A 115,343-nucleotide genomic window follows, 5' to 3' on the forward strand; every position below is an offset into this window, starting at 1 on the left:
GAGCGCCTCGTCGGTCAGCGCCTGCAGTTGCTCGTTCCACTGTTTGCCATTGGCGAAGTACAGGGCCTGGGCCCACTGTCCGAGCAGCTCGGGCTGACGCTCGGCCAGGGCGGCGGCACGCTCGAAGACCTTGGCCGCATCGGCTGGCCGCTCCTGGGCCATGTAAGCCCGACCGAGGAAGTACAGGCCTTCGGCTGAATCCGGTTGCGCCTCGACCGCCCGCTCAAGACGCGTGGTCATCTCTTCCATCGACTGCGGCGCCCTGGCGAACTGTTGGGTCAGTTCAACCTCCTCGCTGGCACCAAAGTGCAGGTACAGGCCCAGGCCCATCAGCGGCACCAGCACTGCGGCCAGCAACGGCAAGGGTTTACCCAGACGTCCCAGGCGCTGCGGCTCGGCATTTTCGGTGTCGGCCAACAACTCGCGCGCGGCCTCGTCCCGGCCCTTGGCCAGTTGCGCCTCATCGAGCACGCCAGCAGCCTGCTGGGCAGTCAGCTCGGCGACCCGCTCCTGGTACAGGGCGACGTTCAGTGCAGTGCGGTCTTCTTCCAGTTGCGCACGACGGCCGCGCAACACCGGGATCAGCAAAAAGCTCAGGGCCACCAGCAACAGCAGGCCTGCAGCAAGCCAGAAATCAGTCATGGGTCTGTTCTTTGTCCAGCAATTTGGCGAGGCGCTCACGCTCCTCGGGGGAAAGGTCGACAGGGCCACCAGCGCTCTGCGCCCGACGCTTGCGCACAATCAGTGCGAGCAGGCCAAAGCCGCCCACCAGCAACACGCCCGGGCCGAACCAGAGCAACCAGGTGCGGGCCGTCAGCTCGGGCTTGTAGCGCACGAAATCACCGTAGCGATCGACCATGAAGTCGATGATCTGCTGATTGCTCTTGCCCTCACCCAGCATGCGGAAGATCTCCCGGCGCAGGTCGGCGGCGATCGGTGCGTTGGAGTCGGCAATGTCCTGGTTCTGGCACTTGGGGCAGCGCAGTTCCTTGGTCAGGTCGTGATAGCGCTCGCGCTCGGCATCGTCAGCGAACTGATAGGTGTCGATAGCCGCCTGCGTCACCCCGGCCAGGCTCAGTCCCAACACGGCAGCGGTCAGCCAGCGCTTCATGGCTTGGCCTCATCGACCAGGCCCTGATACAAGGCGGCCAGTTGCTCACGCCAGACCGTCGCATCGACCACGCCCACGTGCTTGTAACGAATAATGCCCTTGGCATCGATCAGGAAGGTTTCCGGCGCACCGTACACACCCAGGTTCAAGCCGAGACCGCCCTGGTCGTCAGCGATGTTCAGCTGATAGGGGTTATGGAACTCGGCGAGCCATTTGATCGCTGCAGCGTTGTCATCCTTGTAGTTGACCCCATGGATGACCACGCCCTGCTCCGCCAGCTTGTTCAGGTACGGGTGCTCGACCTTGCACGACGGGCACCAGGTGGCCCAGACGTTGACCAGCGCCGGTTTGCCGATCAGGTCGGCCTGGGTCAGGGGCTTGCCATCCTGCACCGACTTCAGCGAGAACGCCGGGAACGGCTTGCCGATCATTGCCGACGGCAGCTCGGTGGGGTCGAGGAACAGTCCCCGATAGAGAAACACCGCCACCAGCAGAAACACTGCCAGCGGCAGCACCATGATCCAACGCTTCATGCAGTTGCTCCAGACATGCCCAGCACTTCACGCACCCGGGCTTTGACCTTGACCCGATAACGTCCATCCATGGCTGCCAGCAGGCCACCGAGGCCTGTCAGCAGACCGCCCAGCCAGATCCAGCGCACGAAGGGTTTGACGTGTACGCGTACCGCCCAGGCGCCGTTATCGAGCGGCTCGCCGAGGGCGACGTAGAGGTCGCGGGTGAAACCGGCGTCGATACCGGCCTCAGTCATCATCGACTGCTGCACGGTGTAGAGACGCTTCTCGGGATGCAGCACGCTGATTTCACGACCATCTTCGACCACCCGTACGGTGCCCTTGTCGGAGGTGAAGTTCGGCCCTTCGAAGTGTTTGGCACCTTCGAAGATGAACTGGTAACCGGCCAGCTCAACCGACTCGCCCGGTGCCAGGCGCAGGTCGCGTTCGGCACTGTTGTTGCTCGACAGCACCACGCCCAGGGCGCAGACCGCCAGCCCCAGGTGGGCGACGTGCATGCCCCAGTAGCTGCGGTTAAGACCGCGCAGGCCCTTGAGCAAGCCCTTGTGGCGGGTCTTGTCGAAGATGTCGCGCACACCGGCCAGAACAATCCACGCGGCCAGAGCGAAGGTGGTCAGCACCTGCCAATCGAAGTCGTCGACCAGCAGCCCGCCAATCGGCGCCAGCACGGCACTGGCGATCAGCACCGGAGTCAGCATGCCCAGCAGCCATTTGCTTGGCGTGTCTTTCCAGCGCACCAGCATACCGATGGCCATGACTGCCATCAGCAGCGCCATCAACGGAATGAACAGCGCATCGAAGTACGGCGGGCCCACCGACAGCTTGGCCCCGGTCAGCGCATCGAGAATCAGCGGATACAGGGTGCCGAGCAGGATCATCGAGGCGGCAACCACCAGCACAATGTTGTTGGCCAGCAGCAGTGTTTCCCGCGACCACAGGGCAAAGCCGACCTGGCTCTTGACCACCGGTGCGCGCAGGGCGAACAGGGTCAGCGAGCCGCCCACGACAAACAACAGGAAGATCAGAATGAACACGCCACGCTCCGGATCGGAGGCGAAGGCGTGTACCGACGTCAGCACGCCGGAACGGACCAGGAAGGTACCCAGCAGGCTCAACGAGAACGCCGCAATGGCCAGCAGCACGGTCCAGCTCTTGAACACCCCGCGTTTTTCCGTGACCGCCAGCGAGTGGATCAGCGCCGTGCCCACCAACCAGGGCATGAACGAGGCGTTTTCAACCGGATCCCAGAACCACCAGCCACCCCAGCCCAGTTCGTAGTAAGCCCACCACGAGCCGAGGGTGATACCGATGCCCAGGAACGCCCAGGCGACCAGGGTCCAGGGCCTCGACCAGCGTGCCCAGGCGGCATCCAGGCGACCGCCGAGCAAGGCGGCGATAGCAAAGGCGAACGCTACCGAGAAGCCGACATAGCCCATGTACAGCATCGGCGGGTGAACGATCAGGCCGATATCCTGCAGCAGCGGGTTGAGGTCGGCGCCGTCAGTCGGCACCTGCGGCAGCAGACGCTTGAACGGGTTGGACGTGACAATCAGGAACGACAGGAAGCCGACGCTGATCATGCCCATCACCCCCAGCACCCGGGCCAGCATCACCTGTGGCAACTGGCGGGAGAAAATCGACACGGCGAAGGTCCAGCCACCGAGGATCATCGCCCAGAGCAGCAGCGAGCCTTCGTGGGCACCCCATACGGCGCTGAACTTGAAATACCAGGGCAAGGCGCTGTTGGAGTTGTTGGCGACATAGGCGACCGAAAAGTTGTCGGTCATGAAGGCGTGGGTCAGGCAGGCGAAGGAGAATGCCAGGAACGCGAACTGGCCCCAGGCCGCAGGCCGCGCCAGGCTCATCCACAGGCTATCGCCACGCCAGGCGCCGAGCAGCGGCACCGTGGCCTGCACACAGGCGAAACAGATCGCGAGGATCATCGCCAGCTGGCCGAGTTCAGGAATGATCAGCGCCGCGTTCATGGTTTGACTCCCGCGCCGGTGGCCGCCTGGCCGCTTTCCTGGAGGGCCTTGGTGACCTCCGGTGGCATGTATTTCTCGTCATGCTTGGCCAGCACTTCATCGGCCACTACCACGCCCTCGGCATTGAGTTTGCCCAGGGCAACGATGCCCTGCCCTTCACGGAACAGGTCGGGGAGAATGCCGCGGTAGGTGATCGGTACCGATTTGTTGAAGTCGGTCACCACAAAACGTACATCGAGCGAGTCGCCCGTACGTTGCAGCGAGCCCTTCTCGACCATGCCGCCGGCACGAATACGGGTATCGAGCGGGGCTTCGCCGTTGGCGATCTGGGTCGGGGTGTAGAACAGGTTGATGTTCTGCTGCAGGGCGCTCAAGGCCAGGCCCACGGCGATGCCAACCCCGGCCAGCAGGCCGAGGATGATGAACAGGCGCTTCTTGCGTTGCGGATTCACTGGTTGTTCTCCCGGCGCAGACGACGCGCCTCTTCTTGCAGGTAACGGCGCCGCGCCTGCAAGGGCAAGGCAACGTTGACGGCCAGCACCAGCAGGCAGATGCCGTAGGCCGACCAGACGTACAGGCCGTGATGGCCCATGGCGAGAAAATCACTGAAAGAGGCAAAACTCATCGTGCCATCTCCCGACCCAGGCTGCTCAATACCTCCTCCCTGACCCAACTGGTGCGCGCTTCGCGCTTGAGCACTTCAAGGCGCATGCGCAGCAACAGCACGGCACCGAAGAAACAATAGAAACCCAGCACGGTCAGCAGCAGCGGCAGCCACATCTCCGCCGGCATGGCCGGTTTTTCCGTGAGGGTAAAGGTGGCGCCCTGGTGCAGGGTGTTCCACCACTCCACCGAGTACTTGATGATCGGGATGTTGATCACACCGACAATCGCCAGCACCGCGCAGGCCTTGGCCGCGCTCTCGCGATTACTGATGGCCTGGCCCAGGGCGATGAGACCGAAATACAGGAACAGCAGGATCAGCATCGAGGTCAGACGCGCATCCCAGACCCACCAGCTGCCCCAGGTCGGCTTGCCCCAGATGGCGCCGGTGACCAGCGCTACCGCGGTCATCCAGGCACCGATGGGCGCCGCACACTGCAGGGCAACGTCGGCAATTTTCATTTTCCATACCAGCCCGACCACCCCGGCCACGGCCAGCATCACGTAGCAGGACTGCGCCAGCATGGCTGCCGGTACGTGAATGTAGATGATCCGAAAGCTGTTGCCCTGTTGGTAATCCTGGGGTGCAAAGGCCAGCCCCCAGATCACGCCGATGCCGATCAACAGGATCGCGGCAACCGTCAGCCACGGCAGCATGCGGCCGCTGATGGCATAGAACCACTTGGGCGAACCCAGTTTATGAAACCACGTCCAGCTGATTACGCTGCTTTTCATCACGGTACATCCAGGGTCTTTGCTGGGCAGGGCCCAGACCTCATTATTCGCCGACGCTGATCTTCAGGCCAGCCGCTATTGCAAAGGGTGCCAGAGTTACTGCCAGGGCGGTCAGGCTACCAAGCCAAAGCAGATAACCGGTCGCCGGCATAGCTTGCAGTGCCGCCTGCAAGGCGCCACTGCCCAGGATCAATACCGGGATATATAACGGCAGAATCAGTAGCGCCAGCAGCAGGCCGCCACGTTTCAAACCGACTGTCAGGGCCGCACCCACGGCGCCCAGCAGGCTCAGTACCGGAGTACCGAGCAACAACGATGCCAGCAGCACCGGCAGACAGGCCGAGGGCAAACCTAGCATCAGTGCCAGCAAGGGTGCCAACAATACCAGTGCCAGCCCGGAAAAGGCCCAGTGTGCCAGTACTTTTGCCAGTACCAGAAGAGGCAGGGGGTGCGACGAAAGGACCCACTGTTCGAGCGATCCATCCTCGAAATCACTGCGGAAAAGCCCGTCCAGCGAGAGCAAAACCGATAAAAGGGCCGCTACCCAGACCAGCCCCGGAGACAAGGTTTGCAACAATTGAGTCTCGGGTCCGACCGCCAGCGGAAACAACGCGATGACAATGGCGAAGAACACCAGCGGGTTGGCCAGTTCGGCCGGACGCCGGCACAACAGACGCGCTTCACGACGCAACAACAGGACAAAGACACTCATGCGGCCCACTGCCCCAGGTTCAGTTCACGGTATCCGGACGGCTTGCGTTCCAGGCTGTGGTGGGTGGTCAGCACGACCATCCCGCCCTGCTCGCAATGGGCCGCCAGGTGCGCCTCGAGTTGAGCCACGCCCTGCTTGTCGAGGGCCGTAAAGGGCTCATCGAGAATCCACAACAGCGGACTGTCCAGGTACAGGCGGGCCAGGGCCACGCGGCGCTGCTGGCCCGCCGAAAGGGTATGACAGGGCACATCTTCGAAGCCGCGCAGGCCGACCGCTTCAAGGGCCTTCCAGATCGCTTGCGGTTCGGCCGGTCGATGCAGGGCGCACAACCAGGCAAGGTTCTCTTCAGGGCTGAGCAAGTCCTTGATACCGGCAGCATGACCGATCCACAGGAGGATCTTCGCCAGTTCGTGGCGCTGTTCGGCCAGGGGTTTGCCGTCGAGACGGATCTGCCCGGCCGTCGGGCTCATGAGGCCGGCCAGCAAGCGCAGCAGGCTGGTCTTGCCGCTACCGTTGGGGCCGCTGATCTGCAGCATGTCGCCTGCAGCCAGGTGCAGTTCGAGGTTTTCGAAGAGCATTCGCCAGTCGCGCTCGCAGGCCAGGCCCACGGCTTCCAGATGAGGGGTCACAGTTTCGCCTTATGCTTGGGATGCCTGTCTCAAGTCGGTCCCGGCCCTGCCGTTATACTGGCAGTGAAGATACGGCCCGGCCGCTCTGATCGCGAAAGATCGGGCGGCATTATACATGTGATGTCCTACTGCAAAGAGGGCTATTTCAACAGGTTGCCAGCTGATGACAGGCGAAATTAACAACCTTGGTGCGCAGATTCCGGCCAATGCTCAGCAGCGCTCGGCAATGACCGGCGAATTGCTGCGCCTGCTGCAGCCACAACAAGCCTTGCTGGCCCCCGGCGAAACCGCCAAGGCCGAGGTTCTGGCGCTGCGCCAGGTCGGCCAGGACTTCCAGATGCTGCTCAAGCTGACCCAGGAAAGCGGCAAACAAACCAATGTCCAGGCCAGCAGCAACCAGCCCCTGGCCCAAGGTAGTCAGCTGGCGGTCAGTCAGAGCAGCACCTCGAACCTGACCATCACCGTGCAACAGGCGATTGCCAACAGTGTGGCCAGCCTGACCCGCATCGATACCCGGCAAATGCCCATTGGCACCTTGTTGCAAGGTAAGGTTCTGACCAGTCAGGCCCTGCCCCAGACCGCCGGTCAACTGGCCCAGTTCCGTTCATTGGTGAGTCTGCTCGGCGGCCCCCAGGCCGGCGCTACCCTGACCATCGACAGCCCTCGCCCACTGCCGGTAGGCAGCTTGCTCAGCGCGCGAGTTCAGAGCGATCAATCGTTGAGCTTCGTGCCACTGAGCGGACGTCAGGAACAACTGGCAATTGCCCAACAACTGAGTACCCAACAAAGTCGCCAGGCTTCCCTGCAGGGCCTGCTCAATGCCCTGCAGCAGGCGCGCGACGACAACACCTCGTCCAGCGAACTGCGCGCCACGGTAGACAAACTGCTGGCCAGCCTGCCGGACGTACGCCAGCTCAGCGACCCCAAAGGCCTGGCACAGGCCCTGAACAACAGCGGTGTATTCCTGGAGGCCAAGCTGCTTGCCGGGCTGCCCGCCAATCTCGGACCCGACCTCAAGGCCCAGGTGGTACGCCTGGTCGCACAATTGCTGCCGGGTACTCCCGGCAATGTTCAGTTCAATCCGGCCGCCGCTGCCAGCACCCTGGTGCAGGCAATGCCCGGCATGGTCCGTACCGCCCTTGGCATGCTCGGCCAGGTAAGCCCGCGGCCACAGCCTGGCGGCTTTCCCCTGCCCTCGCGGCTATTGCAAAGCCAGGACGGCGAAGGCGACCTGGAACACCTGCTGCGCCTGGCCGCCGCGGCCATTTCGCGACTGCAAAGCCATCAACTGGCCAGCCTGGAGCAGACCGGCACTACTGCCGACGGTAATCTGCAGACCACCTGGCAGCTGGAAATCCCTCTGCGCACGGGCCAGGACTTCATGCCCGTACAAATGAAACTGCAGCGCGAAGAAACCCAGGAGCAGCAAAGCGATCCGGAGCGTGAGCTTCGCGATCCTCTGGAGATGCTCTGGAGTATCGAGCTGTCATTCGACCTGCACCCGCTGGGGCCTCTGCAGGTCCAGGCACAGATCCGCCAGGGCAGCCTGTCGAGTCAACTATGGGCCGAACTTCCGAGCACCGCGCAACTGATCGACAGCCAGCTGGGCAGTCTGCGCGAGCGTCTGCTGGCGCGCGGGCTGAATGTAGCCGAGTTGCACTGCCATCACGGCACACCGCCGCAAGGACCGCGTACCCGTCTGGAACAACGCTGGGTGGATGAAACCGCATGACCGACAAGACCCCACGCCAGGCCATTGCCCTGACCTACGACGGACAACAGGCCCCGACACTGAGTGCCAAGGGTGACGATGAACTGGCAGAGGCAATCCTGGCCATCGCCCGCGAACACGAAGTGCCGATCTACGAGAGTGCCGAACTGGTGCGCCTGCTGGCGCGCATGGAACTGGGCGACCGGATTCCCGAGGCACTGTACCTGACGATTGCCGAAATCATCGCCTTTGCCTGGCAGCTCAGGGGTAAGGTGCCAGCGGGATTCGCCGATGAGGGTCCACAGGAGCGGGATATCAGCCCGGCGAACCTGCGACTGCCCGAAATCGATTAACCAGCTGCAGGAAAGGCCTTGGCCGGCATGCGCATGAATGGCGACCCCTTCGCGGTCGATCGCCGGCTACGCCAGCTCCCACAAAAGTGAACCGACGCCAACAAGTTCAACAGTTAACCAGAAGCCTGAAGACTGGGCCCTGTGTGCCACAGGGCTCAATCCTCCCAGCCTCAGCTGCGATGCACCTTGCTCATCAACTCCGCCTCGGCCTGGGTCAGGCCACAAGACTGGGTCAACTCATCGACGCTCGCGCCCATACCGACCAATCGCGCCGCCTGGGCGAACGACAGGCTGTTGGGGTCGCGCTGCTCCAGCTGCAGGAGCTTGTCCGGCAGCGGCGCCACCGTCGCGCGCAACTCATGCAGGGCTTCGCCCATGCGTACGCTGCCGTTCTGGTAGTCGTCCAGGCGCTTGGCCAGGTCTTTGATGCGCTGGTCACGCAACGCATCGCCCTGGGCCTGCTGGGCAGCCAGCTCACGCTGGCGCTTGCTGTAGTTGAGGAAAAACCACAGGCTGATCGCCCAGAGCAACGCCAGAAATATGACTGCAACCTCAAAGATCAACTCAGATGTTCTCCAGCTCGGACCACTCTTCCTCGGTCATCATCTTGTCCAGCTCGACCAGGATCAGCAGTTCGTTGTTCTTGTTGCACACGCCCTGGATGAACTTGGCCGATTCTTCGTTACCGACATTCGGCGCGGTCTCGATTTCCGACTGGCGCAGGTAAACCACTTCGGCAACGCTGTCGACCAGGATGCCGACTACTTGCTTGTCGGCCTCGATGATGACGATACGGCTGTTGTCGGTGATTTCACTCGACATCAGGCCGAAGCGCTGGCGGGTGTCGATCACGGTGACGACGTTGCCACGCAGGTTGATGATGCCCAGCACATAACTCGGGGCACCCGGGACCGGGGCGATCTCGGTGTAGCGCAGGACTTCCTGCACCTGCATCACGTTGATGCCGTAGGACTCGTTGTCCAGTTTGAAGGTTACCCACTGCAGGATCGGATCTTCGGAACCTTGTGCAGACGACTTTTTCATTCCCCTATCCCTCAAAATCCGCCTTCGGCGGTGTGCTCAGTACGATCGCAGGCGCGACCGATTATTTATGGTTGGCGTGCAGCTGCTTGACCGCACCGCTGGCGATCAACTCGGCCAGTTCGGCAACGTCCAGCAACGCGCACATGTGTTCAATGACCGTACCGGCTAGCCAGGGTCGTTGACCGCGCTGGCTGCGCCATTTGATCTCGTTGGGGTCCAGGCGCAACGAACGGCTGACCTGATGTACAGCCAGGCCCCACTCATACCCCTGGACTGAAATTACATACTGCAGGCCCTGGCGAAAGTCGTCGCGGTAGCGGTCCGGCATGACCCAGCGCGCGGTATCGAGCACCTTCAGGTTGCCACTCTGGCTCGGCAGGATGCCCAGGAACCAGTCCGGCTGACCGAACAGCGGTGTCAGCTCATGCCCGGCCAGCGAATAAATCGACCCCAGGCACACCAGTGGTACCGCCAGGGTCAGCCCGGCGACGTCGAACAACAGACACTCGAACGGTTCGGCCGCCCATGCCGGACGCCCGTCAACCGTTACAGGCGGCACCGGCTGGTTGGGCGCAGGTGGCAAGTGGACTTCCACCAGCGGCTCGACCGGCGCAGGCAACGCAGTGGCCGGCTCGACACTGGCCAACTCAGGCTCAGGTTGCAGCGCTACAACCGGCATGACCGGCGGCAGCACCAGCGGTGCGGGTTCGGCAAAGGGCAGCGGCGCTACCGGGATCACTGCCGGACGAGGCGTCGGGGCAATCTGTGCATCGCGGGCCTGCTCCTCAAGCACTGCGGCCTGGAACTCGTCGATTGCGACTGATGGCTCCACCAGTTCCAGCACTTCAGTGGCTTCGTGGAGCAAACCATCAAGGTAGGACTGCAGTGCCAGTTGCGGACCCGTAGCAAGCTTTTGCGGGCGATTCATCAGGCCACCTGCTGGGCGATGTTGTGCGTCAGCAGGTGCTTGAGCAGGGCGCGATAGGCCACCACTGCGCGGCTCTTGCCATCGAATTGCGACGGTGTCAGCCCGGCACGACTGGCATCGCGCAGACGCGTATCGACCGGAATGTAGCCTTGCCAGATAGTCTCCGGATAAGCGTCGCGCAACACCCGCAGGGTGCCCATCGAGGCCTGGGTGCGGCGGTCGAACAGGGTCGGCACGATGTGGTATGGCAAGGCTTGCTTGCGCGAGCGATTGACCATGGCCAGGGTACTGACCATGCGTTCCAGCCCCTTCACCGCCAGATATTCGGTCTGTACCGGGATCACCAGTTGCTGGCTGGCCGCCAGCGCATTGACCATCAGCACGCCGAGCAGCGGCGGGCTGTCGATGATCGCGTAATCGAAATCCTGCCACAGCTGCGCCAGAGACTTGGCGATTACCAGGCCCAGGCCACTTTGTCCCGGTGACTGGCGCTCGAGCACCGCCAGCGCGGTACTGGACGGCAGCAGGGAAATGTTTTCGTCGCTGGTCGGCAGCAGCAGTTGCCCTGGCAAGCCTTCGGGCACCGTGCCCTTGTGCAGGAACAGGTCGTAGCAGCTGTGTTCCAGAACGTCCGGGTTGTGTCCGAAGTAGCTGGTCATGGACCCATGGGGGTCGAGGTCGACCACGACCACGCGCTTGCCCGCCTCGGCCAGCAAGCCGGCCAGGGCGATGGACGTGGTGGTCTTACCGACGCCACCTTTTTGATTGGCTACTGCCCAGACTCTCATTGCATTGCTTCCTCCCGGTACGACTACGTGCCGGTCCGGGAACGGTTTAGGTTCGGTGACGGAGGATTGACGCGATTGCCCCCCACCGTCGGTGATACCGCTGGCGGTGCAGATTGTGTGCCAGCCCGCTTCATTGCCGCATCCGGCGTGGCATTGGCACTGCCGGTACCGGTCAGGCTGCGGCGCACTTCAAGGTTGCGTGAAATAACCAGCACTACCCGGCGATTGCGCGCACGACCCTCGGCCGTGTCGTTAGCCGCGATCGGCTGGAACTCGCCATAACCGACCGAGGCCATGCGCGCCGGGTTGACCCCTTCCATTGCCAACAAGCGGACAATACTGGCCGCACGGGCCGAGGACAGTTCCCAGTTGGTCGGGTATTGCGCGGTGCGGATCGGCAAATCATCGGTGAAACCTTCGACATGCACCGGGTTGGCGAAGGGCTTGAGGATCTTCGCGACCTTTTCGATGATGTTGAACGCGACATCGCTGGGCATCGCATCACCGCTGCCAAACAGCAATGAAGAGTTGAGCTCGATCTCGACCCACAACTCGTTGCCACGCACGGTCATCTGGTCAGACTTGATCAGATCGCCAAAGGCGTCGCGCACGTCATCGGTAATGGTTTTCAACGGATCACTGCTGGTTTGCGCAAGACCGGCGTCGACCTGCTCGCTGTCCTTGATCAGCGGCTCGGCCGGCTTGACCGTCAGCGGCCGCTCTTCGCCGATGGGGATCGGCCGCATGCTCTTCTCGGGGTCGTTAAACACTCCGATCAGCGCCTGGGAGAGGATCTTGTACTTGCCCTCGTTGATCGAGGAAATCGAATACATGACCACGAAGAAGGCGAACAGCAAGGTGATGAAGTCCGCGTAGGACACCAGCCAGCGTTCGTGGTTTTCATGTTCCTCGGGTTGTCGACGGCGCGCCATGTGTTACTCCATGAAGCCCTGAAGCTTCAGCTCGATCGAGCGCGGGTTCTCGCCTTCGGCGATCGACAGCAGGCCTTCCAGGAGCATTTCCCGGTAGCGCGACTGACGCATGGCCAGGGCCTTGAGCTTGTTGGCAATCGGCAGCAGGATCAGGTTGGCACTCGCAACACCGTAAATGGTGGCAACAAACGCTACGGCAATACCGTTGCCCAGTTGCGAAGGGTCGGCCAGGTTGCCCATGACATGGATCAGGCCCATCACCGCACCGATGATACCGATGGTCGGCGCGTAGCCGCCCATGCACTCGAACACCTTGGCCGCCTGGATATCGCGGCTTTCCTGGGTGTAGAAATCCACCTCAAGGATGCTGCGAATGGCTTCGGGTTCGGCACCGTCGACCAGCAGTTGCAGGCCCTTGCGCGCATAAGGATCGGGTTCGGCATCCGCCACCCCTTCCAGGCCCAGCAGGCCTTCCTTGCGTGCAGTCAGGCTCCAGTTGACCACCCGGTCGATGCCGCCGGCCAGGTCGATACGTGGCGGAAACAGAATCCAGCGCACGATCTGCAGCGCGCGCTTGAAGGCACTCATGGGCGATTGCAGCAGTGCCGCGGCCAACGTGCCACCCAGTACGATCAGGGCCGCAGGGCCGTTGATCAGCGCCGACAGGTGACCACCCTCAAGGTAATTGCCGCCGATAATCGCGACAAAGGCCAGGATGATCCCGATTAGGCTCAAGACATCCATCAGACGCACGCCTCGACCAGGTGCTTGCCGATCTCGTCCAGGCTGTAGACCGCGTCGGCCAGGTTGGCCTTGACGATGGCCATGGGCATGCCATAGATCACGCAGCTGGCCTCATCCTGGGCCCACACCGTGCTGCCGCCCTGCTTGAGCAGGCGGGCGCCTTCACGGCCGTCGGCACCCATACCGGTGAGGACCACCGACAGCACCTTGTCGCCGTAGGATTTCGCCGCCGAGCCAAAGGTAATGTCCACACATGGCTTGTAGTTCAGGCGCTCGTCGCCCGGCAGGATCTTCACGGCACCGCGACCGTCGACCATCATCTGCTTGCCGCCCGGAGCCAGCAAGGCCAGGCCGGGGCGCAAGATATCGCCGTCTTCGGCTTCCTTGACGCTGATCTTGCACAGCTTGTCCAGGCGCTCGGCGAACGCCTTGGTGAAGGCCGCAGGCATGTGCTGAATCAGCACGATCGGCGCCGGAAAATTGGCTGGCAGCTGGGTCAGGACCCGCTGCAGTGCCACTGGACCACCGGTGGAGGTACCAATGGCGACCAGTTTGTAAGGCTTGCGCTTGGGCGCAGGCGAGGTAACCGACGCCGCTGCACGTACCGGTGCGGCAGCACGCGGTGCCGGGCTGCTGCCCAGGCTACTGACGCTTGGCTGAACCGGGCTGGCCGGCTGTGGCGCAGGCGCGGCATAGCTGCCCAGACGACGGTTGCTGCGGGAAATGGTATGCACCTTTTCACACAGCATCTGCTTGACCTTCTCGGGGTTGCGCGAGATGTCTTCGAAGTTCTTCGGCAGGTAATCGACGGCACCGGCATCCAGGGCGTCGAGGGTTACGCGCGCGCCTTCGTGAGTCAGCGAGGAGAACATCAACACCGGGGTCGGGCAGCGCTGCATGATGTGACGTACAGCGGTGATGCCATCCATCATGGGCATTTCATAGTCCATGGTGATGACATCGGGCTTGAGCGACAGTGCCTGGTCGATCGCTTCCTTGCCGTTGGTCGCGGTACCCACGACCTGAATAGTCGGGTCCGCTGAAAGAATTTCCGAGACTCGGCGGCGGAAGAAACCGGAATCATCCACCACCAGGACCTTGACTGCCATAAACACTCCATTAGGGGGCGCGGCGTGCGGGCCGCGCCACCAGAATCAAATACGCCGGGCGGCGTAACGCTTGAGCATGCTCGGAACGTCGAGGATCAGCGCAATGCGCCCGTCACCGGTAATGGTGGCGCCCGACATGCCTGGCGTGCCCTGGAGCATCTTGCCCAGCGGTTTGATGACCACTTCTTCCTGGCCGACCAACTGATCGACAACAAAACCGATCCGTTGGGTGCCCACCGAAAGGATCACCACGTGCCCTTCGCGTTGCTCTTCATGAGCGGCAGAACTGACCAGCCAGCGCTTGAGGTAGAACAGCGGCAAGGCTTTGTCGCGCACGATGACCACCTCCTGGCCGTCGACCACGTTGGTGCGCGACAGGTCCAGGTGGAAAATCTCGTTGACGTTGACCAGCGGGAACGCGAACGCCTGATTGCCGAGCATGACCATCAGGGTCGGCATGATCGCCAGGGTCAACGGCACCTTGATGACGATCTTCGAGCCCAGGCCCTTGGTCGAGTAAATGTTGATCGAGCCGTTGAGCTGGGCGATCTTGGTTTTCACCACGTCCATGCCCACGCCACGACCGGAAACATCGGAGATTTCGGTCTTGGTCGAGAAGCCGGGGGCGAAGATCAGGTTGTAGCATTCGGTGTCGCTGAGTCGGTCAGCGGCATCCTTGTCCATCACCCCGCGCTTGACCGCGATGGCACGCAGAACGTTGGCATCCATACCCTTGCCGTCGTCGGAGATCGACAGCAGGATGTGATCGCCTTCCTGCTCGGCCGACAGTACGACTTTGCCGCCACGGGACTTGCCCGCCGCCTCGCGCTCTTCCGGGGTTTCGACGCCATGGTCGACGGCGTTGCGCACCAAGTGCACCAACGGGTCGGCCAGGGCTTCGACGAGGTTCTTGTCGAGGTCGGTTTCTTCACCGACCAGCTCCAGGTTGATCTCTTTCTTCAGCTGCCGTGCAAGGTCGCGAACCAGGCGCGGGAAACGCCCGAAAACCTTCTTGATCGGCTGCATGCGGGTTTTCATCACCGCGGTCTGCAGGTCGGCGGTCACCACATCGAGGTTCGACACCGCCTTGGACATGGCTTCATCGCCGCTGTTCAGGCCCAGGCGCACCAAGCGGTTACGCACCAGCACCAGTTCGCCGACCATATTCATGATCTCGTCCAGGCGCGCGGTATCGACCCGCACGGTGGTTTCCGTTTCGTTGGCGTGCTTCTCGGCAGCCGGAGCGGCCTGCCGCGCAGGGGCTGGCGCAGCGGCCTTGGCCGGTGCAGCGGCAGGCTTGGCAACTGCCGGAGCTGGCGCAGGGGCTGGAGCGGGCTTGGCAGCGACGGCGGCAGCAGCAGGCGCAGTGGCGCTGGCAACGCTGTCAGGGGCGAATTTGCCCTTGCCGTGCAGCTCATCGAGCAAGGCTTCGAATTCATGCTCGGAAATGTGATCGCCTGACGCAGCAGCTGTTGCTTCAGCCGCGGGCGCCGCAGCACCCGGCAATGCGTCAACGGCAAAGCTACCCTTGCCATGCAACTGGTCCAGCAGCGCTTCGAACTCGTCATCGGTGATTTCGTCGCTGGCACCTTGCGTGGCGGCTGCCACCGGTGCAGGAGTACTGGCGCTGTCAGGCGCAAACTGGCCCTTGCCGTGCAACTGATCGAGCAGCGACTCGAACTCGGCATCGGTGATTTCATCGCTGGCCGCAGCCGGTGCTTGCACCTGGGCTTCGGCTTCAGCCTTGACCGCATTGAGCGAGTCGAGCAGCTGTTCGAATTCGGTATCGGTGATGTCCGCTTCGGCAGCGGCTTCTGGCGCCTGTTCTGGCACCGGCTCAGGCGCGGCGGCCTGCTCGGCAGGCGCAGGCTCGGCCAGGCGCGACAAGGCGGCCAGCAGCTCGGGGGTGGCCGCAGTAATGTCGCTGCGTTCACGGACCTGACCAAACATGCTGTTGACCGTATCCAGGGCTTCCAGGACCACGTCCATCAGTTCGGCATCGACGCGTCGCTCACCCTTGCGCAGGATGTCGAAGACGTTTTCGGCGATGTGGCAGCACTCCACCAGCTCGTTGAGCTGGAGGAAGCCGGCGCCCCCTTTTACAGTGTGAAAACCGCGAAAGATCGCATTGAGCAAATCGGCATCATCCGGACGGCTTTCCAGCTCGACCAGTTGCTCGGACAGTTGCTCAAGAATCTCGCCGGCTTCTACCAGAAAATCCTGAAGGATTTCTTCATCGGCGCCGAAGCTCATTAAACGTGCTCCCTAAAAACCCAGGCTGGACAGCAGATCGTCGACATCGTCCTGACCGGACACAACGTCTTCACGTTTATCGGCATGAATCTGCGGACCTTCACCCCGAGTCGGATGTTTTTCTTGATCTTTTTCAGCACGTAGCTGCTGGTGGTCATGTTCGATGCCGGCAAACCGGTCGACCTGACTGGCCATCAGCACGAGCTTGAGCAGATTGCTTTCTACTTCGGTGACCAGCGCCGTGACACGTTTGATCACCTGACCGGTCAGGTCCTGATAGTCCTGAGCCAGCAGAATGTCGTTGAGGTGGCCGGCGACCTTGCGGCTGCCCTCCTCGCTACGCTCCAGGAAACGATCGACGCGGTGCATCAACTCGCGAAACTCCGGCGCTGCCACTTCACGGCGCAGAAAGCGCTGCCAGTCGGCGCGCAGGTCGCGGGCTTCGTCGCTCAATTCGTGGAGCACCGGAGTGCTCTCCTCGACCAGGTCCATGGTGCGGTTCGCCGCGCCCTCGGTCAGCTTGACCACATAGGACAAACGTTCGGTCGCATCGGTGATCTGCGAGACTTCCTCGGCCTGAGGCATCTGCGGATCGATCTGGAAACTGACGATCGCACTGTGCAACTCACGCGTGAGTTTGCCCACTTCCTGGTACAGGCCTCGGTCACGGGTCTGGTTCAGCTGATGGATAAGTTGCACCGCGTCGCCAAATTTGCCTCGTTCGAGGCTGTCGACCAGTTCGTGGGCGTGCTTCTTGAGTGTTGACTCGAAGCCGTCCAACGATGAATGTGTTTGCTCCATAGCGCCCCCGTGGCGAGTCTCAGCTATTGACGCGCTCGAAGATCTTCTCGATCTTTTCTTTCAGCACCTGGGCAGTGAACGGCTTGACCACATAGCCGTTGACGCCGGCCTGGGCCGCTTCGATGATCTGCTCGCGCTTGGCTTCGGCAGTCACCATCAGCACCGGCAGGTGCTTGAGACGCTCGTCGGCACGCACTTTGCGCAACAGGTCGATACCGGACATGCCAGGCATGTTCCAGTCAGTCACGAGAAAATCGAAATGACCGCTTTCGAGCATCGGCAGCGCCGTGTTGCCGTCGTCGGCTTCCTGGGTGTTGGTGAAGCCCAGGTCACGCAACAGGTTCTTGATGATCCGCCGCATCGTCGAAAAATCGTCGACGATGAGGATTTTCATGTCTTTGTTCAATTAGACCTCCAAGCAGTCTTTAACGCGCTCAGCGCGGAACGCGCATTCAATCAATTCGGGCACTACATTTGGCGACTGCATTGAACCTGCGTTCAACGCGCCCGCCATTCCCCCAGGCGGCCACGCAAACGCGCCGCGCACTGGCTGTGCAACTGGCTGACGCGCGACTCGCTGACACCGAGGACCTCACCGATTTCCTTGAGGTTCAGCTCTTCGTCGTAGTACAGCGCCAACACCAGACGCTCACGCTCAGGCAGGTTGGCGATGGCATCGGCCAGGGCTGCCTGAAAGCGCTCGTCTTCCAGATCGCGCGAAGGCTCGAGCTGGGCACTGGCGCCATCCTCGTGCAGGCCTTCATGTTCGCCGTCCTGCAACAGGTCGTCGAAACTGAACAGGCGGCTGCCCAGGGTGTCATTCAAAATCCCGTAGTAATCATCGAGACTCAATTGAAGTTCGGCAGCAACCTCGTGATCTTTAGCGTCACGACCGGTTTTTGCTTCAATTGCACGAATCGCGTCACTGACCATGCGGGTATTACGGTGAACCGAGCGCGGTGCCCAGTCGCCCTTGCGTACTTCGTCAAGCATTGCGCCGCGGATCCGGATGCCGGCATAGGTCTCGAAGCTGGCACCCTTGCTCGCGTCGTACTTGTTGGCGACTTCAAGCAGGCCAATCATGCCGGCCTGGATCAGATCCTCCACCTGCACACTGGCGGGCAAGCGGGCCAGCAGGTGATAGGCGATACGCTTGACCAGTGGTGCATAACGCTCGATCAACTCGCACTGGCTATCACGTGAAGCCTTGCTGTACATCCGGTATCCGCTGGCATTCATAGCACCGGTCCCGCGCTTGTCGGTTGCACCAGGCGCTCGACAAAAAATTCCAGGTGACCTCGTGGGTTGGCAGGCAGCGGCCAGGTATCGACCTTCTGAGCAATGGCCTTGAACGCCAGCGCGCACTTGGAACGCGGAAAGGCTTCATAGACCGCTCGCTGCTTCTGCACCGCCTTGCGCACACATTCGTCGTAAGGCACCGCGCCGACGTATTGTAGGGCGACGTCAAGGAAGCGATCTGTGACCTTGGTCAACTTGGCGAACAGGTTGCGCCCTTCCTGAGGGCTCTGCGCCATGTTGGCCAGGACGCGGAAACGGTTCATACCGTAATCGCGGTTGAGCAGTTTGATCAGGGCGTAGGCGTCGGTGATCGAGGTGGGCTCGTCGCACACCACCAGCAGCACCTCTTGTGCGGCACGGACAAAACTGACTACCGAGTCACCAATACCTGCAGCGGTATCGATCACCAGAACGTCGAGGTTGTCGCCGATCTCGCTGAACGCCTGAATCAGGCCAGCGTGCTGCGCGGGCGCCAGGTGCACCATGCTCTGCGTACCGGACGCAGCGGGCACGATACGCACGCCCCCCGGCCCCTGCAGCAGCACATCGCGCAGCTCACAACGGCCTTCGATGACGTCGGCCAGGGTGCGCTTGGGCGTCAGGCCGAGCAATACGTCGACGTTGGCCAGGCCCAGGTCGGCATCGAGCAACATGACCCGACGGCCAAGCTCTGCCAGCGCCAATGACAGGTTCACCGACACATTGGTCTTGCCGACGCCACCTTTGCCGCCAGTCACGGCGATCACCTGTACGGGATGCATGCTACCCATGTTTGTTCATTACCTTGTCTTGCTTAGACCGAGGCCACATGACCGGCTGCGCTTTCAACACCTGAAAAATGCCTGGCAGTCCATCAATGCAGATACTTTGCAACGTCTTCACAATCACCTCAGCCAACACGCTTGCCGGGGCTGTGGTAGAGATCAGCGAACATATCGGCCATCGCCTCTTCGCTGGGCTCGTCCTGCATCTGCACACTCACCGCTCGGCTCACCAACTGGTGCCGGCGCGGCAGGTGCAGATCGTCAGGAATGCGCGGCCCATCGGTAAGATAGGCCACTGGCAATTCGTGACTGATAGCCAGGCTCAGGACTTCGCCGAGACTGGCCGTTTCATCAAGTTTGGTCAGGATGCACCCGGCCAGCCCGCAGCGCTTGTAGCTGTGATAGGCGGCAGTGAGCACCTGCTTCTGGCTGGTCGTCGCCAACACCAGGTAGTTCTTCGAAGCGATGCCGCGACCGGCAAGCGTCTCCAGTTGCATGCGCAGCGCCGGATCACTGGCTTGCAGGCCAGCGGTATCGATCAGTACCACACGCTTGCGCAACAACGGCTCCAGCGCCTGGGCCAGAGACTGGCCGGGATCGACGTGGGTCACCGAGACATTGAGGATCCGCCCCAGGGTCTTGAGCTGCTCCTGGGCACCAATGCGGAAACTGTCCATGCTCACCAGCGCCAAATGCTGCGCGCCGTACTTGAGCACATACCGCGCTGCCAGCTTGGCCAGGGTGGTGGTCTTGCCCATGCCGGCCGGGCCGACCATGGCAATGACACCGCCCTCTTCGATCGGTTCGACTTCCGGCACATCGATTCTGCGTGCCAGGTGCGCGAGCAGCATGCGCCAGGCACGGCGTGGTTCGTCGATGCTGCTGATCTGATCCAGCAACTCGCGCGACAGCGGGCCAGTCAGGCCGATACGCTGCAGGCGGCGCCAGAGGTTGGCCTGCTGTGGCTGATTGCCTTGCAACTGACTCCAGGCCAACGAACCCAGCTGGACTTCCAGCAGCTCGCGCAACCCGGTGAGTTCCGAGCGCATGGCATCGAACAGGCGCGGATCAACCGGCGCAGGCGCGACTGCAATCGGCGCGGCCGGCTCATCGACAGCCGACTCGACCAGGGGCTCGGAGGCGGTCAGGGGCAAACCGGCAAACAGCTGACGGTTGCCCTCTTCACTTTCGCTGCGACTGCTGAGCTCGGCCTGGGCGGTGACAATCCGCGACTGGGTCTTGCGCAGCTCGTCTTCGAGCTCCACATTCGGAACCCGTGGCGCCAGGGCGGACAGCTTGTAGTCCAGCGCAGCCGTCAGCTCGACACCGCCAGCAATCCGTCGGTTGCCGATGATGGCGGCTTCAGCCCCCAGCTCATCTCGAACCAGCTTCATGGCCTGACGCATATCGGCGGCGAAAAAACGCTTAACTTGCATAACCCACTACCTCAGCCGTTGGGGCCTACTGTGGCAACGATGGTAACTTGCTTGTTGTCAGGTATTTCCTGATACGCCAAAACATGCAAATTCGGTACAGCCAGGCGACCGAAGCGCGACAGCATTGCCCGTACCGGTCCTGCGACCAGCAGGATCGCCGGTTGCCCTTGCATCTCTTGACGCTGGGCAGCCTCGATCAACGAACGCTGAAGTTTTTCGGCCATGCTCGGCTCAAGAAGAACACCGTCTTCCTGACCTTGCCCGGCCCTTTGCAGACTATTGAGCAAAATCTGTTCCAACCTTGGTTCCAGGGTGATCACAGGTAGCTCGGACTCAACGCCGACAATGCTTTGCACGATAGCGCGACACAATCCGACGCGCACCACCGCGACCAGCGCGGCGGTATCTTGACTCTTGCTCGCGTTATTGGCGATAGCCTCGGCAATACTGCGTATATCACGCACCGGCACCTGCTCGGCAAGCAACGCCTGCAAGACCTTGAGCAGGCCCGACAATGAAATGACACCCGGCACCAGCTCTTCGGCAAGCTTAGGCGAAGCTTTGGCCAGCACCTGGAGCAGTTGTTGGACTTCTTCGTGACCAATCAGCTCGTGACTGTGCTTGTGCAGGATCTGGTTCAAGTGCGTGGCAACCACGGTACTGGCATCGACCACGGTATAACCCAGCGATTGCGCCTGACTACGCTGGTTGACGTCAATCCACACGGCTTCAAGACCAAACGCCGGGTCGCGCGCAGCAATACCATTGAGGGTACCGAACACCTGCCCGGGGTTGATCGCCAGCTCGCGATCCGGATAGATCTCGGCCTCGGCCAGGATCACCCCCATCAAGGTCAGGCGATAGGCGCTGGGGGCCAGGTCGAGGTTGTCGCGGATATGCACGGTGGGCATGAGAAAGCCCAGGTCCTGGGAGAGCTTCTTGCGCACCCCCTTGATCCGCGCCAGCAACTGCCCACCCTGGTTACGGTCAACCAGGGGAATCAGCCGGTAGCCGACCTCCAGGCCGATCATATCGATTGGCGTAACGTCGTCCCAGCCCAGCTCCTTGGTTTCCATGGCACGCTGTGGCGAGGGCAACAGATCCTGCTGACGCTGAACCTCTTCCAACGCTTTGAGCTTGACCTGATTCTGCTTGCGCCAGAGCCAGTAGGCACCGCCTGCGGCCACCAGGCCCAAACTCAGGAAGGCGAAGTGCGGCATACCCGGCACCAGGCCCATGACGATCATGATCCCCGCCGACACCCCCAGCGCCTTGGGTGAAGTGAACATCTGCCGGTTGATCTGGTTACCCATGTCTTCGGAGCCGGAAGCACGGGTGACCATGATGGCTGCAGCGGTGGACAACAGCAGTGATGGCAATTGCGCCACCAAACCGTCACCGATGGTCAACAGGGCATAGACTTTACCGGCATCACCGAACGTCATGCCGTGCTGGAACATACCGACCAGCATGCCGCCGATCAGGTTGATGAAGAGGATCAGCAAGCCGGCGATGGCGTCACCACGCACGAACTTGCTGGCACCGTCCATCGAACCGTAGAACTCGGCTTCCTGGGCGACTTCAGAGCGCCGCGCCTTGGCCTGGGCCTGATCGATCAGACCGGCATTGAGGTCGGCGTCGATGGCCATCTGCTTGCCCGGCATGGCATCGAGGGTGAAACGCGCACTCACCTCGGAAATACGCCCGGCACCTTTGGTCACCACCACGAAGTTGATGATCATCAGGATCGCAAACACTACGATACCGACCACGTAGTTGCCGCCGATCACCACCTCACCGAAGGCCTGGATCACCTTACCTGCGGCTGCATGGCCATCCTGACCATGGAGCATCACCACCCGCGTCGAGGCCACGTTCAGGGCCAGACGCAACAAGGTAGCCACCAGCAGAATGGTCGGAAACGCGGCGAAATCGAGGGGTCGCAGGGCGTAAACGCAGACCAGCAGAACCACAATCGACAAGGCGATGTTGAAGGTAAAAAACACGTCGAGCAGGAACGGCGGGATCGGCAACATCATCATTGCCAACATCACCAGCAGCAACAGCGGCACACCCAGATTTCCCCGGCCTAACCCGGCCAGGTTATTACGGGCATTGCTGATTAACTGGGAGCGATCCACCGGTATTCCTCGTCTAGCTCAAGCAAAACTTTGACGCGTTTCTGACGCGCGCTGCGCTGCCTTTGCAAGAAGCCTTCCAACTTTGAGAATTGCGGTGTTTTCTGTGGGACCCTGGCCGTTAATCGCGCCGTAGATCCGGCGGAATCGGCAGATCCTTGAGGGGCTCCGGCGGCTTGCCCTTGCCGGCGCGGTACTGGCGAATCTGGAAGACATAGGCCAGCACCTGGGCCACTGCCAGATACAGCCCGGCCGGAATTTCTTCCTCAAGCTCGGTGGAGTAGTAGATCGAACGCGCCAGGGCCGGAGACTCAAGTACCTGAATCTTGTGTTCATTGGCAATTTCACGAATCTTCAAGGCAATGAAGTCCGCACCCTTGGCCAACAGCAGCGGCGCGCCACCTTTTTCCGGATCGTACTTGAGCGCCACGGCATAGTGCGTCGGGTTGGTAATGATGACATCGGCTTCGGGGATCGCAGCCATCATCCTGCGCTGCGAAGCTTCGCGCTGGAGCTGGCGGATACGCTGCTTGACCTCCGGCTTGCCTTCGCTGTCCTTGTATTCGTCACGCACTTCCTGCTTGGTCATGAGCATTTTCTTGTGCGTCTGCCACAGCTGGATCGGTACATCCGCCGCGGCAATCAGCAGCAATCCGGCCGCCATCCACAACGCACTCCAGCCCACCACCTGCACGCAATGAATGATTGCCTGATCCAGGGGTTCATTGGCAATCGCCAACAGGTCATCCCGGTCCGCCGATAGCACCGCCAAGGCCACGATCAGAATCATCAAGAATTTGGCGAATGCCTTGAGCAACTCGGACAGCGCATTGACCGAGAACATCCGCTTGATACCAGAGAGCGGGTTCATTCGACTGAATTTGGGTTGCAACAAGCTGCCGGAGAAAAGGAAGCCACCCAGCGCCACCGGCCCGATTATGGAAGCAACCAGCAATACCAGCAAAACCGGCTGAACCATGACCAGGGCGGATTTACCGGCAGCCATGAGGAAAATACCCATAAACCGCTCATCGGTGATGACCTCGCGCGACAAGGTGAAATTGCTGCGCATCAGCTCCATCATGGCCTGAGCCATACCACCACCGAACGCCAGCAACGCGCCCGCCCCCGCCAAGGTTACCGCTACGGTATTTAGCTCCTTGGAACGCGCGATTTCGCCCTTTTCCCGCGCGTCTTTTTTGCGCTTGTCGGTGGGGTCTTCTGTTTTGTCCTGACCGCTTTCGCTCTCTGCCATGCTCAGCGCGCCCGTGCCAGTTCACGCATCCACTGCAAGGCTTCGGAAGCCAGTGCGTGGTAATGCGGAAGTATGTCCGCCAGGGTGATCCAGAAGATGACCAGCCCGAGCACCAGCGTCAGCGGAAAACCAATGGAGAAGATGTTCAACTGCGGCGCCGCACGGGTCATCACACCAAAGGCGATGTTGACCACCAACAACGCAGTGATGGCCGGCAGCACCAGCAACAGCGCAGCGCCCAGCACCCAGCTGAGGCGCCCGACCAGATCCCAGAAGTGATTGACCAGCAAGCCACTGCCCACCGGCAAGGTGGTAAAGCTTTCAGTCAACACCTCAAACACCACCAGATGACCGTTGATGGCCAGAAACAACAAGGTCACCAGCATGGTCAGGAACTGGCCAATCACCGCAACGTTGACGCCGTTGGCCGGATCGACCATCGAGGCGAACGCCATCCCCATCTGGATCGCGACAATCTGCCCGGCAATCACGAAGACCTGGAAAAACAACTGCAGCGACAGGCCGAACAGGGCACCGATGATGATTTGTTCGGCAACCAGCAGCAGCGCACTGAGGTCCAGCGCGTGGACCTCAGGCATCGGTGGCAAACCGGGCACGATCACCACGGTGATTGCCAAGGCAAAGTACAGGCGCACACGCGCCGGCACCAGGGTCGTGCCAAACACCGGCATGGTCATCAGCACAGCCGTCACACGAAACAGCGGCAGGATGAAACTGGCCACCCACGAGCTGATCTGCGTATCGGTCAGTTCAAGCATCGACAGGTCAGCCGATCAACTGTGGGATATTGCCGTACAACGACAGGATGTATTCCATGAACTTCTGCACCAGCCAGGGGCCAGCCACAATCAGCGTCACCAGCATCGCCAGCAGGCGCGGAAGGAAGCTCAGAGTCTGTTCGTTGATCTGCGTCGCGGCCTGGAACATCGCCACCACCAGCCCCACCAACAGGCTCGGCACCACCAGCACAGCAACCATCAGGGTGGTCAGCCATAGCGCATCACGAAACAGATCGACAGCGACTTCCGGGGTCATGATCTATTGCTCCTCGAGGCGTCAGACGCCGCCAAAACTGCCAGCAAGGGTGCCCATGATCAGGGCCCAGCCATCCACCAGGACGAACAGCATGATCTTGAATGGCAGCGAGATGATCAGCGGCGACAGCATCATCATACCCATGGCCATCAGCACACTGGCCACCACCAGATCGATGATCAGGAAGGGAATGAAGATCATGAAGCCGATCTGGAACGCAGTCTTCAGCTCCGAGGTCACGAAAGCCGGCACCAGGATAGTCAAGGGCACCTGGTCAGGGCCAGCGATGTCGGTGCGCTTGGACAAGCGCATGAACAGATCAAGATCGCTCTGGCGGGTCTGGGCCAGCATGAAGTCCTTGAGCGGCACCTGCGCCTTGGTAATGGCTTCCTGGGCAACCATCTGCTCATTCAAGTAGGGCTGCAGCGCATCCTTGTTCACCCGGTCGAACACCGGCGCCATGATGAACATGGTCAGGAACAGCGCCATACCGTTGAGGATCATGTTCGACGGCGTCTGCTGCAGGCCCAGCGCCTGGCGCAGGATGGAAAAGACAATGATGATGCGGGTGAAGCTGGTCATCAGGACGACGAACGCCGGAATGAAACTCAGCGCCGTCATGATCAGCAGAATCTGCAGGCTGACCGAATACTCTTGCTGACCGTCCGCCCCGCTGGACAGGGTGATCGCCGGAATCGACAGCGGATCGGCGGCCAAGGCCAGCGGCGCTGCCAACAGCAACAGCAGCGTCAACATCATGCGCAATGCGCCCATCACGACTTACCCTTCTGATCCTTGCCCATCAGCTCCATCAGGCGCTGGGCGAATTCTGGCGTTGCCTGGCGCGCATTGGCCGGCACATCGACCGGCTCGGCCAGGACGTGCAACGCCTCGATGCTGCCGGGTGAGTGGCCGATGAGAATCTGCTCTTTGCCGACTTGAATCAGCAACAACCGATCCCTTGGCCCCAATGTGCGGCTACCGAGAATTTCGATGAGCTGACCATTGCCTGGCGCGGCGTTCTGTACCCGGCGCAATAGCCAGGCGAGCAGAAAAATCAGCCCCAGCACCAGCAGCAGCCCCAGCACCAGTTGGGTCAGCTGGCCAGCGGCATTGCCGCCACTGCCCGGCGGCGCCACTGCGGCGGCCGGCTGGGCCGCGGCCAGGGCTACATCCATGTACAGTGCGCCAGCCAATGCCAGGCTGCGGTGCAAGAGCCTTCTCATTCAGCGCAGCTTCTTGATGCGCTCGCTCGGACTGATCACGTCAGTCAGGCGAATACCGAACTTTTCATTGACCACTACCACTTCACCGTGGGCGATCAATGTGCCGTTGACCAGCACATCCAGCGGTTCACCCGCCAGACGATCAAGCTCGATGACCGAACCCTGGTTGAGCTGCAGCAAGTTGCGGATGTTGATCTCGGTGCTGCCCACTTCCATGGAAATGCTCACTGGAATATCCAGAATCACGTCCAGGTTCGGACCATCGAGGGTCACCTGCTCGTTGCTGCGTGGCGAGCTACCGAACTCTTCCATGGGCAAGCGATTGGTGGAGGATCCGCCGCTGCCGACATCTGCCGCCAGCAAAGCGTCAATATCGGCCTGGCCGGCGTCGCCGGTTTCTTCCAGAGCAGCCGCCCACTCATCAGCCAGCGCCTGCTCCTCTGGAGAAGTGATGTCGTTTTCGTTAGCCATTTTGTCCTCGACGGGCAATCAATTCGGAGTTGGAACAACCGGCGCCGCTTAGCGGCGCTCGATCGGATCGATAATCTGCAGGGCCAGGTTGCCTTTGTGCGAACCCAGCTTGGCCTTGAACGACGGCACGCCGTTGGCCCGCAGGATCAGCTCTTCAGGCAGCTCGACCGGAATCACATCACCGGGCTGCATGTGCAGGATGTCGCGCAGCTTCAACTGGCGACGGGCAACCGTGGCACTCAATGGCACGCTGACATCCAGCACATCTTCGCGCAGGGCCTTGATCCAGCGCTCGTCCTGGTCGTCCAGGTCAGACTGGAAACCGGCATCGAGCATTTCCCGCACCGGCTCGATCATCGAGTACGGCATGGTCACGTGCAGGTCGCCGCCACCGCCATCGAGCTCGATGTGGAAGGTCGACACCACCACCGCCTCGCTAGGCCCGACAATGTTGGCCATAGCCGGGTTGACCTCCGAGTTGATGTACTCGAAGTTGACCGGCATGATCGCCTGCCAGGCCTCCTTGAGATCGACGAAGGCCTGGTCCAGCACCATGCGCACCACGCGCAGCTCGGTCGGGGTGAACTCACGCCCTTCAATCTTGGCGTGTCGTCCGTCGCCACCAAAGAAGTTGTCCACCAGCTTGAACACCAGCTTGGCGTCGAGAATGAACAGCGAGGTACCGCGCAGCGGCTTGATTTTCACCAGATTCAGACTGGTCGGCACGTACAGCGAATGTACGTACTCGCCGAACTTCATCACCTGTACACCGCCAACCGCGACGTCGGCGGAGCGACGCAACAGGTTGAACATGCTGATACGGGTGTAACGGGCGAAGCGCTCGTTGATCATCTCCAGGGTCGGCATACGTCCGCGGACAATGCGATCCTGGCTGGTCAGGTCATAGCTTTTGACGCTACCCGGCTCGGCGTTGTTCTCGGTTTGTACCAGCCCATCGTCGACACCGTGCAACAAGGCATCGATTTCATCCTGGGACAGCAGGTCCTGCACGGCCATCGGTGGCTCCTACTGCAATACGAAATTGGTGAACAGCAACTGGTCAACGACCGGTTTGCCGACTTCCTTCTGGGCGACTTCCTGAACACTGGCCGTCGCTTTCTGCCGCAGCATCTCCTGGCCTACCGGGCTTGCCAGGGTGTCGAAACCCTGCCCGGAAAACAGCATCACCAGGTTGTTGCGTATGACCGGCATGTGCACCTTCAACGCGTCCAGCGCAGCCTGGTCGCGCCCCTGCAGGGTGATGCTCACCTGCATGTAGCGCTGCCGACCGTTCTGGTTGAAGTTGACCACGAAGGCCGGTGCCAGGGGTTCGTAGATGGCCGCGGGTTTGACGTTGCCGGCCAGTGCCGGATCTGCCGCAGGCTTGTCTGCGGACTTGTTCAGGACGAACCAGGTGGCGCCAACCGACAGACCGATCGCCAGCAGCAATGCCAGCACCAGCAGCAGGATCAGCTTGAGTTTGCCTTTCGCGGCGGGGTCTTTCTCTACGTCGCTCTTCGCCATGCCAATATTCCGTCATTCATCGGAGAATTCAGTCACATGGCGTGGGAAGAGCAAGTGTTATGCCAGATCCGAGACTGTAGGAGCGGATTCATCCGCGATGGGCCGCAGCGCGGCCCCATAAGCCGGGCCTGCTGTGCAGGCCTTCGCGGATGAATCCGCTCCTACAGGGACCCAATCAAGCGTAGAAGTCCACCGCACTGGAGCCGATTACGCTCTGCTGCTCGACGGGGGTGGCGTTTGCCGCAACCTCGCCCTCCTCGGCCGCTGCATTACGCCGCGCGGCCACACCACTCAGGCGTGGCGAGTCGGAACTGCCCGGTTGTTGCTGACCACGGGATTGGTCGGCGACATTCACATCCGGTTGCCCAAGGCCTTGCTGAGCGAACATTTCCTTGAGACGGTGAACCTGGTTCTCCAGGGCCTCGCGCACACCGGCATGCCCACTGGTGAAGGTAATCTGTGCCTGCTGTTCAGGTGCCAGGTTGACGCGAATATCCAGACGGCCCAATTCTGCCGGCTCCAGCTGGATGTCGGCAGACTTCAGACTTTGGCTCGACAGGTACATTACCCGGTTCACCAAGCCTTCAGTCCAGCCACCCTGGTTCATCGCCAGCGGTTGATGCAAAGGCGCTGCAGCCACTGGCACGGCATTCGCGGTTTTCGCCGTAGCGGCCTGGGTCAGGGCGCTCAGGCGCTCGGCAAAGTTATCCACACGGGTGTCGGTGGAGGCACTCTTAAGGTCCTTGAGGCCATCATCGAGCAAACCGGAAAACGCCTTCTCACCCGCCTCACTCTGCTCGGCATCCGCCCCTGGCTTGTCGAGCAGTGCCGCCAGGGTATTGACGGCAGGTTGCCCTGACGTCGCTTCAGGCTGGGCCGTCGCCGGCTTGCCCGCCGCATGCGCCGACGTGGTTCCCTGAGCTTGCGCGCTCTGCTCCAGCGCCATGCGCAAGGCCGGCAGATCAGCCAAAGGATCGGCCTCGGGATCGAACTCAGGCGCTGCTGCGACTGAAGCCTGAGCCTGTAGCTGCGCAGCCTGGACAACTGGCGCAACCGCTTCTGCCTGGGCCTGGATCAACTGGGCACCTGGCTGTGCGTCGGTTACCTGTCCCGCCACCAGATTCGGATCGAGCAGGGTCGGATCTGCCGTTTCGCTGACGACTGGAAGCGTGTCGTCCTGGTCGTCAGGCAAGGTATTGCCGCTATCGGCAGTTTTCTTCTGCCCTGCGGCAGATGCCTTGCCGTCGGCAATGTCTTTATTGGCCGGGACACTCTTGTCGCGATTGGGCGCATCAGCGACTTTCGATGACTTGTCCCGGGCCTCCTGCGCATACACGCTGGAGAAGCCTGAAGCCTTGTCGTTTGCCATCTGCACAGGCTTGTCGGGCTGATTGGCCGCAGCACGCGAGGCCTTTGCCGCAGCACCAACTTGCAGCAATGGATTGGAAGCGACGGGCATGTAGGAATCTCCGCGACAGAGGGTCTGGAATATTAATTAGCAAAATATCTGCAAAAGTTACGCCAAGTTTGATGGCGCGACCTTAGCCAATAGAAACGCGCTGGCGCTCTTCGGTATACAACAGGCGAACCGCTTCATATTCGTGATCGATCTGATTGATCAGGTCTTCAATATCGTTCAGCGGTGGTTGTTTGACCCGCTCTTCCAGCTGCCTGCACAGTTCGGCCAGCGCTTTGGCGCCCATGTTGCTGCTACTGCCCTTGAAACTGTGCGCGGCATAGCCCAACTGTTCTGGACTGGTCGCCTCATGCAACTGACTGAGACGGATTTCGGAGTCTTTGAGAAAGGTATCGAGCAACGTCAGGTAGTCATCTTCCATGACCTCCTGAAGACCGCTCAAAACCTCATGATCGATATGGGTATGGGACACTTGCTCACTCCTTGATCAAGTTGGATTATGCCAGAGCCTCCCAAGCGAACTCCACGCATACGCGGCGCCCCTCGTCAGCCCACTCGGCACGCCGGCTCAACCGGCGAATAAGGTTCAGCCCGCGGCCGTACAAACCTTGCTCGGCCAGCGGGCGCGCGAGCACTTTAGTTACATTGAAGCCCTTGCCGCTATCTTCAACCTCGATGATAAGACGCCCACCCAGGGCTTGGGGTTCAATGCGCAGCCCTACTCGAATATAACCATCGCACAACGCCTGCAAGCGCTCATTGCGCTGACGGTAGTATTCACCAAAGCCCTGGGCATCGCACTTGAGCCCGGAATCAAGCCCCAACACCCCATGCTCAAGGGCATTGGAGTACAACTCGCTCAAAACGCTGTGCAGTGCGCCGCTCTGAGCCCGCAAGCCATGGATCTCCTGCAACAGCTGCAACAGAAACGGCAAGGGACTGAACCGTTTGAGTGTCTCGGCCCGGAACTCGAACTGCAGCGACCAATCCAGCGGCGCGGATTGTCCACTGTCAGAATAGATCACCGGCGGCGGTGACAACGCATCCGGCTCGACGACACCAATCTCCAGCAGACTGACATCATCGCGGGAGCGCCCACGAAACATCTCCAGCGCCTGCAGCACCTCCTCGAACAAATAGTCCGGCTGGCGATTGCTTCGAAGCACCTGGAGCAGCCGTTCAACGCCAAACAACTGGTCGCTCTCGTCACTGGTATCGACCACGCCGTCGGAGAGCAGTAACAAGCGCTCACCCAGGGCCAGGGGCAAGACCTGCGTCGAGTCGTCGAAACGCTCCGGCGCCAGCACGCCCAGCGGCAAGTGCCGGGACACCAATGGCAACGGCGCACCACCATTGGCCGGCAACAGGTAACCATCCGGCATCCCGCCGTTCCAGACCTCGACCATACGCCGCTGAAAACTCAGATTGAGCAGCACGGCGCAGCAGAACATATCCACAGGCAGGATGCGCTTGAGCTTGGCGTTCATCTCCCGCAGGGTTTCTGCCAGGCCGTAGCCCTTGGCGGTCATCCCGTAGAAGACTTCCGCCAGCGGCATGGCGCCGACCGCTGCCGGCAAACCATGCCCGGTAAAGTCACCCAGCAGCACATGCATATCACCGGATGGGGTAAAGGCGGCCAGCAGCAGATCACCGTTGAACAGTGCATAGGGCGATTGCAGGTAACGGATATTCGGCGCACTCAGGCAACCGGCATGCGCGACTTTGTCGAACACCGCTTTGGCCACCCGCTGCTCATTGAGCAGGTGGTGGTGATGGCGAGTGATCTGATCACGCTGCTCCAGAACCGTAGCCTGCAAGCGTCGCAAGCGATCCATGGCCTTGATCTTGGCCGCGAGGATCACCGGACTGTAGGGCTTCGCCAGAAAGTCGTCGCCGCCCGCCTCCAGGCAGCGCACCAGCGCCTCCTCTTCACTCAAAGACGTCAGGAAGATGATCGGCACCAACGCCTCACCCGCCAGCGCCTTGATTTGCCGTGCCGCCTCGAAGCCATCCATTACCGGCATCAGCGCATCGAGCAGGACCAGTTGCGGACGTTGCTCGGCAAACAAGGCCACCGCCTGCTCACCGTTTTCCGCGGTGATCACTGCATGGCCCTGTTTGCTGACGATCCGCGCCAGCAACAGACGATCCGCCGCGCCATCTTCGGCGATGAGCACGGTCAAACGCGATTCAGGCATGGCCCGGATCAACTGATGTCGAACAGCTTGTCGAAATTGGAGATGGCGAGAATCTTGCGCACATCCGAGCTGGTGTTGACCACCCGGATCTCCGAGTCATCACCGCCGACGTGATCGCGCAGCATCAGCAGCATCCCGAGCGCCGAGCTGTCGAGGTAGGTAGCGTCCTTGAGATCAACCACGACCAATTCCGGGCGATTGTGCTCATAGGCATTACGAAATTCCTGATGCTTACCAAAGTCAAAGCGACCCTTGACCTGGATCGTCAGTTTTTTCCCATCCTGGGACATCTCAGCATTAACCGCTGTCATATGGGCGATTCCTTCCGTTACGACGATTACAAACAAGAAGAAGGTTTAGCAGCCCCACGCCCCGGGGGCAACCCTTCCCGGTCAAAGCCTGCTTCAATAGCGATCGTGACGCGGCAAGCGCTGGGACAGCTCATCGAGCAGTTTTTGCTCGCGCTTGTCTTCAATCACCCGGGCTTCGTCGATATAGCGCTGGACCAGTTTGCGCAGGCCTTCGACGCGGGCATAGGCCTGTTGCCAGGTGCCGCGGGCATTGTTCAGGTTGTTCTGGTGCCAGGCCAGACTCTGACGCTGCTGTGTCATGGCACTCTCCAGCTGCCCGAGAAAGCGTTGGTAATTGACCAGCCAACTGCCGGACACACCCTGGCCGCCACGGTCGATCCATTGCAGTTGGTAGTCTTCACGAAAGCGGTCAAGCTCGGCGAGTTTGACCTGCGCCAGGTTCACCTGCTGCTGGAACTGCCCCAACCGCTGAGCAGCCTGGCGCTCAGCATTTTCGGCCATTTCCACCACGGGCGTCAGACGCGCCGCACGACTGGGTTGAGCCATGGGCTATCAGCCGCCTGCGTCGGGTTTAGGCTGGGCGAACACGCTATCCAGGTGCTCACGACTCTGCTGCATACCGACATTGTCGTTCAGACCCTGGCGCAGGAAGTGCACCAGCTTTGGTTGCAGGGCGATAGCCAGATCCGTCTCGGCATCGCCACCGGCTACATAGGCACCCACGCTGATCAGGTCGCGGCTCTGGGACAGCCGTGACCACAACTGTTTGAACTGCTGCGCCTCGCGCATCTGCTCAGGGCTGACCACCTGTGGCATGACCCGGCTGATCGACGCTTCAATATCGATGGCCGGGTAGTGACCTTCTTCAGCCAGGCGCCGGGACAGCACGATATGCCCGTCGAGCACGCCCCGCGCCGAGTCGGCAATCGGGTCCTGCTGGTCGTCGCCTTCAGACAGCACGGTATAGAACGCGGTAATCGAGCCACCGCCCGCCTCGCCGTTACCGGCACGCTCCACCAGCTTGGGCAGTTTGGCAAACACCGAGGGCGGGTAACCCTTGGTCGCCGGCGGTTCACCGATGGCCAGGGCAATCTCCCGCTGGGCCTGGGCGAAACGCGTCAGCGAATCCATCAGCAACAGGACATTCTTGCCCTTGTCGCGAAAGTACTCGGCAATACGGGTGCAATACATGGCTGCGCGCAGGCGCATCAGCGGTGCATCGTCAGCTGGCGATGCGACGACTACCGAACGCTTGATACCCTCGGCGCCGAGAATATGCTCGATGAATTCCTTGACCTCACGCCCACGCTCGCCGATCAAGCCGACCACGATAATGTCGGCCTCGGTGAAGCGGGTCATCATCCCCAAGAGCACACTCTTACCGACGCCGGTACCGGCAAACAGGCCCAGACGCTGGCCGCGACCAACGGTCAACAGGCCGTTGATACTGCGGATGCCAACGTCCAGCGGCACGCTGATCGGGTCACGGTTGAGCGGGTTGATGGTCGGGCCATCCATCGGCACCCAGTCTTCGGCCTTCATCCCGCCCTTGCCATCCAGCGCCCGCCCGGCGCCATCAAGCACGCGACCGAGCATGCTCATGCCCATGGGCAGGCGGCCGTTATCGGCCAGCGGCACGACCCGCGCACCCGGCGCAATGCCGGCGACGCTGCCGACCGGCATGAGGAAGACTTTGCTGCCAGCAAAGCCCATGACTTCCGCCTCAACCCGCACCGGGTGATAGCTGTCGTCATTGATCACCACGCAGCGACTGCCGATCGCGGCACGCAGACCTTCAGCTTCGAGGGTCAAGCCGACCATGCGCAACAGGCGACCTTCGACGACGGGCTGGGCAGGCAGTTTCACGGTGCTGGCATAGGTGCCCAGGCGCTTGGCAAAACTGGTGCGTTCAAGGCGCATTGGTGTCGCCCAGATCGACCGCCAGATCAGCTGCCGCCGGATGCAGGGCCTGATCGTGCAGTTGATCGAACAGTTGCGCCAGGGCCTTCTCGATGCGCGTTTCCATGCTCGCGTCGATGCGGCTGTGATCGGTCTCGATGCGACAGCCACCAGGCAACAGCGCCTCATCCTCGAGCAGCTTCCAGCGCTCTTCGTGACGCTCGCGCAGGGCCTTGGCCTGCTCGAAGTCCTGCGGGTTGATATGAATACGGATATTGTCAGCCCCCATCGGCAGGAGCTTCAGTGCCTCACGCAGGACCTGACCGATCTGGCTGGAATCGATGCGCAGCTCGCGGCCAATGACTTCACGGGCCATGTGCGCAACCAGGCTCACCAGGGATTTCTCGATCTGGCTGTCCTGCTCGGCAATCGGCTCCAAGAGGTTGCCCATCAGCTGCTCCAGGCTGGCCAACTTGGCAGCCAGGGCTATTTCGGCTTCTTGCCGGACCTTGAGCTGGGTGCTGTGAAAGCCTTCGCGCTCACCGGTGGCGAAACCTTCGTTGTAGGCTTCCTGGCGAATGCTCTCAAGCTCTTCGAGGGTCAGTGGCTGGACTTCTTCCAGTGGCACTTCCTCGACTTCCTCCTGAACCACTTCGGGTTCGGGTTCGGGCTCCGGTTCCGGCTCCGGATCGAAACTGGGCAGCGCCCAGCGATTGAAAGCCTCGACTTCATCGGCGCGAATCAGTTCACTCAGGTGCTCGTTGGTTGACATGATTTCACGCACTCAAATAATCGCGGGACAAGCTTTAGATCATCTCTTCGCCGCCCTTGCCACCGAGCACGATCTCTCCGGCTTCGGCCATACGGCGGGCGATGGTGAGGATTTCTTTTTGTGCCGTCTCGACATCGCTGACCCGCACCGGCCCTTTGGCCTCCAGGTCGTCGCGCAGCAGTTCCGAAGCACGCTTGGACATGTTCTTGAAAATCTTGTCCTTGACCTTCTCGTCAGCGCCTTTGAGCGAGACCACCAGAACGTCGGAGGAGACTTCGCGCAACAGCGCCTGGATACCACGGTCGTCGACATCGGCGAGGTTGTTGAAGACGAACATCAGGTCTTCGATCTGCTCGGAGAGATCGCCGTCGATATCGCGGATCGCGTCCATCAGCTGGCCTTCCACCGAGCTGTCGAGGAAGTTCATGATGTCGGCAGCCCGCTTGATACCACCCAGGGTGGTGCGCGCCGCGTTGGAGTTACCGGAGAACTGCTTCTCGAGGATCTGGTTGAGTTCCTTGAGTGCTGCTGGCTGCACCGTGTTGAGCGACGAGACGCGCAAGATGATGTCCAGACGCACCTTGTGGTCGAAGTTGCCCAGCACTTCACCGGCCTGGTCGGGGTCCAGGTAGGCGACGACGATGGCCTGGATCTGCGGGTGCTCGTAGCGGATGACGTCAGCCACGGCACGCGGCTCCATCCACTTGAGGCTGTCCAGACCACTGGTGTTGCCACCCAGCAGGATACGGTCGATCAGGCCGTTGGCCTTGTCCTCACCCAGAGCCTGGGTAAGCATCTTGCGAATGTAGCCATCGGAGCCGACACCCAGACTGGTCTGGTCGCCGACAATCTCGACGAACTCGCTCATCACCTGCTCGACCTGCTCGCGATGGACGTTGCCCATCTGCGCCATGGCCACGCCGACCCGCTGCACTTCCTTGGGCCCCATGTGGCGCAGAACTTGCGCAGCGTCGGTTTCGCCCAAGGACAAGAGCAGGATCGCTGCCTTGTCGACCCGGGTCAGTTTCGCGGTAAGGGCTCGGTTATCACTCATCGGCGTTGATCCACTCTTTCACGACCTGGGCCACACGACCCGGGTCTTCGGCCACCAGGCTCTTGATTGCATTGAGCTGTGCGTCATAACCCTCGCTCGGGCTCGGCAGCAAAATGCTTTGCGGACCACCCAGGCTCACGCGGTCGTTGGCCAGTTCGCCATCCAGACCGAGCATACCGCCCAGTTCCATGTCGCCATCGGCACCGGCGTTTTGCTTACCATGGCCGGTGATGTTGTTAAGTACCGGGCGCAGCACACCGAACACCAGCACCAGGATGAACAGCACACCCATGACCTGCTTGATGATGTCCCAGAACCACGGTTGCGAGTAGAACGGAATCTCGGCGATCACCTCACCGCGGTCGGCGGCGAACGGTACGTTGATCACACTGACACTGTCGCCACGGCTGGCATCGAAGCCCACTGCATCCTGTACCAGGCGGGTAAAGCGTGCCAGGTCTTCAGCCCCCCACGGCGCACGGGTGCTGTCGCCGGTGGCCGGATCGATCTTGACCTGGTCATCGACCACCACGGCCACCGACAGGCGATTCAGGCGCCCCTGCTGCTGGCGGGTATGGCTGATGGAACGATCCAGCTCGAAGTTCTTCGTCGACTGCAGGCGCTTGTCGGCAGGATACGGCGCGAGCATCGGCTGGCCGGTGGCCGGGTCCATGATCTGCTGGCCGTTGGCATCAAGCAGCGGCTGGCCGGGCTGGATGGCCGAGGCAGCAGTCTGTGCGCCGCCGGTGGTTTGCGGGGCAGAAGCCGGGCCTGGTGGCTGGTTGCTCAGGGCACCAGGGACACCTTGCGGGCTCATGCTGCTGGAGCGTTGCTCATTGACCGATTGTTCGCTGCGCAGCGCTGGCTGATCAGGGTTGAACTGCTCGGAGGTCGACTCGACGGCACTGAAGTCCACATCTGCCGACACTTCCGCCTTGTAGCGGTCGTTGCCCAGTACCGGCTGCAGGATATTGTGCACACGCTGGGTGAGCATGCCTTCCATGCGCCGACTGTAATCGAATTGTTTACCGGCCATGGTCAATTCGGAGTTACCGATCTGCTCGGAAAGCAGGTTGCCCTTCTGGTCCACCACGGTGACCTGGGACTTGTCCAACTCCGGCACACTGGTCGCCACCAGATTGACAATCGCCATCACCTGGCCGGCTTCCAGGTTACGCCCCGGATACAACTCGACCAGCACCGAGGCGCTCGGGCGACGTTCGTCACGCACGAACACCGAGCTTTTCGGAATCGCCAGGTGCACACGCGCAGCCTTGACGTTATTGAGACTCGAGACAGTGCGCGCCAGTTCACCTTCGAGGCCGCGACGATAACGGGTGGCCTCCATGAACTGACTGGTGCCCAGGCCTTGCTCTTTGTCGAGGATTTCGAAGCCGACGTTGCCATCGCCCGGCGCCACACCCGCAGCAGCCAGCTTCAGACGGGCACGCGACAGGTCGTCGGACTTGACCAACAGAGCGCCGGAGTTGGGCTCGACGTTGTAGGGGATGTCGGCAGCGGCCAGGGTGTCCATGACCTGCTTGGTGTCCATGCCGGCCAGGCTGCCGTACAGTGGCCGGTAGTCCGGTTGCTGCGACCAGAGCACCACGGCGAAGCCGATCGCCACGCTCGCAGCCAGGCCCACCAGCAGGCCCACCTGGCGCAGCATAGGCATCTGCGAGATGTTTTCCAGAAACGACATGCCGAACAACGGCGGCTTGGGCGCTGGCGCGCCGCTTTTTGCGGGCACGTTATCGACGACTGCTTCGGCCATGACTCAATCTCGCCCTTATACCGGCATCTGCATGATGTCTTGATAGGCCTGGACCACTTTGTTACGCACCTGGGTCAAGGCTTGAAACGATACCGAGGCTTTCTGCGAGGCGATCATCACGTCCGTCAGATCGACGCCGCTCTTGCCGATTTCGAAGGCGTTGGCCAGTTGCGTGGAAGCCTTCTGGGTGTCGCTGACCTTATTGATGGCCTGCCCCAGCATGTCGGCAAAACTGCTCGAACCGAGCTCAGGCGCGGCTGCCGCTTTCGGCATCGACATAGCGTCCATCTGCATGGCCCGCATGTCCAACATCAATCGATTAAATTCAACACCTTGGCTCATGGACTTCTCTCTCCGACGACCCGCATTTTTTTGACACTCACGCAGCGGATAGGCAGGACATAGCAACAAGAGTGCCAGCTCTGCCTACAGGCCGTTCAAAACTGCGAATATTCACACCCTTCACGTGGCGTACAGGCTGGCCTCGACATCCATCCCGGCATCACGCATCTGCGCCAGCTTGTAGCGCAGGGTCCGCGGACTGATGCCCAGGCGCTCTGCCGCCTCTTTGCGGCGACCGCGCTCGGAGCGTAGGGTATCGATGATCATCTGAAACTCGTGACGGCGCATGTCGTCGCCCAACCCGCCCAGCGCCTCGGCTGCCGGCACTGGCGCTGCCTGTACGGGGGCTACAGTGAACATCGGCATGGCACCCGCCAGACAAAAATCCGCCGCTTCGATGACACCCGCCTGCTGCAAGATCAGTGCGCGTTGCAAAGCGTTGTCCAATTCGCGCACGTTGCCCGGCCAGGCATACGCCTGCAGACACGCCTTGGCCTCTGGCGACAAACGTACCGGGGCATGCTTCATTTTATTGACGTGACGCGCCAGCAAGCGCTCGGCCAGTGGCAGAATATCGGCGCTGCGCTCGCGCAACGGCCGCCACGCCAACGGGAACACCGACAGGCGATAGAACAGGTCTTCACGGAAACGCCCCGCCGCCACCTCGCCCGCCAGATCGCGGTTGGTGGTCGCCACCACGCGGATATCCAGGGCGATCGGCTTGCGTCCGCCCACCCGCTCCACTTCCCGCTCCTGCAGGACGCGCAACAGTTTGGCCTGCAGCCCCAGCGGCATTTCCGAAATCTCATCAAGCAGCAACGTGCCGCCGTCAGCCTGTTCGAACTTGCCCGCCTGGGCGGCGATCGCGCCGGTAAACGAGCCCTTCTCATGACCGAACAGGGTCGCTTCGAGCATGTTGTCAGGAATAGCGGCACAGTTGATTGCCACAAACGGCTGGTTGGCGCGAGTTGATTGTTGGTGGATAAATCGCGCAAGCACTTCCTTACCAGTGCCCGACTCGCCCGAGATCAACACCGTGGAATCGCTACGCGCCACCCGCGCTGCCAACTCCAGCAACTGTGCGCTGGCAGGCTCACAGGCGACCGGGCCTTCATCGGCCACACCGGCAACAACACCCAGCGCATGCCGCGCCACCAACTCAAGCAACGCTCGCGGCTCGAACGGCTTGACCAGGTAGTCCACAGCGCCCTGACGCATGGCTTCAACCGCGCGCTCGACCGCCGCATGAGCGGTCATCAACAGCACCGGCAATTGCGGCTGACGCACCCGCAACAGCGCCAGCAACTGATGCCCATCCATGCCTGGCATGTTGACGTCGCTAACCACCAGGCTGAATGCCTCTTCTGCCACAGCCGCCAGCGCCTCTTCGGCCGAGCCGACGGCGCGATAAGCAAAACCACCCAGCTCCAAGGTATCGCCCAAGGCCTGACGCAGTGCCCGATCGTCTTCGACCAGCAGCACCTTGATTGCCTTCATTGCTTGTTCTCCATGTTCAGCGCGTCGATCAACGGCAAGGTCACCAGCGCGCAGGTGCCACGGCCCGGTCGTGAACGCAATTCCAGAGTGCCCTGATGGGCCCTTGCCACAGCCTTGACCACGGCCAGGCCGAGGCCGGTACCGGTGGCCTTGGTGGTGAGGAACGGCTCGCCCAGACGTGCCAGCAAGGTGCTGTCGACTCCCCCGCCGGCATCACTGACACACAGGCGCAGCATTTGCCCGCGGCGGTACAGGTGGACCTTCATGCGCACCGGCTCACTGCTGGCCTGCAGGGCATTTTCAATCAGGTTGAGCAACGCACCGACCAAGGTGTCGCGATTGCACAACAGCTCACCCAGGTGACTGTCGCACTGCCAGCGTACGGCATGCCCCTGAACATGCACCTGCGCAGCCTGCTGCAGTGCCTGGAACAGCGCCTTGGGCGTCACCCGGTCAGTCAACGGCAGCTCGCCACGGGCAAACACCAGCATGTCGCGCACTTGATGCTCCAGCTCGTGCAGGCGTTCCTTGAGGCTGCCGGCGAAGCGTTGCTGCGTTTCCAGCGGCAGGCTCTGCTCGGCCAGGTGACTGGCGTAGAGCAAGGCGGCCGACAATGGCGTGCGGATCTGATGCGCCAGCGAGGCCACCATCCGGCCCAGCGACGACAGACGCTCATGGCGCGCCAGCTCACCCTGCAAGTGACGGGTTTCGGTCAGGTCATTGAGCAATACCAGTTGCCCGGGCTCCGCATCCAGCGAGCGGGTGGCAATCGACAAGCGTCGACCATCGCGCAGCGACACTTCGTGGCCATCATCGTCGCGCGGCGCGAAGCTGCGGGCGATGACCTGACGCCACAGCTCGCCCACCAATGGCTCACCCAGCAGGTCACAGGCAGCAGGATTGGCCTCGCGCACACGCCCCTGAGCATCGATGACGATTACGCCGCCGGGCAACAGGTCGAGCAGGTTCTGCAAACGATTGGCCAGGCGCTCCTTCTCGGCCAGCTCCGCCATACGCTGGGCACTGACCACCGCCAGCTCACCCTTGAGTTCCGTCACCCGGGCTTCGAGCAAGTTGAAAGACTCACTCAACTGACTGGAGACCTGGTCGAACCGACCAAGACGAGTTTCCTGCTCGGCGGCGTTCGGCCCCTTCAAAGTAGGGACACAGGAGATGGGGGCAGCCTGGGGCATCGTGCTCTCTCGCGTGACTGACCGTCATAAAACGGTATGTTGCCTGCGATATAGCAATAGACGTGCCGGATAGTCAGCCGACAGGTGCAACCGCCCGGGTTGCAACCTGCTAAAGGCAGCAGGGACGGGGACTACAGCCCTGCAAACGATAGGGGTATAACGCACAACGGGGCGCCAAGGCGCCCCGTTGTGTTCAAGCAAGCGTCAATCCTCCGCCTGCTCTTCGCCGTCTCGACGGCTCATGCCGTACTTGCGCATTTTTTCCACCAGCGTCGTGCGGCGGATACGCAGACGCTCAGCCGCGCGAGCAACGATGCCGTTGGCGTCATCCAGCGCCTGCTGGATCAGGCCCTGCTCCAGGCCGCCCAGGTAGTCCTTGAGGTCCAACCCTTCGGGCGGCAGCATGGCGTGCGTCGAGAAGCTCGGCATGCTGCCATTGATGGCTACACGCTCTTCCAGGTCTGAACGCAGGCTGTCGACCAGGTGCTCGTCTTCGTCATCGACGTAGCGGAATTTTTTCGGCAACTCCGACACCCCGATCACACCGTAGGGATGCATGATCGCCATACGCTCGACCAGGTTGGCCAGCTCGCGGACGTTGCCTGGCCAGCCGTGCCGGCACAGCGACATGATCGCCGCCGAGTTGAAGCGGATCGAGCCGCGCTTTTCGTGCTCCATGCGCGAAATCAGCTCGTTCATCAGCAGCGGGATATCCTCGACGCGTTCACGCAGCGGGGCCATCTCGATGGGGAACACGTTGAGGCGGTAGTACAGGTCTTCGCGGAAGGTGCCCGCCTCGATCATGCTCTCGAGGTTTTTGTGGGTCGCGGCGATGATGCGCACATCGATACCCTGGGTCTTGTTACTACCCACCCGTTCGAAGGTCCGCTCTTGCAGTACGCGCAACAGCTTGACCTGCATGGGCAGGGGCATGTCGCCGATTTCGTCGAGGAACAGCGTACCGCCATTGGCCAGTTCGAAGCGCCCGGCACGGCTGGTGATGGCGCCTGTGAAAGCACCCTTCTCGTGACCGAACAGCTCGCTTTCCAGCAGCTCCGCCGGGATCGCACCACAGTTGACCGGTACGAAGGGCGCTTCACGACGCTTGGAATGGTAATGCAGGTTACGCGCAACCACTTCCTTGCCTGTGCCCGACTCACCGAGGATCAGCACACTGGCGTCAGTATCGGCCACTTGCTGCATCATCTGGCGCACATGCTGAATGGCGCGACTGGTGCCCACCAGGCTGCGGAACAGGTTCGGCTCGCGCTGGCGACCGCGCTCGCGGGCCTGGTCGTACATCTCGCGATAGACCTGGGCACGGTGCAGCGAATCGAGCAGCTTGCTATAGCTCGGCGGCATTTCAAGATTGGAAAGAATGCGGCGGCGCAGCTCTTCCGGAAGCTCGGCAGAAGAAATTTCACCAATTAGCAGAACCGGAAGGAACTCATCCCACGCTGCCACTGTCTTAAGCAAGCCCATCAGACTTGCCGGAGCGTTCACGGTCCCGATCAGGACACAGAGTACTTCACGACTGGATGACAACGATTCAACCACCTGCTGCCAATCATGGCTTGAGCAGGTCAGGTTGTCTTCGCCTAGAAAATTCAACACCACCGCCAGGTCGCGGCGGCGGACGCTATCGTCATCGATCAGCAGAATTTTGGTTTCACGCCACATGCAATAGCAACTTCCCTAGTCATCTCGGCGCCCTATTGAGGGCAAGCTCGACATCATTCCGACTGAACGGTCAGTGTTCGGACGTCTGAAATTTGAAAACAGCCACTAGTTAAGTCAAAAAACCGCACAGAGTCAAATTTATGGCGCCCTGTTTATGGTTTTGCCCAGCTTCAGCTGAACAAATGGTATACCTTTGCCGCGTTTTTGGCATGCCGGATCTGTGTCATCTCATCGACTATTGATTGACGCTCGTCACTTGCAACCTCAATTAGTTGCCGGTAGACCCCGAGCAACTCCTCCAGACTGCTGCGCAACACCTCTTCATTGACCGATGCCTCGGCCAACACATCGTCGACACACAACCGACAACTGACGTCGAGCTCGCTGATCGCCTCCCAGTCACGACTGTTCAGGGCACCCAGCAATGCTTCGCGGGTTTGTTCGATACGCTCGAGCACGACACTCATGACAACCTCCTAGACGTCGGCGGATTGATCGCCGATGGCGTCCCAGCCTTCCTTGACGGTAATCAGCAGCCGGGCGACCTCATTGAGGATTTCCGGATCGTTTTGCACGTTGGCTTCGATCAGACGCTTGCTCATATAGGAATACAAGTTATCCAGTTCGGCCAGCGAGTCGGCATGATTGTCCAGATCCAGACCTTCACGCAGGCCACCGACAATACCGATAGCCTTGCCGATCAGAATGCCCCTCTGCGCAACATCATTGCGCGCCATAGCGCCTTTGGCCTGAGCAATGCGATCAAGACCACCCTGCATCAGCATTTGTACCAGACGATGGGGGCTGGCCTCGGAGGTCTGCGCCACACCATTGACTTTCTGGTATTGCCGAAGGGCCAACATAGGGTTCATGTTCTACCTCGTCACAACTAAAAGGTTTCGAATACCGCTTATATCGTCCAGGCGTCAAAAAACTTTAGAAGAAAAGAAAAAGCCCGGCGCATCCAAAGGATGCTGCCGGGCTTTTGGCGATCAAACTCACTTCTTGGCTTGAGCATTCATGGCTTCAAAAAGCGAGGTAATACCAGCCGCCTGTGATTTGAGCTTGCCGACTGCGACATCCATGGCAATGTATTTTTTGGTCAGCGATGTCGTCAGACTTTCGATTCGAAAATTCAGCGCCTCCTGCTGCGACTCAAGGTATCGCTGCGAGCGATTGAGAGCATCATTACGCTTGTCAAGCGAACCACCTGATTGCAGGAACGGATCAATGGCCTTGTTCATTCGCGCAAGCACACCATCGTCTTTGGTGAACAACGCTTGTACTTCACTGCCCAGCTTCTTGTCGTTCAACGCCGCCTTGAACTTGGTGTCGTTGAATTCCAGGGTACCGTCTTTGGCAGTGTTGATACCCAGCTGGCTCAGCGAGGTCAACCCACCACCGGTTTGCGCAACAGCCAGCTCGGAGCGCAGCGAAGCCAGCAACGAGCGAGTGGTCGGGTCACCCGTCAGAGGACCGAGAACGGTATTGCCGTCTGCATCCTTACTGGTGGAAGTCAGACTGTTAACCGTCTTGACCAGGTTGTTGTAGGCATCGACAAAGGTCTGAACGTCTTTTTTCAGACCGTCGCTGTTGAGCCCAACCGTTACCGTCGACTTTTCACCTTCAGCCTTGAGCTCCAGCGTCAGGCCACTGACAGTTTTGTCCAACTTGTTGGACTTGCTGGTAACCGTCATGCCATCGATCTTGACCTCAGCATCGATGGCCAGATTGCCCACCCGGCCAGCCGCATCACCCGCCATCGCCACACTATTGCTGATGGTCAACTCGGGAATACCATCTACGGAAATATCCGAACCCAGGCCCGTAGTGGTCGAGCCGAATACCAGTCGCGCGCCTTTACCATCATCGATGATGTTGGCCGTGATGCCATCCTTGCTCAAGGTACTGTTAATGCTGTCGCGTACCGACTGCAGGGTGGCATTGGCACCGACTTCAACCTTGTAGACCTTGCCGTTCTGAGTGATTTCCAGGGTACCAGGAGAAATCGCTGCATCGGCGCCAGAGAACACCTTGCTCGCAACGCGCGAAGACGTCGCTAGCTTGACCACCTCGACCTGATAACTACCCGCCACCGCAGTGTTGTTCGCTGTTGCGGTAACAGCTTTTTCATTGCCACTGGTTGCAGCGAAGGCAAGGAACGCCGGCGCGTCCTTGTTATTGAGCCCTTTCAAGGCCGCCTGATAGGTCGACAGCGCACTCTTGAGCGAGGCAACCCCGGAGATCATCGCCGTGTTGTTGGCGGACTGGCGCTTGATCTGACTCGACTTGGCCGCAGTATCAGAATCGACCAGCACTTTGACGATAGCGCCAATGTCCATTCCTGAACCGGTGCCGATGCTCGCTGTAATTGGGCTTGCCATGAGTAACTCCCTCTCCGTTGCGCTGCTCCCTAGCGAACAACTCTAGCGAACATTTGAATCTTTAAGGTATCAGACCTTGGCGTCGAACAGCAGGCTGTTCACATCGCTCAGGCTGTGGGCGATGCGCAGCACTTCTTCCGACGGAATCTGGCGGACCAGTTCACCGGTTTCGCTGGCAATCACTTTGACGACAATTCTGCCGGACTCTTCGTCCGTGGAAAATTCGAGATTACGGCGGCTCGAGGCGAGAAACTTCTCGATGTCCTTGACCGCAGTTTTAACTTGTTCAGTTTCAGACGCTTTTTCCCGGGTAGGCGCCTGGGCTTCATTAGCTGCCTGGACTACCTGGGTCGCCGACTTGCCGGTGGCCTGCTCAGCCGGACGCGCGGCCGGATAAGACAAGTTCAGCTTGACGCTCATATCCATGTCTACCACCTCTCAATGCAAAAGGCGGAGGAGCGCAACCGGTGCACTCCTCCGCCGATAACCATCAGGCGATTACTGAAGCAGCTTCAGAACAGCGGATGGCAGTTGGTTAGCCTGGGACAGAATCGAAGTCGAGGCTTGTTGCAGAGTCTGCTGCTTGGTCAGCTGGGCAGTTTCAGCAGCGAAGTCGGTGTCCTGTACACGGCCACGAGCAGCTTCGGCGTTTTCGTTGATGTTCTGCAGGTTGTTGATGGTGCTGGTCAGACGGTTTTGTGCAGCACCGAGGTCAGCACGGCTGGTGTTGATCTTCTGCAGAGCGTTGTCGATCGCCGAAACAGCGGCGCTGAAGCTAGCTTCGGCGGCGGAGCTGGTAGCACCAGTGATGGTGATGGTGCTGGTGATACCCAGGTCGCTGGCGGTGAACTTGGCGCTCAGGTCAATATCGATCTGGTTCATGCCGCCAGTGTTGGAACCAACCTGGAAGGTCATGGTGCTGGCCGAACCGTCAAGCAGGTTCTTGCCGTTGAGCTGAGTGGACTGAGCGATACGGGTCAGTTCCGAAGCCATCGACTGGAACTCTTTGTTCAGAGCGTCACGGTCGTTCGAGCTGTTGGAGTCGTTTCGCGATTGAACAGCCAGTTCACGCATACGCTGCAGAATGTTGGTCTGCTCTTGCATCGCGCCTTCAGCGGTCTGAGCGATCGAGATACCGTCGTTGGCGTTTTTGATAGCCATGGTCTGACCGCGGATCTGCGAGGTCATACGGGTAGCGATCTGCAGGCCAGCGGCGTCGTCTTTGGCGCTGTTGATTTTCAGGCCGGAAGACAGACGGGTCATCGAGGTGCTCAGTGCATCGGAAGCACGGTTCAGGTTTTTCTGAACGCCCAGAGAGGTGGTGTTGGTGTTAACGGTCAAAGCCATGACGAATTCCTCGTTGGATTGGGTACTACGGCTTCCGGCCTTGGCAATTCGCCGAGGGTGGCACAGAGAACCTTCGTAGTAGTTATCGTCGTCAGGGCGGGTTGCTTTAGCGGATTTTCAAAAAAAATTACTGGCATCCTGCCAGCCCCAGCAATCAAGGGCTTGAGGTCAGGGAAAAAACAGCCATTTGGCGCCCCCCTGCAGGAGCGGACGTGCAGAAGCGTGCAAACAAAAACGCCGCCCGGGAAACGGCGGCGTTCTTTAGTGGATACAGCGATCAGTCGCGTCGTTCGATGATCGCCGAGCCCCACGACAGGCCCACGCCAAAGCCACTCAGGGCGACGCGCCGGCACTGCGAGCCAAGCACGTGCTTCTCGAGCAGCAACGGAATGCTGGACGACACGGTATTGCCGGTCTCGACCATGTCCTTGACGAACCTTTCCCGCTGCTTGCCTTCATTGAAGCGCAGGGATACGGCATCGACAATCGCCGCACTACCCTGATGCAGGCAATAGAGATCGATATCCTCAGGTTGCAGCTTGCTGGCTTCGAGCAGTTGCTGCAGGTGCGCCGGCACCTTGACCAGCGCGAAGTTGTAGACCTGACGACCGTTCATGAAGAACTTGCCCTCGGTCGTACGCAGGTGCTCCGCCCCCGCTCCATCGCTGCCAAACAGCGACTTGCCCAGTTGCCAAGGTGCGCCCTCACCCATCCAGGTGGCAGTAGCGGCATCACCGAACAGCATGGTGGTGTTGCGGTCTTCAGGGTCAACGATCTTCGAGTAAGGGTCAGCAGTGATCAGCAGGCCGTTTTTCAAGCCCGCCGCCTCCATGAAACCCTTCATCGCGTAGATGCCGTACACATAACCAGAGCAGCCCAGAGAGATATCGAACGCTGCAATATGGGTCGGCAGGCCAAGCTTTTGCTGAACAATGGCTGCGGTGTGCGGCAGCCCTTCGGCATCGCCATTCTGAGTGACGACGATCAGCGCATCGATTGACGACATGTCCAGCGATGGGTTGGTGGCGAACAACGCTTTAGCGGCCTCGACACAGAGATCGGAGGTTTCCTGGGCAGCGTCCTTGCGCGGCAAGAACGTGGAACCGATCTTGCCGAAAATGAATTCTTGATCCTTGCCGAATTTCGCACCTTGGGCGTAGTTGTCGACACCCTTCACAGGTACGTAACTGGCGATGCTTTTAATGCCAATCATTGTCGCTTCCCGGTAGACATAGCGGATATTGCGGGATCAGGCCCTGCTGCGCAGGCCTGGCAAGCCTCGTCGACGTGGCTGCCCGCTGACTCGATAGATTAGAGATGCACGTTTTGACTGCCAAGTCACGGTTATACGGCCAAAGTGCCCGACACGGCAATGCAACGTCCGCTTTCCTCCCGTGCCACTCATCCGGCACCGAGCCAGACCCGGGTCTGGCTCAACGACTGCTGGCTAGCTGATATCTGCGTGAGTGGCTGGATTGGTTTTTCTCACCACCGCTTGCAGGATGCGGGACGCGGAACTCAACCTGGCATCACTCACGACCGGGGTTGACTGAATATTCAAGACAGTAAACCCACAGGCACCAAACAGGTTATTGAGGGCCTCAATTGAAAAGAAGTTGATGTGCTCGTGCCAATGTCGCTTCTTCCCGGCTGAGAGTTCGCCAAGACCCGCCATCAGCGCCTCATGCGGCACCTCGATGTAAAGCAAGGTGTCATCGCCCATGCACTGACGTATTTCCCCAAGAGCATCCGACGGATAGGGAACATGTTCAAGAACGTGGCGACAAACGATCAAGTCGTAACTGGACGCGCCGAGCTCTTCCTTCGACACGCCACGGGTGCCCGGCACGGTTGGCTTTTTGTCGATATCGAAGATATCCGTGTCGTACCCTTGCCCCTTGAACGGGGTATTCATGCCATCTCCCCCACCCCAATCCAGGATGCGGGTCGGCGTCGTATGCTGAAGAATGAAGCCCCTTGTCAGCTCGATATACTCACTTGGCGTTGTCAGTGTTTTATTCCGCTCGCGAAACCCAGGCTCATAATGCTCACGTAGCGCCTCATAATTTTCACCGTAATAGCCGTCATACAACCGCTGCATCTCGCGATCACTGAAGCGGATATCAAGAAACAGAAATTCGCAACGCACGCAGTGAAGCGTATTGCACACGCAGTAAGCCATTCCCTGAGGGATGGTTTGCAGCCCCCAATCGGCGTCGATAACCACAGGCGGCCAACCCAGCGCCCGGTGTGAAACAAACGGCATGAGGATGGCCGGAGACTTTTGCAACGCGGTGCTGCCACAGCAAACACATTGGGTTGCGATGTGTTCACGCTGCAGCGAGGACGGAAAGTCGTTGATCATGTTTTCGTTCCTGAAACACCGGATGAATGATGGAATGTCCGTTGGCTGTGCGGCGGCGACTCAGCCAACGGGCCGTGCCTGCCGGGCAGCATTTCGGATCGACTGCGCAAGGGTATATTGCAACCGCAACCCCAGTTCGATGCGTGCCCTGTGAATGGAGGGTACATAGCGGTTTCGAAAATTCCCGGCTGCTGCCACACCGCAGGCGATGTGCACAGGCTTTTGCGGCGCCAATATGTCACGCACCAGATGCGCGAGCTCAGCAATCGTGACAGCCACGTCCGAGCCGACGTTGTAGGCCTGTCCAGCCTGACCATGGCGCAGGAGAACGTCGAGCCAGTGCGCCAGATCGCGCTGATCCATGTAGGAGCGCACCGGCGTTCCGTCGCCATTGACCGTGATAGACGGTGCGGCGAGAGCATCCCGGATGAAGTTGCCGATGGCGAAATGCGCGTCCAGCGGCAGATCGCGACCCACGAAGGCGAAACAGCGGGCAATAACGACCTGGAGGCCGTACTGCTGCTGGTACAGGGCACACAAATGCTCGGCACAGCGCTTGGCGACGCTATAGGCATGCGCCGCATCGAGCGGGTCCGGAATCGCGTTGTAACTCTCGCAAATGGCGTCCATATCCGGTGGCTGAGGACCATAGACGCCACCGGAACTGGTCAGCAGAAAGCGGGGGATTCGATGAGCAGCGGCATAGTCCAGCAGGTGACGGGTACCGTCAACGATCTGGGTATACCGCTGCAGGGGGCTAAGCTTCGGACCTGCCGTAGAATCCGCAGCGGCGTGAAGCACGTGCGTAAAACCGCCCGTCCCGGGCAGCGAAGCCGGCTCCAGGATGTCGCCCTGATGCAGGCGCAGCCACGGCTGATCTACAAACTCGGGATTCTGCACCAGGAAACTCTGCGGTGCGCGGCTCAGCACGGTGACCGCAGGCACTTGCTCGCCTGCCTCGGCCAATGCCAGCCAATGCCGCAGCAACGCGCGCCCAAAGAAGCCAGTCCCCCCTGTCAGCAGCAGATTCATGGGTTGGGCACTGCGTACAAGACGGATTCAAAGGTGTTCGGCGCATGCTGCCGGATATAAAACCGATAGTTGCGGCATAGTTCGAACAGCAACTCCGGCAACGCCCAAAGGTCCTGCGGGTTATGGTACAGCGATACGATCAGCACTGGGCGGCTGCGCCGGATGATCTGCTCGGCTCCCCGCAATACCTGGGCTTCCGCACCTTCCACGTCGAGCTTGATGAGATCAACGGGCAGGCAGGGCAACAGCTGATCCAGCGCCACCGCCGCAATGGATGTTCCACCGCCCTCATGACTGATGGAGCAGGCTTCACCCTGCCCGGCATTGAATGTCAGGATGCTATAAGTCTCGGCGGCCGCCATCGGCAAGCACACCGCATTGCTTTGCTTCAGCGTCACCCGGCTAACCAGACGGGCAAAGTTCTGCGGATCGGGCTCCAGCAGAAAGGCCTGCTTGCAAGAGATCTGCGGGTGTCCAATCAGCTCTTCATAGCTATCGCCATCGTAGGCGCCGCAATCCACATAAGTAATGTCGCGCCCCCGCAAGGCGGGCAAGGTCAGCTCATTGAAGTACCAGGTATCACTGGACAAGAAACTGGAGTACTCCATGTCCAGTCCAAGGCGAAAAGCGCACATGCGATACAGTGTTTTCCTGCTTTCCTGATCCGCCAATGCCTCGGCAACGCTGGCGATTCTATCCATCGCCTCGAGGAGAAAGGAACGCGCACTCAACCAGAAGCGCCACCCCAGCGCCTGGGAGAATTGTTCATAGAGCATCCAGGGCATCAATGGTGGGGCGAAGCCGGCACGTGCTGCGAGGCTCAACAACTCGTCACAAGGGGTGTCACGATTGAAAATACCCAGAGCGAGTTGCGCTTGAGGATGCTCACTCGCCAGCTGGTTCCAGTTCAACACCGGCAAATCAAGGGCTGACGTAACCCGAGGAGAGGTTTCGACAAAACCTTTAACGACAATTCCCTGTGCCTGCATGGCGGTTGCAAGGCTGCGACCAAAGTTCCCGGCACCGAAAATCCAGATGTGCCGGCCCGGCTCGATGTGTACGCCCGGCAAGTCACTTGCCTGGTCACGCAGGGCAAAAAAATCAGTGGCGCTATATGTCGTTGTGTCAGCCATTGGTGTTGGCCCCGGAATCATCTATTGAGTGGGAACGCGCGCGTATCGCCTGGGCCTCACTGCGGATCTGCTCCAGCACGGCCTGTTCCAGGAACGGGTGCATATCGTCAAGTTCAGGGGTGACGAAAGCACCTTGTGCATCGACACGAGACTTGATGCGCGGCACGAACTCTTGTCGTGGATCGACATGCAGATCGATCAGCAGCGGACCGTCGGTTTCCAACAGGCTATCGAGTCTGTCCAGATCGTCTTCCGATGCGATCGCCTCGGCACGCAACCCGTAGGCCTGGGCCACGGCGGTAAAATCGGGAAACTCCACTCCCGACTCAGGCGTGGCACCAATGACCCGGCCGAAGAAGTTCTCGTGGGTCTGCCAGATGGACAGATAGCCGCGGTTGTTGAGTACGATAACGATCACATTGGCGCCGATGGTTTTCAGCGTCTGCAATTCCTGAATGTTCATTTGCAGGCTGCCGTCCCCGGCAAAGCAGATCACGCGCTGCCCACCCTGCGTTCGAGCGGCCGTCGCGGCACCAATGGCGGCAGGCAGGTCGTAGCCCATGGAGGCAGAGCCTGAGTTACTGAACAGTCGCTGGTCTTTCTGCAGACCACCCACCTGGAACGGCAGGATGCAGGCAGACGCATTGCCGCACACGACAATGTCATCAGGGCGCATCTGTCCGAAGATGCGCTCGACCATCACGTAAGGGTTGAGCGCAGCGCCTGCTATTTGACGATGCTCTGCCGCAGCACGATAGGTGGTTCCGATGTGCTGGCACCACTGTACCCAGGCGCCGAAGTCAGGAAGGCATGCGCGTGCCAGCTCTTGTTCCAGAACATCGAGGAAATCGCCCAGATCGGCAGCCACTCCCAAGTGCGGCTGGACGGTGGGCTTGGCCAGCTCCGCCGCATCGATATCCACCTGAGCGATCCACGCATGCTTGGCGAAGGCCTGCCAGTTGTAACTGGTCTGGCGCACGTTCAGTCGGGATCCCAAGACGAGGACGAAGTCGGCAGCTTGCAGGCAGAGATTGCCCGCTCGCGTGCCAATGGTCCCAGGCCGACCGGCGAACAGCGGGTGGTCCGAGGCGATCAGATCGTGCGTCCAGGCCGTGGCCAGTGGAATACGATAGCGCTCGATCAACGCCAGTAGGCGCTTCTCGGTACGCGAAAGCCGCACCCCCGTGCCCCCGAGGATCAGCGGACGATGCGATTGCAGCAACTTACCGACGATATCCCGGCAGGCGGCGCGCAGACCTTCGGCTGCAGGCGGCTTGGACCAGTCAGGCGCGGGTATGGCAATGGCAGTCGTGGATTGCTGGATATCCAGAGGAATGTCGAGCCAGACCGGGCCCGGGCGGCCACCGACGGCCTCGGCATAGGCCTTGGGCAACATCACTTCCAGGTCTTTTTCCGAGCGCACCAGCTGCGCGTACTTGCAGACCGGACTGGCCATCGCGATGGTCGGGCCTTCCTGATCGCCCAACTGCCGAAGCCCCGGCACATCACGGAAGGATGTGCAGGTTTCTCGCTTGATCTGACCGGAGAGGACGATCATCGGGATGGAGTCAGTGAACGCACCATGCACGCCGTTGAGCGCGTTGATAGACCCGGGCCCCGTGGTCAGCATCACCACCGCCGGTTTTCCGGTAATGCGCGCGTAGCCTTCGGCAGCCATTGCACAGGCCTGCTCATGGTGCATGAAGGTGCAACGCAGCCTTTCATGGCCTCCCAGTGCCTGATTGAGGAACATGGCACCACCGCCGGTGACCGTGAAAACCTGCTCGACCCCTTGCTGCACCAGCCATTGTGCGATTTGCTCGGCGACACGCGTCATGGTCAGAGTCCCCGGCTCAGGATGAGATTTTTAAGCGCAGGACTTTCGCTGTAAGGGCCGTCAATATGCTCGATGGTCAGACGTTCGTTGGCCTTGATCGGCTGCAACAGGCGTTCACCATTCATCACCTCGCGGCAAGACAGTTGCCCCTTGTGCAGGGGAATAGCGAGGTAGAAATCTTTCTCGAACTCATCCCGGCCCAGAACATAGCCAGGTTCCAGGTCACGGCGCGCATAGGCACCGCGCACCAGGGCATTGAGGTATTCGGTTTCCTTTCGCGAGATGATGCGGCGGCTGGCGCTGACGCCACCGCACATTTCCTTGGCTTTGTGGAAGGCCTTGTACCAGGCGTCGCACTGCTCCGGCAACGAGCAGTAGTTGGAAACCGGGACGTCTTCGTACTGGATGTCGATGTGCCGCTCCCAGGTGCGCACCCCCTTGCCGTAGGAGATCAACATGGACGAATGCCAGTCATGGTACTCGTGGGTGGACAAACCAATGACATGGCCAGGGTAGCGATTACGCAGGTAGTCGATCTGATCGAGATGCAGCTCGTCGTCCTCGCTGGGGTAGAGCGAAACGCAGTGGTTGATGGACAACGGGATATCGCGCTTTTCAAAGTAGCGGACAACGTCATCCAGATCCTTTTCCGATGCCCCACCGGTGGAGATGATGGTCGGGCGGCGCGTAGATGCAATTTTCTCGATCAGCGGCCAGTCGTTCATGTCGGAACTGGCGATCTTGAGGATGGGCATGTCGAATTCGACACACAGATCAACAGATGCCTCGTCGAACGGCGTGGCCATGGGAATGCAACTCAGATTCCTGATTTCCTCGACCATTCGCGCAAATTCAGCCTTGCTGAGCTTGGTGTCTTCGGTTTTCTTGATATAGCGCAGCTCAGCATTGCCTTTGAAATCTGGATGAATGAATTCATCCACATCACGGAACTGCAACTTGATGGCGGCCTTGACGTTATTGAAACGTGCAATCGCACCGTGATCGCGGATGATTTTCAGCCCGCGCTCCAGCCTGCCCCAGTGATTGTTGGCAAGTTCCAGAACGAACAGGTTTTCAAATAAATCTTTGTCACGCTGGCTGATGGTTTTCATTAAATACTCCGCGCTCTTTTGCCTTGCTCAATTGAAATTGGCGCCAGGACAGGTTCTGGCCCTGGCCGCCGCAAATCCGCATTTCAGGCCGCAGCAATGGCCGCACGCCGATCCCGAATGCGCTGTATGAATGTTCGGTAATACGCCGCTGCCACTACTCCGGCACACACTTCAATCAGGGAGCCACGCCTTCAACCACTGCTCCACATATCGCTCATCCAGCATCCACCGGCTCAGTACCGTTTCTCGCAGGACATCCGCACACCTGGCGGTGGCATCGAGATCAGCAACGTGCATACGGATCGCGTTCAGCCAATCTCTGGCGGTATTTTTCACCCGGGTCACAGGCAAGCCCTGATAGGGCTGCACATCACTGCACACCACGGGATAACCGCAGGCAGCGTATTGCAGCAGCCGCACATTGCTTTGGCAGGCGTCGAACAGGCCATACCCCAACGGAGCCAGGGCCAGATCGAGGTGCAGCGACGCCAACTTTTGCGGGTATTGGTCGAACGGCACCGGATCGTGCAATTCACCCACGTAAGCGCGCATCGGCTCCGGGCACTCACCGAGGCATACCCAGTCCACCTCACCGGCCAATGCCTCGACAACGTCCTTCATCAGCGCCTGCACATCTGCATCACTGAAGTCGCCAACCCAACCCACGCGAGGACGCCCCCCCATAGCCTGGTGGCGCTCCAACGCCCCCCAGCGCGCTGGATGCAAACGATCGGGCAGCACTCGAATGTCCTGGTTCGAGCCACGTAGCACTTCGGCCAAGGCTTCAGTCGGCACCACCAGCCGATCAGCCAGCCCCACGAAGCGTTGCAATGCAACCTGGATATCTCCAGGTACGCTGGCACGCAGCATATGCCCCTCGGGTAACCCGGGAAGATAAGCGTCCACCTCTGCGACCTTGAACGCGCTGGAGAATTGGGCATTGCGGCGTAACGATTCGATTCCCGCCTCAGTGACCTGCTGCTGCAATACCCAGGTATCCGGCTGAAGCCGCTCCAGCTCGGCTGGCAGGTAATGACGCAAGCTCAGGCGTACATCGGCCACACCACTGATATTCATGGACAATGCCGGGTCGATGACACGGCCGTACCCGCCCCCTTCAAGGTCCTTGGGCATCGCCAGCACCACTGGCAACGGCCGCCATGCAAGCGGGTTCCAGGTCAGCGCCGAATCAGCTTCCAGTTCGAACCCCGCGCCCTGGAGAGACAAATTCCGGTTATAGGCCGGATCGCGGGCAATGAGTGGCAGCCACTTGCGGTACATCGCGTCCTGATCCGCAGTACCTGCCTCTTGAGACGACAGCGCTGGTTGTTCCTGAGCGCTGTCCCGCTCCTGCAACACCACGGCGTGGGGCGTCCAAACCGTGAGATAGCCCGCCTGGCCAGCCTTCAGACACAGGTCGATATCCCCGTACGTTTCTTGCAACTGTGGCATGTCCATTCCACCCAACGACTCATAGAGCGCTCGGCGAATCATCAGACAGGCTCCGGAAACAGCACTGTAGTTCTGATCCATTTCCAGACGCTGCATAAAGCCGCCATTGTCGGCCTGGCCAGAAAATGCCGAATGGGCCGGACCGTTCAACCCCAGTACCACTCCAGCACATTCGACCGTGCCGTCGGGGTGCAGCAACTTGGCACCCACGATGCCCACTTCCGGACGCTGCGCGTGGTTGAGCAACGCATCCAGCCAGTCGTCCTGGACAATGACGGTATCGCTATGCAACAGCACTAGATAATCGCCACGAGCATGACCAGCCGCCATGTTGTTGATAGCGCCGTAATCGAACTCGGACGGATAACGCAGCACGCAGATACCCGATGCCTCCAGCGCCGCCATACCGTCGAGCCAGGCACGGGTAGCCGGGTCAGTGTTGCCGTTGTCGACTAAAAGGATTTCGTAGTTTCGGTAGGTGGTTTTTTCCATCAGCGACGTGACACAACTGCGTACCCGGTCGCACCGCCCCTTGACGGCAACGACAATCGACACCAGTGGCGTATCCGCATGGCCGTAGTGGATGCGATGAATACCTGGCCGATGCATCTGGACCCGGGCCTGAAGATAGCCGCGCTGATGCAGGTGCCGCAGCAGAACAGCCTGTTCCTGGGGGTTGTGCACCAGATCGGTGGCGGCACTGATACACACAGGTTCACTGATATGCGCCAGACCATCCAGTCCATCGGAGTCTTCGATCAGCCGCAACAGCAAGCCGAACTCAACGGCCCCGGCGCTTTCCGGATCGAACCCGCCCGCATTCAGAAAAACATCCCGTCGATAGAACCAGTGACGGGCCATGTTCGCCGGACAGGACAGGAACATATCCAGGTTGAAATCAGGACGCAGCAGGGTGTCCAGCTCTCCTGTGGGTGCGCGGACGATCTCGTCCGCATACAGCGCCCGGACACTTGGCGCATCGAGCAGCTCCAGTGCCAGTACAAACAACCCGAACGGCGTGAATGTAGTGCCCGCACGGACAAAGCACAGCCACTGGCCGTCGACTATTTGCCACGCCAGATCATTGAGCGTTGCAACATCTGCATCAACGGCAACGTGGATATCGATGAATTGATAACCTTGCGCTTGCAGACTCTGCCGTGTGGTCTCGGTGGCGGCTGGCTGCCCATCCGGTACAATGATGAAATTGAAGCGCGGCAAATCATGCCAGCGCTCCTCAAGACGCCGAGTCATCAGTGCCGCTTGCCCTTCGGAGGGGAAACGTTGCCGCAGCCAATGCTCGATGGACTGGCTGCGCTCCCGGACACGCTGCTGCTCAGCCGATTGTGCCTCGCCCACCGCCGGGTTATCTGCCCCCAAGGTCGTGCAGGGCATCGCCTGGGTCTTCTCGATGAATGTGCCTAGTTGCTCCCAGAAGCGATTCTGCAAGGCAGTATATTTTTCCCCGACGATGGGTATCCCGGCCATCGCATGCTCGATCGCCGCAGGAGTATCCTCGAATGCCAACCCATGCGTCCCGAACTCCTCGATGCCAAGCGGAACACCGTCAAAGAACGGCGACTTCAGGACAACGGCAGGGCAGCCACACAGTATCGCCTCCAGGGCAATGGCCGTGGACGCGAAGCAGTACACCCGCTCGCTTCTTCGGAACAGCTCGGCCATTTCCTCTGAGGTGGCAGGCCACTCACCGGTAATGATGGTGCACTTTGCTGCAAGTTCAGGGTGCTCCTTCAGGGCATCGACATGCCGCCCCGGATACATCAACCAACCTTTGCGCTGCCGGTCATAGGGATTAGCCAGGTTGTTGTAAATCGAGGTATCGATGGGCGGCATGAACAGGATGCGATCCTGGCTCTCCCCCTCCGGCAACAAATTCTGCGTGTAGGCAAAAATCATGTCCGTGCTTGCAAACTCCGTATCACCGCCAAGCAGACCCGGCAGGTTCAGAAGGTAGCGCACCACCGATTGTGCATTGGCAGGATTGCCCCGGACCACTTCAGGGTACACCACGATCGGCCGGCGCCCCGCCTGTGCGTGTTGCTGCTGCAGGTCCCCCGTCAGCAGCGGCGTATGCCACAGCGGATTGGTCTGAGCGGGAAACATATAGGCATCCTGACCGCAGCGATTGAGCAGATGGCAGAGCATGTGCATCACACGAATGCCTGCCGAATTGCGGCGATAGTCTGGCGCGAGCAAGTAGTAGGGACGCGTAGGCGCAACAAACAGAGGTGGAAAGGACTGATTGGCCATAGACTTTTGAAACCCTGAATTAACGCAGAACGTTCGACGTGTCGGGTGGACTACTCAAGACCTGGCCTCGGTGGCTGCGCGCGGGCTCCTTGAGTCCACAGCGTTTGAACGCACACCAAGGCCACTGAACGGCATTGAGCACCTGTCAGCGCAACCTGCGCACGTAGCTTTCTATGTTGCAGGCAGCATGCTCGAGGTGCTGTTCGGAAAGTCCTGGCCACAGGCCGATCCAGAAGGTGTCCTTCATTACCTTGTCGGTCACCGTCAGCTCGCTCGCCACTCGGTATTGCTGGTCCTTCATATAAGGCTGGCGAGTCAGGTTGCCTGCGAACAGCAGCCGCGTACCGATCTTCTGCGCATCCAGGTGACGCAGAAGATCCAGGCGCTCGACCCCGCAACCATCGCGCAGGGTGAGCGGAAAACCGAACCAGGACGGGTCACTGTTGGCGGTGGCGTGCGGCAGGATCAATTGATCGGTGCAACCGCTCAGACGCTCGCTAAGCCAATCGAAATTGCGCTTGCGTGCAGCGATGAAGTCATCGACCCGGTCCATCTGCGCCAGTGCGCAGGCGGCCTGCATGTCAGTGATCTTGAGGTTGTAGCCCAGGTGCGAGTAGGTGTACTTGTGATCGTAGCCTTGCGGCAGATCACCCAGCTGCCAGCAGAAACGCTTGCTGCAGGTGTTGTCCTCGCCCGGTCCGCAATAGCAGTCACGACCCCAGTCGCGGAACGATTCGACGATGCGCTTGAGCAGCGGCGAATCGGTGAACACGGCACCGCCCTCACCCATGGTGATGTGGTGGGCCGGGTAGAAGCTCAGGGTACCAAGATCGCCGAAGCTGCCTACCTGACGACCATCGTAAGTCGCACCCAGGGCGTCGCAACAGTCTTCGATCAGCCACAGACCGTAACGGTCGCACAGCTCGCGCACCACTTTGAGATTGAACGGGTTGCCCAAGGTGTGGGCCAACATGATCGCCTTGGTCCGCGGACCAATCGCCGCTTCGATCAGGGCTGGATTGATGTTATAGGTCCCCAGTTCGATATCGACGAACACAGGTACTGCGCCAAACTGCAGGATCGGGTTGACCGTGGTCGGGAAGCCTGCGGCCACGCCAATCACTTCATCGCCCTTGCCAATCGCACGGTCGCCCAGACGTGGCGAAGTCAATGCCGAAAAAGCCAGAAGATTGGCAGATGACCCAGAGTTGGCAGTCAATACACCACGCCGCCCCAGGTAACGCGACAAGCGTTTTTCGAAGGCCTGATTGAAGCGCCCGGTCGTCAGCCAGCCGTCTAGCACCGCCTCGGTCATGGCTTGCAACTCGGGTGCACCAATGACCTTGCCGGAAGGAGGCACTGCGTCCTCGCCCGCTACGAATGGCGAGGTGGCCAATTCCAGTTCCGCATAGCGGCCTACCAGCTCGGCTATCTGCTCGCGCAGCTGTTGCGCCGTTTGTACACTCATGGGGTCTCGCCTTGATAAGCCGCGATCTGCGCGCGGCTGAATGCATGCATGTCTTGACCGGCGTGCCAGGCACGGTGCCAGTCGAGGGTGTGTTCAAGGGCTTGTGCCAACGTCCAGCGCGGCCTCCAGCCAAGTTGTCGGCGTGCCTTGCTGGAGTCCAGCGACAGCAATCCCGCTTCATGCGGTTGCCCTGCCGCATCGACTTGCCAGGGCGCGTCACCCGGCCAGAGCCGGGCAAGCTGCTCGACCAGCTCACCTACTGTGGCCACGCCATCAGCATCCGGGCCGAAGTTCCAGGCCGACGCCACGGCATCGCCGCGCTCTACCAATGCCTGAGCCAGATGCAAGTAGCCCTGCAACGGCTCAAGCACGTGCTGCCAAGGACGGATAGCCTGTGGATAACGCAAGGTCAGCGACTCCCCCGCCTGCCAGGCACGCAGGATGTCGGGTACCAAGCGGTCGCCGGACCAGTCGCCGCCACCAATGACATTACCCGCCCGCGCAGTCGCCAGGGCGATACCCGATTCACGCAGGAAAGACTCGCGCCAAGAGGTACACAGCACCTCTACACACGCCTTGCTGCTGCTATAGGGGTCATGCCCACCGAGGGCATCTGTTTCGCGGTACGGCCAGAGCCACTCACGGTTGTCGTAGCACTTGTCACTGGTGACTACCAACACCGCACGCACCGACTCGCACTGCCGTGCCGCTTCAAGCAGATTGACCGTGCCAATCACATTGGTCGTATAGGTATCCAACGGTGTGCGGTAAGACTCACGCACCAGCGGCTGGGCTGCCAGGTGCAGAACAATCTCGGGCCGGGCCGCATTCAAGGCTTCACTCAAACGCTGCACATCACGGATGTCGGCCAAGGTGCCAGGAACTCGCCCGGCAAGCGCAGCGACATCCCAGAATGCAGGCTCGGTATTGGCCGGCAGCGAGTAACCGTGAACGTGAGCGCCCAGCTCGCGCAACCACAACGCCAGCCAGCCGCCCTTGAAACCGGTGTGTCCGGTCAGAAGCACCCGGCGTCCTGACCAGAACGATGGACTTACGACCATAGCCGCCACTGCGCCTGGCCAGTCTTCCAGCGATCTTCCAGCAGGACGCGGTCGCGCAGGGTGTCCATAGCCTGCCAGAAGCCTCGGTGCAGGTGGCTCATGAGTTCACCCTGCCCGGCCAGCGCGCGCATCGGCTCGGATTCCCAGGTGGTGTCATCACCGTCAATGAAGTCGAATACACCGGGCTCCAACACGAAGAATCCACCGTTGATCCAGCCGCCATCGCCCAGGGGCTTCTCCTGAAATCCTCGGACCTGCTCCCCGCGTATGTCCAGGGCACCGTAACGTCCCGGCGGCTGTACACCAGTGACTGTGGCCAACTTGCCATGGCTGCGGTGGAAGTCGATGAGTGCAGGAATATTGACGTCGGCAACGCCGTCGCCGTAAGTCAGACAGAAAGTCTCGTCCCCCACATAGTCGCGTATGCGCTTCAGACGACCGCCAGTGGCAGTGTTCTCGCCAGTATCTACCAGGGTTACGCGCCAGGGCTCGGCATGGCGGTTATGGATGCACATCTGGTTCTCTGCCATGTCAAAAGTGACGTCGGACATGTGCAGAAAATAGTTGGCAAAGTACTCCTTGATCACATAGCCCTTGTAGCCCAAGCAGATGACGAAGTCGTTGATGCCAAAGTGCGAGTAGATCTTCATGATGTGCCAGATGATCGGCTTGCCGCCTATCTCGATCATCGGTTTTGGCCGCAGGTGGGATTCTTCGCTGATACGCGTACCCAGGCCGCCGGCCAGAATGACTGTTTTCATTATCTGCTTACCTTAAGGGCTTTTGCCACGATCCGAGCCGACAATTTACTGACCAAAGCAATGGCTGAGCGGACTAAAAGCAAGAATGTTGCCAACTTGTAAAAAGCAAGAATCATGAGAAGCACCAAGCCGACCACTGCCTCGGCAGTGGCGCAGAAACGACAAGGCCGGGCATTAAGCCCGGCCTTGTCGTTACACCTGCGTCAAGCCAGTTCGCTGACCCACTCGAGCACCACCGGTTGGCCTGAATCCGCCCCCCTCGATACGTCCACACCAGATGAATCGCTGGCCGCCACTCGCGTCGTGAACGCCGAGGGCCAGCGCGCGGACAATGCCTGCTGTTGCTGTTGCTCAAGCACCGGAACAGCGTCATTGAGCATTTGCGCCTGTGGCGTCCAGATCACCAGCAGACCCGCTTGCGCAGCTTTCAGGCACAGATCGATATCGGAACCGGCAAACGCCTGCATGCCGTCGCATTGGCTGAACAGGTCCTTGCGCACCATCAGACAATCGCCGGACACTGCCTGACAACTACGCACCTGTGCCAAGCCCAGGACCGACTCAGGCGCAAACCTGGACACTCCGAGCAATGCACCCTGGACTTGACCGGAAACCAGCAACTCGTAACCGGCATGGGTCACCTTCTCCTCGCGACCATGCATCAGGCAGCCCACCACGCCCACCTCAGGCCGTAGCGCCTGGTTGAGCAACGCCTCGATCCAGGCTGCCGAGGCCACCTGGCTGCGGCTGGACATCAGTACCAGGTATTCACCGCGAGCCTGTGCGGCCGCCTGATTGATCAACTGCGAGCGAGACATCCCCGGCTCGCCCGCCAGCACGCTGATCCGCCCCCCGGCAATCTCACTCGCCAGTGTTGTTGTGTTGCTCCCATCATCGACCACGATCACCTCGTAGCGAGGATAGCGGGTACGCTGCACGATGCTCGCCAGGCAAGCCCTGAGTTGCGCCAGGTCGCCGTCGACCGGCAACAGGATGCTGACCTGCGGTGTCACAGGGTGACGGAAATCAATCTGGAAGGCCCCGTCGACACTCTCACTGACCTGCCCATTGTAACCAAGCCCGGCCAGGTGACGCTTGAGCGTAGCCAGCGCATCCACCGACATGGCCTCGCGTCTCTGCTGGCCAATGACCAGATACTCGTCCAGATGCGCCAGCCCGCCCATACCATGCTGCTCAATCAACCTGAGCAGCAAGTCGAACTCAAGGGCGTGCGCATACGCCTCGCTGAACCCACCCAAGCCAATCACGCTCTCACGGTGCAGCAACCAATGCCGGGACATCAGGTCGGGACGACTGCGCAACAGATCCAGGTTGGCGCCGGGTCGAACAACGCTGAGCAGACGACCGTCTCCCGCACGCTGTACTTCATTGGCACAAATCGCCTGACAACCCTGCGCGCCAGCCAGTTCAGATTGCAAACGCAGCAACCCGCCCGGAGTCAATACATCTCCCGCCTCAAGCAGCATCAGCCAATCACTGGACAGTTGCCGTACTACCTGGTTGAGGTGGGCAACAACGTTGCCGGCAGTGACCTTGATAAAATGCAAGGTATCGCGCGGCGTGGTAATCGCCGGCAACTCACCGGCCTTGAGTACGACAATCTTGAAGTCGCGCAGTCCACTGGCCAGCAAACTGTCGAACGTGCCCTGCAGGGCAGCATCATCGTTTTCAAGATCCATCAGCACGAAAGCAATCTGCGGCAAGCGATTTTTGCTCAAGTGCGCGAGCACACGTTTTCTGGCGCCAGCGTCAGGCGTTGCTGCGGCAATGGCCGAAAGAATTCTGCCTGACGGGGTAGTCGCCAGACGTTCCTGCACCGAAGCCCCACCCAGCGCATCGAGCCGTTCAAGCCAACCCTCCAGCTCGCGGGCCTTGACGGCGTCATCCTTGCCGTCCAGTACTTCGACCAGGCGCCGGCATACCTGGCTATTGAACAGACCCAAGGACAGCGCTTGCCAATAGCGATCCTTGATACTGTCCACCGAATCGTTGGGATGAATCTCGAGCAAGGCCTGCTGGCGAACCCAGCACCCTTCGAGGGCCTGGATCTGCCGTTGTCCCGCTGGCCAGGCATGCAGCAGAAACTCCAACGCATGCAATTGCTCAAACACCGCAGCATTGTAGTAAGGCATCTCGACGAACTGACGTGGCTCGAATGTCCGCTCCGGGTCTTTCAACACCCCGCCCCAGCGTGACTTGAACAACAGCCGGGCCTCACGCCCCTCGTGAGTATTACGAACAAATCTGCCCAACACATCAAAGTCGATGTTGCCTTGGTCTGCTTGCCCTGTTTCAGCATTCCATTGATGCAAGCAGCGCACGGTCTGGTTGAGGCATTCCTCATAAGCAATCGGGTTCTGCTGGCTCGGCCGATACTCGACCACGGCACTGGTCTGCGCCAAAACCCGGCCCACTCCCTGCCTCAGCAGCGCATAGCCAATTGCTACACACCAGCCTTCGAATGGTAAATCTGCAGGCGCATTACGCACCGCAGCCTTCAAGACTTCGACCCTTACCAGCGAACGCCATGCTTGCAAGCCGAGACGCGCGTACAACGCGACACGCTCGCCGGGATCAACGGCATAAGCACTATGGTCGCGGGCTGATCCGAGCTTGTAATAATCGACCTCGTCGCCGCCTGCTGAATAGCCGATTGAATAGCCCTGAGCCATGGTGAAATCAGGGTGCCCCAGGAGAAAGTCCACCCCCTCCGTCAAGGCATCGGCGAGCAGGAAGTCACTGTCCGGCGTCAGGATTGCAAATGGCGTTTCTATTTGCTCAAGCACAGCAAGCAACTGCTCCCGCCAGAGCTGGGAAGATGCAGACCGGGTCGCAATGTCGACGCTCAGCATCTGGCAAAAGTGCTGTTTGTAGTAATAGCGTGCACGGCCCTGATAATCAGGGTCACTTACCCCCAGCAAGACAACCGTTACGTTGTTCAGTGATGTCGCCAACTCAACCGCTTTCTCGCCCATAGCGCACCTAGTACTCATAAAATTCGAATTCGGACAGGCACCGATTACCGATCGGGTGTGATCAATCAGCCAGCCAGCCATTTGCCCAGTGCTGCAACTTATCTGCCGTCAGCACATAGTCGCGCAACACCACTTCGCGCAACTCATCGCCTTGTCGATAGCTGGCTCGCGGATCGGCCAGGTGCATACGTATTGCTTGCAACCATTCGTGAGTGGTGTTGCTGACCACACGCGTACAAGGCAAATAACCTCGATAGGCCCTGGCATCGCTACAGATCACCGGATAACCACAGGCACCATACTCAAGCAATCGCAAATTGCTCTTGCAGTCGTTGAACAGGTTGGACTCCAGCGGCGCCAGCGCCAGGTCCAGGTCCAGACTGGCCAACTTGCGCGGGTACTCAAGCAGCGATACACCCGGGTGGAACTCGTGGACATAAGGACGAAGCAAATCCGGACACATGCCAAAGAAGACCCATTCGACCTCGTTCGCCAGTTCCTTGACGACATCGACAATAAGCTCGAGATCGCCGCGGTGGCTGGTGCCCCCCGCCCAACCCACCCGCGGCTTGAGCGAGGTCTGGCGACGACTGCGCAGGCCGTGCCACAACTGTGAAGCCAGCATATTCGGAACCACGCGAATATCCTGGTTCATGCTCGACAACACTTCAGCCAGCGGCTCAGTGGAGACCACCAGTCGATCGCAAAGGGAAATGCCCCGCGTGACCATTTCACGCATGTTGCCCGGAAGGTTGCGGCCGTGAGCGTTCTTTTTCGGCACATCGAGGATGTAGTCATCGATCTCGTAAATACGCCGAGCATTGGAGAAACGCTTGATACGCTCTATTTCCTCTAGCGCATTGGGGGTATAGCGGCATTGCAGGATGACCACATCCGGCTTGTCACGCTCCATTTCAATGTGACCCGGTGTGGTGTACGTCAATCGTCCCTGGATCCAGCCTGCCTTTTCCAGTTCGAGAAATGGCTGTGCCACCCGATAGTGCCCTACCGCCGACGTGTTGATCGGCAAAGCAAGGACAAAGGGTAACGCTCGACTGACAAACGGATCCCAGCCGGTGCGCAAGCCAGGATCGAGGGTGAAACTGGACATCTTCAGGTTGAGGTTACGATTGTAGGCGGGATCACTGGCCACACGAGACAACCAGCGCTGGTAAAAAGCCTCTTGATCCCGACCAGCATTGGCCTGCCCTGTCCGTGATTCACTCGAAACACTCAGTCGAGCGACCATGGAAAAAGGCGTCCAGACAATCAGATAACCATGGTCGCGAACCCGCAGACAGAAGTCCGCATCGAACCATTGATCCTGATAAGCACCCTCCTCAAGACCACCCAACTCGGTGAATATGCTTCGACGCACCAGCAGGCAGTCACCACTGACTGCGCTCCAGTTCTGCACCACACTCAAGCGATTCATGTACCCGCTGGCATCAGCCGAATGCCCGACGAATGGACTGCTGGCAGGCCCCTGCAGACCAAGGACCAGTCCAGCGCCCACCACGGTACTGTCCGGGGCGCAGAGTTTCGGACCTGTCACACCAACTTCCGGACGCTGAGCTTGGGTCATGAGTTCGTTCAGCCATTGGCCGTCAAAAATCATGCACCGGGGGTCAAGCATCAGCAGATAGGTACCCAGTGCTTCGTGACTGGCGTGATTTATCCGCTGTGCGGCACTGTGCCCGGCAACCTCGATAATCCTCAATTGCTCGCTACCGAGTCCTTGCATGGCAGCAAACCAGTCCTGCATCGGCTCCGGCTCGCTACCGCCGGTCACGATCAGGACCTCGTATGGGGCATAGGCCGTGTGTTCGAATATCGACTCGACACAATGGCGCAGCAACTGCAGGTCATGGCCAGCATCAATAATGATCGACACCCCTGGCCGCTCATCATGCTCATAGCGAACGCGTGAGAGCATGGAGCCTGGCGCCGAAGCGAGCTCGAACGGCACGCCCAGACGCTGCAGATGCGCTCTGAGTATGTGCGGCGCCTGAAGCACACAGTCCGCTTCAACCAACCAATCCGCGTAACTGGCCTTGCACTCCACGAGCAGCTCAGCGATATGCCCGACGACTTGCAAGCCATCCGCCTCGACCATCCGCCAGAGCAGATCATGGGGCGCCAGGGCGCCGAATTCCGCAGCGAAACCGCCCAAGCTGGACAAGGCCTCGCGCCTGAAGGCCAGCATGCGTCCGACATAGGGAAAACTACGCATCAGGTCGAGATTGAAGTCCGGCTTGAAGATCGGACTGGAGGCCTGCAGATTATCGTTGGCCCCTTCATCGGTGTAGAAGCAGTTCCTGTCGGCATACAACGCCATACGCTCAGCCATGATCACCAATGCATGCGGGTGCAAACGGTCGCCAGCGCGCAGCAGGAAGACCCAGTCAGCATCACCTGCCGATTGCAGTCGCGCATTGACCTGCTCGAAGCCGTCTCCACGCAATGCGGTTGTCTGCACATTGGCAGCGTCTGGTACTTGCGCCGGATCACGGGCAAATACCCACACCTGGCCAGCTGCGTAGGACTGCAGCGCAATGCTCTCCAGCGTAGCCTTCAACGCCAGCGCATCTCCGGCGGGATCCATGACCACCGGAACAATGCGGGGTGTGCTCGGCCATTGCTCGATCCGCCTGGCCATCAGACGAATCTGCGCAGCAGACAATGTTCTGCACTCCAGCCACTGAGCATAGAGCTCGGCAAAACTCAGACTGTCACTGCCCACCTGCTGCTGGTAGTTGGCAATTTGCCCGGAGTACAAACGAGTCAGTTCATACTCCTGCCAATCCTTGTCCGGGCCCTCGCAATACTGCTCGAAGCCGATATGGCGCACCCAGCCGGGAGCCGGTGCCGGCTCGCCCGTTCGCGAAGCGAGCATCTGCAACAGCCATTCGGTCTCTACCTTGAAAGCCATTTCCATGCTGGTTTGATGGCTCAAGCGAGCGGCATGCATCCGCTCGATACTGAGCATTTGCTGGAGGTACCCCAGGTGCCCACGGCGCAGCAGGCAGATGTACAGCGCCATATCCAGACGAGCACTAAACCCCTGCCCCTCCTGTACCAACATCGCCAGCGACTGCTCCACCAGTGCCCGACGCATCAGAACGTGGCTTAAACCGCCAAACAGGTTCGGCGCATTGGTAGCCACAGCCTCCAACAGATCGCCGCCGTTGAGCACCGCGCTTTCTATCGCGATAAAGCAATTAGCCGCACGTGGTGGCAGCAACGAGTCCTTGGCATCACACAAAAAGCGATGATTGGTCACTATGCTGACGTCGGGGCAGTCTGCCAAGACTTGCGCCTGTTGACGGATACTGCTCGACAGCAACCAATCATCGTCACAGAGAAACTTGATGTACTCGCCCCGGGATTGCTCAAGGCACACCAGCAAGTTGCGCGCGAACCCCAGGGTCATGGCATTGCGCACGTAGCGCAGTTCACAGGTTGCCTGAGCGGCCAGCTCGTCAAAGATTTCTTTGATCTCATCCCCGGCGCTGTCATCACAGACAATGACCTCAAGACAACCGTAGTCCTGTGAGATTGCGCTGAGCAGTGCCCGGTGAAAGAACTCGGGATTGAAAGCCGGGATGGCAATACTGACTAATGCTAGGTGGTTCACGATGGGAAACCCGGAGGAGGCGCTTTGACAGAGTCCACAGTCAACTGTCAAAGCGCCGAGTCAATCAGAGCTGGTTGAACAAGCTCAGCGAGGAGATTTTCGAGAAAGCCAGTTGCGAGGCCTGCAGCATGGTCTGTTGCAGGTTCAAACGAACCAGCACTTCGGCAGGGTCCGCATCACGAATCGAACTCTGGGTCTTGGTGTTGGCCATTTTCAGGCTCTCGTTGGTTTCCGCCTGAACATCCAGAGCGGCACCGCGAGCACCGATCGAGCTGATGGCTTCAGCAACTTTGTTGGCTCCACTTTCCAGGTTGCCGACCGCCGAGTCCAGGGCGGCCTGGTACTTCTGGCGCGACGCCAGGTCTGTGTCGACCGGCATCTCCAGCGCCTTGCGGAACTCCGAGATGGTATCAAGGATATTCTGGGTCTGGTGGGTATCGACCTTGACCGAGAACTGGTCGCCTCCGGCTGGCGGCTCGGAGAAGTCAAAATCAACACCGGCAATGCTGGCCTTGGTAGCAGGCGTGCCGGTCAGGGCACCACTGGCCACAGGACGGGCATCCGGCAACATCGGCTGGGCATAGACCTCAAAGTTGGTGGCGCTGGTGAACTTGATGATCGCACCGCCACCCGGGAACGCGTTGCTGTAGGCGGTCTTGTCAGTGATGGTGGCACTGTTGATCTGCGCCGACGAGGTATTGCCCGGGCTGCGCGAACCGCCGACTTCATCGGCTTTGGAGGCCAGATTGAAGGTGTAACCGGCGATTGCGGTATCTGGGTCGTCACCTTCCTGCAGGTTGACGTCCAGGCGCATCTCGACACCACGGAAGGTGATACTGGCGTCCTTTTTCGAATCGAAGGTGCCACCACCGGTAGCTTCCAGGGTCACGTCATTGTTGGCCGCGTCAGTGATCTTGAACTCAGTGTTGCTGGTGAAGGTGATGGTGTACGGCTCACCGCCACGGAAGCGATCATTGTACTGGGTGCTGCCGGACACCTGGCCATTGGACAGGCTGACCCGGCCATCATCCACTACCGGAAAGGTCAGGGTCGTCTGGCTGCGACTGGTATTGAGCGCTTGCTCGAATACGCTGTAGCCGCTGTCGTTGGTGGCCATGCTGAGCATGTCGCCGACCTGCAGGCTCAGGGTGCTCTGGTCGCCCTGGTAGCTGTAGGTGCCATCTGCGTTGCGCACATAGGGCTGGGTATCGCCACGCGAACCGGAGAAAATGTACTTGCCGTTCTCGTCACGGCTGTTCATCAGGCTGTAGAGCTGCTCTTCGAGCTGGGTCAGCTCCTGGGCATTGGCTTTACGGTCGGCATCGGTATAGCCGCCGTTGCCAGCGCCGACCGCCAGTTCCTTTACCCGCGCCAGCACGTTGGTGATGGAGTTCAAGGTCGACTCGGCGGTACCCAGGCTATTGCGCACACTGGTAATGTTGCCGTCGAACTGATCGAGCAGATTGCTCTGCTGCTGCAGCTGCAACAGGCGAGCGGCACCGACCGGATCATCCGCGGCCGTACGCACACGAATGTTGTCACTGGCTTGCTGACCGGTCTTGACCAGATTGGAAAAGTTGTTCGAGTAGTTCGCGGCGCTGGTTTGGTAGAACTGGGAAGTAGAAATACGCACGGTCTACCGCTCCTTAAAGGGCATTGATCAGCGTGGAGAAGATTTCCTGCGCCGCTTTGATGATCTGCGACGAGGCCGTGTAGTACTGCTGATATTTGATCAGGTTGCCGGCTTCTTCATCGAGCTGGACGCCCGACAGCGAATCGCGCGAAGCCTTGGCCGAGGTGTGCAATGCGGTGGTCGAGTCCACATCCATCTGCGCCTGGGCGGTCTTGCCGCCGACGTTCTCCACCAGTTTGCCGTAGGCGTCGGTGAGGCTGATGCCCTTGCCGTTGGCTCCGACTTCAACCGTTCCCTTGGTCTGCAGATCGATCACCGCCTGGCCGTTGCGGTTGTTGTCGGAACCCGGGCCAGTCATGCCGATGGTGTAGTTGTCACCCTCTTTGGGCGAACCGGAGACTTCCATCTCGAAGGTGAACGACTTCTGGTTACCGTTGGCATCCTCGATCGGTGCACCGGTGGAGTCGACCATCGGTACCGAGAACTGCAGCTTGTTAGCCTGGCCTGGAATGATGGTGCCGGAAGCCAGCGGATCACCCTTGGCATCGAGCAGCTTGTAGGTCTGCGGCGTGGTTTTTTCATCACCGAACACCAGCTTCACCGGCGTCGAATACTTCAAGCCGTTCTGCAGATCCAGGCGCTGGGCCGGATCGTAGATGTCCATCGACGAAGTCAGGTCGGGCTGGCCGATGATGCCGGTGCCCTTGTTGCCCGAACCACTGGTAGCGGTCAGCGGTGATGCCAGCGCCAGGCGCTTGGGATCAGTGAGGACAGTGTCCAGATTGCTGGCGGCATTGCGCGTCGGGGTGATTTTGAAGCTGTCACCCGCTTGCGCCGCACCACTATTGAGATTGAGGCTGAAGCCATCGATAACCGGCGCCGGATCATCAGTGATGTCGTACGGCCCCATGGCGGTCCCGTCCGGCAGCTTCTTGACGCTGTAGCCAGTAGCACTGGTGAAGGTCACCTGGTAGTCGCTGGTGCTCAGCTTGCCAGTGTCCTTGATGACCACATCAAGCATACCGTTGCCGGTGTTGCCGGCTTTGGCAATGCTGCGCTGGCTGATCAGTTCAGGGCTGTTGATGTTGTTGAACAGGGCGGCACCGAATTCACCGTTCTTGTCGATACCCTGGGCCAACTGGCGGTTGATCTGATCAGCCATGACCAGCGCCACGCGCCCCAGCTCGTTGAGCGAGGGGTCGAGTACTTCGCTGCGATAACGCAGCAGGCCGCCAATCTCGCCGCCCTTGAGACTGGAAGTGACGTCCATGACCGTGGTGCCGCGGTTGAGCTGGATACTGACCCGGGTCGGGTCGTTCTTGCTCGGCACAGTCTCCAGGGTGTTGATGGTCTTGCCCATCACCAGCGGCTGGCCATTCTCCAGGTAAATATCCAGATTGCCTTCACGCTCGACCACCTGGGTACCGACCAGCTGGGACAACTGACGCACCGCTTCGTTGCGCTGGTCGAGCAGGTCGTTCGGGGTGCCCTGCATCTGCGAGATCTGGTCGTTGTACTGGGCAATGGTTGCCGACAGTTTGTTGACCTGATCAGCCATCGACGACAGATTGCCATTGATGTTGCTGTTCTGTTCGTTGAGCTGGTTGGCGATGGTGTTGAAGCGCTTGCTCAGCGATTGCGCACTGGTCAGCAGCAACTGGCGCGAGGCATCCTCGTTGGGCTTGGCGGCCGCGCTCTGCATGGCGGTGAAGAAACTCTTCAAGGCGCCGGTAATACCGGTATCGGCGTCGGACAGCATGCTGTCGATCGGCGCAACCTGATTGAGATACGCCGCAGCATCGCTGTTCAGCGAGGTGGTGGTACGCAACTGGTTTTCGAGGTAGGCGTTGTACACCCGACGCACATCGGACAGGGTCGTACCGGTGCCGATAAATACATTGCCGTTCTGCTGCGAGCCGTTGGCCCGCTGCACGTTCTGCTGGCGCGAATAACCAGCGACATCGGCATTGGTAATGTTGTTACCCGTGGTGTGCAGGCCTGCCTGACTAGCGCCGAGCCCCGACATTCCGATGTTGATCAAACTCGCCATGGTTCAAACCTTATAGTTGCGTAGTGGTGCCAATCGCTGCGTAGCTTTCGTAGGATTTCATTTGCTTGGCGATCTGCGAGATCTTGCTCGCGTAATCCGGGTCGGTTGCGTAACCGGCCCGCTGCAGCTCGCGTACAAACTGTTCCGGTTTATCGGCAGCCTTGACCGCTTCTTTATAGCGAGCGTTGTTCTGCAACAGGCTTACCAGGTCATGGAAACTGTCTTGATAGGAATCGTAGGAACGGAACGCCGCCGTCTCCTTGACGAACTGACCATCGCGAAACTCGCTGGTGATCGCCCGCGCCTGCTCACCCTGCCAGTTGCCGGTAGCCTTGATGCCAAACAGGTTATGACTGCTGCGACCATCGTCCTGACGCATGACCGACTTGCCCCAACCGGTTTCCAGAGCGGCCTGAGCCACCAGGTAGCGAGGGTCGATACCGATACGCTTGGCGGCCTGTTCGGCCATCGGCAGCATGGTCGCGACAAAGTCGTCCGAAGAACTGAAAGCACGCTTGGCCGGGGCCAACGGCGGCTGCGCCATGGCGCGGCCGTAAATGCGCAGGTTGCCCGGCGCGGCGAACGCTTGCGCCGGTTGCCAGTCACCCTTGACCACGGCGTCGCCGGCCAGGGTCGAACGCCCAGGGATCGGTGCGGTGTTAGTCGTGGCTGGCACACCGCCCGCTGCCGGCACCAGGCCCGCCAACAAGCGATCGGTCAGTTTGCCTGGCAACGCCAGGCGACGGGAGTTCAGTGCTGCCACATCATTTCGCGTTATCGCAGTCTCCTGCACGCGCTCAGGCACCCCAACGGCTGTCGCACCCAATGGTCGCGGCTGGACATCGAAGCGCGGGAACGGGCTGGTATTGCTCGCCGAAACCGCCTTCTGCTTGGACAACTGACGCATCAACACATCCTGCAGACCGATGCCGCCGCCTTCACGGGACATGCTCACCGCCAGCTGCTGGTCATACATCTGCTGGTACTGCTTGGTGGTCTCGGTGTTGAGCGGGTTGTCCTTGGCCAGCACATCGCTGGCCGAACGCATCGACTTGAGCATCTCGTTGAGAAACAGTGACTCGAATTCCTGGGCCACCTTGCGCAGGTTGGCCTCACTGTCGCGGTCGCCGACCTTCAACGAGCTGAGTCGATTGAGGTCGGTGTAGGCTCCGGTGTCAGCCATGTTGGCTATCGGGTTTTTCGGCATTTCCATGCGCCAGTCCTCAGATCACGATCAAGTCGGCTTGGAGCGCGCCGGCCTGCTTCAGCGCTTCGAGAATCGCCATCAGGTCACTGGGGGCCGCGCCCACCTGGTTCACTGCTCGAACGATTTCATCCAGCGTGGTACCTGGCCCGAACTTGAACATCGGCTTGGCTTCCTGCTCGGCATTGACCCGCGAGCGCGGCACGACAGCGGTCTCGCCATTGGAGAACGGCCCGGGCTGGCTGACGATCGGATCTTCGGTGATGGTCACGGTGAGGCTGCCGTGGGTGACCGCCGCTGGCGACACTTTGACGTTCTGGCCGATGACGATGGTGCCGGTACGCGAGTTGATGATGACCTTGGCCACCGCCTGGCCCGGATCGATTTCCAGGTTCTCGAGGATCGACAGGTAATCGACACGCTGGCTTGGATCGAGTGGCGCAGTGACCCGCACCGAACCACCGTCCAGGGCCTGGGCCACACCCGGACCAAGCAGTTCGTTGACCTTGTCGACGATGCGCTTGGCGGTGGTGAAGTCCGGCCGATTGAGGTTCAGGGTCAGGCTGTTGCCCTGGTTGAAACCGCTGGGCACGGCACGCTCAACCGAGGCACCACCGGGGATGCGTCCCGCCGAGGGCACGTTGACGGTAATCTTCGAGCCGTCGCGGCCTTCGGCGTCAAAGCCACCGACCACCAGGTTGCCTTGAGCGATCGCATAGACGTTGCCATCGATACCCTTGAGCGGCGTCATCAGCAGGCTGCCACCGCGCAGGCTCTTGGAGTTGCCGATCGAGGACACGGTGATATCCACCACCTGCCCCGGCTTGGCAAACGCCGGCAGGTCGGCATGCACCGAGACCGCGGCGACGTTCTTGAGCTGCACGTTGCCGGTGCCTGCCGGCACCTTGATGCCGAACTGCGACAGCATGTTGTTGAAGGTCTGCAGGGTGAACGGCGTCTGGGTCGTCTGGTCACCCGTGCCGTTGAGCCCCACCACCAGGCCGTAGCCGATCAGCTGGTTGCTACGCACGCCGGAAATGCTGGCAATGTCCTTCAGGCGCTCGGCCTGTGCGGCAAACGCAATGGACATCAGAAGCGCGGCGGTAATCAGCTGCTTGAAGTTGAACATGGTCATCCGAACCTAGAAAGGCCAAAGCGGGCTGATGAAGAAACGGTCGAGCCAACCCGGCTGGCTGGCATCGGCAAAGGAGCCGGTTCCCGAGTAGGTGATGCGCGCATCGGCAACCCGGGTCGAAGGCACGGTGTTGTCGGTGGCAATGTCGTCGGCGCGGATCATGCCGGCAATGCGCACCAGCTCATCGCCGGTATTGAGGGTCAGCCACTTCTCGCCGCGCACGGCAATGATGCCGTTGGGCAGCACGTCGGCAACGGTCACGGTGATCGAGCCGGTCAGGCTATTGCCCTGCCCTGCCTTACTGTCACCCTTGGTCGCACGGTCACCGCTGTAGCCGGCGCTCAGGCTCAAGTCGCCATCGCTGAACGGGTTGTTGGTAGTCATCGACGAGCCGAACAACGAGGTCAGGCCGATATCTGCCTTACTGTTCTTGGCGATCTGCGAGTTGGCATTCTTGCTCGCCTGGGTACGCTCGTTGAGGGTGATGGTGATGATGTCACCAACCCGGAACGCCTTGCGGTCGCTGTACAGGTTCTGGTCGAAACCGGCCTGGTAGATCGAGCCGTTGTTGGCCGCCGCCGGCAGTGGCGTACGCGGCAATACCGGCGCGTAGTACGGATCATTGGGCTTGGGCGTCGGCGCAACGCAGCCGGCCAGCACAGTGATCCCACTCAGGGCTAGTACAGATAACAAACGACTCATGACTCTGACCTCACGGTGTAACAGGCGCCGTTCAAGCGACCTTGGAGACTTCACTTACAGGTTCTGGGTAACGAACGAGAGCATCTGGTCGGCGGTGGAAATGACCTTGGAGTTCATCTCGTAGGCACGCTGGGTAGTGATCATGTTGACCAGCTCTTCCACGGTGCTGACGTTGGAGTTTTCCAGGGTCTGCTGCTGGACCACACCAAAGCCGTTCAGGCCTGGGGTGCCGACTTGTGGCGCGCCGCTGGCTGCGGTTTCCAGGAACAGGTTGCCACCCACGGCTTGCAAGCCGGCCGGGTTGATGAAGTCGGCGGTCTGCAGGTTGCCGATGACCTGTGCTGCCGGGTTACCTGCAGTGGTGATCGAAACCGTGCCATCGCGGCCTACGGTGAAGGTCTGTGCCTCAGGCGGAACCACAATGGCAGGCTCGAGGGCGAAACCGCTGGCGGTGACGATCTGGCCGTCGGAGTTCAGGTGGAAGGTACCGTCACGGGTGTAGGAGACAGTGCCATCTGGCTGCAGGATCTGGAAGAAGCCGCGGCCATCGACCGCCATGTCCAGCGGGTTCTCGGTGGTCTGCAAGCTACCGGCGTTGAAGTTCTTCTGGGTGCCGACGATGCGCACACCGGTACCCAGTTGCAGGCCCGAAGGCAGCTCGCTGTCCTGGGTCGACTGGGCACCGGCCTGACGGCGGGTCTGGTACAACAGGTCCTGGAACTCGGCACGATCACGCTTGAAACCGGTGGTCGACACGTTGGCCAGGTTGTTGGAAATGGTGGTGAGGTTCATGTCCTGGGCGGACAGACCGGTTTTACTGACCCAAAGAGCCGGAAGCATGCTGTTCTCCTCGCGCGCCTGTTTTACGGCGCTACGTCTGTGTAATTAGCCGATTTGCAAAACCCGAGCCATGGCTTCGTCGCCTTCCTTGGCCGTGGTCATCATTTTGATGTGCAGTTCGAATTGACGGGACAGCGCCAGCACCGAGGTCATTTCCTCGACTGCGTTGACGTTACTGCTCTCAAGGAAACCCGACACCAGTTTGACATTGGCGTCGGCATCGGCCGGCTGGCCAGTGTTGGTGTGGATCAAACCATCGGGGCCTTTGGTCATGGTCTTGAGATCCGGGTTGACCATCTTGATCCGGTCAACTTCAGCCATCACCCGCGGCCCCTCACCCATGGCGCGGATGGTGATGGTGCCGTCTTCACCGACTTCGATCTTCTGCTCCGGCGGCACCGCAATCGGCCCGCCATTGCCCATGATCGGCATGCCGTTGCCGGCACGCAGCACACCCAGGGCATCGATGTTCATGCTCGCGGTACGCACATACGCTTCGCTGCCATCGGGCGCTTGCACGGCGATAAAGCCATCGCCGCCAATGGCGACATCCAGATCGCGTCCGGTTTCAAGCATCGAGCCAGGCGCGAAATCCGTCGCTGGCCGCTCGGTCATGGCATAGGCACGCGCCGGAAAGCTGTCACCGAACACCGGCATCGAGCGTGCCTGTTCCAGGTCACGCTGAAAACCGGTGGTGGAAATATTCGCCAGGTTGTTGGCATGCGCCTTCTGCGCCAGCGCGTTCTGGCTGGCACCGGTCATGGCCACGTACAGCATCTTGTCCACAGTATTCCTCCCCTGCGCTGGCGAACACTTGCCGTTCGCCGCTGCTTTGCAGTGCTTGTAGCAAGTTTCAAACCAACTTTACAGAAGTGGCTAAAAGCCCCGCCAGACAAGGGCTTGGCCGTCGCACCTAGAGGCGACGAGGAGAAACGCCGTCGAAATTACGGCGCCAGCTTGCCGCTAGCGGCAAGCGTCAGTAGTCACGGCACGCCGCGTTGTTGAACGGACCGGCAAAACGCTTCCAGCCATCACCCGGAGAAAACTGCGCGCAGACCAGGCGCCCATCGGCCTGGCTTTCCCAGCGGTACCAGGACGCGGCATCAGCCCGCACCTGAGTCATCAGCAGCACCGCGAACAAGGCTAACGCCACTCGTTGCAACATGATCGATACCTCTGAAATGAAAGACCCCTTCCAAGAAAGGGGTCCGTCCACCACTAACGCTTCACACCCGCATCAGGCCATCTGAATGATGGTCTGCATGATGGTGCTCTGGGTCGAGATGGTCTTGGCGTTCGCCTGATAGTTGCTCTGCGCCTTGATCAGCTCGACCAGCTCGTTGGTCAGGTTGACGTTGGACGCTTCCAAAGAGTTGGAGGCGATGGCGCCCAGGGTACCGGTCTTCGGTGCATCGACACCCGGGATACCCGAGGAGTAGGTCTCGGCCCAGCGCGTACCACCCATAGGCTGCAGCCCTTGCTCGTTGGCAAAGGAGGCAATAGCGACCTGACCAATAGCGCGCGACTGCTGGTTGCTGAAGCTGGCGAACATGACACCGCTGGAGTCAATGCTCAGGCTCGAGAGGATACCGGTAGCGTAACCGTCCTGGCTCTGCGACAGGCGCGTGGTCGGGGTATTGTAGGAGGTCGTATCGGTCATATCGATCGCGATACCACCGGCGCTGGCCTCAGAACCGTTGGAACCCCACACCGGCGGCTTGGCGTTCGCGTCGGTAACAGTGGCAGGTATCCAGCCGGTCAACTTGAAGACCTTGTTCACCACTTCATAACCCGAACCTGCAGCACCCGCAGTCATGGTGTCGACACTGCCATCAGGATTAAAGGTGATGTTGCCTTCCAGAGGCTCCGGCGGCTCCTGAGTAGGGTCAAGCGGGTTGCGACCATCGATCAGAGTGTAAGACTTCCACTCGTTGGTGCCGGTCTTGACGTAATACTGATCCATGACGTGCTCGTTACCCTGACTGTCATAGATCTTGGTGGCGAACGTCTTGTTCCAGGTGGTGTCATCGGTTGGATTGAACACGGTGGTCGACGGAATGGTCTTGTCCGACGAGTTCAGGTTGATGCCCTGATCGATGGAGGTAGTCGACTTCGGCGCCAGCGCCGAGGTGTCGATCTTCAGGTCGGTCAGTACGCCGTTGATGATCTTGCCATTGGCGTCCACACCGTAGCCACGCAGTCGCAGGCCATCGGCCGTGACCACGTAGTTGTCCTTGTTGGTCTGGAAGGCACCGGCACGGGTGTAGCTGAGCGAACCATTATCGCTCAGGACAAAAAAGCCCTGCCCCTGAATGCCCATGTCCAGCACGTTGCCGGTGTTGGTGATCTCACCATTGGTAAACTGCTGCGATACCGAGGCCAGACGCACGCCGTTACCGACGCTCTGACTACCGACACCCAGTTTGTTGGCCGAGTAGACGTCGGCGAATTCCGCACGCGACGACTTGAAGCCGGTGGTGGCGACGTTGGCGATGTTGTTGCCAGTCACATCCAGTTGTTTGTTGGCTGCATAGAGACCGCTAAGGCCGATATTGAATGACATCTTTCACTCCTTGTGCCGCGTTAGCCGGCTCTATATACCGATGGTTTGGACTTTGGACAGTGCAATGCTGCCCAGGCCAGCAAGATTGAGCATCATCTCGCCGCCGGTCTGACTAATAGTGACGCTGCTGACCGTGGCTGGCAGCAGGGTGTACATATCCAGCTGCTTGCCCTCAATGGTGGTCTTGGCGGCAAAGTTGTAGGTGCCCGGATCGACCTTCTCACCCTTGTCGTTGGTGCCATCCCAGACGAAGGCGGCGTTGCCGGCCTTCTGCTCGCCCAGATCGATGGTCTTGACCACCTTGCCATCCTTGTCGGTGATCGTGACGGTGGCATTGCTCAGCGACTGCGGCACAACCACCGAGCCGTTGAAGCTCTTGGTGGTATCGACCACAGCCTTGTCGGTCTGGGCGATCACCGAGCGACCGACCAGCGACGAAGCCTGCAGCGCCTGGGACGACTTGTAGTTGCCGGAGATCGCAGTCACCGACTCATTGAGCGAGGTGATGCCTTCCAGGCTACTGAACTGCGCCAGCTGGGCGACGAACTCGCTGTTGTCCTGGGGATCGAGCGGGTTCTGGTTACGCATCTGAGTAACCAGCAACTGCAGGAACGCATCCTTGCCCAGCGTCTGGTTGCCGGTCTTGCTGTTGGTTGCCGCGGCAACGCCACTGTTGTTGGTTTCAGAGGTCTTCTTGACCGACGCCTTGAGCACGTCGTTCAGGTTTACACCGGCGGTGGTGTCGTTAACGCTTGCCATTGGCTTAGTCCTTTATCACTGACCCAGGGTCAGGACCTTCTGCATCATGGTCTTGGCCGTATTCATCAGCTCGGCGTTGGTCTGGAACGAGCGACTGGCAGAGATCATGTCCGCCATTTCCTCGACCACGTTGACGTTCGGGTAGTAGACATAACCGTCCTTGTTCGCCGCTGGGTGATTAGGCTCGTAGCGCGCTTCAAGGTTGCTCTGATCTTCCACCACACCCAGCACCTGGACGCCCTGCCCGGCAGCATCCTGATCCTGGAACAGCGACTGGCCGACGCCGCCCTGGGCTTGCTGGAAGGTGGTGGCGAATACCGGGTGACGGGCGCGGTAGGTCTGATCGATGCTCGACGAGACGGTCTCGGCGTTGGCGATGTTCGAAGCGACGGTGTTCAGACGCGTGGTCTGGGCACTCATGCCGCTACCGGCAATGTTGAAGACACTGGCGAGGGACATGACTTACTCTCCGCGCAGGGCCGATACCAGCCCTTTGAATTTACTGTTGAGCAGCGTAAAGCTGGCCTGGAAACCCACGGCGTTTTCCGCGTAGCTCGACTGTTCGAGCTGGGCATCGACGGTGTTCTGGTCGATCGACGGCTGCATCGGCGTGCGGTACTGCAGGCTTTCGTCAGCCATGCTCAGGCCTTCGGCCTCGATGTGCCGGCTGTTGGTCCGGTCCAGCGCGAAGTGACCCTTGCTGGTTTTCTCGGCCTGGGCCGCCAGGACTGAGGCGAAGTCCATGTCACGCGCCTTGTAGTTCGGCGTGTCGGCGTTGGCAATGTTGTTGGCCAGCACCTCGGCACGCTGGGCGCGAAAACCCAATGCCTTTTCGTGGATGCCAAGCGCTTTGTCGAAGCTGATGCTCATGTCGGGGAAACCTTCGAAGGTTTTTCGTTGACTGAGCTAGAGCAAGAGCCATGCCAAAAAACAAAACCCCGTAAATACGGGGCCTTGATCGGATTGCCGTTGGCGGCAATGCCAGAAAAGCGGCAAAGGATTTCCGCTCGGCGCCAGCAAAGCGGCAATTCCCCGGTAGGAGCGGGCTTGCCCCGCGATGCGGTCCGTCAAACATATCGCATCGCGGGGCAAGTCGGGTCGCCGCACCGCCGCTCCCACAGAGGCCGGCCCCATTACTTGGCCTGGTAGATAATCCCGGGACTGCACTGCACCATCTGGTAATGGTCCGGCAAGCCATTGAGGGCTTCGGATGCGCCAAGAAACAGATAACCGCCCGGTTTGAGCGTGCTGTGAATACGCAGCAGGATGTCTTTCTTGACCTGGGCCGAGAAGTAGATCAGCACGTTGCGGCAAAACACGATGTCGAACTTGCCCAGACTGGCATAGCTGTCGAGCAGGTTGAACGAACGAAACTCAACGCGACTGCGAATCGGCGCCTTGACCGCCCAGCGCCCTGGCGCCTTCACATCGAAATAGCGTTGCAGGCGCTCCTGGGACAAACCACGGGCAATTGCCAGGCTGTCGTACTCACCGGTCTTGCAGTTGGTAAGCATGGTCCCGGACAGGTCGGTGGCAACAATCTGCGCACCCATCTTCAACTGGCCGATGTTGCTGCGCTCGAACTCATCGATGGCCATGGAAATCGAGTAAGGCTCCTGCCCCGAGGAACAGGCCGCCGACCAGATGCGCAGGCGCTGCCCCGGATTGGCCTTGATCTGCTCGGGCAATACCTTGTTCTTCAGCACTTCGAAGGGATAGGTATCGCGAAACCAGAGGGTTTCATTGGTGGTCATGGCATCCACCACCTGCTCGCGCAAGCCGCTGCGCGGCTGGCTCTGGATACGCTGTACCAGTTCGGTCAGGGACTTGATGCCCTGCTGCTCCATCAGCTTGTTGAGACGGCTGGAGACCAGGTACTGCTTATTTTCGCCCAGCAGGATGCCACAGGCTTTTTCCAGGAAGACCCGGAACTGTTCGAAATCCAAATTACCCGTAGACAATGATGCCGCCTCTTAAATCGTGTGAACCGCCAGGGGCTGAACCCCTGGCCGTTAGTGCGTGGCCTTGATGCGATCGACGACGCGCTGGGCGAGGTCGTCCGGCTTGAACTTGGCGAGGAAATCATCTGCCCCGACCTTCTTGACCATCGCCTGGTTGAACACTCCGGACAGCGAAGTATGCAGGATGATGTGCAACTTTTGCATGCGCGGGTCGCTGCGGATCTCAGCCGTCAGGGTATAACCATCCATCTCCGGCATCTCGATGTCAGAGATCATCATCAGGAATTCTTCTTCCGGACGCTTGCCCTCATCCACCAGATTGCGCAGGTACTGGAGCGCCTGGCGACCGTCATTGAGCGCCACGACCTCCACCCCGACCGTCTGCAGGCAACGACTGACCTGCTTGCGCGCCACCGACGAATCATCGACCGTCAGCACCCGCAACAGCACCGCCTTGTCCTGCACCTCGGCATCGACCACGCCGGCAGAGATCGACTCGGAGGTCGGCGCCACTTCAGCGAGGATCTTCTCGACATCGATGATCTCGACCATCTTGTTGTCGACCCGGGTGACAGCGGTCAGGTAGTGATCACGCCCGGTTCCCTTGGGTGGCGGATGGATCTCTTCCCAGTTCATGTTGACGATGCGCTCCACCGAGTGCACCAGAAAACCCTGGGTCTTGGTGTTGTACTCCGTGATGATCACGAAGCTCTTGCTGACATCTTCACTCAGACCGGGCATACCGGTCGCCATCGCCAGATCGAGGATCGGGATGGTTGCCCCACGAATATTCGCGACACCGCGCACTACCGGATTGGACTTGGGCAGCACGGTCAGGGGTGGGCATTGCAATACCTCCCGCACCTTGAACACGTTGATCCCGTAGAGCTGCTCGCCATTCAGACGAAACAGCAGCAGCTCCAGGCGATTCTGCCCCACCAGTTGCGTGCGCTGGTTCACCGAATCCATTACACCAGCCATGCCAGACTCCTTCACCAAACGCTTCGAACTTCGTACCCAGTCTCGGCACGCGCTTTGCTTTTTTTAATCGTATGAACATGAAAACGACATTTTTCCGCCGCCTGACCCGCCCGCTGCCCAGCTATTTTGCCGCGCTGTGCCTGCTGGTACCCGGGGCTCGCCCGTTGGCTGACGCTTTCACCTTGCCTGAACAGCTTATCGGCGTCACCCAGGGGTTTCTTGAATTCACCGTGGAAGACTACCTGGCCAGCAGCCAGACCGAGGGACGCTACGAAATCCAGGTCAACACCCTCGACCCGCGCCTGCGCATGCCGCTGTGTGACAGGCAACTGGACGCCAACCTGGAAAGCCCGGCACAGCCAATCGGCCGCGTAACGATCAGGGTTCGCTGCAACGGCAGCTCTCCTTGGACGGTGTTTGTGCCCGCCCAGGTACGTCTTTTTCGCAGCGTCGTGACCGTGGTTCGCCCGCTCAAACGTGAAAGTGTTGTCGGCGAGCAGGACGTCACCCTGCGCGAGCGCGACGTAGGGCTGCTCAACCAGGGTTTCCTGAGCAGCCTGGACCAGGCTGTCGGGCTCAAGGTTATCCGACCAACGGTCATGGACCAGGTGCTGACACCCCAACACCTGGAACAGGCCGAAGTGGTGCGCAAAGGTGATCAGGTGGTCATTACCGCCCGCAGCGGCACCCTCAGCGTCCGCATGCCGGGCGAAGCCCTGAGCAAAGGCGGCCAGAGCGAGCAGATCCGGGTGCGCAATCTCAATTCCAAACGGGTGGTCAAGGCCAGGGTAACCGGGCCGGGCCAGGTTGAAGTGGCCATGTAAGCGAGTAATCAACGAAGAACTCTGGCGATCAGGAACTGCTTTTCCTAAACTGTGTCCCATTGGACGCCCGAAACGTGCCGCGCATGCTGTAGATCAATTGCGCCCTAAAGTTTTTTCAGGATTGGCCGAAAGCAAGGCAAGCGTCCATATCCCCAGAGGTTTTCTGATCATGGTCATCGACTTCAGTCGTTTGAATAATTCTCCGTCGGTTGCCGGCGTGCGCACTGGCAACAGCCAGGAAAGCGCCACCAGCAAGACCGCAGCCAAGGCCGACAGCGTCGTCCAGGGCGGCGCCAGCGGCGAAGCTGTACACCTGAGCCACGAGGCCCAGCAGTTGCAAAAGGTCAGCGACAAGCTGCGCGACCAGCCTATTGTCAACAGCGCCCGGGTGGCGGAGTTGAAACAGGCTATCGCCGACGGTAGCTACCAGGTCGACGCCAACCGTGTCGCCAGCAAACTGCTTAATTTCGAAGCCCAGCGCTAGCCTCTGGCGCGCTGACTTCAGGACGCTTGAACCAAAGAGCCAGCCATGCACGACACCACCTTGCTGAAATTGATCGAAGACGACTTTGCGCCAGCGCAACAATTGCTGGAATTGCTGCAGACCGAGGCGACTGCCCTGCACGGTCGTGACATGCCGCTGCTGGAAGACATCCTGGCGCGCAAGCAGTCGCTGGTAATTCTTCTCGATCAGCAAGGTCGGCGGCGCAGTGAACTGCTCGCAAGCCTTGGCCTGAGCCAGGACCGCGAAGGCGTCCAGCAACTGGCCGACCAATCGCAACTAGGCGAATTGCTCCTGCAGCAGCTGGATATCCTGGGCAAACTGCTTGCCGACTGCCAGGCGGTCAACGAGCGTAATGGCCGCGCGATCCAGCTTCAGCAAAGCACCACAGCCAATCAGATCAAAATCCTCATGGGTGGCGAATCACCGTCACTCTACGACGCTCGTGGATCAACCTCACCCCTTGCCAAGCCACGGGCGCTCAGCCAGGCTTGATTGCCTGTATCAAGGCACGGAACATACTGGCAAAATGCCGTTACTTGCGTGTGTCGTTTATGCCTGGAGATTGACTACCCGTGTTCAATGAAGCAGAAGCTCCGCAGCCTCCGAAGGTGCTCACTACCCCTTTGGAAATTGCCGCCAACTTGCGGTCGCTGCAAGAGAGCCATGACCCACTGATCATCACCTTCCACGAACGCAGCCAGCGCTTCCAGAGCTACGTGGTCGAGGTCGACCGCGAAAGCAATCGCCTGGCGTTTGATGAAATGATCCCCCGTGACGGTGAGCGCTACCTTGAAAATGGCGAGCCGTTCCGCGTCGAGGGTTTTCATGATGGCGTGCGTATCGCCTGGGAATGCAACACCCCGATGAGCATCAGCGAAGTGGACGGCCATCGTTGCTATCGCGGCGTACTGCCGACCGAAGTGGCCTACCACCAGCGTCGCAATGCGTTTCGCGCCGCACTGAAGCTGTCGCAACTGGTCGACATCAAGCTCGACGGCGACAAGCTCAAGGGCAATGGCGAACTGCGCGGCAAGCTGCTGGACATCTCCGCCACGGGCTGCAAGCTGCGCTTCGAAGGCAATGTCGAGGAACGTCTGCAGCTGGGTCAGGTATACGAGAAGTTCGCCTCGGGCGCTCCGCTGGGCTTGTCGCAGGTTGAGGTGGAGCTTCGCCACCTGCATTTTGAAGAGCGCCTCAACGCCACCTTCGCAGGCGTGCGCTTTCATAACCTGAACGGTCAGATGCAGCGCAAGATCGAAACCTTCGTCTACCAGTTGCAGCGTGAAGCGCGGCGCTTCGATAAAGACGACTACTAAGTTTCAACACATCGCGGGGCAAGCCCGCTCCCACAAGCACTGTGGGAGCGGGCTTGCCCCGCTATGACGTTCACACCGACGCCGGCTTCTCCCCCGCCTCACCAGCATCACCCTCTTCTTCCTCTTCAGTATCCTCAGCCGCTACCGGCGCCTGCATCTGATCCTGCACGACTTGCTCATCAACCCGCGGGTCGAGCGCTGCCGACAGCGGCGAACCCGCCGCCGGCATGGCCACGTGATTGAGTGGCGCATCGTCGACCTGGTGCAGCCCGGTGACCGCCTTCGGACGAATCCGCCAGACCAGCACCAGGGCAAAGAACACAAAGAAGGCATAAAGCATCTGGTGGCCGAGCACCTTCATCAGCACCCCTGCCGCCAGCGGTCCGATACTGGCGCCCACGCCATAAGTCACCAACAACATGGCGGTCAACGAAACCCGGCGCTCGCTTTCCACGTGGTCGTTGGAGAATGCCACCGCCAAGGGGTACAGACAGAACTGCAGCAACGACACGACAAAGCCGGCAATGAACAGCACAAGCAGCGGCACCGTCGGCAGGATCGCCAAGGGCAACGCGGCAATGGCCAGACCCACCGCCACGCTGCGGATCAATACCGCGCGATCATAGCGATCCGACAGCCAGCCCAGCGGCCACTGCACCAGCAGACCGGCGAAAATACAGCAGCCCATGAACAGACCGATGTACTCGGTGCTCAGCCCTTGCTTGGCCGCATACAGCGGCGCCAGACCGTAGAACGAGCCGACGATCAGCCCGGACCCCAGCACCGTACTCAACGACTGCGGCACGCGCGTGATAAAGAAACGCGGCTCCATCGGCGCCGGACGCAACGGCGCCGGGTGAATGCGCCGAGTCATCGCCACGGGCACCAGGCACAAGGCAAAACACATGGCCACCAGCATCAACAGCTCCGGCCCCAGTTGCGGATGCGCGACCAGTATCAACTGACCCAGCACCAGCCCCAGGTAGGAGGCAATCATATAGCCGCTGAACACCGCACCGCGCTGCTTGGCATCAGCCTGCTCGTTGAGCCAGCTCTCGATGACCATGTACTGGCACATCATCCCCAGACCGACGATCACCCGCAGCCCCACCCAGGCCGGCAGCCAACTCACCAGACCGTGCCCGAGCACCGCCGCACCGACGATACCGGCACAGGTGGCATACGCCCGGATATGTCCGACCCGGGCGATCAGGCGGTGGCCGATCTTGCCGCCCAGCGCCAGGCCAAAGTAATTGGCCGCCATCAGCGCACCGACCCAGAGGCTGTCGACATGATCGGCAGCCAGGCGCAAGGCCAGGTAGGTACTCAACAAGCCGGAGCCAATCAACATCATCAGCGCAGCAAAATACAGTGCGCGAAAAGACTTCCAGATCTGTCGCATCAGCGTCCCGAACGGCCCCTTGAGCAGGTGGAAAAACTGCTTGAAAGCATAAGTGAAAAAAACGCCACTGCAGCGCCGGGGCGTAAAAAAAGACTACGCCTGAGCCGCCAGTACACGACGCTCCCACGGGGTGATTTCATCAAAGAAACTGGTCAACTCCATCGTCTTGGTAGCGATGTAGCCGTCGATGAATTCCTTGCCGAACAGCTCCCGCGCCAGCTCGCTACGCTTCAGACGCTCAAGCGCCGCATGCAAGGTACAAGGCAGGCTCAAATGATCCGGTACCTCGAACTCGCCCTGGATCGCCGCAGTCGGCTCAAGTTGCTGCTCAATGCCATGCAAGCCGGCGGCAAGGCTGGCGGCAATCGCCAGGTAGGGGTTGGTGTCGGCCCCCGGCAAACGGTTCTCGACCCGCCGCGCCACCGGCGCGCTGGCCGGGATGCGCAGGCCGGCCGCGCGATTGTCCTCTGACCAACAGGCATTGTTGGGCGAGGCATAAGGATGACAGAGGCGCTGGTAGGAATTGACGTTCGGCGCAAACAACGCGGTGAAGTCGGCCATGCACGCCTGCAACCCGCCGATGAAATGATGGAAGGTCGCCGTCGGCTTGCCGTCGGCGTCGCTGAACACATTACGACCGCTGCCAATCTCGACCAGACTCTGGTGAATATGCATGGAGCTGCCCGGCGTGTGCGCCAGCGGTTTGGCCATGCACACCACAGTCAGGCCATGCTTGAGCGCAACTTCTTTGAGCAGGTGTTTGAACAGCAGGGTCTGGTCGGCCAGCAGTAATGGATCGCCATGCAGCAGGTTGATCTCGAACTGGCTGACGCCCATTTCATGCATGAAAGTATCGCGCGGCAAGCCCAAGGCCTCCATGCAGCGATAGACCTCGCTGAAGAACGGCCGCAGGCCATTGTTGGAGCTGACGCTGAATGCCGAGTGGCCTTCTTCGCGACGACCATCCTTACCCACCGGCGGCAGGAACGGCTGGTGCGGATCGACATTCGGGGCGAAGACAAAGAACTCGAGCTCGGTCGCTACCACCGGCGCCAGGCCGCGCGCGGCGTAACGGGCGATCACTGCCTTGAGCAGGCCGCGGGTCGACAGACCGGAGCTTGCGCCGCTCAGTTCGAGCGCATCACAGATCGCCAGGGCGCGGGGTTCGTCGCTCCAGGGCAGACGGTGGATTTGCAGGGTGTCAGGCACCAGCGCCAGGTCGCCATCGTCACTGCCGTAGAAACGCGCGGGCGGATAGCCGCCCATGATGCACTGCAGCAATACCCCACGGGCCATCTGCAAACGGCGGCCTTCGAGGAATCCCTCGGCAGTCATTACCTTGCCGCGCGGTACACCATTGAGGTCTGGCGTAACGCACTCGATCTCATCAATGCCCGTCAATCGCTCCGCGAGAGAACACTGGCCACTGGTTGTCATGACGCTATCCTTGTTGTTTTCGCATGCCGTGAACGGCGACAGCTACAACATAGGCACCAGGCGTTCGGAATTTCAAGCATTCAGACGCGGGAGTGATCGAAATTTTCTACAGACTTCATCGCGGGGCAAGCCCGCTCCCACAGGTTGTTCACTGTCCCGGTGGGAGCGGGCTTGCCCCGTGATGCTTCATGTAGTCACCCAGGCAAGATCATGCCATTAGCCGGCAACGGCAACGCGGTCTTGTAGCGCACCTGCTTCAAGGCGAAGCTCGAGCGGATATTGGCCACTCCGGGCAAGCGCGTCAGGTAGTCGAGAAAACGCTCCAGCGCCTGGATGCTCGGCAGCAGCACGCGCAACAGGTAATCCGGATCGCCGGTCATCAGGTAGCACTCCATGACTTCCGGGCGTTCGGCGATTTCTTCTTCGAAGCGGTGCAGCGATTGTTCCACCTGCTTTTCGAGGCTGACATGAATGAACACATTGACGTCCAGCCCGAGTACCTCAGGGGCCAGCAAAGTCACCTGCTGACGAATCACGCCCAGCTCTTCCATGGCCTTGACCCGGTTGAAGCAGGGTGTCGGCGACAGGTTTACCGAGCGGGCCAGCTCGGCGTTGGTGATCCGCGCGTTTTCCTGAAGGCTGTTGAGAATGCCGATGTCCGTGCGATCCAGTTTACGCATGAGAGAATTTCACCTGTTTTTTGTCTTTATAAAGAATGTTTATCCGCAAGCCAGAACAAAGGCAATGAACTTGAGAGAAATATTCTTCAGGCGCCCGAATATCATGTAGGACAAGACTGACTCCCTAGTCACAAGCCGGGGTGTCAGCAGCGACCGCTTCAAAGCTCAACAAAAACACAAGACAGAGCGAGCGTAAAAAAGCATGAACGAGTACGCCCCCCTGCGTCTGCATGTGCCCGAGCCTACCGGCCGGCCAGGCTGCCAGACTGATTTTTCCTACCTGCGTCTGAACGATGCCGGCAAGGTCCGTAAACCTCCCGTCGATGTAGAAGCCGCCGATACCGCGGATATCGCCTATAGCCTGATCCGGGTGCTGGACGACAAAGGCAATGCCCTGGGCCCGTGGGCCGAGGACATCGGCCCCGACGTCTTGCGCCAAGGCATGCGCACCATGCTCAAGACCCGGCTGTTCGACAGCCGCATGGTGGTCGCCCAGCGCCAGAAGAAGATGTCCTTCTATATGCAAAGCCTGGGCGAGGAAGCCATCGGTAGCGGCCAGGCCATGGCCCTGAACCGCAGCGACATGTGCTTCCCGACCTACCGCCAGCAGAGCATTCTCATGGCCCGCGACGTGTCGCTGGTAGAGATGATCTGCCAGTTGCTGTCCAACGAAAAAGATCCGCTCAAAGGCCGTCAGTTGCCGATCATGTACTCGGTACGTGAAGCCGGCTTCTTCACTATCAGCGGCAACCTCGCGACCCAGTTCGTGCAGGCGGTCGGCTGGGCCATGGCCTCGGCAATCAAAGGCGATACCAAGATCGCCTCGGCCTGGATCGGCGACGGCGCCACGGCTGAATCCGACTTCCACACCGCGCTGACCTTCGCCCACGTGTACCGCGCACCGGTGATCCTCAACGTGGTCAACAACCAGTGGGCGATCTCCACCTTCCAGGCCATCGCTGGCGGTGAATCGACCACCTTCGCCGGTCGCGGCGTCGGTTGCGGCATCGCTTCGCTGCGGGTCGACGGCAACGACTTCATCGCCGTCTACGCCGCCTCGCGCTGGGCTGCCGAACGCGCCCGCCGCGGCCTGGGCCCGAGCCTGATCGAGTGGGTCACCTACCGTGCCGGCCCACACTCGACCTCGGACGATCCGTCCAAGTACCGCCCGGCCGACGACTGGAGCCACTTCCCGCTGGGCGATCCGATCACGCGACTCAAGCAGCATCTGATCGCCATCGGTCACTGGTCCGAGGAAGAGCACCAGGCGGTCACCGCCGAGCTCGAGGCCGAGATCATCAAGGCGCAGAAAGAAGCCGAGCAGTACGGCACCCTCGCCGGTGGCCAGATGCCAAGCCCTGCCTCCATGTTCGAAGACGTCTACAAGGAGATGCCGGAGCACCTGCGCCGGCAGCGCCAGGAACTGGGGATCTGACATGAACGATCACAACACCACTATCCAGTTGGAAACCGCCATGGCGACTACTACCATGACCATGATCCAGGCCCTGCGCTCGGCCATGGACATCATGCTTGAGCGCGATGACAACGTGGTCGTCTATGGCCAGGACGTTGGCTACTTTGGCGGCGTGTTCCGCTGCACCGAAGGCCTGCAGACCAAGTACGGCAAATCGCGGGTCTTCGATGCACCGATCTCCGAAAGCGGCATCGTCGGTACCGCGGTCGGCATGGGTGCCTACGGTCTGCGTCCGGTGGTCGAGATTCAGTTCGCCGACTACTTCTACCCGGCCTCCGACCAGATCGTCTCCGAGATGGCGCGCCTGCGTTATCGCTCTGCCGGTGAGTTCGTCGCCCCGCTGACCCTGCGCATGCCTTGCGGCGGCGGCATCTACGGTGGCCAGACCCACAGTCAGAGCCCTGAGGCGATGTTTACCCAGGTCTGCGGCCTGCGCACTGTTATGCCGTCCAACCCCTATGACGCCAAGGGCTTGCTGATCGCCTCGATCGAGAACGACGACCCGGTGATCTTCCTTGAGCCAAAACGCCTGTACAACGGCCCGTTCGACGGCCACCACGACCGCCCGGTAACCCCTTGGTCGAAACACCCGGCAGCCGCCGTCCCCGATGGCTACTACACCGTGCCACTGGACAAGGCCGCCATCACCCGCCCTGGCAATGACGTGACCGTACTCACCTACGGCACCACGGTATACGTGTCGCAAGTGGCCGCCGAGGAAACCGGTGTCGATGCTGAAGTCATCGACCTGCGCAGCCTGTGGCCACTGGACCTGGAAACCATCGTCGCCTCGGTGAAAAAGACCGGCCGCTGCGTGGTTGTCCACGAAGCCACGCGCACCTGCGGTTTCGGTGCCGAGCTGATCGCGCTGGTCCAGGAACACTGCTTCCATCACCTCGAAGCCCCGATCGAACGCGTCACCGGTTGGGACACCCCCTACCCGCACGCGCAGGAATGGGCGTATTTCCCCGGCCCTTCACGAGTGGGCGCGGCATTGAAACGGGTCATGGAGGTCTGAATGGGCACGCACGTCATCAAGATGCCGGATATCGGTGAAGGCATCGCACAAGTTGAACTGGTGGAATGGTTCGTCAAAGTCGGCGACACCGTCACCGAAGACCAGGTCGTGGCCGATGTCATGACCGACAAAGCCACCGTGGAAATCCCCTCGCCAGTGAGCGGTAAAGTCCTGGCGCTGGGCGGGCAACCCGGTGAAGTCATGGCGGTGGGCAGCGAGCTGATCCGCATCGAAGTCGAAGGCGCGGGCAACCTGCAGGAAAGCGCCAGCACAGCTGCAGCTGTGGGAGCGGGCTTGCCCCGCGAAGAGGCCAGCACGGTCAATGCACCTGCACCTGCACCTGCACCTGCAACCAAGCCAGCTGAACCTGTAGCAGCCCCTACGGCACCTGCACCTTCCGCACACCAGGCCGCGCCAATCATCCCGCGCGAAGCCAACGAACGCCCACTGGCCTCCCCGGCCGTGCGCAAACGTGCCCTGGATGCCGGTATCGAGCTGCGTTACGTACATGGCAGTGGCCCGGTCGGGCGCATCCTGCACGAAGACCTGGATGCCTTCCTCACCCAGCCGACAATTAGCACGCAAAACACACCCGGCGGCTACGCCAAGCGCAGCGACAGCGAGCAGATCCCGGTCATCGGCCTGCGCCGCAAAATCGCCCAGCGCATGCAGGACGCCAAGCGCCGCGTCGCGCACTTCAGCTATGTCGAAGAAATCGACGTCACGGCCCTGGAAGAGCTGCGCGTTCACCTGAACAAACAATGGGGCGAGAGCCGCGGCAAGCTGACCTTGTTGCCGTTCCTGGTCCGCGCCATGGTTGTGGCCTTGCGCCAGTTCCCGCAGATCAACGCCACCTACGACGACGAAGCCCAGGTCATCACCCGCCACGGTGCGGTGCATGTCGGCATCGCCACCCAGGGCGACAACGGTTTGATGGTACCGGTGCTGCGCCATGCCGAAGCCGGCAGCCTGTGGAGCAACGCAGGCGAGATCATGCGCCTGGCCAATGCTGCACGCGGCAACAAGGCCAGCCGCGAAGAACTGAGCGGTTCGACCATCACCCTGACCAGCCTCGGTGCGTTGGGCGGCATCGTCTCCACGCCGGTGGTCAACACCCCGGAAGTGGCCATCGTCGGTGTCAACCGCATGGTCGAGCGGCCGATGGTGATCAACGGCCAGATCGTTATTCGCAAGATGATGAACCTCTCCAGCTCGTTCGATCACCGCGTAGTCGACGGCATGGACGCGGCACTCTTCATCCAGGCCATCCGCGGCCTGCTCGAACAACCTGCCAGCCTGTTTGTGGAGTGACCATGCAACAGACTCAAAACACCACCCTGCTGATCATCGGTGGCGGCCCTGGCGGTTATGTCGCGGCCATTCGTGCCGGGCAACTGGGCATCCCGACCATTCTGATCGAAGGCCAGGCCCTGGGCGGAACCTGCCTGAACATCGGCTGCATTCCCTCCAAGGCGCTGATCCACGTCGCTGAACAGTTCCACCAGACCCAGCAGCACAGCCAGCAGTCGAATCTGGGCATCAAGGTTTCCCCTCCGAGCCTGGACATCACCCAGAGCGTGGCGTGGAAAGACGGCATCGTTGATCGACTCACCAGCGGTGTCGCCGCCCTGCTGAAGAAGCATGGGGTCAAAGTGATCCACGGCTGGGCAAAAATCCTCGACGGCAAGAGCGTCGAAGTCGATGGCCAGCGCATCCAGTGCGAGCACCTGCTGCTGGCCACCGGCTCCAGCAGCGTCGAATTGCCGATGCTGCCACTGGGCGGCGCAGTCATCTCTTCCACCGAAGCGCTGGCACCCAAAACCTTGCCCAAGCACCTGACCGTGGTTGGCGGTGGCTACATCGGCCTGGAACTGGGTATTGCCTATCGCAAACTCGGCGTCCAGGTCAGTGTGGTCGAGGCCCGTGAGCGCATTCTGCCGACCTACGACAGCGAGCTGACGGCCCCGGTAGCCGAGTCGATCAAAAAGCTTGGCATCACCCTCTACCTGAAGCACAGCGTCGAAGGTTTCGATGCCGACAGTCAGCGCCTGCAAGTACGCACTCCGGCGGGCGAGTTGCTGCAGCTAGACACTGACCAGGTGTTGGTGGCCGTAGGGCGCAAGCCACGTACCCAGGGTTTCAACCTGGAAAGCCTGGCGCTGAAAATGAACGGCTCGGCCATCGCCATCGACGAACGCTGCCAGACCAGCATGCGTAACGTCTGGGCTATCGGCGACCTCAGCGGTGAACCGATGCTCGCCCACCGGGCCATGGCCCAGGGCGAAATGGTCGCGGAAATCATTGCCGGCAAAACCCGTCGCTTCGAGCCCACCGCGATTGCCGCAGTGTGTTTCACCGACCCGGAACTGGTGGTGGTCGGCAAGACCCCGGAAAACGCCGAACAGGAAGGACTGGCCTGCATCGTTGCGCAGTTCCCCTTCGCAGCCAACGGCCGGGCCATGACCCTGGAATCAAAAAGCGGCTTCGTGCGCGTGGTCGCGCGTCGCGACAACCATCTGATTCTTGGCTGGCAAGCGGTCGGCGTCGGCGTCTCGGAACTGTCGACGGCCTTTGCCCAATCCCTGGAAATGGGCGCCCGCCTGGAAGATGTGGCGGGCACCATCCATGCCCACCCGACCCTCGGCGAAGCGGTCCAGGAAGCGGCACTGCGGGCACTCGGTCACGCCCTGCACCTGTAGAACACTGAAGCGGCTACGGCCGATTTGACCCGCTGCGCACACGTGCAGCGGGTATTTTTTTGCTTGTTCGACTAATCCGCACAAAAGCTACAAGTCAAAGAGATAGTTTAGAAAATCTATCCCTTACCATCAGAGATGATCGTTTCTCCTTAAGCAGAAAGCTGAATAACATCCAGGCCACACAACCTGAGTGACTTTAGCCAATCTCACCTTTCTGCCGGGGAACACCATGAACCACGCCTTCACTAGGCCGTTGACACTGACAGCCCTTGCCCTGCTCTGCGGCATTGCCGGCCTTTACTTCTATGACAGCCATCGCAAACAGGCCGCTGAACAGACCGCGCTGGCGGCCGGCGAAGCCGATCCTGTTTCGGTGGAAGTCGCCCGAGTGCGCAACGAGGTGCTGCCGGCCACAATCAAGGCCATCGGTACAGTGGTCGCCGATCAGCAGGTACTGGTGGCTGCCGAAGTGGCCGGGCGCATCACCAAAGTGCATTTCACCAGCGGCCAGGCCATCAACGCCGGCACCCCTCTGGTGCAACTGAACGACGGCCCGCTGCGCAGTGAGCTGGAACGTCGCCAGGTCGCTTTACGCCTGGCCCAGACCCATTTGGAACGAGCCAAGCGCTTGCGCGGCCAGACCATGTCCAACGCCGACTACGAACAGCACGTAGCCGCCTATGATGAAGCCCACGCACTGGTTGCCCAAGCTCAGGAAGACATCTCCCAGCGCCTGGTCCGTGCCCCGTTCGCCGGTGAGCTTGGCCTCCGACGCATCAACCTCGGCCAGTACGTAGAAGCCGGTACGCCGATCGCCACCCTGACCGACAACCGCGTGCTGCACATCGACTTCACCGTCCCCGAGCGCAATCGCGCAGTACTGAAGACCGGCCTGCAGGTACGGGTCAAAGGCGATGGCGACAGCGCCGGGATCATCAACGGACAAATCACTGCAATCGATCCGCAGGTAGACAAGGAAAATCACGCCATCCGCGTGCGAGCCACCTTGCGCATAGACACGCAAGACGCCTTGTGGCCCGGGAAGTTTGCCCACGTCGTACTCGAACTGACACCCGGACCTGCGGTCGCCACCATTCCTACCGTAGCCCTGGAGTCGTCACTGAGCGGCGAGCGCATCTATGCCCTGCGAGAAAGCCAGGGAGCACTGCGCGCACAACTGGTTTCCGTGCGTACCGGTGCGCAATCGGAGGGTCGTACCGAAGTACTGGGCAACACCCTGAACGAAGGCGATCTGGTGGTCGTCGCCGGTCAGATCAACCTGCAGGACGGCGTCCTGGTAGCACCTCGGCAAACCGAGGCACTCGCCCCCGGGAGCGAAACTGTCGGCTCCTACACCGGTAAAAAGGAATAGACCGCCATGGCTTTCACCGACATTTTCATTCGCCGTCCGGTGCTGACGCTGGCCTTCGCCTTGCTGATCGCCCTAGTGGGCATTCGCGCGTTGATGGACCTGCCCCTGCGCCAATACCCCAAGATCGAAAGCGCCGTGATCACTGTCACCACCGAGTACCCGGGCGCACCGGCCGAGCTGATGCAAGGCTTTGTCACCACCACCCTGGCCCAGGCGGTCGCCACCACCCAGGGCGTCGAGTACTTGAGCTCGTCCTCGGAACAGGGGTTGAGCACAATCACTGCCTACCTGCGCCTGAACGCCAACTCCGATGCAGCCCTTACCGAAGTACTGGCCAAGGTCAACGAGGTGCGCTACCTGCTTCCCGAAGAAGCCTACGACCCGGTAGTGGTGCGTCAGGCACCCGGCGCGATCGGGGTCATCTATGCCGGTTTCAGCCCTGAACAAGGCGAGCCGTTGACCGGCATCACCGACTACCTGATGCGCGTCGCCCGCCCCATGCTGACCACCGTCGAAGGTGTGGCGGCCGTCAACGTACTGGGCGGACAGAACCTGTCGATGCGCATCTGGCTCGACCCGCTGCGCATGGCAGCGCACGGCATTACTGCTGCCGATGTTGATCGGGCCATCGAAGACAACAACTACCAGGCAGCACCCGGTCAGATCAAAGGCGCCCTGGTGGTTGCCAACGTCCGTATCGACACCAACCTCAATACGGTCGAAGGCTTCAAACGTCTGGTAGTGAAAAAGGGCGAAAGCCTGGTGCGCCTCGAAGACATTGCCACGGTTGAAATCGGCACCCAAAGCCGCGACCAGATCACCGGGATGAACGGTGAGGCCGCGGTTTACCTTGAAGTGATGGCAACGCCAGGCGGAAACCCGCTGACCATTTCACGCCAGGCCAGGCTGGCCCTCGACAAACTGAACCTGCCACCCGGGGTAAAGATGGCGATCCCTTACGATGTCACGGTGTTCATCGATGCCGCGATTGACAACGTACTGGTCAAGTTCGTGATCGCCGGCCTGGAAGTGGTGCTGGTGATTTTCCTCTTCCTCGGCTCCATGCGCGCCGTCGCTGTACCGGTACTGAGCATCCCACTGTCGCTGCTCGGTGCTGCGGCGATCATGCTCGCCCTGGGCTTCAGCCTCAACCTGCTGACACTGCTGGCCATGGTTTTAGCCATCGGCCTGGTGGTCGATGATGCGATTGTGGTGGTGGAGAACGTCCATCGACGCATGGAAGAAGGCGAATCATCTTTACAGGCGGCCAAGAACGGCGCCCGGGAAATTGCCGGCCCGGTGCTTACCATGGCAGCCACCTTGGTTGCGGTGTATGCGCCGCTGGGGCTGATTGGCGGACTGACCGGCGCTTTGTTCAGCGAGTTTGCCTTTACCCTGGCGGCCGCCGTCGCCGTCTCGGCAATCGTCGCCCTCACCGTCTCACCCACAGTGGCTGCCAGGCTGCTCAAGCACGGCTCACCCAGCCGCTTTGCACGCGGCGTCGAGTCCGCCACCAAGCGGGTGGTCGATGCCTATGACAGCGTGCTGGGCAAGGTACTCAAAGATGTTCGTCTGGCGCTGGTGATTGGCCTGGGGGCCATGGCAAGTCTGCCCGTGCTGTTCAATGGTCTGCAGTCCGAACTGGCGCCAGCCGAGGACCAGGGCGAAATCGTTGTCGACATGAAAGCGCCACAAGCCAGCAGCCTGGAGTTCCTGGAAGCGCAGGCCAAGCGTGTCGAGACAACCTTGCTGGCAATTCCAGAGACCGGCACGGTGTATATGGTGGCAGGCGTCGGCGCTTCGCTGAACAAGGGCTGGGCCGGAGTCATGCTCAAGCCCTGGAATGAGCGCGAGCGCTCGGCCGAAGAGATCATGGCCGAACTGCAGGGCAATCTGGCCTCGGTGGCAGGCATTGCCGGCTCGGCTTTTCTGCCTGCACCTCTGCCAGGGTCGGTGGGTGGCTTTCCGGTGCAGTTGGTGGTGACCTCTGCTGCCAGACATGAGGACGTCTACGAAAACATGGAAAAGGTCAAAGCCGCGGCACGTAACAGCGGACTGTTCGCCTTCGTCGACTCCGACCTGACCTTTACCAACCCCACCGTACTGGTGCGTGTCGACCGCTCCAAAGCGCATGACCTGGGCCTGGACATGAAGGAAATCGGCGATACTTTTGCCCGCCTGGTGGGCGAGTCCTATGTCAACCGCTTCGGCGCCCAGGGTCGCTCCTATGATGTCATCCCCCAGGCACCGCGAGACCAGCGCCTGAGCGCAGAATTTCTCGAAAGCTACTACATCCGCAGCGCCAGTGGCGGGCAAGTGCCGCTCTCGACAGTGATTAGCCTGGAACGCGGGGTCGAAGCCAACGCCTTGACCCAGTTCAATCAGCTCAACAGTTCGACCCTTGTGGCGATCCCGGCGCCCAACGTCACCCTCGGTCAGGCCGTGGCCTTCCTGCAGCAACAAGCCGCACAGCTACCGGCAGACTACCAGCATGACTTCCTCGGTGAATCGCGCCAGTACCTGCAAGAACAAGGGGGCTTTGCAATCACCTTCGCCTTCGCCCTGGCCTTCATTTTCCTGGTACTGGCCGCACAGTTTGAAAGCGTTCGCGACCCGCTGCTGATCCTCACCACTGTCCCGCTGGCAGCCTGCGGGGCGCTGACCGCGATGTTCTTCGGCATCGCGACGCTGAACATCTACACCCAGATCGGGTTGGTAACACTCATCGGCCTGATCGCCAAGCACGGGATCCTGATCGTCGAGTTCGCCAATGCCGCACAACGCAACCTCAACCTGGACAGGGTCGAGGCCGTACGGGCCGCAGCCCTCACCCGTATCCGCCCGATCCTGATGACCACTGCGGCGATGATTGGCGGCTTGCTACCGCTGCTGTTCGCCAGCGGTGCAGGCGCCGGCAGTCAGCGCTCGATCGCGGTGGTACTGGTGGCGGGCCTGATGGTCGGCACTGCGTTCACCTTGTTGGTCCTGCCAGCGGTGTATGCGCGCTTTGGCCGGCAATTGGCAGACGAACCATCAGCGGCTAGCGACCACGCGCTGCACGCAACCCCTGACCACCTCTGACCTTCACATTCAGGAACGCTCAGCGAAAAGGACTGCCAATGACACGCTGCAAAAATACCCTCACCCCCACGAGCATGCGCATAGCGCTGACCCTGGGTTTGCCCTTCGTCCTGTCAGCACTCAGTGGTTGCTCGCTCACGCCCGATTACACGCTGCCCGACGATCCCGGAACCTGGATGTACAAGGAGGCCCCAGCACTCCCACCCAACCAGGCGGGCGCCTGGAAACCGGCGCAACCGGCTGAAGCACAGCTACGCGGCCAGTGGTGGCGAGCGTTTGATGACCCGCGCCTCAACCAGCTGGAAGAACAGGCAGCGCTGGCCAACCCCGGGTTACAGGCTGCCGCCGCCCGGCTCAAGCAAGCACGCGCGTTGCAACGCGATGCCCGGGCAGAAAAAATGCCACGCATCGATGCCGCATTCGGCCCTTCGCGCCAGCGCGAGTCCGCCGCCTCACTTGGCCTGCCCGACGGCGGCCCGGCCAATACGTTCACGCTCTGGCGCGCGGAGATGGGCATCAGCTATGAGGTTGATCTGGTCGGCAGGATCGACGCGCACGTCGAGGCCGCCACGGCCGAACTGGAAAAAAGCGGCGCGTTGTATCGTTCTGTGCTGTTGGCCCTGCAGGCCGATGTGGCCGAACATTACTTCCTGATTCGCGAACTGGACTCCCAGCTGTATGTCTATCGGCGCACCCTGGAATTGCGCAACGACACCTATCGCCTGATCAAGCATCGTCACGACAACGGCGATGCCGGCGAACTCGACCTGGTGCGCGCACGCAGTGAACTTGAAGCCGCACGCTCCGAGGCGATGGGTATCGAGCGCAATCGCGCTTCGGCAGAACACGCCCTGGCGATCCTGCTGGGACTTGCCCCGGCGGCCTTCAGCCTCGAACCCCAACTGCTTGCTGCAAAAGATATTCAGATCCCGGCGGGGTTACCTTCTTCGTTACTTGAACGCAGGCCGGATATCGCCGCTGCAGAGCGCGCCATGGCAGCCGCCAACGCGCGTATAGGGATCGCCAAGGCTGCGTTTTTCCCAAAGCTGGAATTGACTGCCTCGGGCGGTTTCGAATCCAGTGAGCTGGGTAATCTGTTCGAGTGGTCGAGCCGGACCTTTCTACTTGGCCCGCTGGCAGGCGCCGTCATGACCTTGCCGCTGTTCGATGGCGGACGACGCCAGGCGGGCGTGGAATATTCACGTGCCGCCTACGAGGAGGATGTGGCGCGCTATCGAGAAGTGGTGCTCAGGGCATTCGCAGAGGTCGAAGACAACCTTGCGCTATTGCGCATCATGGCCGAGCAACGTCACGCACAGCAGATCGCCCTGTCAGCGTCGGAGCGGGCAGCGCAACTGTCCCATCTGCAGTACCGCGAAGGCTCGCATACCCAACTCGATACCATTGACGCCGACCGTACCCTGCTCGCCCAGCAACTGGCGAGCGCCCGCCTCAACGGCGATCAGGCGCGCTCAACCGTGCGCCTGATCCGGGCGCTGGGCGGTGGCTGGGAGGATGCCCGGCGAAAACAGCATGCTATTGTCAGTAATTGATTGAATGCCGCCCCGGTTACTCACCGGGGCGGCTCTATCATTCACATCCCAGGCAAAGCCGCCATGCCCTGGGCTTCGGCAACCACCCAGTCAACAAACGCCTGCACCTCAGGGCGCTGCAGGGCATCTGGGCGTGTGACCACGTAATAGGCAAAGCGCGATGGCCAGGGTTTGTCGAGGGCCACGACCAATTTTCCGGAGTCGATATCTTCCTGGACATGGGTATCCTGAACCAGGGCAATACCCTGCCCCGCCGCAGCCGCACGCAACAGCAGCAGATCCTCTTCAAAACTCATCCCGCGCCGCCCTTCATCCCCCACTTGCACACCATGGGCCTGTAACCAGAGCACCCAGTCGGCACGATCGCCATCTTGCAGCAAGGGGTAATTGAGGCAGTCGGCCGGCTCACGTATCAGCGGTCCTTTGCCGAGCAACCCCGGGCTTGCAACCGGCAACAATACCGGCGCCATCAGCCTGATCGACTCCAGCCCCGGATAGCTGCCCAAGCCATGACGCAGCGCTACATCGATTCTGTCGCGCGTGAAGTCGACCATCTTCGACGACGCTTCCACCCGCACTTCGATCTGCGGATACAGCTCGCTGAAGCGACCGATTCTCGGCACCAGCCATGCCGACGCAAAGGAGGGAACGGTGCTGATGGTGAGGGTCTTTTCTACCGCCAGCGACTCCAGGGTTGCCAGCGACTTTTCGATCTGGTCAAAGCCGCGCAACAGCCCCGGGTGCACGCGTGCGCCCGCCTCGGTGAGGTAGACCCCATGGCGCCCACGCACGAACAGCGCCACACCGATGCGCTCTTCAAGCAAGCGTATCTGCTGACTGACCGCCCCCGGCGTGACCCCCAGGCTTTGCGCTGCAGCCTTCAGGCTTCCCAGGCGCCCGGTTTCGGTAAAGGCACGCAGTGCGAGCAAGGGTAAGACTGCGCCCATGTGTCCATCCTCAGTTTAGAAAATCTAACGCCACAATTGAGAATTGATCGTTTCTCATTCAAGCAGTGCCTGACTAGGATAGCAACTGAGACAGGAACTAGACAGCAGCTAATCTAAGGTAGGCCGTGGAACATGAAGACCCGTGATTTGATCCTGTACACCGATAGCTCACCTAACGGCTTCAAGATCACCATCGCCCTGGAAGAACTGGGATTACCGTACTCGCTCAGGCATGTGCATATCGATCAGGGTGAACATCGCCAAGCTGAATTTCTCCAACTCAACCCCCATGGCCGCATCCCGGTTCTGGTCGACCAGGGGACAGGCATCACGCTATTCGAGTCTGCGGCAATCCTGCTGTACCTGGCCGAGAAAACCGGGCGCTTGTTACCGAGCGATCCGGCAATGCACTGGTCAGCGATCAAATGGTTGATGTTTCACGCCTCGAGCATGGGCCCGCTGCTTGGCCAACGGGTGCATTACGAACTGTTCGAAAGCACTCCGAACCAAGCCGTTATCCAACGCTATCGAGGCTTGACCGAAGCGACCTTCGCCACCCTGGACAACCAGCTGAAGGACAACCACTGGCTGGCCGGCGCCGAGTACAGCATTGCCGACATTGCCAGCTTCGGCTGGATGCACATCGCCCGCCTCATCGATTTCGACTTCAACAACTTCGGCCACCTGAGCGCCTGGTTTGACCGTGTCAACCAGCGCCCTGCGGTGCAACGCGGCATCAGCCTGCCACAACCGGCAACCGGTCCCTGACACTTTGCACAGAAGAGTATCGACATGAATGACAGCGTGATACGCACAGCCCCCGCAACCACCCGAGGTGCCAGCGCGCCGGCCTTTGCCGCGCACCCCGGCTATCAGCGGATGTTCGCCGCAGGCCAACTGACGCTGGGCATTTTTCTGCCGCTGCGCTTCTATGAAGGTGACATGGGCATCCTCGCCGGACAGACCGACCTTGTCAGCGAAATCGACCGCCTCGGGTTCGCCGCCACCTGGGTACGCGACGTCCCGCTGTTCGACCCGTATTTCGGCGATGCCGGGCAAGTCTTCGACCCCTTCACCTACCTGGCGTACCTGGCAGCCAGAACCCGGCGCATCGCCCTGGCCACCGGCAGCGCGATTTTCTCCCTGCGCCATCCCATCGACCTGGCCAAAGCGGCGTCGACTATCGATCAACTGTCCGGCGGCCGCCTGGTCATGGGTATCGCCTCCGGCGACCGCCCCGTCGAATTTCCGGCTTACGGCCTGGAGCACAGTGAGCGTGGTGAACGCTTTGCCGACGCAGTGGATTACTTCCGCCAACTGCTGCAAAGCACAGAAAAGACCATCGCTTCCCCCCTCGGCCACCTGAGCGGCGCACAGCTCCTGCCCAAACCCGCCACGGGCAATATTCCATTGCTGGTTACAGGCTCATCGCGCCAATCGATGCCGTGGCTGGGCGAACATGCCGATGGCTGGCTGACCTACCCGCACTCGACGCAGACCATCATGGGCCCACGCCAACTTGCCGAAAAAGTTCGTGCCTGGCGCAACCACATCCCGGATCAGGGCTTTCGTCCCCACGTCACCAACGAATGGATCGACCTCGACGAAGACCCCAACTGTCCTCGCACTGCGCTACGCGGTGGCTACGTACTCAAGACCGGGCGCAAAGGCTTGATTGAACTGCTCGGTGAGTGGCGCGATGCCGGCGTCAATCACGCAGCGCTCGGCATCCACCTGGCGCGACGTCCGGCGCAAGACATCATCCAGGAGCTGGGCGAGGAGGTTCTGCCGTTGTTCCCCGCCCACGATGGACCGATGCCCCTGGCGCAACACTGGTAGTGCGTGCCCCATCGCCAGCCTCCCCAGCACCCGCTGTTGGCGCGGAATCTGTGGGAGCTGGCGAAGCCGGCGACAGGAGCCCCAAGGCTCGCTACTCGCTCACCTGGTCTTTACCAGCCGCCTTGGCCCGGTACAACGCTTGATCAGCCCGCGCCAGCAGCTGCGCCTGGCCCTCGCCTTCCTGGCGCTGCACGACCCCATAGCTCATGGTCAATTGGCACTCGCCGATAGAGGGTGCCTGCTCCAGCGCCTGGCGAATGGTCGTGGTCAGTCTGCGGGCATCGTCAAGCGATGCGTCAGCCAGGACCGCGACAAACTCGTCGCCACCCGAGCGGGCCAGCAAATCCGTAGTGCGCAGACAACGTCTGACCCGCGCCACCAGATCGATCAGGGCACTGTCTGCGCGCGCATGACCGTATCGCTCATTGATCCGCTTGAAGTCGTCCAGATCCATGACGACCAGCGCCAACGGCTGGCGAAAACGCCGGGCTCGCTCGCACTCGTGCTGCAAGGCTTTTTCCAGCCGATAGCGATTGGCGATCTGGGTCAGGGCATCCCGCTCGGCCAGGTCGCGATTCTCGTCGAGCTGGCGTTGCAACTGCTGATTGACCCATGAAAGTTCACGGGTGCGTTCGGCAACCAACGACTCCAGTGACAGGTTCTGCTGCTGCAACTGCTCGAGCAGACGCTTACTGGCGTCGATGTTGCGATGGGCGCCAAGCATCCGCGCCACGGAACCATCCGGATTGCGCGCAATGATCTGCCCGCTGTCTTCTATCCACAGATAGCTGCCATCCTGGCACTTGCAGCGGTACTGCACCCGATACTGTTCTGCACGCTGGGTGATATAGGCCTCAAAGTGCTCCATCACCCGTGGGTAATCATCAGGATGGATGACGCTTTCCCAGGTGAACACCGAATTATCCAGCGAGTGATGGGCATAGCCGAGCATCGCGTACCAACCCGGGTTGCGGTAGACATAACCGGTGTTGGCATTCCAGTCCCAGATGCCGTCACTGATCAGATCCAGCAGGGTTTGCAGTTGAGCGTGCTCGAACGCTACGAACGGAACCTTCGGTACTGCCGATTCAGGTGCTTGACTCATGGACTTTCTCCCTTGTCCTCGACGACGTCGTCCCAGCCTTGCCTTGAAGCCCTCTTGCGCTTTGATTTGCCGCTGGCGGCAATGGATTTCCCCTTCAAGGCAAGCAGGCTCCGTGGATGCCCCAACCATACAACTCCCCAACCACTCTTAGCGTAGAACCTAAAGGGCTGTTGGCCAGCTGGCACAAGTTTTGCCCCTTGCGCGATGGTATTCCTGCATTTGATCAAGGAGAGCGATCGAGTGAGCATCATCAATGCAACGGGCTGGCAACCGCCGGCAATCAATCCGCTGCGCAGCACTGCCGAGGCAGGTGCTGAGCAACAGGCACACTTTCGCACCCTGGTTGCCACCAGCGGCGCGGCGGCACAACAGCAAAGCCGCGGCAACACGGCCCAGCAGAACGCCGACGATGCGCGCGAAGAAGCCTTCGCCAAACTCAAGGTGCACTTGCAAAACCCGGACAGCAGTCGCCGCGAACAGGCAAGTCTGGCCAAATCCGATGTCCAGGCCAGCAGTGCGGCCCAGGAATTTCGCGACTACATGGCCCTCTCGCCGGCCGAGAAAATCAAACTCAAACTACTCAATGAGCTGGGCATCACCCAGGAAGAGTTCGATGCCCTGCCGCCTGAAGAGCAGGAAAAAATCGAGCTAAAAATCGCTGAGCAGATGAAGAAAGAAACCGAACTGCAATCGCTGGCCACACTCAATGCGCACCTTCAGGGACCGGCACTTTCGGCCAAACTGACGGCGCAACTGGCAGCCAGTGAAAACAGACCGGAGAAAGACCCACTGGCTTGATCCACCCATCACTGTCAACGCCAGGTAAAACTTGAGGCTGGTCAGGCGACTACCAGCCTCGGGTGATTCAGGCATGTACCCAGAATGCACTCTCGGCGAACTGCTCGCCCCTCCACCAGTTTGCCCTGCCGGTGCCATAGCGGAAGTTGCTGGCGCCAGCCTGGCTCTGCAGGGGTGAAGTCACTTCACCTGCTGAGTTGCGACTGGCACTGAATTCAGGGGTTTCGGGAACGACCATGACAATATGCCCTGACCTCCCCTCTTCCTTGCGCCTGGCCACAATCAAGCCTATGCCGCCCTGGTCGGCTACTTGCTGAAGCTTGCTCAACGTCCCGGTCTGGCGCCAGCCAAAGGCGGGGCCAAATTCGCGCAACCAGCGAAACAGATCGTTGGCGCGCATTTCGAAGATCGTGTCACCGATCAGGGGTTCCACCTGCTTGCCCTGGGCAAGCGCAATGGCGGCCCTGGACGTCCACCAGACACGCGGCAGGTAAACACCCGCCAGGCGGCAGTAATCGTGACAGTAGATGTTGCAGAACGTCAGGCCACTGTGCGGCTGATAGCGCTTGTGGGATGCGTTGTCCACCGCCAGCCACCGGATGATGGCAGCGAGCTCTGCCCGCAGAGCGTCCGGTGTCGTGCCTTGCCGTGTCGGCTGGCCAGATTCGTTCAGGGAGTGAGCACCGGCCGTGTCCGTGCGCTTGGTCACACGCCCGGGCTTCCTCGGCATTGAAACCGCCACCACGCCGGAGACCGGTGGCGAGTCGGCAGGCACCAGCACAGGAATATCCTGAACATCGGACGCTGCAAGCAGAAACGTCTGCGATACAAAGCCACGCAAGAGTGCACCTGCCAAGGACGTTTCTATCTCACGAAAGCCGTTCTGGGCTTTGCCGGTAACCGCTCGCACAGGATGCCCGTCCGGCAAATGACCGATGACATTGGCCTGAGCAGGATCACTGATGCTGGGCGCACTGCGTACTCGAAGCATGCCCTCACGCGTCTCTACCCTGAAGAACTCACCTTGCGCACTCACAGGGCTTGCCGCTGGCATCAACGCCAGGCCGGCTGCCGGTGCCATGAGTTCTGGCGTATTACCTTGCAGGGCCACCGTCTGGGCCAGGCGGATGAAATCGAAGATCTTCTCGCCGTAGAAGTGCTTACCATCGAAATGGCCCTGCTGTAACCCCTTCCTCGGATTGAAGCCACCGGTGTTATAGGCGATGGCAACGGCGGCCAGCTCATGGCTAGTCAGCTCCGAGCGCCCTTGCAGGCCCAGTGTCTTCAACCCGCGCCTGAGCTCGCCAATGCACATGTCCAGGGTGTCATCGAAATGCTCGTAGCGCCTGTCAAGAAAGTAGCCAGGATCTACTTTGAAGAACTGCAGATCACGTTGGAACAGGCCAAAGCCATGGCAGAACTTGTTCGGCTTTTTCGCCACTGCGGCGAATCCGGATATGTGCTCGGCCATGTCAACCAAGGCTTGATGGGCCAAATCGAACATCTCGGCACCACGGGGCGCGGCCAGCAAGTCTGATTTGTTTTTAGGAAAAGCTGATCGGCCTTTATCCGCGTCTAGCGTGTCGCCCACGCACAAGGCCAGGATCTGCACGGTGGTCATTGCCTTGGTGCGCAGGACCGACCAGACATGCCCGGTTTCCTGGCAGGCAATCGCGGTGATGAAATCAACGGTGAGCGGCAAGCCCGCAAGCCGGGGGGTGATCAGGGCCTGAAATTGTGTCTTGAACCACAACACGTCAGCGCGATTGGGCATGGCGGATCTCCCGAGAACAAGTGAACTCGCACACGGATACCACCCGGACTGCGACTCGGGAAAACTGGTTACTTTTCAGATCCTTCTCTGTTCAAGTAAAGCTACGTACAGGTGAGCGTCAAGTTTTCGTTTAGACTTGATGGGCTTGTTGCGCATGAAACCTGATTGCATTTTTCCCGGCGTTCTTGGCTTCATACATCGCCAGATCAGCAAGCTTCACCAGTACCTGAGGTATGTGCCCATGATCAGGGTAAACACTTATGCCGATACTGGGCGTGACTGAAACCAGATGCCCTTCCGATAAAATAACCTCGCCGACACTCTCCAGCACCTTGCGGGCAATTGGCTCGATTTCATTCACATCGCGAATATCTTCCAAGACCATGGCAAATTCATCGCCGCCGAGACGCGCCACGGTATCGGCCTCTCGCAAGCACGCTTTCAGCCGCGTCGCTATCGCGGTGAGGGTAGCGTCGCCCACGGTGTGCCCCAGACGGTCATTGATTTCTTTGAAGTGGTCCAGATCAAGGAAAAAAATCGCCACCTGCAAACCCGCTCGATGACCGCGCGCGATTGCCTGTGTCAGTCGTTCATGAAACAAAACACGGTTGGGTAAATCAGTCAGCGGATCGTGAGTTGCCAGGTAGCCCTGAAACTCCTGCTCCTCATGCTGCTTGGTAATGTCACTGCAAACGGCTGCGTAATTGACTTCGGATGAATTCAACCCACGAATGGCAGTGATGGACAGGGACTCAAGGTAGAGATCGCCACTCTTTTTGCGGTTCCATAGTTTTCCTTGCCAATACCCCGTGTCGCTAAGGCTTCGCCACATCTCGCTGTAAAACTCGGAAGACTGTCGGCCGGAGTGCCACAAACTCGGTGTGGCGCCCAACAGTTCCTCTTCGGCGTATCCGCTCATTTTGACGAAGGCCGGATTGACCTTGGTAATCCTTCCAAGGTGATCAGTAATGATCACCCCGTCCATGCTGATGTTGAATACCTGGTCCACAAGCCAGAGGTGCTCACGCGCTTTGCGCTCGGCACTGTCGCGCTGCCGCCTCCAGTGCAACACCACCCCGCTCACAGCGGCTACGCCCAAGACCAAAAGAGCGATTGCTATCCAGAGGATCTGGTTGAGCACCCCCCTGCTGAGGGTAGCGAAACGTGCAGCTTGCTCAACGTTGGTGTCTATATTCGCAGTCAATAGCCTATCCAGGTGATCCAGAGCAGGAATCTTCCCCTGATACCAGAGCATGACACTTTCATAATTGCCGGTTTCCAATCGCCGGAGGAACTCCCGAGCGATCGTGATGGCCTGAGGCACGGCGTCAGCAAGCTCTGCGGCGAGTCGTTTCTCCCTGGCGCTACTGACGCCCTCCGGATAATAGAGACGCCATTCCCGGGCAATAACATCGAGGTAGTGTCTTATTTCTCTCGAATACTCATCGGTACTGACAGGATTGCGAAGGGCAAAAATCCGCCAATGCAGACGGCGTATATTGATTTCCGCGGCTCGAATATTGGCAAGGTGCCCAATCGGTGCAGAGTTACCGAAATACATGACCTGAATATAACCATCCAGCTTACTGACCGCTAACAGCCCACCCAGCACAGAGGCGACCGAAATGGCAATACCGAGAACGAGAGAGACATGAATCCTCAACGAACCCTTGCCGAACAAGTATGACCGCATCATATTTCCACCAAAGCCTGGCCGACACTTTACTTACGCCGAAAAGCGTCGCCATTACTTATTATCAACCTCAAGAGACGAGCGGCAGATCGAGAAAAAATCTTAGGCCTTAAATGTTTATCCAACCACGCATTCAACTCATAGAGCCTTACCGGTGAGGTCCCCGGATACTCCCTCAGCACTGCAAGTATGTTGCAGTGCGCCTGATGATTCGACTGCAAACACCTGCTTTCAATATATTGGCTGATAAAATCGTTAATATTGCAGGTCTCATACCTCGAGATAAATATCGTACTCAAGCTTTGCGGATATTGTTCTATTAGCTCGGAACTCATCTTCCGACTCCTATCAGTGAGACCTGTACGACATGCAATCCTTACTTTTTTTGATTCGAGCGCAAGTCTCAGCGATACAGCGCATCAACTGTGATTTTCAAAGCGTGCGAGCCGATGAAAGTAAAATGCCTGATGCAAAGCAGCAAGAAGAACCCATCCCTAGAGAAGCGTACCGGCTTGTCTCCGCCCTCACCATCAGGCAATCCTGAAAATGCATGCAGCATTGATGTCGCTTCAGGGCACATGCTGTTGAAGATAGCGAGCAGTGATAAACAGAAAAACAATCAATTCCTATTGGAATAAATTAGCATCGCGACAGAACGCCATAAGCTCCTGATCAGTCTTGACCCCTAGCTTACGCATTGCCGCTACCTTTTGAGTGCTGATGGTCTTGGGACTACGATGGTGATCATCGGCAATATCGCGCAAACTCTTGCCAAAATAGAACAACCGCAACACCTCCAGCTCGCGCAAGGACAATAGTGCCAGGCGCTCCTCGATTTGACTGCCTTCTGACCCCGACTGATTTTTGTTAGAAGCTAAACACTTATACTTTCTCCGATGAATCAAGGCATCCAGAGCATGCTGTATTTCTGCATGCAACTGATTTTTCTCAACAACACCGGCAACACCAAGATCATAAAGTCGAGAGAAAATCGAACTATTTGAAACCATGGTCAAGACAAGTATTTTCAAAAATGGATAGTTACGAACCAAGTACTCCATCAACTTCAGCCCGTCACCATATATGGAGTCCCCAGGCATGCTGTAATCGCTAATCAGTACATCCGGTTTCTTGCTGTTCAATTCCTGTATCAGCTGGCTGGGACTCGAGGCCTCACCCACCACAAGAAAACGATCGTCACGCTTGATAAGCTCGCTCACCCCCAGCAGCACTATCGGGTGATCATCTGCGATGACAACGGTGATCGGTTTCATACTCATGCTGTGAGGCCCGTGAAGAAGATTGACGCCGTTCATACCGATGCGAGCAAAGCCGACAGCCTGTCGAGTGCCCGATCAATTTCAGTGACTAAAGCAGAATCTATCGTTTGTTCGCGTAGTTGATGCTCCAACTGTCCAAATACCAGAGATAGTTTTTCAGCCCGCACCACCGAGAGTGCACCGCTAACGGAATGCAGAATCTCGACCGCATCAGTCTGTGCCCCACGCGCCATGGCCGAGCGGATGGCATCCAGGTCCTGCTGCATGGTTCGCTGAAACAATCCACGCATCGCATCTGAGAGCACAACCGTCGCCGCATCGTTGTCAGGTTCAGCTGGGCAAGAGAGGCGTGATACCGCCGTGTTGCTGTGTTCAACACGTTCAACACGTTCAACGCTCACCAGCATGTCGTGCAAGGTTGTCAACTTCAAGGGTTTGACCATCCAGGCACTCATACCCGAAGCACAACAACGCTCACCTTCGTCGCGCATGGCGTTGGCAGTTATACCAATGATGGGTACGTCCCTGTCTTGTCTACGTATTTTCTTCGCGAGTTCATAACCATTGAGCACGGGCATATTCACGTCGCTCAGTACCACATCAAAATCGCCCTGCTCCCAGAGTTCCAGCGCCTGGTCGCCATTGCTGGCAACAATGACACTGCAGCCCAGGGTCTCGAGCTGCTCCTTGAGGATAGCCTGATTGATCAGGTTATCTTCGGCGACCAGTACGTGAAGTTTCAGTGCCGGCAGCGTTGCGCCATCCGCCGCCGGGGCGGGGTGATAATTCTCTTCGCAAGCGATCAGCACCCCCTGAGCGATAGCCCGGATATGATGAGCACTCACTCTGAAACCCGTAGCTGTCAACTCCGGAACCTGAGGCCCTTCGTGATCACAGGACAGTCGCTTGCCATTCCAGGTAAAACGTAATTCGCCGCCGCCTAACACATCGACCAGTAGTGCGTCAGAAAGCATCTTGTGCGACCTGGCCGAGACCACCGTAGCGCTTGCACCGTATCGAGTCATCCAGGCGCAAATGTTCTCGGCCAGTTCAGGGGCCGGCGCATGTACATAAACCTGGCGGCCGCCAAGGTCCAAGGCAGTGTCTTTTACCGGGCCTGGCTCTGATTGAATGAAAGGCAACCTGACCGTAAAACTGCTACCCAGACCTTGCTCGCTGGTAACGGTCAGCTCGCCATCCATCAGTTCGACAAACCTGCTACAGATGGAAAGGCCCAATCCCGTTCCGCTGACGACGTTGCTGGTGCTCGCCTGGTAGAAAGGCTCAAATATATGCAGCTGTTGTTCCGGAGTAATACCAATACCGGAATCCGCCACCTGATACTCCATAACGGGATTTCTCCCACCCTCTTTTTTTACCCGGCAGCGCAAGACAACACGACCAATACCGGTAAACTTTATGGCATTGCTTAGCAAGTTGTTCAAAATCTGACGAATTTTAACCTGATCACCGAATAGCAAGGCTGGAATATCAGGGTCAATACAGGCATAGATCTGCAAGCCTTTGGCACGTGCAGCGGCAACATGCGTGCTCATGACACCTTCGACGAAGTCCAGTGTCGGGAAGGATGAAACATCCAGTTCAAGCTGCCCGGACTCAATCTTCGACACGTCCAGCACATCGCTGATTATTTGCAGGACCGTCGAAGACGAAGCGTGCATCGTACGCAGGTAATCCTGCTGGCGCTGATCGAGACGGGTCAGGCTCAAAAGCTCCAATGTACCCAACACGCCGTAAAGGGGCGTACGTATCTCATGGCTCATCGTAGCCAGAAAAATGGTTTTAGCATTATTCGCCCGCTCGGCCCCTAACTTGGCTTTATGCAGGGCCACCGAACGTTGTTGATGCTCGGTAACATCTGAAAAAGCACAAAGCAGCACATCCTGCTCCTGGTAGCGGGCAAAGGAGTAACTGACGAGGTAGTAACATCCCTGCAAGGTCATACAGGCATCACCGCTTAATATAACGCCGGGCTTGCGCAGCATGTTGACGATGGACTGTGAGACAGCGCTGCCTGCCTGGGCGCGTTTATTTTCAAGAACAACCTGACCATCAGACAATCTGATGACCACAAGCCCAGCGGGAGCACCTTCGACTATCGCATGGTTAAACGCATGACTTTCGACCAATTCAGCTTGTGCTTTTTTTGCGGGAATGACTACGCGCTTTTTATAGTAGTGATACAACACTCGAAACAACACGAATAACAAAATAGATACTATAAAGATACGCAGGATGGGCAAAGCTGCCCAACGAGCAAGACCACGATAGTCAATAAAATATTGAGCTAGCCATTTTTCATTTTTGATAGCCGTGTCAAGCACAGAAATCAACAAGCCATTGCCAGTAAACGACAGACCGCTACTTCCCTCTGACGCCTCACGGTGCCCGATCAAGATATTTCCTTCGGGATCAATCAGGGTAAACCTTCCATGAAAAGGCAAATCGGAATTTGGCGCCCCCTCGCTTAAATGCAGAACATCGAACAGCGTGGCTACAACGACGTGCTCCATACCGCTGTGCAGGCGAAGATCATCGTTGGGCAGCCGCCCATGAACGTAAGCTAGCATCTGCATGCTGTTACCGGGCGGCTGCGCACCTGACTCAGGTCGCGTCCAATGAATCTTATGATCGCTCAGCCGTGCAGCTGCCCTGGTGGTCTGCTCGCTTAACGCTCGCGAGATAGCGCTGTAGTTTTTACTGGTCAGTAAATTTTCATCGCGAAATTTTCCGATCGCAGGAACAGCAATACTGGACACGTTTTCGGGGCTGAAAACAAAAACTTGCGGTGAAAGAAAATGTGATTGCGCCCAAAATCGACTGTAGTAATTCGCCAAGTGCCAGCCGATCGAGGACAACGCACTCAAGCCCTTATCCTTCTGATCAAGCGCCACCGCCACAGTAAAGGGCAGGGAAAAAGAACTTTCGGACACTTCATAAATGTTAGTTATTGTATCAACGAACTGAAAGGTGGGCTTCAGGTTTTCTGGAGCAGTGACCAGCTCATCAGTGTGCTCCACCAACTTTGCAGAAATGGCTTGTAAGAACACCTCCTGTTCTTTTACATTTTCCATCACCCGGGCGAAATGAGAAGCCGCCTTTTCCTCCTCACTTCCCAGCAATAAAAAAATCGCCCATACATTGGTAATGGCCAATAAAAAAACCAGGCCAAGCGTGAGAAACAAACCGGTACTCAAACGCATGGAACTCTTCACCAGCAATCCAAAGAGAGTATCCGCTTTCATCGCGCGCCTCAAAAATTCACGTCAAGGCCTGACGTACCGATAAAATAATAGTCAACATTGACCTCACGCGATGACCATCAGGGCCGTCAACAGTACGCAGGTCCATCTTCCGACAACAGACATAAAAAACGATTGCAATCCAGCGCTTTGGATATTAAAAACCCCTGGGCCTGATCACAGTTTACTTCCTTCAGCAAGGCAAGCTCATCTGCCGTTTCCACCCCTTCTGCCACCACCCTCAACCCCAGCTGCTTGCCCAACGCGACAATGCTGGAAAGTGCTGCCGCGAGGTTTTCATTTTCAACGCAGCCGCTTACCAATGAGCGGTCAATCTTCAATTCGGTAAATGGCGTGGAGACTAGGTTAAAAATAGAACTGTAGCCTTTACCAAAATCATCCTGAGACAGCCCGAAGCCCTTGAAGCGAAGGCGACAGGCACCTGCAAAGTAGTGTCCGAGCCCTTTGGTGGCGGAGCTCTCCATGATCTCAAAGCAGATTCTCGAGGGCATCCCACCCTCGCTCATGACAAGTTCATGCAGTTGGTCCGGCAACTCGTCGTCATCCAGAAGATGGGTGGGCAGATTGATTGACACAGGGATATCGTAACCTTGCTTTCGCCATCTCAACTGAGCGCAAACCGTTTGAACGATGCATTGCATCAACAATGCCTCCTCCAGCCCATGGCGAATGACTCCAGGCAAAAAATCTTTAGGCATCAACAACAGTCCCGTCTGCGCATGCTGCCACCTTGCCAACGCCTCCGCGGCAACTATTCGTCCGGTAACCAACGACGTTTTCGGTTGAAACCACGGCTGGATCTGTCCCGAGCCAATGGCACTGCTCAGTTCGTCAAAGCCATATTCCTGAGGTACGCTAACGGGTAGCGAACAGCGTGATCTGAAACTCGATAACTTCTCCAGCAATTTCCGCAAAGCGCTTAGGTTTATTGGCTTGGGCAACTGACCTAAGACCATGAAGCCCAAACCTCTAGCCGCCAGACTGGCACTGATCATCATTCGCCCCGAGGCGGAACTCATAAATGCCAAGGGCGGCTTGTGTTTTAGCTGTGCAAGTTTCTGAACAAGTTGCACACCATCCATGCCCGGCATAATCAAATCACTGAGGACCAGATCAAACTCCTGAAGGTGAATTAACTCAATGGCTTCATATCCGTTTTTTGCGGCTTTTATGGAGACGCCACCCAATCTGCAAAACAGCTCGAGCAAACAGGCCTGCTGAAAAGGGTGGTCTTCGACAATCAGAATATTATAAGCCATCGACACAAGCCCTTTTATAGTGTTCTAAACAACTATAGAGCGTCCCCAAGCCAAAAGGTTTTACCAAGAGTCCTTGCATTCCCGCACTGAGACATCTATCACTTTCATCGCGCATTGCATTTGCCGTAGCACCGATAATTGGAATGCCGCAGCCGAGACTACGCAACTCTTTGGCCAAATCGTAGCCATTGATACCAGGCATGTTTATATCTGTAAGCACGACATCAAAATCTTCTTTAGACCACAACATCAATGCCTCGGAGGCGTTACCGGTCAATGCCACCTGACAACCTAACGCCTCCAGTTGATCCTTCAATATCAATTGATTGATAACATTATCTTCAGCAACCAATATTTTCAGCCCCAGATGCTTAGCCCCTTCGACTTCATTCAGCCGTACCGGCACACTCACCACCCCCTGAGCCTGCCTTAATGCATCGCGCAGTCCGCTGAGATCGTTCAATGAGACATTCCATTGATTGTCCGGCAGCTTTTCGTCTTCATCTTCTTCCAGGCTGACTACAATTCTCGGACCTTCCCATTCAGGAAGCATACGACTTCGCTTGCCCAAGTGAATTTCAAGCAGTACGGCGTTATTACCCGTTTTATCGCGACCAGGTGGCCCGGCCTGTGTCATTGCCCCCCAATTACGTAGCCAGCCGGCGATGTACTCAGACATTTCCAACGCGGGAGAGCAAACGTAAACCAGATTAGGCCATGCAGCGTGATGTTGTTTAACTTCCACTGCTGGCTGCACACGCTCGAGGGTCACGCCCAGAGTGAAACTGCTACCGAGGCCCGGCATGCTGACAACCCTGATACTCCCCCCCATCAACTCCGCCAAGCGCTTGCAAATTGACAGGCCCAAGCCGGTTCCGGCGATGACATTGGTGCTACTACCCGTTTGATAAAACGGATCAAACAGATAGGTTTGATCTTCCACTGCGATGCCGGGGCCACTGTCCGAAATCTGCCAATTAATTTTTATCGCCTGATCAGCATCCGCGCCCAACTTTACGCGCAGAACAACTTGCCCGCTGTCAGTAAACTTAACAGCATTACTGAGCAGATTATTCAATATCTGCCTTATCCGCGTAACATCGCCACGCAACACGTCTGGTGTATGATGATCAATATACGAGTAGAGCATGACTCCTTTACTTCTTGCCGCACCCGCATAGCTCTGAACAACACTACAAACCAATTCAACCGGTGAAAACTCCTGAACATCCAGCGCCAACTGACCCGCTTCAATCTTGGCGACATCCAGCACGTCACAGACCAAATTCAATAACGCTGACGATGAGCTTTCAATCGCATGCAAATAGGCCTTTTGCTGGCTCTTGAGTTCGGTTTTAGCTAATAACTCCAGCGTTCCCAGGACCCCGTACAGCGGCGTCCTGATTTCATGACTCATTGTGGCCAGAAATAACGTCTTCGCTTCGTTCGCGGCATCCGCAATTTTCTTGGCCTCTGCCATTGCGGCTTCAACCTGCTTGCGGGTACTAAAGTCGGCGAACGCACAAAACAGAACATCCTCGCCATTGTAACGAGTTTTCACGAAACTCAGATAAAGATGGCGGCCGTTGCCCGCCTGAAATTCATCCGAGCGATTGGATTCGTTATTATCAAAGGCTTGTTCTATCCAGCGGTGACACAGACGCTCGCGCTCGTTACATTCACCCAACCATTGTTCCGAAAGCCGGTTTTCCAATACGACCTGGCCATCGGCGCGACGCAGCACACACAACGCGACAGGAGCTGCTTGTATGACCGCACGGCTGAACGCCTCGCTTTCTATCAATGCATCTATGCGTTGAGTGGCTGGCTCGATAAGCCTTCGCTCTATTCTCGATACTAACCTGTAAACCAATAATGCAGTAAGCAGGATTACCGCCAGAGAGATTACGAACGGCCAGTAGAATACGCTTAACAATGAAAAAAGGTCGATACTGTAAAAGACAGTCCAATCGGAATATCCCAGTTTTTTACGCATGACCATTTTGTCAGGCACAACCCCAGCCCCTGCGAGGCCAAATGTCTTATTTATTTCCATGATCGCAGTAGGCGCAGTGCTCTCGGTAACGCTAGCGCTGCTCATCATTACGTCGCCATTAGGATTGAGCATCATAAATTGCCCTGCCGTGTCGTCATGCAAGGTATTAGTGACGTCTGAAGCATCCATTTCCATGCCTATCCATCCCGACCGCAGGCGATCAGGGTCCGCTAAGGTAAACAGATAAAGTCGCGGCGGGATTGAATACTGGTCACTTATCCAGATTTGTTGATCTGGCCTGAGCGCCTGAGTATCGATTTCATGCAGCCTTCGTATTACTTGATCAGATAGCGGAGCTTGAAATACCAGACTTTTACTCAGGTACACAACGGCCGTACCCGGTTCATCGACATAAACCAGATTGATTCGGCTTTCCGTCAAGACACTGATCATGCGTTCAGGCAAGTGCAGCGCCCAGTCTTTCGCAGGTATGCCCTCCTCTGCATTGATTTTTTTTTGTGCAGGTGTCTGTTCAGCCAACGTCCCTGAATCGTCTACCACAGAAAGGACAAGGTACCTTAATAACGCTTCACGCTGAGTGAAAAGTACCCGTGCACTGGTAATGGCGTCACTCATATAGCGCTGACGCCGGGATATTTCGCTATTAAACGCGGTACTCAGGGTAATGATTGCCCCTGCGATGGCCCCCAGAACAAGAATTTGGGCGAACAAGCGCAACAGCCTGCGCGCCGCTTTTGGGGTGGAGAAGTAGGAGTCCGCGGGTTGTAAGAATTGCTTCAGCTTCATGAAACAAGGGTAAGTGCAATGCACAATCGCCTTCCATCAGCGAAACCTGAAAAATAGAGAGCTGATTCTCAATTCCATTGGCAATCGCTGCTGCTGCGCAGTCTGCTAGACGCGATATTTGCGCTTACCTGGCGCTCTCAGGTGGAATGTGCATCTGGCTCAGCACACCTCCCGGG

103 protein-coding genes (1 of these 103 running past the window's edge) are annotated in these 115,343 nt (G+C 59.5%); 16 read left to right on the forward strand and 87 right to left on the reverse strand.

What is annotated here, in order from left to right:
* From ccmI to ccmA, 9 genes are all read right to left on the reverse strand, one after another.
* On the reverse strand, positions 1 to 642 hold a 642-nt coding region (ccmI, locus tag ACO6VD_RS13200), incomplete at its 3' end, for a c-type cytochrome biogenesis protein CcmI (protein WP_422419644.1).
* A complete protein-coding gene (locus tag ACO6VD_RS13205; RefSeq protein WP_400173663.1) occupies positions 635 to 1,111 on the reverse strand; it encodes a cytochrome c-type biogenesis protein in 477 nt (158 codons plus the stop codon). The genes ACO6VD_RS13205 and ccmI, both read right to left, overlap by 8 nt.
* Positions 1,108 to 1,644 (reverse strand): DsbE family thiol:disulfide interchange protein, encoded by a 537-nt coding sequence (locus tag ACO6VD_RS13210; protein WP_422419645.1) that lies wholly within the window; start codon positions 1,642 to 1,644, stop codon positions 1,108 to 1,110. Before ACO6VD_RS13210 ends, ACO6VD_RS13205 begins: the two co-directional genes overlap by 4 nt.
* A complete protein-coding gene (locus ACO6VD_RS13215) occupies positions 1,641 to 3,614 on the reverse strand; it encodes a heme lyase CcmF/NrfE family subunit (protein WP_422419788.1) in 1,974 nt (657 codons plus the stop codon). Before ACO6VD_RS13215 ends, ACO6VD_RS13210 begins: the two co-directional genes overlap by 4 nt.
* 11 nt (positions 3,615 to 3,625) lie before the next feature.
* Positions 3,626 to 4,081, reverse strand: a complete 456-nt coding sequence (ccmE, locus tag ACO6VD_RS13220; protein ID WP_422419647.1) for a cytochrome c maturation protein CcmE — start codon at positions 4,079 to 4,081, stop codon at positions 3,626 to 3,628.
* Complete coding sequence (ccmD, locus tag ACO6VD_RS13225) at positions 4,078 to 4,254, reverse strand: heme exporter protein CcmD (RefSeq protein WP_422419648.1); 177 nt, start codon at positions 4,252 to 4,254, stop codon at positions 4,078 to 4,080. The genes ccmE and ccmD overlap by 4 nt, the downstream gene beginning before the upstream one ends.
* A complete protein-coding gene (locus ACO6VD_RS13230; RefSeq protein WP_157193475.1) occupies positions 4,251 to 5,027 on the reverse strand; it encodes a heme ABC transporter permease in 777 nt (258 codons plus the stop codon). Before ACO6VD_RS13230 ends, ccmD begins: the two co-directional genes overlap by 4 nt.
* A gap of 43 nt (positions 5,028 to 5,070) precedes the next feature.
* Positions 5,071 to 5,739 (reverse strand): heme exporter protein CcmB, encoded by a 669-nt coding sequence (gene ccmB, locus ACO6VD_RS13235; protein ID WP_038616869.1) that lies wholly within the window; start codon positions 5,737 to 5,739, stop codon positions 5,071 to 5,073.
* Entirely contained in the window at positions 5,736 to 6,368 is a 633-nt protein-coding gene (ccmA, locus tag ACO6VD_RS13240; RefSeq protein ID WP_422419651.1) for a cytochrome c biogenesis heme-transporting ATPase CcmA, read from the reverse strand. Before ccmA ends, ccmB begins: the two co-directional genes overlap by 4 nt.
* A gap of 163 nt (positions 6,369 to 6,531) precedes the next feature.
* On the opposite strand from ccmA, the gene ACO6VD_RS13245 reads away from it, so the two are divergent.
* Both ACO6VD_RS13245 and ACO6VD_RS13250 read left to right on the forward strand, forming a co-directional pair.
* Positions 6,532 to 8,100, forward strand: coding sequence for a flagellar hook-length control protein FliK (locus tag ACO6VD_RS13245; protein ID WP_422419652.1), 1,569 nt, complete (start codon positions 6,532 to 6,534; stop codon positions 8,098 to 8,100).
* Positions 8,097 to 8,432, forward strand: a complete 336-nt coding sequence (locus ACO6VD_RS13250; RefSeq protein WP_422419654.1) for an EscU/YscU/HrcU family type III secretion system export apparatus switch protein — start codon at positions 8,097 to 8,099, stop codon at positions 8,430 to 8,432. The genes ACO6VD_RS13245 and ACO6VD_RS13250 overlap by 4 nt, the downstream gene beginning before the upstream one ends.
* 170 nt (positions 8,433 to 8,602) lie before the next feature.
* Here the strand turns inward: ACO6VD_RS13250 and ACO6VD_RS13255 are convergent, their stop codons facing one another.
* The 66 genes from ACO6VD_RS13255 to ACO6VD_RS13580 all read right to left on the reverse strand — a co-directional run bounded on the left by ACO6VD_RS13255 (position 8,603) and on the right by ACO6VD_RS13580 (position 81,021).
* Positions 8,603 to 8,995: a DUF2802 domain-containing protein gene (locus ACO6VD_RS13255; protein WP_400172249.1), complete on the reverse strand. Its 393-nt coding sequence runs from the start codon at positions 8,993 to 8,995 to the stop codon at positions 8,603 to 8,605.
* 1 nt (position 8,996) lies between these two features.
* A complete protein-coding gene (locus tag ACO6VD_RS13260; protein ID WP_028945467.1) occupies positions 8,997 to 9,476 on the reverse strand; it encodes a chemotaxis protein CheW in 480 nt (159 codons plus the stop codon).
* A gap of 61 nt (positions 9,477 to 9,537) precedes the next feature.
* Positions 9,538 to 10,404 (reverse strand): chemotaxis protein CheW, encoded by an 867-nt coding sequence (locus ACO6VD_RS13265; protein ID WP_422419656.1) that lies wholly within the window; start codon positions 10,402 to 10,404, stop codon positions 9,538 to 9,540.
* Positions 10,404 to 11,192, reverse strand: coding sequence for a ParA family protein (locus ACO6VD_RS13270; RefSeq protein WP_422419658.1), 789 nt, complete (start codon positions 11,190 to 11,192; stop codon positions 10,404 to 10,406). Before ACO6VD_RS13270 ends, ACO6VD_RS13265 begins: the two co-directional genes overlap by 1 nt.
* A gap of 23 nt (positions 11,193 to 11,215) precedes the next feature.
* A complete protein-coding gene (gene motD / locus ACO6VD_RS13275; RefSeq protein WP_422419660.1) occupies positions 11,216 to 12,124 on the reverse strand; it encodes a flagellar motor protein MotD in 909 nt (302 codons plus the stop codon).
* Between the two features lie 3 nt (positions 12,125 to 12,127).
* Positions 12,128 to 12,868, reverse strand: coding sequence for a flagellar motor protein (locus tag ACO6VD_RS13280; RefSeq protein WP_400172252.1), 741 nt, complete (start codon positions 12,866 to 12,868; stop codon positions 12,128 to 12,130).
* Positions 12,868 to 13,977, reverse strand: coding sequence for a protein-glutamate methylesterase/protein-glutamine glutaminase (locus ACO6VD_RS13285; protein ID WP_422419662.1), 1,110 nt, complete (start codon positions 13,975 to 13,977; stop codon positions 12,868 to 12,870). Before ACO6VD_RS13285 ends, ACO6VD_RS13280 begins: the two co-directional genes overlap by 1 nt.
* 45 nt (positions 13,978 to 14,022) lie before the next feature.
* Positions 14,023 to 16,230 (reverse strand): chemotaxis protein CheA, encoded by a 2,208-nt coding sequence (locus tag ACO6VD_RS13290; protein ID WP_422419664.1) that lies wholly within the window; start codon positions 16,228 to 16,230, stop codon positions 14,023 to 14,025.
* 12 nt (positions 16,231 to 16,242) lie between these two features.
* Positions 16,243 to 17,031 carry a protein phosphatase CheZ gene (locus ACO6VD_RS13295; RefSeq protein ID WP_038613329.1) on the reverse strand — a complete coding sequence of 263 codons (789 nt, stop codon included), beginning with the start codon at positions 17,029 to 17,031 and terminating at the stop codon, positions 16,243 to 16,245.
* Between the two features lie 19 nt (positions 17,032 to 17,050).
* Positions 17,051 to 17,425, reverse strand: coding sequence for a chemotaxis response regulator CheY (locus ACO6VD_RS13300; protein ID WP_036990294.1), 375 nt, complete (start codon positions 17,423 to 17,425; stop codon positions 17,051 to 17,053).
* A 104-nt stretch (positions 17,426 to 17,529) separates the two neighbouring features.
* Entirely contained in the window at positions 17,530 to 18,270 is a 741-nt protein-coding gene (gene fliA, locus ACO6VD_RS13305; protein WP_422419666.1) for an RNA polymerase sigma factor FliA, read from the reverse strand.
* On the reverse strand, positions 18,267 to 19,100 hold the full coding sequence (gene fleN, locus ACO6VD_RS13310) for a flagellar synthesis regulator FleN (protein WP_038613333.1): 834 nt from the start codon (positions 19,098 to 19,100) through the stop codon (positions 18,267 to 18,269). The genes fliA and fleN overlap by 4 nt, the downstream gene beginning before the upstream one ends.
* A 119-nt stretch (positions 19,101 to 19,219) precedes the next feature.
* Positions 19,220 to 20,530, reverse strand: a complete 1,311-nt coding sequence (gene flhF, locus ACO6VD_RS13315) for a flagellar biosynthesis protein FlhF (protein ID WP_422419667.1) — start codon at positions 20,528 to 20,530, stop codon at positions 19,220 to 19,222.
* A gap of 11 nt (positions 20,531 to 20,541) precedes the next feature.
* Entirely contained in the window at positions 20,542 to 22,671 is a 2,130-nt protein-coding gene (flhA, locus tag ACO6VD_RS13320) for a flagellar biosynthesis protein FlhA (RefSeq protein WP_422419668.1), read from the reverse strand.
* Between the two features lie 118 nt (positions 22,672 to 22,789).
* A complete protein-coding gene (flhB, locus tag ACO6VD_RS13325; protein ID WP_422419669.1) occupies positions 22,790 to 23,923 on the reverse strand; it encodes a flagellar biosynthesis protein FlhB in 1,134 nt (377 codons plus the stop codon).
* Positions 23,924 to 23,925: 2 nt separating this feature from the next.
* Positions 23,926 to 24,702, reverse strand: coding sequence for a flagellar biosynthetic protein FliR (fliR, locus tag ACO6VD_RS13330; protein WP_422419670.1), 777 nt, complete (start codon positions 24,700 to 24,702; stop codon positions 23,926 to 23,928).
* A 7-nt stretch (positions 24,703 to 24,709) separates the two neighbouring features.
* Positions 24,710 to 24,979 carry a flagellar biosynthesis protein FliQ gene (gene fliQ / locus ACO6VD_RS13335; RefSeq protein WP_422419671.1) on the reverse strand — a complete coding sequence of 90 codons (270 nt, stop codon included), beginning with the start codon at positions 24,977 to 24,979 and terminating at the stop codon, positions 24,710 to 24,712.
* 21 nt (positions 24,980 to 25,000) lie between these two features.
* The gene (gene fliP / locus ACO6VD_RS13340) at positions 25,001 to 25,753 is read right to left on the reverse strand and encodes a flagellar type III secretion system pore protein FliP (protein WP_422419672.1); all 753 of its coding nucleotides are present in this window, start codon (positions 25,751 to 25,753) and stop codon (positions 25,001 to 25,003) included.
* On the reverse strand, positions 25,753 to 26,205 hold the full coding sequence (gene fliO / locus ACO6VD_RS13345; protein WP_422419674.1) for a flagellar biosynthetic protein FliO: 453 nt from the start codon (positions 26,203 to 26,205) through the stop codon (positions 25,753 to 25,755). Before fliO ends, fliP begins: the two co-directional genes overlap by 1 nt.
* The gene (fliN, locus tag ACO6VD_RS13350) at positions 26,206 to 26,676 is read right to left on the reverse strand and encodes a flagellar motor switch protein FliN (protein ID WP_422419675.1); all 471 of its coding nucleotides are present in this window, start codon (positions 26,674 to 26,676) and stop codon (positions 26,206 to 26,208) included.
* A gap of 48 nt (positions 26,677 to 26,724) precedes the next feature.
* Complete coding sequence (fliM, locus tag ACO6VD_RS13355) at positions 26,725 to 27,693, reverse strand: flagellar motor switch protein FliM (protein ID WP_400172264.1); 969 nt, start codon at positions 27,691 to 27,693, stop codon at positions 26,725 to 26,727.
* A gap of 9 nt (positions 27,694 to 27,702) precedes the next feature.
* Positions 27,703 to 28,200 (reverse strand): flagellar basal body-associated protein FliL, encoded by a 498-nt coding sequence (fliL, locus tag ACO6VD_RS13360; RefSeq protein WP_400172265.1) that lies wholly within the window; start codon positions 28,198 to 28,200, stop codon positions 27,703 to 27,705.
* Between the two features lie 175 nt (positions 28,201 to 28,375).
* Complete coding sequence (locus ACO6VD_RS13365) at positions 28,376 to 29,659, reverse strand: flagellar hook-length control protein FliK (protein WP_422419677.1); 1,284 nt, start codon at positions 29,657 to 29,659, stop codon at positions 28,376 to 28,378.
* Between the two features lie 82 nt (positions 29,660 to 29,741).
* A complete protein-coding gene (locus ACO6VD_RS13370; protein WP_422419679.1) occupies positions 29,742 to 30,089 on the reverse strand; it encodes an Hpt domain-containing protein in 348 nt (115 codons plus the stop codon).
* A 25-nt stretch (positions 30,090 to 30,114) separates the two neighbouring features.
* On the reverse strand, positions 30,115 to 31,815 hold the full coding sequence (locus ACO6VD_RS13375) for a SpoIIE family protein phosphatase (RefSeq protein ID WP_422419681.1): 1,701 nt from the start codon (positions 31,813 to 31,815) through the stop codon (positions 30,115 to 30,117).
* 8 nt (positions 31,816 to 31,823) lie between these two features.
* Complete coding sequence (locus ACO6VD_RS13380) at positions 31,824 to 32,126, reverse strand: STAS domain-containing protein (RefSeq protein ID WP_422419682.1); 303 nt, start codon at positions 32,124 to 32,126, stop codon at positions 31,824 to 31,826.
* A gap of 93 nt (positions 32,127 to 32,219) precedes the next feature.
* On the reverse strand, positions 32,220 to 32,672 hold the full coding sequence (gene fliJ, locus ACO6VD_RS13385) for a flagellar export protein FliJ (protein ID WP_422419684.1): 453 nt from the start codon (positions 32,670 to 32,672) through the stop codon (positions 32,220 to 32,222).
* A gap of 6 nt (positions 32,673 to 32,678) precedes the next feature.
* Complete coding sequence (gene fliI, locus ACO6VD_RS13390; RefSeq protein ID WP_422419686.1) at positions 32,679 to 34,046, reverse strand: flagellar protein export ATPase FliI; 1,368 nt, start codon at positions 34,044 to 34,046, stop codon at positions 32,679 to 32,681.
* Entirely contained in the window at positions 34,036 to 34,797 is a 762-nt protein-coding gene (fliH, locus tag ACO6VD_RS13395; RefSeq protein ID WP_422419688.1) for a flagellar assembly protein FliH, read from the reverse strand. The genes fliI and fliH overlap by 11 nt, the downstream gene beginning before the upstream one ends.
* 34 nt (positions 34,798 to 34,831) lie before the next feature.
* Positions 34,832 to 35,851, reverse strand: a complete 1,020-nt coding sequence (gene fliG / locus ACO6VD_RS13400) for a flagellar motor switch protein FliG (RefSeq protein ID WP_038613367.1) — start codon at positions 35,849 to 35,851, stop codon at positions 34,832 to 34,834.
* Positions 35,844 to 37,625: a flagellar basal-body MS-ring/collar protein FliF gene (gene fliF, locus ACO6VD_RS13405; protein ID WP_422419689.1), complete on the reverse strand. Its 1,782-nt coding sequence runs from the start codon at positions 37,623 to 37,625 to the stop codon at positions 35,844 to 35,846. The genes fliG and fliF overlap by 8 nt, the downstream gene beginning before the upstream one ends.
* A 15-nt stretch (positions 37,626 to 37,640) precedes the next feature.
* On the reverse strand, positions 37,641 to 37,967 hold the full coding sequence (gene fliE, locus ACO6VD_RS13410; RefSeq protein WP_422419691.1) for a flagellar hook-basal body complex protein FliE: 327 nt from the start codon (positions 37,965 to 37,967) through the stop codon (positions 37,641 to 37,643).
* A 120-nt stretch (positions 37,968 to 38,087) separates the two neighbouring features.
* On the reverse strand, positions 38,088 to 39,464 hold the full coding sequence (locus ACO6VD_RS13415; protein ID WP_422419693.1) for a sigma-54-dependent transcriptional regulator: 1,377 nt from the start codon (positions 39,462 to 39,464) through the stop codon (positions 38,088 to 38,090).
* Positions 39,461 to 40,657, reverse strand: a complete 1,197-nt coding sequence (locus ACO6VD_RS13420; RefSeq protein ID WP_422419695.1) for a sensor histidine kinase — start codon at positions 40,655 to 40,657, stop codon at positions 39,461 to 39,463. Before ACO6VD_RS13420 ends, ACO6VD_RS13415 begins: the two co-directional genes overlap by 4 nt.
* A 204-nt stretch (positions 40,658 to 40,861) precedes the next feature.
* The gene (gene fleQ / locus ACO6VD_RS13425; protein WP_400172278.1) at positions 40,862 to 42,337 is read right to left on the reverse strand and encodes a transcriptional regulator FleQ; all 1,476 of its coding nucleotides are present in this window, start codon (positions 42,335 to 42,337) and stop codon (positions 40,862 to 40,864) included.
* Positions 42,338 to 42,507: 170 nt separating this feature from the next.
* Positions 42,508 to 42,804, reverse strand: coding sequence for a flagellar protein FliT (gene fliT, locus ACO6VD_RS13430; RefSeq protein ID WP_422419697.1), 297 nt, complete (start codon positions 42,802 to 42,804; stop codon positions 42,508 to 42,510).
* A gap of 9 nt (positions 42,805 to 42,813) precedes the next feature.
* Positions 42,814 to 43,209, reverse strand: a complete 396-nt coding sequence (gene fliS / locus ACO6VD_RS13435) for a flagellar export chaperone FliS (RefSeq protein WP_422419699.1) — start codon at positions 43,207 to 43,209, stop codon at positions 42,814 to 42,816.
* A gap of 126 nt (positions 43,210 to 43,335) precedes the next feature.
* Positions 43,336 to 44,721: a flagellar filament capping protein FliD gene (gene fliD / locus ACO6VD_RS13440; protein ID WP_422419700.1), complete on the reverse strand. Its 1,386-nt coding sequence runs from the start codon at positions 44,719 to 44,721 to the stop codon at positions 43,336 to 43,338.
* Between the two features lie 69 nt (positions 44,722 to 44,790).
* Positions 44,791 to 45,147, reverse strand: a complete 357-nt coding sequence (locus ACO6VD_RS13445) for a flagellar protein FlaG (RefSeq protein WP_422419701.1) — start codon at positions 45,145 to 45,147, stop codon at positions 44,791 to 44,793.
* 72 nt (positions 45,148 to 45,219) lie between these two features.
* Positions 45,220 to 46,068, reverse strand: coding sequence for a flagellin domain-containing protein (locus tag ACO6VD_RS13450; protein ID WP_422419702.1), 849 nt, complete (start codon positions 46,066 to 46,068; stop codon positions 45,220 to 45,222).
* 277 nt (positions 46,069 to 46,345) lie between these two features.
* Positions 46,346 to 47,281 (reverse strand): ketoacyl-ACP synthase III, encoded by a 936-nt coding sequence (locus ACO6VD_RS13455; protein WP_422419703.1) that lies wholly within the window; start codon positions 47,279 to 47,281, stop codon positions 46,346 to 46,348.
* Between the two features lie 234 nt (positions 47,282 to 47,515).
* Positions 47,516 to 48,433, reverse strand: a complete 918-nt coding sequence (locus tag ACO6VD_RS13460) for a class I SAM-dependent methyltransferase (RefSeq protein WP_422419704.1) — start codon at positions 48,431 to 48,433, stop codon at positions 47,516 to 47,518.
* Positions 48,434 to 48,493: 60 nt separating this feature from the next.
* Positions 48,494 to 49,465, reverse strand: coding sequence for an NAD-dependent epimerase/dehydratase family protein (locus ACO6VD_RS13465; RefSeq protein WP_422419705.1), 972 nt, complete (start codon positions 49,463 to 49,465; stop codon positions 48,494 to 48,496).
* A complete protein-coding gene (locus ACO6VD_RS13470; RefSeq protein ID WP_422419706.1) occupies positions 49,462 to 50,598 on the reverse strand; it encodes an FkbM family methyltransferase in 1,137 nt (378 codons plus the stop codon). Before ACO6VD_RS13470 ends, ACO6VD_RS13465 begins: the two co-directional genes overlap by 4 nt.
* Entirely contained in the window at positions 50,591 to 52,435 is a 1,845-nt protein-coding gene (locus tag ACO6VD_RS13475) for a thiamine pyrophosphate-binding protein (RefSeq protein WP_422419708.1), read from the reverse strand. Before ACO6VD_RS13475 ends, ACO6VD_RS13470 begins: the two co-directional genes overlap by 8 nt.
* A 2-nt stretch (positions 52,436 to 52,437) precedes the next feature.
* On the reverse strand, positions 52,438 to 53,547 hold the full coding sequence (locus ACO6VD_RS13480) for an N-acetylneuraminate synthase family protein (RefSeq protein ID WP_422419709.1): 1,110 nt from the start codon (positions 53,545 to 53,547) through the stop codon (positions 52,438 to 52,440).
* A 171-nt stretch (positions 53,548 to 53,718) separates the two neighbouring features.
* Positions 53,719 to 57,270, reverse strand: a complete 3,552-nt coding sequence (locus ACO6VD_RS13485) for a glycosyltransferase (RefSeq protein WP_422419711.1) — start codon at positions 57,268 to 57,270, stop codon at positions 53,719 to 53,721.
* A 145-nt stretch (positions 57,271 to 57,415) separates the two neighbouring features.
* Entirely contained in the window at positions 57,416 to 58,738 is a 1,323-nt protein-coding gene (gene rfbH, locus ACO6VD_RS13490) for a lipopolysaccharide biosynthesis protein RfbH (protein ID WP_422419713.1), read from the reverse strand.
* Positions 58,735 to 59,799 (reverse strand): CDP-glucose 4,6-dehydratase, encoded by a 1,065-nt coding sequence (gene rfbG, locus ACO6VD_RS13495; RefSeq protein WP_422419715.1) that lies wholly within the window; start codon positions 59,797 to 59,799, stop codon positions 58,735 to 58,737. Before rfbG ends, rfbH begins: the two co-directional genes overlap by 4 nt.
* A complete protein-coding gene (gene rfbF / locus ACO6VD_RS13500; protein ID WP_157193515.1) occupies positions 59,790 to 60,560 on the reverse strand; it encodes a glucose-1-phosphate cytidylyltransferase in 771 nt (256 codons plus the stop codon). The genes rfbG and rfbF overlap by 10 nt, the downstream gene beginning before the upstream one ends.
* A 203-nt stretch (positions 60,561 to 60,763) precedes the next feature.
* Positions 60,764 to 63,556 carry a glycosyltransferase gene (locus tag ACO6VD_RS13505; protein WP_422419718.1) on the reverse strand — a complete coding sequence of 931 codons (2,793 nt, stop codon included), beginning with the start codon at positions 63,554 to 63,556 and terminating at the stop codon, positions 60,764 to 60,766.
* Positions 63,557 to 63,617: 61 nt separating this feature from the next.
* Positions 63,618 to 67,193 carry a glycosyltransferase gene (locus ACO6VD_RS13510; RefSeq protein ID WP_422419720.1) on the reverse strand — a complete coding sequence of 1,192 codons (3,576 nt, stop codon included), beginning with the start codon at positions 67,191 to 67,193 and terminating at the stop codon, positions 63,618 to 63,620.
* A gap of 64 nt (positions 67,194 to 67,257) precedes the next feature.
* Positions 67,258 to 68,826, reverse strand: coding sequence for a flagellar hook-associated protein 3 (locus ACO6VD_RS13515; RefSeq protein WP_422419722.1), 1,569 nt, complete (start codon positions 68,824 to 68,826; stop codon positions 67,258 to 67,260).
* A 13-nt stretch (positions 68,827 to 68,839) separates the two neighbouring features.
* Entirely contained in the window at positions 68,840 to 70,876 is a 2,037-nt protein-coding gene (gene flgK / locus ACO6VD_RS13520) for a flagellar hook-associated protein FlgK (RefSeq protein WP_422419724.1), read from the reverse strand.
* Between the two features lie 10 nt (positions 70,877 to 70,886).
* The gene (flgJ, locus tag ACO6VD_RS13525) at positions 70,887 to 72,089 is read right to left on the reverse strand and encodes a flagellar assembly peptidoglycan hydrolase FlgJ (protein WP_422419726.1); all 1,203 of its coding nucleotides are present in this window, start codon (positions 72,087 to 72,089) and stop codon (positions 70,887 to 70,889) included.
* Positions 72,090 to 72,099: 10 nt separating this feature from the next.
* Positions 72,100 to 73,209, reverse strand: a complete 1,110-nt coding sequence (locus ACO6VD_RS13530; protein WP_400172644.1) for a flagellar basal body P-ring protein FlgI — start codon at positions 73,207 to 73,209, stop codon at positions 72,100 to 72,102.
* 12 nt (positions 73,210 to 73,221) lie between these two features.
* Positions 73,222 to 73,917 carry a flagellar basal body L-ring protein FlgH gene (gene flgH / locus ACO6VD_RS13535; protein ID WP_400172643.1) on the reverse strand — a complete coding sequence of 232 codons (696 nt, stop codon included), beginning with the start codon at positions 73,915 to 73,917 and terminating at the stop codon, positions 73,222 to 73,224.
* Positions 73,918 to 73,971: 54 nt separating this feature from the next.
* Complete coding sequence (gene flgG, locus ACO6VD_RS13540; RefSeq protein WP_400172642.1) at positions 73,972 to 74,757, reverse strand: flagellar basal-body rod protein FlgG; 786 nt, start codon at positions 74,755 to 74,757, stop codon at positions 73,972 to 73,974.
* Positions 74,758 to 74,802: 45 nt separating this feature from the next.
* Positions 74,803 to 75,543 (reverse strand): flagellar basal body rod protein FlgF, encoded by a 741-nt coding sequence (locus tag ACO6VD_RS13545; protein WP_422419729.1) that lies wholly within the window; start codon positions 75,541 to 75,543, stop codon positions 74,803 to 74,805.
* 190 nt (positions 75,544 to 75,733) lie between these two features.
* A complete protein-coding gene (locus ACO6VD_RS13550; protein ID WP_400172651.1) occupies positions 75,734 to 75,922 on the reverse strand; it encodes a hypothetical protein in 189 nt (62 codons plus the stop codon).
* Between the two features lie 72 nt (positions 75,923 to 75,994).
* Complete coding sequence (gene flgE, locus ACO6VD_RS13555; RefSeq protein WP_422419731.1) at positions 75,995 to 77,320, reverse strand: flagellar hook protein FlgE; 1,326 nt, start codon at positions 77,318 to 77,320, stop codon at positions 75,995 to 75,997.
* Positions 77,321 to 77,350: 30 nt separating this feature from the next.
* A complete protein-coding gene (gene flgD, locus ACO6VD_RS13560; protein ID WP_422419733.1) occupies positions 77,351 to 78,079 on the reverse strand; it encodes a flagellar hook assembly protein FlgD in 729 nt (242 codons plus the stop codon).
* A 15-nt stretch (positions 78,080 to 78,094) separates the two neighbouring features.
* Entirely contained in the window at positions 78,095 to 78,538 is a 444-nt protein-coding gene (flgC, locus tag ACO6VD_RS13565) for a flagellar basal body rod protein FlgC (protein WP_400172638.1), read from the reverse strand.
* 3 nt (positions 78,539 to 78,541) lie between these two features.
* A complete protein-coding gene (flgB, locus tag ACO6VD_RS13570; RefSeq protein WP_400172637.1) occupies positions 78,542 to 78,949 on the reverse strand; it encodes a flagellar basal body rod protein FlgB in 408 nt (135 codons plus the stop codon).
* Positions 78,950 to 79,212: 263 nt separating this feature from the next.
* Positions 79,213 to 80,040: a protein-glutamate O-methyltransferase CheR gene (cheR, locus tag ACO6VD_RS13575; RefSeq protein WP_400172636.1), complete on the reverse strand. Its 828-nt coding sequence runs from the start codon at positions 80,038 to 80,040 to the stop codon at positions 79,213 to 79,215.
* A gap of 51 nt (positions 80,041 to 80,091) precedes the next feature.
* Positions 80,092 to 81,021: a chemotaxis protein CheV gene (locus ACO6VD_RS13580; RefSeq protein ID WP_400172635.1), complete on the reverse strand. Its 930-nt coding sequence runs from the start codon at positions 81,019 to 81,021 to the stop codon at positions 80,092 to 80,094.
* A 71-nt stretch (positions 81,022 to 81,092) separates the two neighbouring features.
* Between ACO6VD_RS13580 and flgA the strand changes: the two genes are divergently transcribed.
* The 4 genes from flgA to ACO6VD_RS13600 all read left to right on the forward strand — a co-directional run bounded on the left by flgA (position 81,093) and on the right by ACO6VD_RS13600 (position 83,666).
* Positions 81,093 to 81,845, forward strand: a complete 753-nt coding sequence (flgA, locus tag ACO6VD_RS13585; RefSeq protein WP_422419736.1) for a flagellar basal body P-ring formation chaperone FlgA — start codon at positions 81,093 to 81,095, stop codon at positions 81,843 to 81,845.
* Positions 81,846 to 82,014: 169 nt separating this feature from the next.
* Positions 82,015 to 82,329, forward strand: coding sequence for a flagellar biosynthesis anti-sigma factor FlgM (gene flgM / locus ACO6VD_RS13590; RefSeq protein WP_422419738.1), 315 nt, complete (start codon positions 82,015 to 82,017; stop codon positions 82,327 to 82,329).
* A gap of 45 nt (positions 82,330 to 82,374) precedes the next feature.
* Positions 82,375 to 82,842, forward strand: coding sequence for a flagella synthesis protein FlgN (locus ACO6VD_RS13595; RefSeq protein ID WP_422419740.1), 468 nt, complete (start codon positions 82,375 to 82,377; stop codon positions 82,840 to 82,842).
* 80 nt (positions 82,843 to 82,922) lie between these two features.
* A complete protein-coding gene (locus ACO6VD_RS13600; RefSeq protein WP_400172631.1) occupies positions 82,923 to 83,666 on the forward strand; it encodes a flagellar brake protein in 744 nt (247 codons plus the stop codon).
* A gap of 70 nt (positions 83,667 to 83,736) precedes the next feature.
* Here the strand turns inward: ACO6VD_RS13600 and ACO6VD_RS13605 are convergent, their stop codons facing one another.
* The 3 genes from ACO6VD_RS13605 to bkdR all read right to left on the reverse strand — a co-directional run bounded on the left by ACO6VD_RS13605 (position 83,737) and on the right by bkdR (position 87,185).
* Entirely contained in the window at positions 83,737 to 85,068 is a 1,332-nt protein-coding gene (locus ACO6VD_RS13605) for an MFS transporter (RefSeq protein ID WP_422419742.1), read from the reverse strand.
* A gap of 93 nt (positions 85,069 to 85,161) precedes the next feature.
* Complete coding sequence (locus ACO6VD_RS13610; RefSeq protein ID WP_422419789.1) at positions 85,162 to 86,403, reverse strand: glutamine synthetase family protein; 1,242 nt, start codon at positions 86,401 to 86,403, stop codon at positions 85,162 to 85,164.
* A 296-nt stretch (positions 86,404 to 86,699) separates the two neighbouring features.
* A complete protein-coding gene (gene bkdR, locus ACO6VD_RS13615) occupies positions 86,700 to 87,185 on the reverse strand; it encodes a Bkd operon transcriptional regulator BkdR (protein ID WP_422419744.1) in 486 nt (161 codons plus the stop codon).
* Between the two features lie 202 nt (positions 87,186 to 87,387).
* Here bkdR and ACO6VD_RS13620 point away from each other — a divergent pair, with 202 nt between their 5' ends.
* The 7 genes from ACO6VD_RS13620 to ACO6VD_RS13650 all read left to right on the forward strand — a co-directional run bounded on the left by ACO6VD_RS13620 (position 87,388) and on the right by ACO6VD_RS13650 (position 98,385).
* On the forward strand, positions 87,388 to 88,620 hold the full coding sequence (locus tag ACO6VD_RS13620) for a 3-methyl-2-oxobutanoate dehydrogenase (2-methylpropanoyl-transferring) subunit alpha (RefSeq protein WP_400172629.1): 1,233 nt from the start codon (positions 87,388 to 87,390) through the stop codon (positions 88,618 to 88,620).
* A gap of 1 nt (position 88,621) precedes the next feature.
* The gene (locus tag ACO6VD_RS13625; RefSeq protein ID WP_400172628.1) at positions 88,622 to 89,680 is read left to right on the forward strand and encodes an alpha-ketoacid dehydrogenase subunit beta; all 1,059 of its coding nucleotides are present in this window, start codon (positions 88,622 to 88,624) and stop codon (positions 89,678 to 89,680) included.
* Complete coding sequence (locus ACO6VD_RS13630; RefSeq protein ID WP_422419747.1) at positions 89,681 to 90,991, forward strand: dihydrolipoamide acetyltransferase family protein; 1,311 nt, start codon at positions 89,681 to 89,683, stop codon at positions 90,989 to 90,991.
* 2 nt (positions 90,992 to 90,993) lie between these two features.
* Positions 90,994 to 92,379, forward strand: a complete 1,386-nt coding sequence (lpdA, locus tag ACO6VD_RS13635) for a dihydrolipoyl dehydrogenase (protein ID WP_422419749.1) — start codon at positions 90,994 to 90,996, stop codon at positions 92,377 to 92,379.
* A 229-nt stretch (positions 92,380 to 92,608) separates the two neighbouring features.
* Positions 92,609 to 93,751 (forward strand): efflux RND transporter periplasmic adaptor subunit, encoded by a 1,143-nt coding sequence (locus tag ACO6VD_RS13640; RefSeq protein ID WP_422419751.1) that lies wholly within the window; start codon positions 92,609 to 92,611, stop codon positions 93,749 to 93,751.
* Positions 93,752 to 93,757: 6 nt separating this feature from the next.
* A complete protein-coding gene (locus tag ACO6VD_RS13645; RefSeq protein WP_422419753.1) occupies positions 93,758 to 96,832 on the forward strand; it encodes an efflux RND transporter permease subunit in 3,075 nt (1,024 codons plus the stop codon).
* A gap of 38 nt (positions 96,833 to 96,870) precedes the next feature.
* Positions 96,871 to 98,385, forward strand: coding sequence for an efflux transporter outer membrane subunit (locus tag ACO6VD_RS13650; protein ID WP_422419755.1), 1,515 nt, complete (start codon positions 96,871 to 96,873; stop codon positions 98,383 to 98,385).
* A 41-nt stretch (positions 98,386 to 98,426) separates the two neighbouring features.
* Here the strand turns inward: ACO6VD_RS13650 and ACO6VD_RS13655 are convergent, their stop codons facing one another.
* Entirely contained in the window at positions 98,427 to 99,332 is a 906-nt protein-coding gene (locus ACO6VD_RS13655; protein WP_422419757.1) for a LysR substrate-binding domain-containing protein, read from the reverse strand.
* 132 nt (positions 99,333 to 99,464) lie between these two features.
* Between ACO6VD_RS13655 and ACO6VD_RS13660 the strand changes: the two genes are divergently transcribed.
* Together ACO6VD_RS13660 and ACO6VD_RS13665 are read left to right on the forward strand one after the other, a co-directional pair.
* On the forward strand, positions 99,465 to 100,100 hold the full coding sequence (locus ACO6VD_RS13660) for a glutathione S-transferase family protein (RefSeq protein WP_422419759.1): 636 nt from the start codon (positions 99,465 to 99,467) through the stop codon (positions 100,098 to 100,100).
* Positions 100,101 to 100,124: 24 nt separating this feature from the next.
* Positions 100,125 to 101,171 carry an LLM class oxidoreductase gene (locus ACO6VD_RS13665; protein ID WP_422419760.1) on the forward strand — a complete coding sequence of 349 codons (1,047 nt, stop codon included), beginning with the start codon at positions 100,125 to 100,127 and terminating at the stop codon, positions 101,169 to 101,171.
* 91 nt (positions 101,172 to 101,262) lie between these two features.
* Here ACO6VD_RS13665 and ACO6VD_RS13670 read toward each other — a convergent pair whose 3' ends face one another.
* On the reverse strand, positions 101,263 to 102,276 hold the full coding sequence (locus tag ACO6VD_RS13670; RefSeq protein WP_422419762.1) for a sensor domain-containing diguanylate cyclase: 1,014 nt from the start codon (positions 102,274 to 102,276) through the stop codon (positions 101,263 to 101,265).
* A 240-nt stretch (positions 102,277 to 102,516) separates the two neighbouring features.
* Here ACO6VD_RS13670 and ACO6VD_RS13675 point away from each other — a divergent pair, with 240 nt between their 5' ends.
* Entirely contained in the window at positions 102,517 to 103,074 is a 558-nt protein-coding gene (locus ACO6VD_RS13675; RefSeq protein ID WP_422419764.1) for a hypothetical protein, read from the forward strand.
* Positions 103,075 to 103,141: 67 nt separating this feature from the next.
* Here the strand turns inward: ACO6VD_RS13675 and ACO6VD_RS13680 are convergent, their stop codons facing one another.
* From ACO6VD_RS13680 to ACO6VD_RS13710, 7 genes are all read right to left on the reverse strand, one after another.
* A complete protein-coding gene (locus ACO6VD_RS13680) occupies positions 103,142 to 104,848 on the reverse strand; it encodes a hypothetical protein (RefSeq protein WP_422419766.1) in 1,707 nt (568 codons plus the stop codon).
* A gap of 130 nt (positions 104,849 to 104,978) precedes the next feature.
* Positions 104,979 to 106,544 carry a diguanylate cyclase domain-containing protein gene (locus ACO6VD_RS13685; RefSeq protein ID WP_422419768.1) on the reverse strand — a complete coding sequence of 522 codons (1,566 nt, stop codon included), beginning with the start codon at positions 106,542 to 106,544 and terminating at the stop codon, positions 104,979 to 104,981.
* 623 nt (positions 106,545 to 107,167) lie between these two features.
* Positions 107,168 to 107,815: a response regulator gene (locus tag ACO6VD_RS13690; protein ID WP_422419790.1), complete on the reverse strand. Its 648-nt coding sequence runs from the start codon at positions 107,813 to 107,815 to the stop codon at positions 107,168 to 107,170.
* Positions 107,816 to 107,853: 38 nt separating this feature from the next.
* A complete protein-coding gene (locus tag ACO6VD_RS13695) occupies positions 107,854 to 111,087 on the reverse strand; it encodes an ATP-binding protein (RefSeq protein ID WP_422419770.1) in 3,234 nt (1,077 codons plus the stop codon).
* Positions 111,088 to 111,173: 86 nt separating this feature from the next.
* A complete protein-coding gene (locus ACO6VD_RS13700; RefSeq protein WP_422419772.1) occupies positions 111,174 to 112,364 on the reverse strand; it encodes an EAL domain-containing response regulator in 1,191 nt (396 codons plus the stop codon).
* Positions 112,354 to 115,167, reverse strand: coding sequence for an ATP-binding protein (locus ACO6VD_RS13705; RefSeq protein ID WP_422419774.1), 2,814 nt, complete (start codon positions 115,165 to 115,167; stop codon positions 112,354 to 112,356). Before ACO6VD_RS13705 ends, ACO6VD_RS13700 begins: the two co-directional genes overlap by 11 nt.
* Before the next feature lie 124 nt (positions 115,168 to 115,291).
* Positions 115,292 to 115,343, reverse strand: the 3' end of a protein-coding gene (locus ACO6VD_RS13710; protein WP_422419776.1) for a hypothetical protein. It continues 263 nt past the right edge of the window; the window shows 52 of its 315 coding nt (coding positions 264-315); its start codon lies beyond the right edge, outside the window; its stop codon occupies positions 115,292 to 115,294.

This window comes from Pseudomonas sp. GZD-222, assembly GCF_049310525.1.
GTDB lineage: Bacteria > Pseudomonadota > Gammaproteobacteria > Pseudomonadales > Pseudomonadaceae > Aquipseudomonas.

What these genes read in the sequence shown, in the direction of transcription:
- ACO6VD_RS13205 (WP_400173663.1), bottom strand. Translation starts at nt 1,111, where the DNA reads ATGAAGCGCTGGCTGACCGCTGCCGTGTTGGGACTGAGCCTGGCCGGG.
- ACO6VD_RS13210 (WP_422419645.1), bottom strand. Translation starts at nt 1,644, where the DNA reads ATGAAGCGTTGGATCATGGTGCTGCCGCTGGCAGTGTTTCTGCTGGTG.
- ccmD (WP_422419648.1), bottom strand. Translation starts at nt 4,254, where the DNA reads ATGAGTTTTGCCTCTTTCAGTGATTTTCTCGCCATGGGCCATCACGGC.
- ACO6VD_RS13230 (WP_157193475.1), bottom strand. Translation starts at nt 5,027, where the DNA reads ATGAAAAGCAGCGTAATCAGCTGGACGTGGTTTCATAAACTGGGTTCG.
- ccmB (WP_038616869.1), bottom strand. Translation starts at nt 5,739, where the DNA reads ATGAGTGTCTTTGTCCTGTTGTTGCGTCGTGAAGCGCGTCTGTTGTGC.
- ACO6VD_RS13245 (WP_422419652.1), top strand. Translation starts at nt 6,532, where the DNA reads ATGACAGGCGAAATTAACAACCTTGGTGCGCAGATTCCGGCCAATGCT.
- ACO6VD_RS13250 (WP_422419654.1), top strand. Translation starts at nt 8,097, where the DNA reads ATGACCGACAAGACCCCACGCCAGGCCATTGCCCTGACCTACGACGGA.
- ACO6VD_RS13260 (WP_028945467.1), bottom strand. Translation starts at nt 9,476, where the DNA reads ATGAAAAAGTCGTCTGCACAAGGTTCCGAAGATCCGATCCTGCAGTGG.
- ACO6VD_RS13265 (WP_422419656.1), bottom strand. Translation starts at nt 10,404, where the DNA reads ATGAATCGCCCGCAAAAGCTTGCTACGGGTCCGCAACTGGCACTGCAG.
- ACO6VD_RS13270 (WP_422419658.1), bottom strand. Translation starts at nt 11,192, where the DNA reads ATGAGAGTCTGGGCAGTAGCCAATCAAAAAGGTGGCGTCGGTAAGACC.
- motD (WP_422419660.1), bottom strand. Translation starts at nt 12,124, where the DNA reads ATGGCGCGCCGTCGACAACCCGAGGAACATGAAAACCACGAACGCTGG.
- ACO6VD_RS13280 (WP_400172252.1), bottom strand. Translation starts at nt 12,868, where the DNA reads ATGGATGTCTTGAGCCTAATCGGGATCATCCTGGCCTTTGTCGCGATT.
- ACO6VD_RS13285 (WP_422419662.1), bottom strand. Translation starts at nt 13,977, where the DNA reads ATGGCAGTCAAGGTCCTGGTGGTGGATGATTCCGGTTTCTTCCGCCGC.
- ACO6VD_RS13290 (WP_422419664.1), bottom strand. Translation starts at nt 16,230, where the DNA reads ATGAGCTTCGGCGCCGATGAAGAAATCCTTCAGGATTTTCTGGTAGAA.
- ACO6VD_RS13295 (WP_038613329.1), bottom strand. Translation starts at nt 17,031, where the DNA reads ATGGAGCAAACACATTCATCGTTGGACGGCTTCGAGTCAACACTCAAG.
- ACO6VD_RS13300 (WP_036990294.1), bottom strand. Translation starts at nt 17,425, where the DNA reads ATGAAAATCCTCATCGTCGACGATTTTTCGACGATGCGGCGGATCATC.
- fliA (WP_422419666.1), bottom strand. Translation starts at nt 18,270, where the DNA reads ATGAATGCCAGCGGATACCGGATGTACAGCAAGGCTTCACGTGATAGC.
- fleN (WP_038613333.1), bottom strand. Translation starts at nt 19,100, where the DNA reads ATGGGTAGCATGCATCCCGTACAGGTGATCGCCGTGACTGGCGGCAAA.
- flhF (WP_422419667.1), bottom strand. Translation starts at nt 20,530, where the DNA reads ATGCAAGTTAAGCGTTTTTTCGCCGCCGATATGCGTCAGGCCATGAAG.
- flhB (WP_422419669.1), bottom strand. Translation starts at nt 23,923, where the DNA reads ATGGCAGAGAGCGAAAGCGGTCAGGACAAAACAGAAGACCCCACCGAC.
- fliR (WP_422419670.1), bottom strand. Translation starts at nt 24,702, where the DNA reads ATGCTTGAACTGACCGATACGCAGATCAGCTCGTGGGTGGCCAGTTTC.
- fliQ (WP_422419671.1), bottom strand. Translation starts at nt 24,979, where the DNA reads ATGACCCCGGAAGTCGCTGTCGATCTGTTTCGTGATGCGCTATGGCTG.
- fliP (WP_422419672.1), bottom strand. Translation starts at nt 25,753, where the DNA reads ATGGGCGCATTGCGCATGATGTTGACGCTGCTGTTGCTGTTGGCAGCG.
- fliO (WP_422419674.1), bottom strand. Translation starts at nt 26,205, where the DNA reads ATGAGAAGGCTCTTGCACCGCAGCCTGGCATTGGCTGGCGCACTGTAC.
- fliN (WP_422419675.1), bottom strand. Translation starts at nt 26,676, where the DNA reads ATGGCTAACGAAAACGACATCACTTCTCCAGAGGAGCAGGCGCTGGCT.
- fliM (WP_400172264.1), bottom strand. Translation starts at nt 27,693, where the DNA reads ATGGCCGTGCAGGACCTGCTGTCCCAGGATGAAATCGATGCCTTGTTG.
- fliL (WP_400172265.1), bottom strand. Translation starts at nt 28,200, where the DNA reads ATGGCGAAGAGCGACGTAGAGAAAGACCCCGCCGCGAAAGGCAAACTC.
- ACO6VD_RS13365 (WP_422419677.1), bottom strand. Translation starts at nt 29,659, where the DNA reads ATGCCCGTCGCTTCCAATCCATTGCTGCAAGTTGGTGCTGCGGCAAAG.
- ACO6VD_RS13375 (WP_422419681.1), bottom strand. Translation starts at nt 31,815, where the DNA reads ATGCCTGAATCGCGTTTGACCGTGCTCATCGCCGAAGATGGCGCGGCG.
- ACO6VD_RS13380 (WP_422419682.1), bottom strand. Translation starts at nt 32,126, where the DNA reads ATGACAGCGGTTAATGCTGAGATGTCCCAGGATGGGAAAAAACTGACG.
- fliJ (WP_422419684.1), bottom strand. Translation starts at nt 32,672, where the DNA reads ATGGCTCAACCCAGTCGTGCGGCGCGTCTGACGCCCGTGGTGGAAATG.
- fliI (WP_422419686.1), bottom strand. Translation starts at nt 34,046, where the DNA reads ATGCGCCTTGAACGCACCAGTTTTGCCAAGCGCCTGGGCACCTATGCC.
- fliH (WP_422419688.1), bottom strand. Translation starts at nt 34,797, where the DNA reads ATGTCAACCAACGAGCACCTGAGTGAACTGATTCGCGCCGATGAAGTC.
- fliG (WP_038613367.1), bottom strand. Translation starts at nt 35,851, where the DNA reads ATGAGTGATAACCGAGCCCTTACCGCGAAACTGACCCGGGTCGACAAG.
- fliF (WP_422419689.1), bottom strand. Translation starts at nt 37,625, where the DNA reads ATGGCCGAAGCAGTCGTCGATAACGTGCCCGCAAAAAGCGGCGCGCCA.
- fliE (WP_422419691.1), bottom strand. Translation starts at nt 37,967, where the DNA reads ATGAGCCAAGGTGTTGAATTTAATCGATTGATGTTGGACATGCGGGCC.
- ACO6VD_RS13415 (WP_422419693.1), bottom strand. Translation starts at nt 39,464, where the DNA reads ATGAAGGCAATCAAGGTGCTGCTGGTCGAAGACGATCGGGCACTGCGT.
- ACO6VD_RS13420 (WP_422419695.1), bottom strand. Translation starts at nt 40,657, where the DNA reads ATGCCCCAGGCTGCCCCCATCTCCTGTGTCCCTACTTTGAAGGGGCCG.
- fleQ (WP_400172278.1), bottom strand. Translation starts at nt 42,337, where the DNA reads ATGTGGCGTGAAACCAAAATTCTGCTGATCGATGACGATAGCGTCCGC.
- fliT (WP_422419697.1), bottom strand. Translation starts at nt 42,804, where the DNA reads ATGAGTGTCGTGCTCGAGCGTATCGAACAAACCCGCGAAGCATTGCTG.
- fliS (WP_422419699.1), bottom strand. Translation starts at nt 43,209, where the DNA reads ATGAACCCTATGTTGGCCCTTCGGCAATACCAGAAAGTCAATGGTGTG.
- fliD (WP_422419700.1), bottom strand. Translation starts at nt 44,721, where the DNA reads ATGGCAAGCCCAATTACAGCGAGCATCGGCACCGGTTCAGGAATGGAC.
- ACO6VD_RS13445 (WP_422419701.1), bottom strand. Translation starts at nt 45,147, where the DNA reads ATGGATATGAGCGTCAAGCTGAACTTGTCTTATCCGGCCGCGCGTCCG.
- ACO6VD_RS13450 (WP_422419702.1), bottom strand. Translation starts at nt 46,068, where the DNA reads ATGGCTTTGACCGTTAACACCAACACCACCTCTCTGGGCGTTCAGAAA.
- ACO6VD_RS13455 (WP_422419703.1), bottom strand. Translation starts at nt 47,281, where the DNA reads ATGATTGGCATTAAAAGCATCGCCAGTTACGTACCTGTGAAGGGTGTC.
- ACO6VD_RS13460 (WP_422419704.1), bottom strand. Translation starts at nt 48,433, where the DNA reads ATGATCAACGACTTTCCGTCCTCGCTGCAGCGTGAACACATCGCAACC.
- ACO6VD_RS13465 (WP_422419705.1), bottom strand. Translation starts at nt 49,465, where the DNA reads ATGAATCTGCTGCTGACAGGGGGGACTGGCTTCTTTGGGCGCGCGTTG.
- ACO6VD_RS13470 (WP_422419706.1), bottom strand. Translation starts at nt 50,598, where the DNA reads ATGGCTGACACAACGACATATAGCGCCACTGATTTTTTTGCCCTGCGT.
- ACO6VD_RS13475 (WP_422419708.1), bottom strand. Translation starts at nt 52,435, where the DNA reads ATGACGCGTGTCGCCGAGCAAATCGCACAATGGCTGGTGCAGCAAGGG.
- ACO6VD_RS13480 (WP_422419709.1), bottom strand. Translation starts at nt 53,547, where the DNA reads ATGAAAACCATCAGCCAGCGTGACAAAGATTTATTTGAAAACCTGTTC.
- ACO6VD_RS13485 (WP_422419711.1), bottom strand. Translation starts at nt 57,270, where the DNA reads ATGGCCAATCAGTCCTTTCCACCTCTGTTTGTTGCGCCTACGCGTCCC.
- rfbH (WP_422419713.1), bottom strand. Translation starts at nt 58,738, where the DNA reads ATGAGTGTACAAACGGCGCAACAGCTGCGCGAGCAGATAGCCGAGCTG.
- rfbG (WP_422419715.1), bottom strand. Translation starts at nt 59,799, where the DNA reads ATGGTCGTAAGTCCATCGTTCTGGTCAGGACGCCGGGTGCTTCTGACC.
- rfbF (WP_157193515.1), bottom strand. Translation starts at nt 60,560, where the DNA reads ATGAAAACAGTCATTCTGGCCGGCGGCCTGGGTACGCGTATCAGCGAA.
- ACO6VD_RS13505 (WP_422419718.1), bottom strand. Translation starts at nt 63,556, where the DNA reads ATGGGCGAGAAAGCGGTTGAGTTGGCGACATCACTGAACAACGTAACG.
- flgK (WP_422419724.1), bottom strand. Translation starts at nt 70,876, where the DNA reads ATGGCGAGTTTGATCAACATCGGAATGTCGGGGCTCGGCGCTAGTCAG.
- flgJ (WP_422419726.1), bottom strand. Translation starts at nt 72,089, where the DNA reads ATGGAAATGCCGAAAAACCCGATAGCCAACATGGCTGACACCGGAGCC.
- ACO6VD_RS13530 (WP_400172644.1), bottom strand. Translation starts at nt 73,209, where the DNA reads ATGTTCAACTTCAAGCAGCTGATTACCGCCGCGCTTCTGATGTCCATT.
- flgH (WP_400172643.1), bottom strand. Translation starts at nt 73,917, where the DNA reads ATGAGTCGTTTGTTATCTGTACTAGCCCTGAGTGGGATCACTGTGCTG.
- flgG (WP_400172642.1), bottom strand. Translation starts at nt 74,757, where the DNA reads ATGCTTCCGGCTCTTTGGGTCAGTAAAACCGGTCTGTCCGCCCAGGAC.
- ACO6VD_RS13550 (WP_400172651.1), bottom strand. Translation starts at nt 75,922, where the DNA reads ATGTTGCAACGAGTGGCGTTAGCCTTGTTCGCGGTGCTGCTGATGACT.
- flgE (WP_422419731.1), bottom strand. Translation starts at nt 77,320, where the DNA reads ATGTCATTCAATATCGGCCTTAGCGGTCTCTATGCAGCCAACAAACAA.
- flgD (WP_422419733.1), bottom strand. Translation starts at nt 78,079, where the DNA reads ATGGCAAGCGTTAACGACACCACCGCCGGTGTAAACCTGAACGACGTG.
- flgC (WP_400172638.1), bottom strand. Translation starts at nt 78,538, where the DNA reads ATGTCCCTCGCCAGTGTCTTCAACATTGCCGGTAGCGGCATGAGTGCC.
- flgB (WP_400172637.1), bottom strand. Translation starts at nt 78,949, where the DNA reads ATGAGCATCAGCTTCGACAAAGCGCTTGGCATCCACGAAAAGGCATTG.
- ACO6VD_RS13580 (WP_400172635.1), bottom strand. Translation starts at nt 81,021, where the DNA reads ATGGCTGGTGTAATGGATTCGGTGAACCAGCGCACGCAACTGGTGGGG.
- flgA (WP_422419736.1), top strand. Translation starts at nt 81,093, where the DNA reads ATGAACATGAAAACGACATTTTTCCGCCGCCTGACCCGCCCGCTGCCC.
- flgM (WP_422419738.1), top strand. Translation starts at nt 82,015, where the DNA reads ATGGTCATCGACTTCAGTCGTTTGAATAATTCTCCGTCGGTTGCCGGC.
- ACO6VD_RS13595 (WP_422419740.1), top strand. Translation starts at nt 82,375, where the DNA reads ATGCACGACACCACCTTGCTGAAATTGATCGAAGACGACTTTGCGCCA.
- ACO6VD_RS13605 (WP_422419742.1), bottom strand. Translation starts at nt 85,068, where the DNA reads ATGCGACAGATCTGGAAGTCTTTTCGCGCACTGTATTTTGCTGCGCTG.
- ACO6VD_RS13610 (WP_422419789.1), bottom strand. Translation starts at nt 86,403, where the DNA reads ATGACTGCCGAGGGATTCCTCGAAGGCCGCCGTTTGCAGATGGCCCGT.
- bkdR (WP_422419744.1), bottom strand. Translation starts at nt 87,185, where the DNA reads ATGCGTAAACTGGATCGCACGGACATCGGCATTCTCAACAGCCTTCAG.
- ACO6VD_RS13620 (WP_400172629.1), top strand. Translation starts at nt 87,388, where the DNA reads ATGAACGAGTACGCCCCCCTGCGTCTGCATGTGCCCGAGCCTACCGGC.
- ACO6VD_RS13625 (WP_400172628.1), top strand. Translation starts at nt 88,622, where the DNA reads ATGAACGATCACAACACCACTATCCAGTTGGAAACCGCCATGGCGACT.
- ACO6VD_RS13630 (WP_422419747.1), top strand. Translation starts at nt 89,681, where the DNA reads ATGGGCACGCACGTCATCAAGATGCCGGATATCGGTGAAGGCATCGCA.
- lpdA (WP_422419749.1), top strand. Translation starts at nt 90,994, where the DNA reads ATGCAACAGACTCAAAACACCACCCTGCTGATCATCGGTGGCGGCCCT.
- ACO6VD_RS13640 (WP_422419751.1), top strand. Translation starts at nt 92,609, where the DNA reads ATGAACCACGCCTTCACTAGGCCGTTGACACTGACAGCCCTTGCCCTG.
- ACO6VD_RS13645 (WP_422419753.1), top strand. Translation starts at nt 93,758, where the DNA reads ATGGCTTTCACCGACATTTTCATTCGCCGTCCGGTGCTGACGCTGGCC.
- ACO6VD_RS13650 (WP_422419755.1), top strand. Translation starts at nt 96,871, where the DNA reads ATGACACGCTGCAAAAATACCCTCACCCCCACGAGCATGCGCATAGCG.
- ACO6VD_RS13655 (WP_422419757.1), bottom strand. Translation starts at nt 99,332, where the DNA reads ATGGGCGCAGTCTTACCCTTGCTCGCACTGCGTGCCTTTACCGAAACC.
- ACO6VD_RS13660 (WP_422419759.1), top strand. Translation starts at nt 99,465, where the DNA reads ATGAAGACCCGTGATTTGATCCTGTACACCGATAGCTCACCTAACGGC.
- ACO6VD_RS13665 (WP_422419760.1), top strand. Translation starts at nt 100,125, where the DNA reads ATGAATGACAGCGTGATACGCACAGCCCCCGCAACCACCCGAGGTGCC.
- ACO6VD_RS13670 (WP_422419762.1), bottom strand. Translation starts at nt 102,276, where the DNA reads ATGAGTCAAGCACCTGAATCGGCAGTACCGAAGGTTCCGTTCGTAGCG.
- ACO6VD_RS13680 (WP_422419766.1), bottom strand. Translation starts at nt 104,848, where the DNA reads ATGCCCAATCGCGCTGACGTGTTGTGGTTCAAGACACAATTTCAGGCC.
- ACO6VD_RS13685 (WP_422419768.1), bottom strand. Translation starts at nt 106,544, where the DNA reads ATGATGCGGTCATACTTGTTCGGCAAGGGTTCGTTGAGGATTCATGTC.
- ACO6VD_RS13690 (WP_422419790.1), bottom strand. Translation starts at nt 107,815, where the DNA reads ATGAAACCGATCACCGTTGTCATCGCAGATGATCACCCGATAGTGCTG.
- ACO6VD_RS13695 (WP_422419770.1), bottom strand. Translation starts at nt 111,087, where the DNA reads ATGAAAGCGGATACTCTCTTTGGATTGCTGGTGAAGAGTTCCATGCGT.
- ACO6VD_RS13700 (WP_422419772.1), bottom strand. Translation starts at nt 112,364, where the DNA reads ATGGCTTATAATATTCTGATTGTCGAAGACCACCCTTTTCAGCAGGCC.
- ACO6VD_RS13705 (WP_422419774.1), bottom strand. Translation starts at nt 115,167, where the DNA reads ATGAAGCTGAAGCAATTCTTACAACCCGCGGACTCCTACTTCTCCACC.